General features: G+C 62.5%; 113 protein-coding genes and 1 tRNA gene (1 of these 114 cut by a window edge). 83 read left to right on the top strand and 31 right to left on the bottom strand.

The genetic code is table 11. The features are described 5' to 3' along the window. From M3P21_RS10705 to M3P21_RS10695, 3 genes are all read left to right on the top strand, one after another. Nucleotides 1–168, top strand: the end of a protein-coding gene (locus M3P21_RS10705) for a hypothetical protein (protein ID WP_249709952.1). The gene continues 312 nt to the left of window position 1, outside the view; only the last 168 of its 480 coding nucleotides appear in the window; the start codon falls outside the window, past its left edge; its stop codon occupies nt 166–168. A 91-nt stretch (nt 169–259) separates the two neighbouring features. Further along, nucleotides 260–1420 (top strand): acyl-CoA dehydrogenase family protein, encoded by a 1161-nt coding sequence (locus M3P21_RS10700; RefSeq protein WP_249709951.1) that lies wholly within the window; start codon nt 260–262, stop codon nt 1418–1420. Then, nucleotides 1420–1926, top strand: a complete 507-nt coding sequence (locus M3P21_RS10695) for a lysozyme inhibitor LprI family protein (RefSeq protein ID WP_249709950.1) — start codon at nt 1420–1422, stop codon at nt 1924–1926. The genes M3P21_RS10700 and M3P21_RS10695 overlap by 1 nt, the downstream gene beginning before the upstream one ends. A 30-nt stretch (nt 1927–1956) precedes the next feature. Here M3P21_RS10695 and M3P21_RS10690 read toward each other — a convergent pair whose 3' ends face one another. Then, nucleotides 1957–2562: an OmpW/AlkL family protein gene (locus tag M3P21_RS10690; RefSeq protein ID WP_249709949.1), complete on the bottom strand. Its 606-nt coding sequence runs from the start codon at nt 2560–2562 to the stop codon at nt 1957–1959. Between the two features lie 139 nt (nt 2563–2701). Here M3P21_RS10690 and M3P21_RS10685 point away from each other — a divergent pair, with 139 nt between their 5' ends. From M3P21_RS10685 to M3P21_RS10490, 40 genes are all read left to right on the top strand, one after another. Further along, nucleotides 2702–4225: an AMP-binding protein gene (locus M3P21_RS10685; RefSeq protein ID WP_249709948.1), complete on the top strand. Its 1524-nt coding sequence runs from the start codon at nt 2702–2704 to the stop codon at nt 4223–4225. A 337-nt stretch (nt 4226–4562) separates the two neighbouring features. Next, entirely contained in the window at nt 4563–4754 is a 192-nt protein-coding gene (locus tag M3P21_RS10680) for a hypothetical protein (RefSeq protein ID WP_249709947.1), read from the top strand. Then, the gene (locus M3P21_RS10675; RefSeq protein ID WP_249709946.1) at nt 4751–5257 is read left to right on the top strand and encodes a hypothetical protein; all 507 of its coding nucleotides are present in this window, start codon (nt 4751–4753) and stop codon (nt 5255–5257) included. The genes M3P21_RS10680 and M3P21_RS10675 overlap by 4 nt, the downstream gene beginning before the upstream one ends. A gap of 12 nt (nt 5258–5269) precedes the next feature. Then, entirely contained in the window at nt 5270–6874 is a 1605-nt protein-coding gene (locus M3P21_RS10670) for a carboxyl transferase domain-containing protein (protein ID WP_249709945.1), read from the top strand. 2 nt (nt 6875–6876) lie between these two features. Further along, the gene (locus tag M3P21_RS10665) at nt 6877–7158 is read left to right on the top strand and encodes a hypothetical protein (RefSeq protein WP_249709944.1); all 282 of its coding nucleotides are present in this window, start codon (nt 6877–6879) and stop codon (nt 7156–7158) included. Continuing rightward, nucleotides 7155–7586, top strand: a complete 432-nt coding sequence (locus M3P21_RS10660) for an ASCH domain-containing protein (RefSeq protein ID WP_249709943.1) — start codon at nt 7155–7157, stop codon at nt 7584–7586. The genes M3P21_RS10665 and M3P21_RS10660 overlap by 4 nt, the downstream gene beginning before the upstream one ends. Continuing rightward, complete coding sequence (locus M3P21_RS10655) at nt 7579–9510, top strand: acetyl/propionyl/methylcrotonyl-CoA carboxylase subunit alpha (protein ID WP_249709942.1); 1932 nt, start codon at nt 7579–7581, stop codon at nt 9508–9510. Before M3P21_RS10660 ends, M3P21_RS10655 begins: the two co-directional genes overlap by 8 nt. 85 nt (nt 9511–9595) lie before the next feature. Beyond that, complete coding sequence (locus M3P21_RS10650; protein ID WP_249709941.1) at nt 9596–10450, top strand: hydroxymethylglutaryl-CoA lyase; 855 nt, start codon at nt 9596–9598, stop codon at nt 10448–10450. 62 nt (nt 10451–10512) lie between these two features. After that, complete coding sequence (locus M3P21_RS10645; RefSeq protein WP_249709940.1) at nt 10513–11301, top strand: crotonase/enoyl-CoA hydratase family protein; 789 nt, start codon at nt 10513–10515, stop codon at nt 11299–11301. 264 nt (nt 11302–11565) lie between these two features. Next, complete coding sequence (locus M3P21_RS10640) at nt 11566–11856, top strand: VOC family protein (protein WP_249709938.1); 291 nt, start codon at nt 11566–11568, stop codon at nt 11854–11856. Nucleotides 11857–12017: 161 nt separating this feature from the next. Next, nucleotides 12018–12383, top strand: coding sequence for an NADH-quinone oxidoreductase subunit A (locus tag M3P21_RS10635; RefSeq protein WP_249709937.1), 366 nt, complete (start codon nt 12018–12020; stop codon nt 12381–12383). Next, nucleotides 12374–12907 carry a NuoB/complex I 20 kDa subunit family protein gene (locus M3P21_RS10630; protein WP_249709936.1) on the top strand — a complete coding sequence of 178 codons (534 nt, stop codon included), beginning with the start codon at nt 12374–12376 and terminating at the stop codon, nt 12905–12907. Before M3P21_RS10635 ends, M3P21_RS10630 begins: the two co-directional genes overlap by 10 nt. Before the next feature lie 54 nt (nt 12908–12961). After that, nucleotides 12962–13567 (top strand): NADH-quinone oxidoreductase subunit C, encoded by a 606-nt coding sequence (locus M3P21_RS10625; RefSeq protein ID WP_249709935.1) that lies wholly within the window; start codon nt 12962–12964, stop codon nt 13565–13567. Further along, on the top strand, nt 13567–13737 hold the full coding sequence (locus M3P21_RS10620; protein ID WP_249709934.1) for a hypothetical protein: 171 nt from the start codon (nt 13567–13569) through the stop codon (nt 13735–13737). The genes M3P21_RS10625 and M3P21_RS10620 overlap by 1 nt, the downstream gene beginning before the upstream one ends. Then, a complete protein-coding gene (locus M3P21_RS10615) occupies nt 13737–13874 on the top strand; it encodes a hypothetical protein (RefSeq protein ID WP_249709932.1) in 138 nt (45 codons plus the stop codon). Before M3P21_RS10620 ends, M3P21_RS10615 begins: the two co-directional genes overlap by 1 nt. Continuing rightward, a complete protein-coding gene (locus tag M3P21_RS10610; protein WP_249709931.1) occupies nt 13875–15089 on the top strand; it encodes an NADH-quinone oxidoreductase subunit D in 1215 nt (404 codons plus the stop codon). Next, entirely contained in the window at nt 15086–15445 is a 360-nt protein-coding gene (locus M3P21_RS10605) for a DUF4267 domain-containing protein (RefSeq protein ID WP_249709929.1), read from the top strand. Before M3P21_RS10610 ends, M3P21_RS10605 begins: the two co-directional genes overlap by 4 nt. Beyond that, complete coding sequence (locus M3P21_RS10600) at nt 15445–16581, top strand: NADH-quinone oxidoreductase subunit E (protein WP_249709928.1); 1137 nt, start codon at nt 15445–15447, stop codon at nt 16579–16581. Before M3P21_RS10605 ends, M3P21_RS10600 begins: the two co-directional genes overlap by 1 nt. 20 nt (nt 16582–16601) lie before the next feature. Continuing rightward, complete coding sequence (locus M3P21_RS10595) at nt 16602–17102, top strand: hypothetical protein (RefSeq protein WP_249709925.1); 501 nt, start codon at nt 16602–16604, stop codon at nt 17100–17102. 14 nt (nt 17103–17116) lie between these two features. Then, entirely contained in the window at nt 17117–17338 is a 222-nt protein-coding gene (locus M3P21_RS10590; protein ID WP_249709924.1) for a DUF5337 domain-containing protein, read from the top strand. A gap of 6 nt (nt 17339–17344) precedes the next feature. After that, nucleotides 17345–18643, top strand: coding sequence for an NADH-quinone oxidoreductase subunit NuoF (nuoF, locus tag M3P21_RS10585; RefSeq protein WP_249709922.1), 1299 nt, complete (start codon nt 17345–17347; stop codon nt 18641–18643). 13 nt (nt 18644–18656) lie between these two features. Beyond that, nucleotides 18657–19088: a hypothetical protein gene (locus M3P21_RS10580; RefSeq protein WP_249709921.1), complete on the top strand. Its 432-nt coding sequence runs from the start codon at nt 18657–18659 to the stop codon at nt 19086–19088. Nucleotides 19089–19220: 132 nt separating this feature from the next. After that, nucleotides 19221–19637, top strand: a complete 417-nt coding sequence (locus tag M3P21_RS10575) for an MAPEG family protein (protein ID WP_249709920.1) — start codon at nt 19221–19223, stop codon at nt 19635–19637. Next, nucleotides 19634–20137, top strand: a complete 504-nt coding sequence (locus M3P21_RS10570; protein WP_249709919.1) for a DUF3291 domain-containing protein — start codon at nt 19634–19636, stop codon at nt 20135–20137. The genes M3P21_RS10575 and M3P21_RS10570 overlap by 4 nt, the downstream gene beginning before the upstream one ends. Nucleotides 20138–20146: 9 nt before the next feature. Next, nucleotides 20147–20500, top strand: coding sequence for a hypothetical protein (locus M3P21_RS10565; protein WP_249709917.1), 354 nt, complete (start codon nt 20147–20149; stop codon nt 20498–20500). Between the two features lie 98 nt (nt 20501–20598). Next, complete coding sequence (locus M3P21_RS10560; RefSeq protein WP_249709916.1) at nt 20599–21003, top strand: DUF5333 domain-containing protein; 405 nt, start codon at nt 20599–20601, stop codon at nt 21001–21003. Between the two features lie 212 nt (nt 21004–21215). Beyond that, a complete protein-coding gene (nuoG, locus tag M3P21_RS10555) occupies nt 21216–23237 on the top strand; it encodes an NADH-quinone oxidoreductase subunit NuoG (RefSeq protein ID WP_249709915.1) in 2022 nt (673 codons plus the stop codon). Next, complete coding sequence (locus tag M3P21_RS10550; RefSeq protein ID WP_249709913.1) at nt 23234–23620, top strand: YNQ4 family lipoprotein; 387 nt, start codon at nt 23234–23236, stop codon at nt 23618–23620. The genes nuoG and M3P21_RS10550 overlap by 4 nt, the downstream gene beginning before the upstream one ends. A 6-nt stretch (nt 23621–23626) precedes the next feature. Continuing rightward, on the top strand, nt 23627–24664 hold the full coding sequence (nuoH, locus tag M3P21_RS10545; protein WP_249709912.1) for an NADH-quinone oxidoreductase subunit NuoH: 1038 nt from the start codon (nt 23627–23629) through the stop codon (nt 24662–24664). Nucleotide 24665: 1 nt separating this feature from the next. Next, nucleotides 24666–25160 carry an NADH-quinone oxidoreductase subunit NuoI gene (gene nuoI / locus M3P21_RS10540; RefSeq protein ID WP_249709910.1) on the top strand — a complete coding sequence of 165 codons (495 nt, stop codon included), beginning with the start codon at nt 24666–24668 and terminating at the stop codon, nt 25158–25160. After that, nucleotides 25157–25567: a carboxymuconolactone decarboxylase family protein gene (locus M3P21_RS10535; RefSeq protein WP_249709909.1), complete on the top strand. Its 411-nt coding sequence runs from the start codon at nt 25157–25159 to the stop codon at nt 25565–25567. The genes nuoI and M3P21_RS10535 overlap by 4 nt, the downstream gene beginning before the upstream one ends. Then, the gene (locus tag M3P21_RS10530) at nt 25564–26166 is read left to right on the top strand and encodes an NADH-quinone oxidoreductase subunit J (RefSeq protein WP_249709908.1); all 603 of its coding nucleotides are present in this window, start codon (nt 25564–25566) and stop codon (nt 26164–26166) included. Before M3P21_RS10535 ends, M3P21_RS10530 begins: the two co-directional genes overlap by 4 nt. Continuing rightward, a complete protein-coding gene (locus M3P21_RS10525; protein WP_249709906.1) occupies nt 26163–26552 on the top strand; it encodes a hypothetical protein in 390 nt (129 codons plus the stop codon). Before M3P21_RS10530 ends, M3P21_RS10525 begins: the two co-directional genes overlap by 4 nt. Before the next feature lie 4 nt (nt 26553–26556). Beyond that, nucleotides 26557–26862 (top strand): NADH-quinone oxidoreductase subunit NuoK, encoded by a 306-nt coding sequence (gene nuoK / locus M3P21_RS10520; protein WP_024090650.1) that lies wholly within the window; start codon nt 26557–26559, stop codon nt 26860–26862. A gap of 7 nt (nt 26863–26869) precedes the next feature. After that, nucleotides 26870–29056, top strand: a complete 2187-nt coding sequence (gene nuoL / locus M3P21_RS10515; protein WP_249709904.1) for an NADH-quinone oxidoreductase subunit L — start codon at nt 26870–26872, stop codon at nt 29054–29056. Continuing rightward, nucleotides 29056–30597, top strand: a complete 1542-nt coding sequence (locus M3P21_RS10510; RefSeq protein ID WP_249709902.1) for an NADH-quinone oxidoreductase subunit M — start codon at nt 29056–29058, stop codon at nt 30595–30597. Before nuoL ends, M3P21_RS10510 begins: the two co-directional genes overlap by 1 nt. Before the next feature lie 11 nt (nt 30598–30608). Beyond that, nucleotides 30609–32051 carry an NADH-quinone oxidoreductase subunit NuoN gene (nuoN, locus tag M3P21_RS10505; protein ID WP_249709900.1) on the top strand — a complete coding sequence of 481 codons (1443 nt, stop codon included), beginning with the start codon at nt 30609–30611 and terminating at the stop codon, nt 32049–32051. A gap of 54 nt (nt 32052–32105) precedes the next feature. After that, nucleotides 32106–32855 (top strand): biotin--[acetyl-CoA-carboxylase] ligase, encoded by a 750-nt coding sequence (locus M3P21_RS10500; protein WP_249709899.1) that lies wholly within the window; start codon nt 32106–32108, stop codon nt 32853–32855. A gap of 12 nt (nt 32856–32867) precedes the next feature. Then, nucleotides 32868–33647, top strand: coding sequence for a type III pantothenate kinase (locus M3P21_RS10495; protein WP_249709897.1), 780 nt, complete (start codon nt 32868–32870; stop codon nt 33645–33647). After that, nucleotides 33644–35311: a ribonuclease J gene (locus M3P21_RS10490; protein ID WP_249709895.1), complete on the top strand. Its 1668-nt coding sequence runs from the start codon at nt 33644–33646 to the stop codon at nt 35309–35311. The genes M3P21_RS10495 and M3P21_RS10490 overlap by 4 nt, the downstream gene beginning before the upstream one ends. A gap of 5 nt (nt 35312–35316) precedes the next feature. Here M3P21_RS10490 and M3P21_RS10485 read toward each other — a convergent pair whose 3' ends face one another. Then, nucleotides 35317–36015, bottom strand: a complete 699-nt coding sequence (locus M3P21_RS10485) for an NUDIX hydrolase (protein WP_249709894.1) — start codon at nt 36013–36015, stop codon at nt 35317–35319. Between the two features lie 21 nt (nt 36016–36036). Next, nucleotides 36037–36435: a DUF983 domain-containing protein gene (locus M3P21_RS10480; RefSeq protein WP_249709893.1), complete on the bottom strand. Its 399-nt coding sequence runs from the start codon at nt 36433–36435 to the stop codon at nt 36037–36039. Nucleotides 36436–36662: 227 nt separating this feature from the next. Between M3P21_RS10480 and M3P21_RS10475 the strand changes: the two genes are divergently transcribed. From M3P21_RS10475 to M3P21_RS10460, 4 genes are read left to right on the top strand one after another with little or no spacing between them, the layout of a single operon-like run. Continuing rightward, a complete protein-coding gene (locus M3P21_RS10475; RefSeq protein ID WP_249709891.1) occupies nt 36663–37124 on the top strand; it encodes an EF-hand domain-containing protein in 462 nt (153 codons plus the stop codon). A gap of 20 nt (nt 37125–37144) precedes the next feature. Beyond that, nucleotides 37145–37744 carry an RNA polymerase sigma factor gene (locus M3P21_RS10470; protein WP_308445945.1) on the top strand — a complete coding sequence of 200 codons (600 nt, stop codon included), beginning with the start codon at nt 37145–37147 and terminating at the stop codon, nt 37742–37744. Further along, nucleotides 37737–38096 (top strand): hypothetical protein, encoded by a 360-nt coding sequence (locus M3P21_RS10465; protein ID WP_249709889.1) that lies wholly within the window; start codon nt 37737–37739, stop codon nt 38094–38096. Before M3P21_RS10470 ends, M3P21_RS10465 begins: the two co-directional genes overlap by 8 nt. After that, nucleotides 38097–38570, top strand: a complete 474-nt coding sequence (locus M3P21_RS10460) for a periplasmic heavy metal sensor (protein ID WP_249709888.1) — start codon at nt 38097–38099, stop codon at nt 38568–38570. It begins immediately after the preceding gene. 2 nt (nt 38571–38572) lie between these two features. Here the strand turns inward: M3P21_RS10460 and M3P21_RS10455 are convergent, their stop codons facing one another. Beyond that, nucleotides 38573–39958 carry a diguanylate cyclase domain-containing protein gene (locus M3P21_RS10455; RefSeq protein ID WP_283780924.1) on the bottom strand — a complete coding sequence of 462 codons (1386 nt, stop codon included), beginning with the start codon at nt 39956–39958 and terminating at the stop codon, nt 38573–38575. Between the two features lie 96 nt (nt 39959–40054). Between M3P21_RS10455 and M3P21_RS10450 the strand changes: the two genes are divergently transcribed. The 16 genes from M3P21_RS10450 (at nt 40055) to M3P21_RS10375 (ending at nt 61459) form a co-directional block, all read left to right on the top strand. Continuing rightward, complete coding sequence (locus M3P21_RS10450; RefSeq protein ID WP_249709887.1) at nt 40055–40339, top strand: DUF3572 domain-containing protein; 285 nt, start codon at nt 40055–40057, stop codon at nt 40337–40339. 22 nt (nt 40340–40361) lie between these two features. Next, nucleotides 40362–41051, top strand: a complete 690-nt coding sequence (locus M3P21_RS10445; RefSeq protein ID WP_249709886.1) for an HAD family hydrolase — start codon at nt 40362–40364, stop codon at nt 41049–41051. A gap of 120 nt (nt 41052–41171) precedes the next feature. Next, nucleotides 41172–42731, top strand: a complete 1560-nt coding sequence (locus M3P21_RS10440) for a trimethylamine methyltransferase family protein (RefSeq protein ID WP_249709885.1) — start codon at nt 41172–41174, stop codon at nt 42729–42731. Between the two features lie 90 nt (nt 42732–42821). After that, a complete protein-coding gene (locus tag M3P21_RS10435) occupies nt 42822–43409 on the top strand; it encodes a heme NO-binding domain-containing protein (RefSeq protein WP_249709884.1) in 588 nt (195 codons plus the stop codon). Then, the gene (locus M3P21_RS10430) at nt 43406–44425 is read left to right on the top strand and encodes a GGDEF domain-containing protein (RefSeq protein ID WP_249709883.1); all 1020 of its coding nucleotides are present in this window, start codon (nt 43406–43408) and stop codon (nt 44423–44425) included. Before M3P21_RS10435 ends, M3P21_RS10430 begins: the two co-directional genes overlap by 4 nt. 156 nt (nt 44426–44581) lie before the next feature. Next, on the top strand, nt 44582–45289 hold the full coding sequence (locus tag M3P21_RS10425; protein ID WP_249709882.1) for a hypothetical protein: 708 nt from the start codon (nt 44582–44584) through the stop codon (nt 45287–45289). Nucleotides 45290–45293: 4 nt separating this feature from the next. Next, the gene (locus M3P21_RS10420) at nt 45294–46970 is read left to right on the top strand and encodes a S1C family serine protease (protein WP_249709881.1); all 1677 of its coding nucleotides are present in this window, start codon (nt 45294–45296) and stop codon (nt 46968–46970) included. A 6-nt stretch (nt 46971–46976) separates the two neighbouring features. Beyond that, nucleotides 46977–47894: a hypothetical protein gene (locus tag M3P21_RS10415; protein ID WP_249709879.1), complete on the top strand. Its 918-nt coding sequence runs from the start codon at nt 46977–46979 to the stop codon at nt 47892–47894. 21 nt (nt 47895–47915) lie between these two features. Next, on the top strand, nt 47916–50990 hold the full coding sequence (locus M3P21_RS10410) for a virulence factor SrfB (RefSeq protein ID WP_249709878.1): 3075 nt from the start codon (nt 47916–47918) through the stop codon (nt 50988–50990). Between the two features lie 21 nt (nt 50991–51011). Then, complete coding sequence (locus M3P21_RS10405; RefSeq protein ID WP_249709877.1) at nt 51012–53615, top strand: virulence factor SrfC family protein; 2604 nt, start codon at nt 51012–51014, stop codon at nt 53613–53615. Further along, entirely contained in the window at nt 53612–54598 is a 987-nt protein-coding gene (locus M3P21_RS10400; RefSeq protein ID WP_249709875.1) for an SEL1-like repeat protein, read from the top strand. Before M3P21_RS10405 ends, M3P21_RS10400 begins: the two co-directional genes overlap by 4 nt. Further along, nucleotides 54582–56495 carry a vWA domain-containing protein gene (locus M3P21_RS10395; RefSeq protein WP_249709873.1) on the top strand — a complete coding sequence of 638 codons (1914 nt, stop codon included), beginning with the start codon at nt 54582–54584 and terminating at the stop codon, nt 56493–56495. The genes M3P21_RS10400 and M3P21_RS10395 overlap by 17 nt, the downstream gene beginning before the upstream one ends. Next, nucleotides 56492–57211: an ABC transporter ATP-binding protein gene (locus M3P21_RS10390; protein ID WP_249709872.1), complete on the top strand. Its 720-nt coding sequence runs from the start codon at nt 56492–56494 to the stop codon at nt 57209–57211. Before M3P21_RS10395 ends, M3P21_RS10390 begins: the two co-directional genes overlap by 4 nt. Continuing rightward, nucleotides 57205–58401, top strand: a complete 1197-nt coding sequence (locus M3P21_RS10385; protein ID WP_249709871.1) for an FtsX-like permease family protein — start codon at nt 57205–57207, stop codon at nt 58399–58401. The genes M3P21_RS10390 and M3P21_RS10385 overlap by 7 nt, the downstream gene beginning before the upstream one ends. Further along, a complete protein-coding gene (locus M3P21_RS10380) occupies nt 58398–59966 on the top strand; it encodes a formylglycine-generating enzyme family protein (RefSeq protein ID WP_249709870.1) in 1569 nt (522 codons plus the stop codon). Before M3P21_RS10385 ends, M3P21_RS10380 begins: the two co-directional genes overlap by 4 nt. A 197-nt stretch (nt 59967–60163) precedes the next feature. Beyond that, nucleotides 60164–61459 (top strand): peptidoglycan-binding domain-containing protein, encoded by a 1296-nt coding sequence (locus tag M3P21_RS10375; protein WP_249709869.1) that lies wholly within the window; start codon nt 60164–60166, stop codon nt 61457–61459. Between the two features lie 198 nt (nt 61460–61657). Here M3P21_RS10375 and M3P21_RS10370 read toward each other — a convergent pair whose 3' ends face one another. From M3P21_RS10370 to M3P21_RS10335, 8 genes are all read right to left on the bottom strand, one after another. Then, complete coding sequence (locus M3P21_RS10370) at nt 61658–62359, bottom strand: CbiX/SirB N-terminal domain-containing protein (protein ID WP_249709867.1); 702 nt, start codon at nt 62357–62359, stop codon at nt 61658–61660. A 67-nt stretch (nt 62360–62426) separates the two neighbouring features. Beyond that, nucleotides 62427–63359, bottom strand: coding sequence for an AEC family transporter (locus tag M3P21_RS10365; protein WP_249709865.1), 933 nt, complete (start codon nt 63357–63359; stop codon nt 62427–62429). 27 nt (nt 63360–63386) lie between these two features. After that, on the bottom strand, nt 63387–64187 hold the full coding sequence (locus M3P21_RS10360; RefSeq protein WP_249709863.1) for an MBL fold metallo-hydrolase: 801 nt from the start codon (nt 64185–64187) through the stop codon (nt 63387–63389). Further along, the gene (locus tag M3P21_RS10355) at nt 64184–64996 is read right to left on the bottom strand and encodes a TatD family hydrolase (protein ID WP_249709861.1); all 813 of its coding nucleotides are present in this window, start codon (nt 64994–64996) and stop codon (nt 64184–64186) included. Before M3P21_RS10355 ends, M3P21_RS10360 begins: the two co-directional genes overlap by 4 nt. Beyond that, nucleotides 64993–66114, bottom strand: coding sequence for a DNA polymerase III subunit delta' (locus M3P21_RS10350; protein WP_249709860.1), 1122 nt, complete (start codon nt 66112–66114; stop codon nt 64993–64995). Before M3P21_RS10350 ends, M3P21_RS10355 begins: the two co-directional genes overlap by 4 nt. Nucleotides 66115–66124: 10 nt before the next feature. Then, nucleotides 66125–66748 carry a dTMP kinase gene (tmk, locus tag M3P21_RS10345; protein ID WP_249709859.1) on the bottom strand — a complete coding sequence of 208 codons (624 nt, stop codon included), beginning with the start codon at nt 66746–66748 and terminating at the stop codon, nt 66125–66127. Further along, on the bottom strand, nt 66745–67911 hold the full coding sequence (locus M3P21_RS10340) for a D-alanyl-D-alanine carboxypeptidase family protein (protein ID WP_249709858.1): 1167 nt from the start codon (nt 67909–67911) through the stop codon (nt 66745–66747). The genes tmk and M3P21_RS10340 overlap by 4 nt, the downstream gene beginning before the upstream one ends. Before the next feature lie 15 nt (nt 67912–67926). Then, entirely contained in the window at nt 67927–68778 is an 852-nt protein-coding gene (locus tag M3P21_RS10335; protein WP_249709857.1) for an SPOR domain-containing protein, read from the bottom strand. 201 nt (nt 68779–68979) lie between these two features. Here M3P21_RS10335 and M3P21_RS10330 point away from each other — a divergent pair. After that, nucleotides 68980–69069 (top strand) — tRNA-Ser (locus M3P21_RS10330). A 60-nt stretch (nt 69070–69129) separates the two neighbouring features. On the opposite strand, the gene M3P21_RS10325 is transcribed toward M3P21_RS10330, so the two are convergent. Continuing rightward, on the bottom strand, nt 69130–69972 hold the full coding sequence (locus M3P21_RS10325) for an amidohydrolase family protein (RefSeq protein ID WP_249709856.1): 843 nt from the start codon (nt 69970–69972) through the stop codon (nt 69130–69132). Further along, nucleotides 69969–70997 carry an aldo/keto reductase gene (locus tag M3P21_RS10320; RefSeq protein WP_249709855.1) on the bottom strand — a complete coding sequence of 343 codons (1029 nt, stop codon included), beginning with the start codon at nt 70995–70997 and terminating at the stop codon, nt 69969–69971. Before M3P21_RS10320 ends, M3P21_RS10325 begins: the two co-directional genes overlap by 4 nt. Nucleotides 70998–71087: 90 nt before the next feature. Between M3P21_RS10320 and M3P21_RS10315 the strand changes: the two genes are divergently transcribed. From M3P21_RS10315 to M3P21_RS10305, 3 genes are read left to right on the top strand one after another with little or no spacing between them, the layout of a single operon-like run. After that, entirely contained in the window at nt 71088–71888 is an 801-nt protein-coding gene (locus tag M3P21_RS10315) for a BtpA/SgcQ family protein (RefSeq protein ID WP_249709852.1), read from the top strand. After that, nucleotides 71885–72979 carry a M42 family metallopeptidase gene (locus M3P21_RS10310; RefSeq protein WP_249709849.1) on the top strand — a complete coding sequence of 365 codons (1095 nt, stop codon included), beginning with the start codon at nt 71885–71887 and terminating at the stop codon, nt 72977–72979. The genes M3P21_RS10315 and M3P21_RS10310 overlap by 4 nt, the downstream gene beginning before the upstream one ends. After that, entirely contained in the window at nt 72979–74472 is a 1494-nt protein-coding gene (locus tag M3P21_RS10305; RefSeq protein ID WP_249709847.1) for an FGGY-family carbohydrate kinase, read from the top strand. Before M3P21_RS10310 ends, M3P21_RS10305 begins: the two co-directional genes overlap by 1 nt. Before the next feature lie 16 nt (nt 74473–74488). Here the strand turns inward: M3P21_RS10305 and M3P21_RS10300 are convergent, their stop codons facing one another. From M3P21_RS10300 to M3P21_RS10290, 3 genes are all read right to left on the bottom strand, one after another. Continuing rightward, the gene (locus M3P21_RS10300) at nt 74489–75406 is read right to left on the bottom strand and encodes a carbohydrate ABC transporter permease (RefSeq protein WP_249709845.1); all 918 of its coding nucleotides are present in this window, start codon (nt 75404–75406) and stop codon (nt 74489–74491) included. Beyond that, the gene (locus M3P21_RS10295; protein WP_249709843.1) at nt 75403–76506 is read right to left on the bottom strand and encodes a carbohydrate ABC transporter permease; all 1104 of its coding nucleotides are present in this window, start codon (nt 76504–76506) and stop codon (nt 75403–75405) included. The genes M3P21_RS10300 and M3P21_RS10295 overlap by 4 nt, the downstream gene beginning before the upstream one ends. 125 nt (nt 76507–76631) lie before the next feature. Continuing rightward, nucleotides 76632–78257 (bottom strand): extracellular solute-binding protein, encoded by a 1626-nt coding sequence (locus tag M3P21_RS10290; RefSeq protein WP_249709842.1) that lies wholly within the window; start codon nt 78255–78257, stop codon nt 76632–76634. Between the two features lie 216 nt (nt 78258–78473). Between M3P21_RS10290 and M3P21_RS10285 the strand changes: the two genes are divergently transcribed. Genes M3P21_RS10285 through M3P21_RS10275 form a run of 3 tightly spaced genes read left to right on the top strand, consistent with a single transcriptional unit; the run spans nt 78474 to nt 80896 of the window. Then, nucleotides 78474–79508 (top strand): ABC transporter ATP-binding protein, encoded by a 1035-nt coding sequence (locus tag M3P21_RS10285; protein WP_249709841.1) that lies wholly within the window; start codon nt 78474–78476, stop codon nt 79506–79508. A gap of 23 nt (nt 79509–79531) precedes the next feature. Then, nucleotides 79532–79978: an RbsD/FucU family protein gene (locus M3P21_RS10280; RefSeq protein WP_249709840.1), complete on the top strand. Its 447-nt coding sequence runs from the start codon at nt 79532–79534 to the stop codon at nt 79976–79978. A 3-nt stretch (nt 79979–79981) separates the two neighbouring features. Continuing rightward, on the top strand, nt 79982–80896 hold the full coding sequence (locus tag M3P21_RS10275) for a ribokinase (protein ID WP_249709838.1): 915 nt from the start codon (nt 79982–79984) through the stop codon (nt 80894–80896). Nucleotides 80897–81017: 121 nt separating this feature from the next. On the opposite strand, the gene M3P21_RS10270 is transcribed toward M3P21_RS10275, so the two are convergent. Continuing rightward, complete coding sequence (locus tag M3P21_RS10270) at nt 81018–84170, bottom strand: efflux RND transporter permease subunit (protein ID WP_249709835.1); 3153 nt, start codon at nt 84168–84170, stop codon at nt 81018–81020. 3 nt (nt 84171–84173) lie between these two features. Then, nucleotides 84174–85352: an efflux RND transporter periplasmic adaptor subunit gene (locus M3P21_RS10265; RefSeq protein WP_249709834.1), complete on the bottom strand. Its 1179-nt coding sequence runs from the start codon at nt 85350–85352 to the stop codon at nt 84174–84176. A gap of 215 nt (nt 85353–85567) precedes the next feature. Between M3P21_RS10265 and M3P21_RS10260 the strand changes: the two genes are divergently transcribed. The 3 genes from M3P21_RS10260 (at nt 85568) to M3P21_RS10250 (ending at nt 88679) form a co-directional block, all read left to right on the top strand. Next, a complete protein-coding gene (locus M3P21_RS10260; RefSeq protein WP_249709833.1) occupies nt 85568–86524 on the top strand; it encodes a GlxA family transcriptional regulator in 957 nt (318 codons plus the stop codon). Between the two features lie 80 nt (nt 86525–86604). Further along, nucleotides 86605–87360: a beta-keto acid cleavage family enzyme gene (locus M3P21_RS10255; RefSeq protein WP_249709832.1), complete on the top strand. Its 756-nt coding sequence runs from the start codon at nt 86605–86607 to the stop codon at nt 87358–87360. Further along, nucleotides 87357–88679: an aspartate aminotransferase family protein gene (locus M3P21_RS10250; RefSeq protein WP_249709830.1), complete on the top strand. Its 1323-nt coding sequence runs from the start codon at nt 87357–87359 to the stop codon at nt 88677–88679. Before M3P21_RS10255 ends, M3P21_RS10250 begins: the two co-directional genes overlap by 4 nt. A 29-nt stretch (nt 88680–88708) precedes the next feature. Here the strand turns inward: M3P21_RS10250 and metG are convergent, their stop codons facing one another. Continuing rightward, nucleotides 88709–90427, bottom strand: a complete 1719-nt coding sequence (gene metG, locus M3P21_RS10245; protein ID WP_249709826.1) for a methionine--tRNA ligase — start codon at nt 90425–90427, stop codon at nt 88709–88711. A gap of 258 nt (nt 90428–90685) precedes the next feature. Here metG and M3P21_RS10240 point away from each other — a divergent pair, with 258 nt between their 5' ends. After that, nucleotides 90686–91420, top strand: coding sequence for an OB-fold-containig protein (locus tag M3P21_RS10240; RefSeq protein ID WP_249709824.1), 735 nt, complete (start codon nt 90686–90688; stop codon nt 91418–91420). Between the two features lie 31 nt (nt 91421–91451). Then, complete coding sequence (locus M3P21_RS10235) at nt 91452–93125, top strand: flotillin domain-containing protein (RefSeq protein ID WP_249709822.1); 1674 nt, start codon at nt 91452–91454, stop codon at nt 93123–93125. A gap of 45 nt (nt 93126–93170) precedes the next feature. Here M3P21_RS10235 and M3P21_RS10230 read toward each other — a convergent pair whose 3' ends face one another. The 7 genes from M3P21_RS10230 to M3P21_RS10200 form a co-directional block, all read right to left on the bottom strand. Beyond that, entirely contained in the window at nt 93171–93542 is a 372-nt protein-coding gene (locus tag M3P21_RS10230; protein WP_249709821.1) for a cupin domain-containing protein, read from the bottom strand. Nucleotides 93543–93574: 32 nt separating this feature from the next. Next, nucleotides 93575–94846 (bottom strand): MFS transporter, encoded by a 1272-nt coding sequence (locus tag M3P21_RS10225; protein WP_249709819.1) that lies wholly within the window; start codon nt 94844–94846, stop codon nt 93575–93577. A gap of 81 nt (nt 94847–94927) precedes the next feature. Further along, on the bottom strand, nt 94928–95524 hold the full coding sequence (locus M3P21_RS10220) for a YceI family protein (protein ID WP_249709817.1): 597 nt from the start codon (nt 95522–95524) through the stop codon (nt 94928–94930). Between the two features lie 100 nt (nt 95525–95624). Then, a complete protein-coding gene (locus tag M3P21_RS10215; protein ID WP_249709816.1) occupies nt 95625–96833 on the bottom strand; it encodes an MFS transporter in 1209 nt (402 codons plus the stop codon). Between the two features lie 41 nt (nt 96834–96874). Further along, nucleotides 96875–97837: a DUF3179 domain-containing protein gene (locus tag M3P21_RS10210; RefSeq protein ID WP_249709815.1), complete on the bottom strand. Its 963-nt coding sequence runs from the start codon at nt 97835–97837 to the stop codon at nt 96875–96877. A 166-nt stretch (nt 97838–98003) separates the two neighbouring features. Continuing rightward, nucleotides 98004–98552: a peptidylprolyl isomerase gene (locus M3P21_RS10205; protein ID WP_249709814.1), complete on the bottom strand. Its 549-nt coding sequence runs from the start codon at nt 98550–98552 to the stop codon at nt 98004–98006. Beyond that, on the bottom strand, nt 98545–99051 hold the full coding sequence (locus M3P21_RS10200; protein WP_249709812.1) for a peptidylprolyl isomerase: 507 nt from the start codon (nt 99049–99051) through the stop codon (nt 98545–98547). The genes M3P21_RS10205 and M3P21_RS10200 overlap by 8 nt, the downstream gene beginning before the upstream one ends. Before the next feature lie 134 nt (nt 99052–99185). Between M3P21_RS10200 and M3P21_RS10195 the strand changes: the two genes are divergently transcribed. Further along, on the top strand, nt 99186–100379 hold the full coding sequence (locus tag M3P21_RS10195) for a phosphoglycerate kinase (RefSeq protein WP_249709810.1): 1194 nt from the start codon (nt 99186–99188) through the stop codon (nt 100377–100379). A 179-nt stretch (nt 100380–100558) separates the two neighbouring features. Here M3P21_RS10195 and M3P21_RS10190 read toward each other — a convergent pair whose 3' ends face one another. Together M3P21_RS10190 and M3P21_RS10185 are read right to left on the bottom strand one after the other, a co-directional pair. After that, on the bottom strand, nt 100559–100747 hold the full coding sequence (locus tag M3P21_RS10190) for a hypothetical protein (protein ID WP_249709808.1): 189 nt from the start codon (nt 100745–100747) through the stop codon (nt 100559–100561). A 119-nt stretch (nt 100748–100866) separates the two neighbouring features. Then, a complete protein-coding gene (locus tag M3P21_RS10185; RefSeq protein ID WP_249709806.1) occupies nt 100867–101112 on the bottom strand; it encodes a DUF465 domain-containing protein in 246 nt (81 codons plus the stop codon). A 140-nt stretch (nt 101113–101252) separates the two neighbouring features. On the opposite strand from M3P21_RS10185, the gene M3P21_RS10180 reads away from it, so the two are divergent. From M3P21_RS10180 to M3P21_RS10170, 3 genes are all read left to right on the top strand, one after another. After that, nucleotides 101253–102185, top strand: a complete 933-nt coding sequence (locus M3P21_RS10180; protein ID WP_249709804.1) for a hydrogen peroxide-inducible genes activator — start codon at nt 101253–101255, stop codon at nt 102183–102185. Nucleotides 102186–102390: 205 nt separating this feature from the next. Then, entirely contained in the window at nt 102391–103245 is an 855-nt protein-coding gene (locus tag M3P21_RS10175) for an EamA family transporter (RefSeq protein ID WP_249709803.1), read from the top strand. 71 nt (nt 103246–103316) lie between these two features. Continuing rightward, on the top strand, nt 103317–104363 hold the full coding sequence (locus M3P21_RS10170) for an aldo/keto reductase (protein ID WP_249709801.1): 1047 nt from the start codon (nt 103317–103319) through the stop codon (nt 104361–104363). Between the two features lie 82 nt (nt 104364–104445). Here the strand turns inward: M3P21_RS10170 and M3P21_RS10165 are convergent, their stop codons facing one another. Beyond that, nucleotides 104446–105426, bottom strand: a complete 981-nt coding sequence (locus M3P21_RS10165; RefSeq protein ID WP_249709799.1) for a GlxA family transcriptional regulator — start codon at nt 105424–105426, stop codon at nt 104446–104448. A 134-nt stretch (nt 105427–105560) separates the two neighbouring features. Between M3P21_RS10165 and bcoG the strand changes: the two genes are divergently transcribed. From bcoG to M3P21_RS10150, 3 genes are all read left to right on the top strand, one after another. Further along, entirely contained in the window at nt 105561–106472 is a 912-nt protein-coding gene (gene bcoG, locus M3P21_RS10160; RefSeq protein ID WP_249709797.1) for a 3-dehydrocarnitine:acetyl-CoA trimethylamine transferase BcoG, read from the top strand. A gap of 83 nt (nt 106473–106555) precedes the next feature. After that, nucleotides 106556–108022, top strand: coding sequence for a carnitine 3-dehydrogenase (locus M3P21_RS10155; RefSeq protein ID WP_249709793.1), 1467 nt, complete (start codon nt 106556–106558; stop codon nt 108020–108022). Next, a complete protein-coding gene (locus M3P21_RS10150; RefSeq protein ID WP_249709792.1) occupies nt 108019–108780 on the top strand; it encodes an SDR family oxidoreductase in 762 nt (253 codons plus the stop codon). Before M3P21_RS10155 ends, M3P21_RS10150 begins: the two co-directional genes overlap by 4 nt. Nucleotides 108781–108909: 129 nt before the next feature. On the opposite strand, the gene M3P21_RS10145 is transcribed toward M3P21_RS10150, so the two are convergent. Then, entirely contained in the window at nt 108910–109782 is an 873-nt protein-coding gene (locus tag M3P21_RS10145; protein ID WP_249709790.1) for a DMT family transporter, read from the bottom strand. 91 nt (nt 109783–109873) lie between these two features. Here M3P21_RS10145 and M3P21_RS10140 point away from each other — a divergent pair, with 91 nt between their 5' ends. After that, nucleotides 109874–110749, top strand: coding sequence for a LysR family transcriptional regulator (locus tag M3P21_RS10140; RefSeq protein ID WP_283780922.1), 876 nt, complete (start codon nt 109874–109876; stop codon nt 110747–110749). The last annotated feature ends 21 nt before the right edge of the window (nt 110750–110770 follow it).

Below are 110770 nucleotides of genomic sequence, written 5' to 3'. Positions count from 1 at the left end.
GGCCGCGCCGCCGTGAAAGAGATGCAACAGCATTACGCGCAGGTGAAGGTCAACGTGCCGGGGCAATTGCCGCCACCACCACCGGTGAATGTCGGCACGGCTGGATTCGTTATGCTGCTCGCCGCCTGGCCGGTGCTTTGGAAGAAGATCAAATCGAAACTGTCATGAAGTCCTGAACGTCTGTTCAGTTCTTCTTTGACGGGCGCATTTTCGGGTGTTATATGAACACTTGTTCAATAATCGGGAAGGGAGGCCGGCGATGTTCAACGCGAACATGAAATTCGACCTGGGTGAGGATGTGAATGCCCTGCGCGAGATGGTCCATCGCTGGGCGCAGGAACGGGTTCGCCCGATGGCGACTGAAATCGACGCCTCCAACAAATTCCCCAACGAGCTTTGGCGCGAGATGGGCGAACTAGGCCTCTTGGGCATCACGGTTTCCGAAGAATACGGTGGGGCAGGGATGGGTTATCTCGCCCATGCGGTCGCGGTTGAGGAAATCGCGCGGGCCAGCGCCTCGGTCTCGCTGTCCTACGGCGCGCATTCGAACCTCTGCGTGAACCAGATCAATCTGAACGGCACCGAGGCGCAGAAGCGTAAATATCTGCCGGGCCTGCTCTCGGGCGAACATGTCGGCGCACTGGCCATGTCCGAGGCCGGGGCGGGGTCTGACGTGGTGTCGATGAAGCTGCGCGCCGAGAAACGCAACGATCATTATCGGCTGAACGGCAACAAATACTGGATCACCAACGGGCCGGATGCCGACACGCTGGTGGTCTATGCCAAGACCGACCCCGAGGCCGGACCAAAAGGCATCACCGCCTTTCTGATCGAGAAACAGATGACGGGCTTTTCGACCTCGCCGCATTTCGACAAGCTGGGGATGCGCGGCTCGAACACGGCTGAGCTGATCTTCGAGGATGTCGAAGTGCCGTTCGAGAATGTATTGGGCGAAGAAGGCAAGGGCGTTCAGGTGCTGATGTCGGGCCTCGATTATGAACGCGTTGTGCTGGCTGCCATCGGGCCGGGCCTCATCGCAAACTGCATGGATGAGGTCATGCCCTATATGGTCGAGCGCAAGCAGTTCGGCCAGCCGATCGGGAATTTCCAGCTGATGCAGGCCAAGATCGCCGACATGTACACCGCGATGAACTCTACCCGCGCTTATGTCTACGAGGTCGCCAAGGCCTGTGACCGGGGCACCGTGACCCGCCAGGACGCCGCCGCCTGCTGCCTTTATGCCAGCGAGCAGGGCATGGCCCAGGCGCATCAGGCGGTGCAGGCGCTGGGTGGGGCGGGCTTTCTGGCCGATGCGCCGGTCAGCCGTATCTTCCGGGATGCCAAACTGATGGAGATCGGGGCGGGCACCTCGGAAATCCGCCGGATGCTGGTCGGGCGCGAATTGATGGGGGCGATGTGATGCGCCCGGCTTTGGTTGTTGCGGCAGTCGCCCTGTTTGGGGCCGCACCGGCGCAGGCGCAGGATCTGAATTTCTCGATCGCGCCGACGCAAACCTGTCTGGCCGCAACCGCCGACCCGGCGGCGCGCCGGGCTTGTGCGGGCAAGGCAGCCGAGGCCTGCATGACCAACAATCCCGGGGGCGAGACCACGGTGGGCATGGGCTATTGCCTCGATCAGGAGGTCACGCAATGGGATGGCTGGCTGAACGCGGCCTATGGCTCCCTGTTGTCCAAGGCGCAGGCCTCGGATGCCGACTCGGCGCAATGGGGCACCAGCGCGCCGAAGATTACCCCGGCCCTGCGCGAGATGCAGCGCAAATGGATCGCCTATCGCGACACGACCTGTGATTTCGAGATGTCGCAATGGGGCGGCGGCAGCGGCACCGGACCTGCCGGGCTGAACTGTCTGCTGCGCCTGACCGCCGATCAGGCGATCTATCTTGAACGGGCGTGGCTGGGTGAATGACCCATGACCACGCCCGCAAGGATCAACGGCTCAGAACCGGTGCACGTAGGTCAGGCCGACCAGCCAGGGATCGATCTCGGCCTTGCCGATCTTGGTGCCGTCCAGCTTGACGTCCGAGTCGATGTCGAACCAGCGCACGTTCAGACGCATCGAGCCCGCATCGCTGATCTGGTAATCCACACCGGCCTGCAGCGCGAGACCCCAGGAGTTCTCGATCGACAGATCACCCAGCGCGGAATCTTCGTCAAAGAAGATGGTGTAGTTGATCCCGGCGCCCACGTAAGGCGTGAACTTGCTCTGGGTTGGGAAGTGGTAGTTCAGCGACAGGGTGGGCGGCAGATGCTTGGTGCTGCCGATCTTGCCGACGCCGCTCAGCGACAGATCATGCTCGAACGGGGTCGCAGCCAGCAGTTCGACGCCCAGATTGTCGCGGACGAAATATTCGGCGGTGAAGATCGGGCGGGTGTCATTGCCGACATTCAGCTCGGTTCCGGCAACGGTGCCATTGTCGGATTTGGGGTGGAGATAGCCGACACCAACACCAAGGGTCCAGTCGCCCTGCGATTGCGCAAGGGCGGGGCCGGTGATCGCGACCATGGCAAGGGCCGAGGTCAAAAGAGCGTTTCGGAGTTTCATTGTATGTCTCTTGTCTGTGAATTGGGTGATGCGGGGGTTTTCCCCGTTCCGCCGCAGCGCTGCCCTGATCTGGATCAAGAGACGCTGCCTTATGCGCTGCCTATTGCGGGCGAAACATCAACAAAAACAGGGCGATGCGATGGGTGCCACTAGGCGCATACCGGGGTTGCACCCGGATGGGGGCTGGGACCTGCCCGACCGTCTCAACATGGCCACGCAATGCCTGTCGCAGCCTGTCGATCAATTGGCGATCATCGATCTGACCGGACCGCAGCGGCGCGACATCTCATACGGCGAGTTGGACGCGATGGCGGATGGCATTACGCGCGCGTTGGCGGGTCGTGTCCAGCGCGGGGATCGCGTCGGCGTGTTGCTGGGCCAGTCGCCATGGGGCGCTGCAGCGCATCTGGCGATCTGGTCGCTGGGCGCGATCTCGGTGCCGCTGTTCAAGCTGTTCCAGCGCGACGCTTTGCGCAGCCGGATCGCGGATGCCGGGCTTGAGCTGGTGCTGACCGACCCCGAAGGGGCGGCGCTGCTGGGCGATCTCGCCACGCCGCTGATTGCATCGGAGATCGGGCGGGATGGCCCTGCCGTAACACGGTCTGCAACCGGTCCCGACGACCCGGCGGTGCTGATCTATACTTCGGGCACCACGGGCAAACCCAAAGGCGCGCTGCACGGGCACCGGGTGCTGACCGGCCACCTGCCGGGTGTGTCGATCAGCCATAACCATCTGCGCGCAAGCGATTGCCTCTGGACCCCGGCCGACTGGGCCTGGATCGGCGGGCTCTTTGATGTGCTGATGCCGGGCCTGGCGCTGGGCATCCCGGTGGTGGCCGCACGGCTGGACAAGTTCAGCCCGCAGGCAGCGGCAGATGTGATCGTGCGCGGCAGCGTGCGCAACGTGTTCTTCCCGCCCACTGCGCTCAGGATGCTGAAAGCGGCGGATCAGGCCATCCCCGGCCTGCGCTCGGTTGCCTCGGGCGGCGAGCCGCTGGGGGCAGAGATGCTGGCCTGGGGGCAAAAGGCGTTTGGGTTGACCATCAACGAGTTTTACGGCCAGACCGAATGCAACATGGTGGTGTCTTCCTGCGCCGAGGATTTCCCGGTGCAACCCGGCTGTATCGGCAAGCCGGTGCCGGGGCATGAGGTTGCGGTGCTCGACGAGAGTGGCGCGCCGACCGATGGAGAGGGCGATGTGGGGGTCCGGCGTGGCTCGGCCTCGATGCTGCTGGAATACTGGAACAATCCGCAAGCCACGGCTGAGAAATTTAGTGGCGAGTGGCTGATCTCCGGCGACCGAGGCATATGGGAGGGCGACTACCTGCGTTTCGTGGGCCGCGAGGATGACGTGATCACCTCGTCGGGCTACCGCATCGGCCCGTCCGAGATCGAGGATTGCCTGCTAACCCACCCGGCGGTGGCGACCGTGGGTGTGGTTGGCAAGCCCGACAAGCTGCGCACCGAGATCGTGAAGGCTTATGTCGTGCTGAAACCGGGAGCCGAGGCCTCGGGTGTTGAGTTGCAGGACTGGGTCAAGGCCCGGCTGGCGCAGTATTCCTATCCGCGCGAAGTGACGTTTCTGGAGGAACTGCCGATGACGGTCACCGGAAAGGTCATCCGCAAGGAATTGAAGCGGATGGAGGCGGAGGAAACGTCATGAACCCCTTGTCGAAATCAGATTTTTGCTGCCCTCGCTGCGGGAATGCACAGAATAATTTTGCGCTGAGAACGACATTCAAAGGTGGTGTCGCTTGGTGGCCTGTGCAGCATTTCGCTGGATGTTCCGGCTGCGGAGCTCGGCTCAGATTGCGATCCAAATTGCCGTTGAACCAACTGCTTATGTTTCAAGTGGGAGTACCACTACTCCTGGTGGCGATCTTCCTATCACTGGGAGCCAGCGGGTTTGTATTCCTTGTTTTTTTTGCGTCCGCGTCGGTATTGGCATGGATTTTTTGCTCGAAACCCATTCTGAATTTTTTCTTCGAGGTTGAAGCGTTATGAAACTCACATCCAAAGCCATGCCCGCCTCCGAGGGTTTCAAGGCAAACTGTGCCGCCCATCTCGACGCGCAGGCCCAGCATTCCTACCCGCGCGAGGTGGCGTTTCTGGAGGAATTGCCGATGACGGTGACGGGGAAGGTGATCCGCAAGGAATTGAAGCGAATTGCAAAAGAAGAGGCTGGTTTATGAAACTGGGTAAAAGAATAGCTTGTTGGCTTGTCGCGTTGCCCTCCGTCTTCAGCACTCCATCGTACGCTGAGACAACCGATAACCAAGTGTTTGAAACCAGAGTCTTTTTGACAACCTGCACCGAATTGGTTCCCAATGTGCCACTTGCAATTCCAATGGATGCGCAATGCATCTCGCAAGGACGAAAAATGTGCGATTTGGCCATTTTGAATCCAGAACCGGAAACTTGCATAGCAGAAGTAACGGCATGGATGCGGGATGAAGTGGCAACAAAGTGGCCTCAGATTCCGCAAGTCATTCGATTGGATCATGCAACGCCTCCCACTGCCGAAGAAATGAAAGACGATGCGATAATGGCTTCTCTCGTTGGCATGATGCCGAATTGCGAGACCGTGAAAGTCGACGGTGTGTCGAAGCAAACAGTTTGCGAGTATTCGGATGCTTTGGGAAGTTGGCATGCCCTGAGGATTCTTGAACGCTCGGCAAATGAACTTGATCAATAGCGAGGCAAGGCAATGAAACTCACATCCAAAGCCATGCCCGCCTCCGAGGGTTTCAAGGCAAACCGCGCAGCCCATCTTGACGCCTTGGCGCAGATCGCTGAGGCCGCTGAAGCGGCCCGTATGGGCGGTGGCGAGAAATCCCGGGCACGCCACGAATCTCGCGGCAAGATGCTGCCACGCCGTCGGGTGGCGAACCTGCTCGATCCGGGGTCTCCGTTCCTTGAGATCGGCGCGACAGCGGCGCATGGGATGTATGGCGATGCCGCGCCCTCTGCAGGGGTCATCGCGGGTATTGGCCGGGTGCAGGGCCACGAGGTCATGGTGGTCTGCAACGACGCCACCGTGAAGGGCGGCACCTACTACCCGATGTCGGTCAAGAAACACCTGCGCGCGCAGGAGATCGCCGAGGAGAACCATCTGCCCTGCATCTATCTTGTGGACTCAGGCGGCGCCAACCTGCCCAATCAGGATGAGGTCTTCCCGGATCGCGATCACTTTGGCCGCATCTTCTACAATCAGGCGCGGATGAGCGCCAAGGGCATCCCTCAGATCGCCGTTGTGATGGGGTCTTGCACGGCGGGTGGAGCCTATGTGCCCGCCATGTCCGATGTGACCATCATCGTGCGCGATCAGGGTACGATCTTTCTGGCCGGTCCGCCTCTGGTCAAGGCCGCGACGGGCGAGGTGGTCAGCGCCGAGGATTTGGGCGGCGGCGATGTCCATACCCGCCTGTCCGGTGTGGCCGATTATCTGGCCGAGGATGACGCCCATGCGCTGGCCCTGGCGCGCCGCGCGGTCCAAAGCCTCAACCGCCGCAAGCCGCAGACCGTGGATTGGGCCACACCCGAGGACCCGGCCTATGACCCTGAGGAAATCCTCGGCGTGGTGCCGGGCGACCTGCGCACACCTTATGACATTCGCGAGGTGATCGCACGGCTGGTCGATGGCTCGCGTTTCGATGAGTTCAAGCCGCGGTTCGGTGAGACACTGGTGACCGGCTTCGCCCATCTCAAGGGCTGCCCCATCGGCATCATCGCCAATAACGGCGTGCTGTTTTCCGAGGCCGCCCAGAAGGGCGCGCATTTCGTCGAGCTCTGCTCTCAACGCAATATCCCGCTGGTTTTTCTACAGAATATCACCGGCTTCATGGTTGGTCGCAAATACGAAAACGAGGGCATCGCCCGGCACGGCGCCAAGATGGTGACGGCGGTGGCGACCACAAATGTACCCAAGATCACCATGCTTGTCGGGGGCTCGTTCGGGGCCGGGAATTACGGCATGGCGGGCCGCGCCTATCAGCCGAGGTTCCTTTGGACCTGGCCAAATTCCCGTATCTCGGTGATGGGCGGCGAGCAGGCGGCGGGCGTTTTGGCCACCGTCAAACGCGACGGGATCGAGCGGCAGGGCGGCACCTGGACCCCCGAGGAGGAGGCCGACTTCAAACGCCCCACCATCGAGATGTTCGAGGAACAGTCCCACCCGCTCTACGCCTCGGCCCGGCTCTGGGATGACGGCATCATCGACCCGCGCAAAAGCCGCGACGTGCTCTCCCTGTCGCTGAGCGCCGCTTTGAATGCACCTATAGAGGAGACACGTTTCGGCGTGTTCCGGATGTGAGCATGGCGTTTTCGGCGAAGGTACAGGATGTGTTCTCCATCCCCGGTAAGGGGACCGCGCTTTGGCTCACGGAAGTTAGGGGAGAGCCTGTAGAAGGCGAAGGCTTGAAAACTGAAATTGGTGAGGCAGTGGTACTTGCGACCGGTGAACCGGGTATCCGGGATCGTTCCTGTCTTACAGGCTCAAAGATTCCCCCGTATGGCGCGATCCTGACCGATCTACCAATGCCGGACGCAGGCGATCTCTATGACACAACCGTTCAGAGCACGGAGCAATCGTCATGAGTCTCAAGCTTGCGCAGGCGCAAACACGCTATCCCAAGGCCGAGACCTTCACTTTCGGCGACAGCCGCACCCTGTGCGACCAGCTTCTGGCCCTCGTCCGGTCGGGCCGCAAGACGGCCACCTGCGGGGCGTTGCGCGACTATCATAGCGGTGGCGATGTGTATCCAGAGGTCGGGCGTCAGGACATCGCGCTGGATTGGGACGGCAACGCCGCACTTGTGATCGAAACCGTCGAGGTCACCCAGCGCCGGTATTGCGATGTGGATGCCGACTTCGCGCTGGCCGAGGGCGAGAACGATGATCTGGAAGGCTGGCGCGCCGATCACCGCGCATATTTCGAGCGCAATGGCGGCTGGTCCCCCGAGATGGAGCTGGTCTGCGAACGGTTCCGGCTGATCGAGGATTTTGGGAAGGGTGGCGATGTTTAGCAAGATACTGATTGCTAACCGGGGCGAGATTGCCTGCCGGGTCATGGAGACCGCGCAAACGATGGGTGTCTCTTGCGTGGCGGTTTATTCGGATGCCGATGCGGGTGCCAAACATGTGCAGATGGCGGATGAAGCCGTCCATATCGGCGGTGCGGCCCCGGCGGACAGCTACCTGCGCGGCGATGTGATCATTGAGGCGGCGCTGGATACCGGCGCGCAGGCGATCCATCCGGGATACGGGTTCCTCAGCGAGAACCCCGGTTTCGTTGACCTTGTCGATGCGGCGGGGCTGACCTTCATCGGGCCCTCTGCGGAGGCGATCCGCAAGATGGGTCTCAAGGACGCGGCCAAGGTGCTGATGGAACAGGCAGGCGTGCCGGTTGTGCCCGGCTATCACGGTGACAATCAGGACCCTGCGTATCTGGCCGCTCAGGCCGACATCATCGGCTATCCGGTTCTGATCAAGGCGGTCGCGGGTGGCGGCGGCAAGGGGATGCGGCTGGTTGAACAGCCACAGGACTTCCAAGCCGCGCTCGACAGCGCCCGGAGCGAGGCGCGCACCGCCTTCGGTAATGACGCCGTGCTGGTTGAGAAATTCGTCTCCAAACCCCGCCATATCGAGGTTCAGGTCTTTGGCGATGGGGCCCATGCGGTGCATCTCTTCGAGCGGGATTGTTCCCTGCAACGCCGCCATCAGAAGGTGATCGAAGAGGCCCCCGCGCCGGGTATGACGTCCGAGATGCGCGAAGTGATGGGGCAGGCGGGTGTGCGCGCCGCCGAGGCCATTGGCTACAAAGGCGCAGGCACGGTGGAGTTCATCGTTGATGCCTCGGACGGGCTGCACCCGGACCGGTTCTGGTTCATGGAGATGAACACCCGCCTGCAGGTCGAACACCCCGTCACAGAGGCGATCACCGGCATTGATCTGGTCGAATGGCAGTTGCGCGTCGCCTCGGGTGAGGCACTGCCCACGGCGCAGGAGGATCTGTCGATCACCGGTCACGCCTTTGAGGCACGGCTTTATGTCGAGGATGTGCCCAAGGGCTTCCTGCCTGCCACCGGAACGCTGACCCATCTGCGCTTCCCGCAGGGATGCCGGGCCGATAGCGGAGTGCGGGCGGGCGACACGATCAGCCCGTGGTATGACCCGATGATCGCCAAGGTTGTTGTGCATGGTCCCACCCGCGCCGTGGCGCTGGCACAGCTGGATCGCGCCCTGCGTGGCACGCAGGTCGGTGGCACGGTGACCAATCTGGGCTTTCTCGGAGCGCTCACCCGACACACGGGTTTTGCCGCAGGCGACGTGGATACCGGGCTGATCGGGCGCGATCTGGAAACACTGATCCACGACGATGGGCCCGAGCTCCGCCATGTGGTCGCCGCCGCGATGCGGGCGCTTGGTTTGGTGGAGACAGATGACGACACCGGCTTCACTCTGTGGGCGCCACTGCACAGGGCTGCGCATCTGGGCCGTCAGGGTGAGACCATTGCGGTGGATGTGCAGGTTATGAACCCTGATCTCCAACTCTGGCAGGTGGAATCCGATCATATCCGGGCCGAACGCCGCGACGGACGCTGGCGGATCGGCGGGCAGGCGATGCCGGATACCGCGTTGTCAGGGGCCACCGTGACCGTGTTCGACAGGTTCGGGTTGGCATTCGACATTCTCGACCCGCTGGATCGCGATGCCGCGGCAGGCGGTGACACCAATGTGATCGAGGCGCCGATGCCGGGACTGGTCAAGGCGGTGTTTGCAGAACCCGGGCAGCGGGTCCGCGAAGGCGACCGGCTTGCAGTTCTGGAAGCGATGAAGATGGAACATGCGCTGCTGGCAGCCCGCGACGGTGTGGTGGCCGAAGTGCTGTCTGCTGAGGGTGCGCAGGTTGAGGCGGGCGCAGCCTTGGTGCGCCTGCAGGAGGAATGAGGTTGCGTCCCAACCGGGCGCGGCGCAGGCTGCGACGACAGGTGCCGCGCATGTCGCGCGGAAAGAACCAAGGAAGGATGCCGGGATGAGCGAGCGGGTCGAGATTTTCGAGGTCGGACCTCGGGACGGGTTGCAGAACGAGGCGCGCGATATTCCGGTCGCCGATAAGATCGCGCTGGTCGACTGCCTGAGCCGGGCCGGGTTTTCTCGGATCGAGATGGCCAGTTTCGTCTCGCCTGAGCGAGTGCCGCAGATGGCGGGATCAGGCGAGGTGTTGGGTGGCATCACCCGTGCCGACGGCATCCGCTATGCGGCGCTTGTGCCCAACATGCGCGGCTACGAGGATGCACTGGCGGCCAAAGTCGATGAGATCGCGGTGTTTGCCTCGGCTTCCGAGGGGTTTTCCAAGGCCAATATCAACGCCTCCATAGATGAGTCGATTGCGCGGTTCGAACCCATTCTGGAAGCGGCCCGCCATATCGACCTGCCGGTGCGGGGCTATGTCTCCTGCGTGGCGGACTGCCCCTATGACGGGCCGACCCCGCCCGAAAAGGTGGCTGAGGTGGCCGATCGCCTGTTTGGTCTCGGCTGCTATGAGATTTCGCTCGGGGACACGCTGGGGCAGGGCAAGCCCGACAGTATCGCAAGGATGCTGCTGGCGGTGCGCGAGGTGGTGCCGGTGACCCGGCTGGCCGGGCATTACCACGACACGGGCGGTCATGCGCTGGACAATATCGATGCCTCCCTGTCGCTGGGGGTCCGGGTCTTTGACGCCGCTGCGGGAGGTCTGGGCGGTTGCCCCTTCGCGCCGGGTGCCGCGGGCAATGTTGCCACCGAAGCGGTTGCCGCGCATCTGGAACGGCTGGGTTACGAGACCGGGCTCGACGCGGATGTGCTGGCTGAAGCGGCAGATACGGCGCGCGCCATGCGGGCCGGGTGACACAAACGATTTGAAACCCCGTGCAAAACTCTTGCAGGAATTTTGGCACGAGAGGAGAGCGGATGTTCGAGACACTCAAGCTGGAGACAGACACGCGCGGCGTGACGACCCTGACGTTGAACCGGCCCGAAAAACACAATGCGATGTCGGGGCAGATGTTGGCGGATCTTTCAACAGCGGCGGCGCAGTTGGCGAGTGATGACGCGGTGCGGGTGGTCGTTTTGACCGCTGCGGGCACATCTTTTTGCGCGGGTGGCGATCTGGGCTGGATGCAGGCGCAGATGGGGGCCGACCGCAAAACGCGCTTCATCGAGGCGCGCAAGCTGGCTGAGATGTTGCAGGCGCTCAACACGCTCCCCAAACCGCTGATCGGCGCGTTGCAGGGCAATGCCTTTGGCGGCGGTGTCGGGCTGGCCTCGGTCTGTGACGCGGCGATCGGGGTCGAGGGCCTGAAGATGGGGCTGACCGAAACCCGGCTGGGCCTGATCCCGGCCACGATCGGGCCATATGTGATCGCACGCATGGGCGAGGCGCGGGCGCGGCGGGTCTTCATGTCGGCGCGCGTGTTCGGCGCCGCTGAAGCCGTCGAGCTTGGACTGCTGGCGCGCGCGGTACCAGCAGAGGCCCTGAGCGAGGCGGTCGAAGCCGAGGTCGTGCCTTACCTGACATGCGGGCCGGGTGCCGTGGCCTCGGCCAAGGCGCTGGCGCGCAGCCTTGGGCCGCGCATTGACGACGCGGTCATCGACGCCACGATAGAGGCGCTTGTCGCGCGTTGGGAAACCGAAGAAGCCAGAGAAGGGATCGCCGCTTTTTTCGACCGCAGACCGGCGTCTTTTGCCGCCAAGCCTTAACGCCTGTCAGAGAAATCCTGTACGCGCGCCCAAAAAGGCACCTGCGCAGGAGACCGACATGCTCTGGACCCCCAACCACATGCCCATCGTCGTGACCGAAGTCGAGCCGGCGATAGAGTTTCTGTCTCTGTTCGGGTTTGAGGAAACGCTCACAAAGGTCATCTGGGGCCGGTTATACAGCAGTATCTTGGCGTCCCGGGGATCGAAGCCGAGCATGTCACGATGGTACTCAACGGGGCGGTGCCCTAATTCGACATCCAATTGTTGAAATACCAGACACCCGCCGCGCCACAGAACGAGCATAACCGGGATCTGTCGGCCATCGGGTTCCCCCATTTCGCCGTTGCTGTTGACGATCTGGATGCGACGCTGGCGGAGCCGAAACGGGCAGGCGTGAAAATGCGCAACAAGGGCATGGATTATCGCGGATACATGATGGGCTTCGTCTGGGGGCCGGAGAGGCTGACATTCGAACTGGCCGAGCATGGCGGGCAAGGGTGGGATGCACCGGGTACTGCAACGGTCATTGCACCGCATCTTGGCAACGTCGCATAGTCACGAAAATATTTGAACAATCCCATGCTTATGCGACGATATTCCACGCCCCCCGGGCCGCCGCTTGGTTGACGCCCCAAGGGTGCGGCGGTACAGAATGACACGTCAACTCGCCAATTGACGGTGCGCCCGACGCGGGCCGCGCGGGAAAGGAGCCATTCGTGGAAGAGCTGTTGCGGGAATACCTCCCGATTCTGGTGTTTCTGGCCGTCGCGGTGGGTTTGGGCATTGTCCTGATTCTCGCCGCCGTCGTGCTGGCGGTCCGCAATCCCGACCCCGAAAAGGTCAGCGCCTATGAATGCGGCTTCAACGCCTTCGATGATGCGCGGATGAAATTCGATGTCCGGTTCTATCTGGTCTCGATCCTGTTCATCATTTTCGACCTTGAAATCGCCTTTCTGTTTCCCTGGGCCGTGGCCTTCAAGGACATCTCGGATGTAGGGTTCTGGTCGATGATGATTTTCCTGGGGGTTCTGACCATCGGCTTCGCCTATGAATGGAAGAAGGGGGCGCTGGAATGGGACTGATGACCGGAGCAAACACCGCTGGCGTCGACAAAGAGGTCGCCACCCAGGCCCTCAACGCCGAGTTGCAGGACAAGGGCTTTCTGCTGACCTCGACCGAAGACATCATCAACTGGGCCCGCACCGGCAGCTTGCATTGGATGACCTTTGGTCTGGCCTGTTGCGCGGTCGAGATGATGCATACCTCGATGCCGCGCTATGACGCCGAACGCTTCGGCATCGCGCCGCGCGCCAGCCCGCGCCAGTCGGACGTGATGATCGTGGCCGGGACGCTGACCAACAAGATGGCACCCGCCCTGCGCAAGGTCTACGACCAGATGCCAGAGCCGCGCTATGTGATCTCGATGGGGTCCTGCGCCAATGGCGGCGGCTATTATCATTACAGCTATTCCGTGGTGCGTGGATGTGACCGGATCGTGCCGGTCGATATCTACGTGCCCGGTTGCCCGCCCACCGCCGAGGCGCTGCTATACGGTCTGATGCAGCTGCAGCGCAAAATCCGCCGCACCGGGACAATCGTGCGATGACCCGCGCGTGGATGGAAATCGTGCGATGACCCGCGCGTGGATGGAGATGACAAGATGAGCGACGCACTTCAGGAACTCGGGACCCATATCGAGTTGAAACGTTCCGACTGCGTTTTGTCCTGGGAGATCAGCCATGGTGAGCTGAACATGGATGTGACAGCATCCAACATTCTGGGCTTTATCGAGTTCCTCAAATCCGACCCGACCTGCAAGTTCTCGACACTGGTGGATATCACTGCGGTCGACTACCCTGAGCGCCCGCAACGCTTCGACGTGGTCTATCACCTGCTCAGCATGTACCAGAACCAGCGCATCCGCCTGCGGGTGTCGATCCGCGAGCAGGATATGGTGGCCTCGATCATCGACGTACACCCCTCGGCCAACTGGTTCGAGCGCGAGGTGTTCGACATGTTCGGCATCCTGTTCTCGGGCCACCCGGACCTGCGCCGCATCCTGACCGATTACGGCTTTCGCGGCCATCCGCTGCGCAAGGATTTCCCGACCACCGGTTACACCGAAGTGCGCTATGACGAGGCGCAGAAACGCGTGGTCTATGAGCCGGTCTCGCTGGTGCAGGAATACCGCCAGTTCGATTTCATGAGCCCGTGGGAGGGTGCGGAATACATCCTGCCCGGCGATGAAAAGCAGGAGGCAGAATAATGGGCGGCTTGCTGTGGCTGATCTGTGCATTGACCGCGATCCCGATGCTGAAACTATTGCCGTTTTTTGGCATCAACAAATACTGGGCCGCAGCTTGTCTGGTCCCGATCGGGGTTCCGCTTCTGGCCTGGTATATGGCGATCAAGCTGCAAGAACTGGAGAAGCGCTGATGATCCCGTTCTGGACCGAGATTGTTGAGTTGATGACGGCGGCGGTGATGCTGCTGGCTGCGGCGGAGGTTTTGAAAAAAACCGCTGATGCACAATATAACGGGATTTGCGCGACATATCGTGCGGAGGATCGCTAAATGGACGGCTCCCGAGGATATGAAGACGCCCTGACCGGCGAGCAGAAGATTCGCAATTTCAACATCAATTTCGGCCCCCAGCACCCCGCCGCCCACGGCGTGTTGCGGATGGTGCTGGAACTGGACGGCGAGATTGTCGAACGCGCTGACCCGCATATCGGCCTGCTGCACCGTGGCACCGAAAAGCTGATGGAAAGCCGCACCTACCTGCAGAACCTGCCGTATTTCGACCGGCTCGACTATGTGGCCCCGATGAACCAGGAACATGCCTGGTGTCTGGCCATCGAAAAGCTGACCGGGGTGGAAGTGCCCCGTCGCGCCTCGCTGATCCGGGTGCTTTACAGCGAAATTGGCCGCATCCTGAACCACCTGCTGAACGTGACCACGCAGGCGATGGATGTGGGGGCGCTGACCCCGCCGCTCTGGGGCTTCGAGGAACGCGAAAAGTTGATGGTGTTCTACGAACGCGCCTGTGGCGCGCGTCTGCACGCGGCTTATTTCCGCCCTGGCGGGGTGCATCAGGACCTGCCCGATGCTCTGCTCGATGATATCGAGACATGGAGCCACGAGTTCCCCTCGGTGATGGACGATATCGACGGGCTGCTGACCGAGAACCGCATCTTCAAGCAGCGCAATTGCGATATCGGCGTGGTTACCGAGGAAGACATCCAGCTATACGGCTTCTCGGGCGTGATGGTGCGCGGGTCGGGCCTCGCCTGGGACCTGCGCCGCGCGCAGCCCTATGAATGCTACAACGAGTTCGAGTTTCAGGTACCGGTGGGCAAGAATGGCGATTGTTATGATCGCTACCTCGTCCGCATGGAAGAGATGCGCCAGTCGCTGCATATCATCCGGCAGGCCATCGCCAAAATCCGCGACTGCCCCGGTGACATACTGGCGCGCGGCAAGATCACGCCGCCCTCGCGCTCGGATATGAAAACCTCGATGGAAAGCCTGATCCATCACTTCAAGCTTTATACCGAAGGTTTCCACGTCCCGGCGGGCGAGGTCTATGCCGCCGTCGAGGCCCCCAAGGGCGAGTTCGGCGTCTATCTGGTCGCCGACGGCACCAACAAGCCTTACAGGGCCAAACTGCGCGCCCCCGGTTTCCTACACCTGCAGGCGATGGATCACGTGGCAGGCGGGCACCAGCTTGCCGATGTCGCGGCGATCATCGGAACCATGGATGTGGTATTCGGAGAAATTGACCGATGACGCTGTCTCGTCGTTTCTTCCTCACGGCCAGCTATCTGGCGGCCATCTTGCTGATGGCATTTGGCGTCTGGTTCTTTGTGTCACCTGACGAAGCATTGGTGGGCACCCATCATTTGCTCGACACATTGCCTCTGGTCATGGGGGGGCGGTACCTGTTCTTTGGCGCGTTGCTGCTGGCTGCGTTGAGGTACCAGGATGTCAAAGTGCTGGGCACGCTGCTTATCGGCTTCGCCGGGTTGGGCATACTGGACGGCCTGCTGTACTGGTCCGCAAATCCGTGGCCGCATTTCGGTGTTGGCTTCCTCGCCCTGTTTTCCGCTCTCTACTTTTTCAAGACTGGAAAGGTTGCCGCCTGATGCTGCGCCGTCTTCACCCCGATCAACCCGAAAACTTTGCCTTTACGCCCGCCAATCTGGCCTGGGCCGAGGGGCAGATCACCAAATATCCCGACGGGCGGCAGGCCAGCGCGATCATTCCGCTTCTGTGGCGCGCGCAGGAACAGGAGGGATGGCTGTCCCGCGCTGCGATCGAATCCGTCGCGGATATGCTGGGCATGGCCTATATCCGGGCGCTGGAAGTGGCCTCGTTCTATTTCATGTTTCAACTGCAACCGGTTGGATCCGTTGCGCATATCCAGATTTGCGGCACCACCTCCTGCATGATCTGCGGTGCCGAGGACCTCGTGGCGGTCTGCCGCGAGAAGATCGCTGAAAAGCCGCATGTGGTTTCCGATGATGGCAAGTTCAGTTGGGAAGAGGTGGAATGCCTCGGCTCTTGCACCAACGCGCCGATGGCACAGATCGGCAAAGATTATTATGAGGATCTGACCACCGAGAGCCTGGCCCGGGTCATCGATGAAATGGCGGCTGGCAAAGTGCCCACTCCGGGGCCGCAGAACGGGCGCTATGCCTGTGAGCCTTTGAGCGGGCTGACCAGCCTGACCGAATATGACAGCGGCAAACCGGCGCAAAATGCCTCGGTTGCGCTGGCTACGGATATCGGCGACACGATCAAGCGGATTGACGGCAGTGAAGTGCCGCTGCTGACCCCGTGGGTGGGCAAGGATGGCAAGGTTGTCAGCCGCGACGCCAAGGACATGCCACCACCCGCGCCCGAGACCCCGAAACCGGCGGTGAAACAGGCTGCGGAGGCAAAAGCGACCAAACCCGCGCCCGCCAAGCCCGCGCCCGAAGCGGCAGCGGAAGAGGCGCCTGACACGCTGGACGCCCCGCGCGACGGCAATGCGGATGACCTCAAACTGCTCAAGGGGGTCGGGCCGAAACTGGAACAGACCCTCAATGAGCTGGGCTTTTATCATTTTGACCAGATCGCCGCATGGTCGCCGGAACAGGTCGCCTGGGTCGACAGCCGGTTGAAGTTCAAGGGCCGGATCGAACGGGATGGCTGGATCGCGCAGGCTGCCGATCTGGCTGCAGGAAAAGAAACTGAATTCGCCAAACGCACCAGAAAAGACGGGGCAAACGAAGACTGAGCACGATTGGGAGACGACGGATGACCGGTAACAGCAATCAGAAAAGCTGCGCATCGCGCGGCTGGCGCGCGGCGGGGTTCGGCGGTGTCGGCTTTGCGGTGCTCTACATGGTCATCGGCGGCGCCGGTCTGATCGGCGCGGCGATTGCCGGACTGGTGGTGTTCTCCGTGATCGGTTTTGTGGTGTCGCGTTTCCTGTGCCCGGATGCAAACGACGAGGCCGCGTCAGTGCCCGCGCCGAAACCTGCGCCCCAACCGGCAGCGCCAGCGCCCGAGGCACCCGCTGCAGCGCCGCAACCGGCGGCTCCCGCGTCGGCGCCCGAGCCGGAGACGCCTGCTCCGGTGGTTGAGGCCCCGGCGCGCGCGGTCGCTGAGCCTGAACCGGTAGCTGCGGTGGCACCCGCCGCGGCGCCCGCGCCGGAAACCGGCCCGGGTGTGAAACCCTCGGCTGTGCTGGCCGGGGAACAGGAACTTGCCAGCCGCAAGGGCAGCTGGCGCTATGAAGGGAAAGCCGCTGACTAGGCGGCGAGACGTGAATGGACAAGGAACAGGCCATCGCCCGCAAGGGCCGCCATATCGGGATGGTGATCGCCATCACCATGGTGGCGTGGCTGGCGCTGACCCTGTTCATCGGTCCGGCGATCGGATTGCCGGGCCGCTATGCGCTGCTGTTTGACCTCGCCGCTCTGGCCGGGTTTGTTTATGCGGGCGTCAATATATTGCAACTCTGGCGCATGCGCCGGGACAGTCAGGGATAACCGGCGATGCTGAAAGATCAGGACCGCATCTTTACCAACCTCTACGGGATGCATGAGCGCACGCTGAAAGGCGCGCAGGCGCGCGGCCATTGGGACGGCACCTCCGGGATCCTCCAGAAGGGCCGCGACTGGATCATTCAGAACATGAAGGACAGCGGCTTGCGCGGGCGTGGCGGGGCGGGCTTTCCCACCGGTCTGAAATGGTCCTTCATGCCCAAGGAAAGCGACGGGCGGCCCGCCTATCTGGTGGTCAATGCCGACGAATCCGAACCCGGCACCTGCAAAGACCGCGAGATCATGCGCCATGATCCGCACACACTGATCGAGGGCAGCCTGATCGCGTCTTTCGCGATGAACGCGCATGCCTGCTATATCTACATCCGTGGCGAATACATCCGCGAGAAAGAAGCGCTGCAGGCCGCGATCGACGAGGCCTATGAGGCCGGGTTGGTCGGGCGCAACGCCGCCGGTTCAGGCTGGGATTTCGACATCTTTCTGCATCACGGCGCGGGCGCCTATATCTGCGGCGAGGAAACCGCGCTGCTGGAAAGCCTTGAGGGGCGCAAGGGCATGCCGCGCATGAAACCGCCCTTTCCGGCGGGGGCGGGGCTTTATGGTTGTCCGACCACGGTGAACAACGTGGAATCCATCGCCGTTGTGCCCACGATCCTGCGGCGCGGGCCGGACTGGTTCAGCGGGTTCGGGCGGCAGAACAATGCGGGCACCAAGCTGTTTGCGATCTCGGGGCATGTGAACAACCCCTGCGTGGTCGAAGAGGCGATGTCGATCCCCTTCGAGCAGTTGATCGAGACCCATTGCGGCGGCATTCGCGGCGGCTGGGACAATCTGCTGGCGGTGATCCCGGGCGGCTCGTCCGTTCCCTGTGTGCGCGGCGAGCATATGCGAGACGCGATCATGGATTTCGACCATCTGCGCAACGATCTGGGCTCGGGTCTGGGCACGGCGGCGGTGATCGTGATGGACAAATCCACCGACATCATCAAGGCGATCTGGCGGCTGTCGAAATTCTACAAGCATGAAAGCTGTGGCCAATGCACACCCTGCCGCGAGGGCACCGGCTGGATGATGCGGGTGATGGACCGTCTGGTGCGCGGCGAGGCCGAGTTGGAAGAGATCGACATGCTGTTCGACGTGACCAAACAGGTCGAGGGCCATACGATCTGCGCGCTTGGGGATGCGGCTGCCTGGCCGATCCAGGGCCTGATCCGCAACTTTCGCGAAGAGATCGAAGACCGTATCAAGGCACAGAAATCGGGGCGTATGGGCGCTATGGCGGCAGAGTAGGCAGGAAAAAGAGATGAAATTATCTAAGATTTGGGTGGTGCTGGCGGGCGCTTTGGCAATTTCTGCTTGTCAAACAACCACTGGTGCGGTGTCGAGAGCATCTGTCCCCTCTGATTTGAACGCTGCTCAGGTCAAGCTCTATGAGTTGCCGCTTGAATCTTATTACGGCTCTGTTCGCGTAGGGCGGTTGCTCGCAAACGGGTGTGACAGTTATGAATTCGATACGCGACTCGACTCTGAGATAAACGAGCGCCGGAACGAACAGGGGCGCGGCTCTTTTGCGGCTCTATCGCGTCGCAAAGCGGTGCAAACGGCGATGGCACAAGCCGAGGCTGATATTGGCAGTCAATATGGAGTTAATCCACGCACTGACAATCTTTGCGCAGCTGCAAGCGCCGAAGTTCAAAAGCAAAGCGTCAATTCGGCGCTTCTGATAGCAAAGTAACAGGCGCGCGCATATGAGGCCTCTAGCTCAAAAAGCGGAGTAGCTTGATCGGTACCGCGACGAAACAGAACGACATACGATCCTGAGACCTCAAGGAGGCTCCGCTGGATCGGGAACAGAGGAGTGGAACATATGGAAGTATTTGGTGCGTATTCCCACGCGATTGCCGCGCTGGTGATCTTCACCCTGATCATTCTGGTGATGTCGCCCTTCACCGCGCTGGCCAAGCAGGCCAAGGGGCTGGCCCCCGGCGCGACGCCCGAGCAGGATTATTCCGACCGTGCCTATCGCATGAACCGCGCCTATCTGAACTGCACCGAGACACTGCCCGCCTTTCTGACCGTGGTTGTTGCAGCGATCCTGGTGGGTGCAAGCCCGTTCTGGGTGAACCTGCTGGCCTCTCTGGCGCTGGTGGCGCGCATCCTGATGCTGGTGATCCATGTGCAGGGGCTGGGCGGCCCGAACATGAGCCTGCGCTCGTTTGCTTATGTGGGCGGATGGCTCTGCATGATCCTGATCGGTCTGCTGGCATTGGTGGGCCTGTTTTGACGCAACCTGACGGATATCATCTGGCCGAGCTTAATATCGGTCGCTTGCTGGCGCCCACCGATGATCCGCGCGTGGCCGAGTTCATGGCCAATCTCGACGGCATCAACGGGCTTGGCAAGCGGATGCCGGGCTTTGTCTGGATGATGGAAGGCTCAGGCGAGCCGGGCACGGGAAATACCGAAAACGCAATTGGTGGCGACCCGCAGCAGGTGTCCAACCTGACCGTCTGGAAGGATGTCGCGAGCCTGGAACGCTTTGTCTGGGGCACCATCCACAAGCAGTTCTATGAGCGCCGCGCTGAGTGGTTCGAATTGCTGGGCCAGATGCACTTCGTCATGTGGTGGGTGCCTGCCGGGCACGAGCCGACATTGGATGAGGCGCTTGCCCGACTGGATCACCTGCGCGCCCATGGGGCCAGCGAGCAGGCGTTCGATTGGGCCTATCTGAAAGAGGCCCGCATGTGGCGCAACCATGGCTGCGCACAGATTGCGGCGGAATAGGGAACGAGAATGTCTGCAAACACCCTCTATTTACGGCCTTTGGCGCTCTGCCTTGTTGGCGCACTGGCAGCCTGCGGTCAGAGCGAGAAGGATCAGGTCCTGTTTGATGGGCAGGCCTTCCGTACCAAGGCCTCTGCCGTGGACAAGCGCAAGACGCGCGCCGAGTTCACGGTGACCATTGATGACGTCGCCAGGTCGTTGGATGGCGCACGCGAAGCGGGCCGCTATCAGGGCACCCGCTATTGCATCGAGAATTACGGCAATTCCGACATCAAATGGGCGGTCGGTCCCGATACGGATCCGGCTCAGTTGCGGATCGTCGATGGGCGGCTGACCTTTCAGGGGGTCTGTCAGCGCCCATGAGCCCTGTTATCGCATATCCCTTCCGCAGGCGGCCGCTGTTATTGCATAGCGCGCGCGCCGATGGGCGTTCTGGACCTTCCAGAACGAAAGGATATCGCATGACCACTTGCAAAACCGCCCTGCTGGCCCTTGCCCTGACCCTGCCCACCATGGGCGAGGCCAAACCGCCCCTGCGCGATGTGGCCGAGATCGACAACGAGCTGTATTTCATCGCCATCGCCAATGAGATCGACAAGCAATGCGACAGCATCTCCGGTCGTCGGCTGAAGGCGATCGGGGTGATCTGGGATCTGAAGTCCAAAGCCAATGCGCTGGGCTACTCGGACCGCGAAATCCGCGCCTATGTGGATTCCGATGCCGAAAAGGTCCGCATGCGCCGCAAGGGCGAGGCCTATCTGGCGCAAAACGGCGTCAGCTATGGCAACCCTGAGAGCTTCTGCGTGCTGGGGCGCGCGGAAATCGAACGCAACAGCGCCGTTGGCGTTTATCTGAGGGCGCGGTGAGATGGGGCTGAGAGCCACGAATATTGGTGTGTTTGGGCTTATTCTGGCTCTTTCGGCCTGTCAGACCAGCACCAGTGGCTATGGCCGGGTGGGGGTCAAGACCGGATCCGTCGCCCCCGCGCAATCAAATGTTACGCAGCCCCGTCTATTAGCGGTGCTGCAAGATGCGGGCGTCGTGCAGACGCTTGCTCTGCCGAAAGGACGAAACCTCTATGTCTGACCTTCGCAAAGTCAATATTGATGGCACCGAGATCGAGGTGGATGGGGCGATGACCCTGATCCAGGCCTGTGAACAGGCCGGGGTGGAAATCCCGCGCTTCTGTTATCACGAGCGGCTGTCCATCGCGGGCAATTGCCGGATGTGTCTGGTCGAGGTCGTAGGCGGCCCGCCCAAGCCCGCCGCCTCTTGCGCGATGCAGGTGCGCGATCTGCGTCCCGGCCCCGAAGGACAGGCGCCGCAGGTCAGGACCAACTCGCCCATGGTCAAGAAGGCCCGCGAAGGCGTGATGGAGTTCCTGCTCATCAACCACCCGCTGGACTGCCCGATCTGCGATCAGGGCGGCGAATGTGATTTGCAAGACCAGGCAATGGCTTACGGTGTGGACTTCAGCCGATTCCGCGAGGCGAAACGCGCCTCGGACGACCTCGATCTGGGGCCGCTGGTTGAAACCCATATGACGCGCTGCATCTCCTGTACCCGCTGCGTGCGCTTCACCTCCGAGGTGGCGGGGATCACCCAGATGGGTCAGACCGGACGTGGCGAAGATGCCGAGATCACCTCATACTTGGGCGAGACGCTGAACAGCAACCTGCAGGGCAACATCATTGATCTGTGTCCGGTGGGGGCGCTGACCTCCAAACCCTACGCCTTCACTGCGCGGCCCTGGGAACTGAGCAAGACCGAGAGCATTGATGTGATGGATGCGCTGGGCTCGAACATTCGGGTCGATACAAAGGGGCGCGAAGTGATGCGGATGCTGCCGCGCAACCATGATGGCGTGAACGAGGAATGGATTTCCGACAAGACCCGTTTTGTCTGGGACGGTCTGCGCCGCCAGCGGCTGGACCAGCCTTACATCCGGGTCGACGGCAAACTGAAACCGGCCACATGGCCCGAGGCGCTGTCAGCAGCGGCAAGCGCGATCACCGGTGCGGAGAAACTGGCCGGGATCGTCGGTGACCTGACCCCGGTCGAGGCTGCTTTTGCGCTGAAGCAACTGGTCGAGGGCAAGGGCGGCGTCGTGGAATGCCGCACGGACGGGGCAAAGTTGCCTGCTGGCAATCGCGCGGCTTATGTCGGCACTGCTGCCATCGAGGATATCGACAGCGCCGAGCGTATCCTGCTAATCGGGACCAACCCGCGCGATGAGGCACCGGTGCTGAACGCGCGCATCCGCAAGGCCTGGACCCATGGCGCACAGGTGGCGCTGGTTGGGCCTGCGGTGGACCTGACCTATGAATATTATCATGCGGGCGATGACCGTGCGGCGCTGCAACAGGTCGTCGATATGGGCGGCGATGACGAGATCCGTGGCAAGCGCTCGCTGGTGATTGTCGGGCAGGGTGCTTTGCAGGAAGCTGATGGCGCCGCTGTTCTGGCCGCTGCACAAACCGTTGCCGCCAATACCGAAAGCGGACTGCTGGTGCTGCACACGGCGGCAGGCCGTGTGGGCGCGCTGGATGTGGATGCCACCAATGAACGCGGCATGGACGCGGTCGGCGAGGCGGATGTGATCTACAACCTCGGCGCGGATGAAGTCGAGATCGGAGAGGGCTCTTTCGTGATCTATCAGGGCAGCCATGGCGATCGTGGTGCCCATCGCGCCGACGTGATCCTGCCGGGTGCCGCCTATACCGAAGAGGCGGGTCTGTTCGTGAACACCGAAGGCCGCCCGCAGCTTGCGATGCGCGCCGGGTTTGCGCCGGGGCAGGCGAAAGAGAACTGGGCGATCCTGCGGGCGCTCTCGGGTGAGCTGGGCGAGGTGTTGCCCTATGACTCTCTGGCACAGTTGCGTCAGGCTCTGATTGCGGCGGTTCCGCATCTCAAACTGGTCGATCAGGTGGTCGAAAACACCGGCGACACGCTTGCTGCCGGTTCTCTGGGACAGGCCAGCTTCCGCTATGCGCTGCGCGATTTCTACCTGAGCAACCCGATTGCGCGGGCCAGCCAGTTGATGGCCGAACTGTCGGCCCAGGCCAAGGCACGCGGCGCCGGGAAGATCGCCGCCGAATGACCCGAGCCGCGCTTATATCCCTGGCCCTTCTGGCCGCTTGTGCGCCCAACCCGCAGGAGGAGGTGTCGCAATTCGCCCCCGACTATCTGGGGATCGAGACAGCGGCGCTCGACAGCGATCTGGTGCAGGTCGATCTGAGAATGCGCGGCGCGCGCGATGCGACGGATGTGGACCGCTATGGCGAATGCGCGGTGGCGCAATATACGCTCAGTCGGGGATATGGCTTTGCGCGGCATTTGCGCACGAATATGGATGAAAAGGGTGGCGTGTGGACGGCGGATGCTGTTTACACCATCTCGCCAACCCTGCCACGCGGTCTCAAGACCATTGACGCAGAGGTCATGGTCGCGGATTGCGCGGAAAACGGAATACCCACGGTGTGAGGACGCATGGCAGATTTCTTTAACACCCCAGGCGGAATAGCCCTGATCATCCTGGCGCAAGTGCTTGCGGTCGTGGCCTTCGTGATGATCTCGCTTCTGTTTCTGGTCTATGGCGACCGCAAGATCTGGGCCGCAGTCCAGATGCGCCGGGGGCCGAACGTGGTCGGCGTCTATGGCCTGCTGCAATCGGTGGCTGACGCGCTGAAATACGTGGTGAAAGAGGTGGTCATCCCCGCCGGGGCCGACCGCACCGTGTTCATCCTCGCGCCGTTGACGTCCTTTGTGCTGGCCCTGATCGCCTGGGCGGTGATCCCGTTCAACGATGGCTGGGTGCTGAGCGACATCAACGTCGCCATCCTCTATGTCTTCGCCGTCTCCTCGCTTGAGGTATATGGCGTGATCATGGGCGGCTGGGCGTCGAACTCGAAATACCCGTTCCTTGGCTCGCTGCGCTCTGCGGCGCAGATGATTTCCTACGAGGTCTCTATCGGGCTGATCATCATCGGTGTGATCCTGTCGACAGGGTCGATGAATTTCGGCGCCATCGTGCAGGCGCAGGACGGCAATCTGGGCCTGTTCAACTGGTACTGGCTGCCGCATTTCCCGATGGTGTTTTTGTTCTTCATCTCGGCGCTGGCCGAGACCAACCGGCCGCCTTTTGATCTGCCCGAGGCGGAATCGGAACTGGTCGCGGGGTATCAGGTCGAATATTCAGCGACCATGTTCCTGCTGTTCATGGCAGGCGAATATATCGCCATCTTCCTGATGTGCGCGCTGATCTCGCTCTTGTTCTTCGGCGGCTGGCTGTCGCCCATTCCGGGCCTGCCCGACGGGGTGCTGTGGATGGTCGCCAAGATGGCGTTCTTCTTCTTCCTCTTTGCGATGGTCAAGGCGATCACACCCCGCTACCGCTATGACCAACTCATGCGGCTGGGCTGGAAAGTCTTCCTGCCCTTCTCGCTGGGCTGGGTGGTTTTTGTGGCTTTCGCCGCCAAGTTTGACTGGTTCTGGGGCGCCTTTGCCCGCTGGAGCACCGGAGGCTGACATGACCCAGATCGACTATACCCGCGCCGCCAAATACTTCCTGCTGCAGGATTTCTGGAAGGGCTTCAAGCTGGGCATGAAGTACTTCTTCGCCCCCAAGGCCACCATCAACTACCCGCATGAAAAAGGCCCACTGTCCCCGCGCTTCCGGGGCGAGCATGCGCTCAGGCGCTATCCCAATGGCGAGGAACGCTGCATTGCCTGCAAGCTCTGCGAGGCGATCTGCCCGGCGCAGGCCATCACCATCGACGCCGAGCCGCGCGAGGATGGCTCGCGCCGCACCACCCGCTATGACATCGACATGACCAAATGCATCTATTGCGGCTTCTGCCAGGAAGCCTGCCCGGTGGATGCCATCGTCGAAGGTCCGAATTTCGAATTCGCCACGGAAACCCGCGAAGAGCTGTTTTATGACAAGGAAAAGCTCCTTGATAACGGCGAACGCTGGGAGGCCGAGATCGCCCGCAATCTGGAACTGGATGCACCCTACCGATGAGTGACACACCCACGAACCCGTTTGAGGCAATGATGGCGCAGGCTCAGGACATGGCCAAGGCGCTCAATCCGGCATTGGAAAGCTTCAATCCCAAAGGCTTTGAAGCGCTGTGGCCGACCATGCCCAAGGAAGCCATGGAGATGATGTTCGGCAACGCGGTCAACAAGGACGGGCTCGACGCCAAGACCCGTCTGCTGCTGACCCTGGCCGGGCTGACCATGCAGGGCGCGCAGGCTGACACAGCGGTGCGCCAGACCGTGCGTCACGCGCTTGAAGCGGGCGCGCGCAAACAAGAGATCGTCGAGACAATCGGCCAGATGTCGGTCTTTGCCGGCATTCCGGCCATGACCCGCGCACTGGACCTCGCCAAAGAGGTGATGGGCGACACCGGGGAGGAAGAAACATGACTGTCTTTGCCTTCTACCTCTTCGCCATCAGCGCCATCGCGGGCGGGCTGTTCACGGTGATCAGCCGCCAGCCGGTGCATTCGGTGCTGTGGCTGATCCTGTCCTTTCTGTCCTCGGCGGGGCTGTTCGTGCTGCTGGGGGCCGAATTTGTCGCCATGTTGCTGATCATCGTCTATGTCGGTGCTGTCGCGGTGCTGTTCCTGTTTGTCGTCATGATGCTGGACGTGGATTTCGCCGAGTTGAAGGCGGAAATGGCGCGGTACATGCCGCTGGCGCTGCTGATCGGTCTGGTGATCCTGATGCAATTCGTGATGGCCTTCGGGGCATGGCAGAGCGCGGAAGGCGCGGCGGCCAATCTGGCGCAGCCGGTCCCGGTGGACCGTCACAACACCGAGGCGCTGGGCGTGATCCTCTATGACCAGTATTTTCTGCTGTTCCAGCTTGCGGGCCTGATCCTGCTGGTCGCCATGATCGGCGCCATCGTGCTGACCCTGCGCCACCGCAAGGACATCAAGCGTCAGGACATCATCGCCCAGATGATGCGCGACCCGGCGCAGGCGATGGAATTGAAAAACGTGAAACCGGGGCAGGGGTTGTGACCATGCAGAGCAGCATCAAACTCGGGATTGCCGCTGTGTTTTGCCATCTCATGATTGCCTCCGGCGCGAGCGCGTCCGAGAATGAGATCGAAAACCCGCTCGATACCGTCAACAAGCATTTCGAAGTGGCCAGCAAGGATTTTGGCGGCGGCGTCACGCAATTGCACGCCCGCAAGGACGGAGCGGATGGAAGTGAACATTCGATTTACCACTTCGATTGCCCGAACCTGAAATATGCCCTGATCTCGAGCAGCGCGGGGAGACCCGACAACCTGCCCGATGTGGCGGACGAGCCTTTTGTAGAACCCCTCGAACCGGATGACATAGTTGCGCCTTTGGCCCAACACACCTGTGCGAAATACGGCTACCCCTTGCTGGAATGGTGAACACATGATCGGACTTGAACATTACCTGACGGTTGCGGCGACGCTCTTCGTCATCGGCATCTTCGGTCTCTTCCTGAACCGCAAGAACGTGATCATCCTGCTGATGAGCATCGAACTGATGCTCTTGGCGGTGAATATCAACCTTGTGGCGTTTTCCAGCTTTCTGGGCGATCTGGTGGGGCAGGTGTTCACGCTATTTGTGCTGACCGTGGCCGCTGCCGAGGCGGCCATTGGCCTCGCCATTCTGGTCTGTTTCTTCCGCAACCGCGGCAGTATTGCCGTTGAAGACGTCAATGTAATGAAGGGCTGAGGAACTCATGGAAACCACAATCCTCTTTGCCCCGCTGGTGGGGGCCATCCTGTGCGGGTTTGGCTGGAAGTTCATCGGCGAAAAGGCGGCGATGTGGACGGCGACGGGGCTGTTGTTCCTGGCGTGCATCCTCAGCTGGATCATCTTCTTCACATTTGACGGGGTGACGCAGCAGATTCCGGTTATGCGGTTTATCGAAAGCGGGTCGCTTTCCACCGAATGGGCGATAAGGCTAGATCGGCTGACGGCGATCATGCTGATCGTGGTCACCACCGTCTCGGCGCTCGTGCATCTCTATTCCTTTGGCTACATGGATCACGATCCGGCCTTCCGCGAGGGCGAAAGCTATAAGCCGCGCTTCTTTGCCTACCTCAGCTTCTTCACCTTCTCGATGCTGGCGCTGGTGACCTCGGACAATCTGGTGCAGATGTTCTTTGGCTGGGAGGGCGTGGGCGTCGCCTCCTACCTTCTGATCGGCTTCTATTACCGCAAGCCTTCCGCCAATGCCGCTGCGATCAAGGCGTTTGTGGTCAACCGGGTGGGCGATTTCGGCTTTGCGCTGGGCATCTTCGCGCTGTTCTTTCTGGTCGACAGCATCAATTTCTCGGATGTCTTCGTTTCCGGGCCCAAACTGGCCGAGACTCAGCTGAGTTTCCTCTGGGGTGAATGGTCGGCGATCGAGGTGATCTGCGTGCTGCTCTTCATCGGAGCCATGGGCAAGTCGGCGCAGTTGATCCTGCACACCTGGCTGCCGGACGCGATGGAAGGCCCGACGCCCGTGTCGGCGCTGATCCACGCGGCGACGATGGTGACGGCGGGCGTGTTCCTTGTCTGTCGCATGTCGCCGCTGATGGAATTTGCGCCCAATGCCACCGCCTTCATCACCTTCCTTGGCGCGGCCACGGCGTTTTTTGCCGCCACGATCGGTCTGGTGCAGACCGACATCAAGCGCGTCATCGCCTATTCCACCTGCTCGCAACTGGGCTACATGTTCGTGGCCGCAGGCGTGGGCATGTATTCAGCGGCGATGTTCCACCTGCTGACCCATGCGTTCTTCAAGGCGCTGCTGTTTCTTGGCGCGGGCTCGGTCATCCATGCCATGCATCATGAGCAGGACATGATGAACTATGGCGGGCTGCGCAAGAAGATCCCCTATACCTATTGGGGCATGATGTTTGGCACGCTGGCGATCACCGGGGTCGGCATTCCGCTGACCGGTATCGGCTTTGCCGGGTTCCTGTCGAAAGACGCGATCATCGAGAGCGCCTGGGCCGGTGGCACTGGCTTTGCCTTCTGGTCGCTGGTCATCGCGGCGGCCTTTACGGCCTTCTATAGCTGGCGGCTGATTTTCCTGACCTTCTTTGGCGAGGCGCGGGGCAACAAGCACACCCATGACCACGCCCATGAAAGCCCGATGACCATGCTGGTGCCGCTGGGTGTGCTGAGCCTCGGCGCGATCTTTGCCGGGATGCTCTGGTATGGCGCGTTCTTCGGGCATGCCGACAAGGTGGGCAAGTTTTATGGTATCCCGGTGGCCGAGGCCTCGGAACATGGCGAGGGGCATGACGCGGATACCCATGCCGCGCATGTTGCCGATGGCACCGCCGAAGAGCATCACGACACCGCAGAGGGCGATGCGCACGCCGAGGACGCGACCCATGCCGACGACGCTCATGGCGATAGCAAAACCGGCGACGCTGCCCATGGCGGTGACCATCACTATGTCTTCGCCGGTGAACCCGGTCAGGGCGCGATCTATATCGCACCGGACAATCACGTGCTCGATGATGCCCATGCTTCACCGAAATGGGTCAAGGTCTCACCCTTTGTGGCGATGGCGTTGGGTTTCCTGCTGGCCTATCTCTTCTACATCGTGAACCCGTCGCTGCCCGGACGGCTGGCCGAAAACCAGCGCCCGCTCTACCTGTTCCTGCTGAACAAGTGGTATTTCGACGAGATCTATGACGCGATTTTCGTGCGTCCCACGCTGGCGCTGGGTCGCTTCCTGTGGAGGCGCGGTGACGGCAACACAATCGACGGCTTCCTGAACGGGGTCGCGATGGGCGTGGTGCCGTTCTTTACCCGGCTCGCGGGCAAGGCGCAGTCCGGGTACATCTTCACCTATGCGTTCTACATGGTGCTGGGCATTGCCGCCCTTGTCACCTGGATGTCGATCGGCGGAGGGGCGCACTGATGGACAATATTCTTTCCATTGTTCTCGTCATCCCGGCGATCGCCGCGCTTATCCTGGCTGTTTTCCTGCGCGGAGAAGACGCCGCTGCGCAGCGCAATGCCAAGATGGTGGCGCTGTTCGCAACGACCATCACCTTTCTGGTGTCCATCGGCGTTTATACCGGCTTTGATCCCGAAAACACCGGCTTTCAGATGGTGGAAGAACGCGCATGGCTGATGGGGCTGAAATACAAGGTGGGTGTGGACGGGATCAGCGTGCTGTTCGTGCTGCTGACCACCTTCATCATGCCGCTGACCATTCTGGCAAGCTGGAATGTGACCGACCGCGTCAAGGACTATATGATCGCCTTCCTGATGCTGGAAACGCTGATGCTGGGCGTGTTCATGGCGCTGGATCTGGTGCTGTTCTATCTGTTCTTCGAGGCGGGCCTGATCCCGATGTTCCTGATCATCGGCATCTGGGGCGGCAAGGAACGGATCTATGCCAGCTTCAAGTTCTTCCTCTACACGTTCCTCGGCTCGGTGCTGATGCTGGTGGCGATGGTGGCAATGTATGCCGAGGCGCAGACCACGGACATCGCCGCGCTGATGGGGCATCAGTTCTCGTCTGAAAGCTTCAGTGTGCTGGGGGTTTATATCGTTGGCGGCATGCAGACGCTGATGTTCCTGGCGTTCTTTGCCAGCTTTGCGGTCAAGATGCCCATGTGGCCGGTCCATACCTGGCTGCCCGATGCTCACGTGCAGGCGCCTACCGCAGGCTCGGTTGTGCTGGCCGCGATCCTGCTGAAAATGGGCGGTTACGGCTTCCTGCGGTTCAGCCTGCCGATGTTCCCGGTCGGGTCCGAAGTGATGACTCCGCTGGTTCTGTGGATGTCGGCCATCGCGGTGGTCTACACGTCGCTGGTGGCGCTGGTGCAGGAAGACATGAAAAAGCTGATCGCCTATTCCTCGGTCGCGCATATGGGCTTTGTGACCATGGGCATCTTTGCGGCGAACCAGCAGGGCGTCGATGGCGCGATCTTCCAGATGCTCAGCCACGGTTTTATCTCGGCTGCGCTCTTCCTTTGCGTGGGTGTGATCTATGACCGGATGCACACCCGCGATATCGAGGCTTATGGCGGGCTGGTGAACCGGATGCCGGCTTATGCGCTGGTCTTCATGCTGTTCACCATGGCCAATGTGGGTCTGCCGGGCACCAGCGGGTTCATCGGGGAATTCCTGACCCTGATGGGGGCCTTCCAGGTCAACACCTGGGTGACGGCTGTGGCTGCCTCCGGCGTGATCTTTTCGGCGGCTTATGCGCTCTGGCTCTATCGCCGGGTGGTCTTTGGCGACCTGATCAAGGAAAGCCTGAAATCGATCCGCGACATGAATTCGCGCGAGCGGCTGATCTTTGCACCGCTGATCGTGATGACCTTGCTGCTGGGGGTCTACCCGTCGCTGGTGACCGACATCATCGGCCCGTCGACGACGGCGCTGATCTCGAATTATGACACGGCGCTGGCCGCGGCCGAGGCCGCCACCCAGCACGCATCGAACTGAGGGAGCCGGAGATGATCCAGGCTGATCTGACCGTAATCCTGCCCGAGATTGTGCTGTCCATCTACGCGATGGCGGCGCTGATCGGGGCTGTCTATACGCGCAAGGACGGGCTGGGGCCGCTGCTGGTCTGGTCCACCGCCGGGCTGATGGCCGTGCTGGCGATCTGGATCGCTTCGCAGCCCAATGTCACGCAGGTGGCCTTCAACGGCATGTTCATCAATGACGGCTTTGCCCGCTTTGCCAAGGTTGCTGTGCTGCTGTCGGCGGCGGTGATCCTGGTGATGAGCCAGGACTACATGTCGCGCCGGGGATTGTTGCGGTTCGAATACCCGCTGCTGATCGCGCTCGCCGCCGTGGGCATGATGATGATGGTCAGTGCCGGCGATCTGATGTCACTTTATATGGGGCTCGAGCTGCAATCGCTCGCGCTCTATGTGGTGGCCGCCCTGCGCAGGGACAGTGCGAAATCGACCGAGGCCGGTCTGAAATACTTTGTGCTGGGGGCGCTCAGCTCGGGTCTGCTACTCTATGGCGCGTCGCTGGTCTATGGTTTCTCGGGGACCACGCTCTTCACCGGCATCATCCAGACCGCTACCCATGGCGAGATGTCGCTGGGCATGCTCTTTGGCCTGATCTTCCTGATCTCGGGTCTGGCCTTCAAGGTCTCGGCGGTGCCGTTCCACATGTGGACGCCGGATGTCTACGAAGGCTCGCCCACGCCGATCACCGCCTTTTTCGCCACCGCGCCCAAGGTTGCGGCAATGGCGTTGTTTGCCCGCGTGATGCATGATGCCTTCGGGGCGGCGGTCAGCGACTGGCAGCAGGTGATCGTGCTGCTTTCGGTGCTGTCGATGTTCCTCGGCGGCATTGCCGCGATCGGGCAGCGCAATATCAAGCGGCTGATGGCGTTTTCCTCGATCGCCCATATGGGATATGGTCTGATCGGTCTCGCCGCCGGGACCGAGATGGGCATCAAGGCGATGCTGATGTATCTGGCGATCTATGTGACGATGAATGTCGGCACCTTTGCTTTCATTCTGATGATGGAGCGTGACGGTCAGCCGGTCACCGATATCGACGCGCTGCGCCAGTATTCGCGCCGCGAACCGGCCAAGGCGCTGGCGGTCATGATCCTGATGTTCAGCCTTGCGGGCGTGCCGCCGATGCTGGGTTTCTTTGCCAAGTTCGGGGTCTGGCAGGCCGGTATCTCGGCTGATCTGTTCGGCCTTGTCGTGGCCTCGGCCATCGCCTCGGTGATTGGCGCGTTCTATTACCTGCGCATCGTGTTCTACATGTATTTCGGGGCCGAGAACGAGGACCAGCTCGACACCAATTCCTCGCCCGTTCTGTGGGGCGCGTTAATGGCCTCGGCAGCGCTGATGATCGTCGGCGTGTTCTACCAGTTCGGCGTCGAAGGTGCTGCGGCAGCGGCGGCGGCGACCCTTGTCAACTGATCGCGGATCACAACAATCGAAAGGGGCCCGGTTGCTGAACCGGGCCTTTTTGCCATGAGCATCTGGCCCGAAACCTATGGCAAGCGGGTGCTGAACGAAGTCGACAGCACCCTGAACGAGGCCGCAAGGATTGCACCATCGCTGACCGGGCCGGAATGGATTCTGGCCCACCGCCAGACCGCCGCGCGCGGGCGTCGCGGGCGGGCCTGGGCGAACCCATCCGGCAACCTGGCCGCCACCCTGGTGATGCGTCCCTTCGGCACCACCGAGAACGCGGCGCTGCGCAGCTTTATCGCCGCGCTTGCGCTGTTTGATGCCTGTGTTGCGGTGACCGGGCGGGCGGATGGGCTGGCGCTGAAATGGCCCAATGACGTGCTGCTCAACGGCGGCAAGCTGGCGGGCATCCTGTTGGAAAGCGCCGGACAGGGCCAGGGCGTCAGCTATCTGGCCATCGGCATCGGTGTGAACCTGGCCGAAGCCCCCAGCGCCGCGCAGGTCGAGGCCGGTGCGGTGCGCCCGGTCTCGCTGCTTTCGGAGACCGGAGCGCTGGTCGCGCCCGAGGATTTCCTGACCGAACTGGCCGCGGCTTATGCCCGCTATGAAACGCAGTTCCAGAGTTACGGGTTCGAGCCGATCCGGCAGGCCTGGCTGGCCCGTGCGGCGCGGTTGGGCGAAGTGATCACTGCGCGGACCTCCACCAGTGAGACGGTCGGCACCTTCGAGACGGTGGACGGGCAGGGCAATCTTGTCTTATTGACCGCCAAAGGCCGCGTCAGCATTCCGGCGGCGGATATCTATTTCTGAGGACCAAGGCGCATGCTACTGGCGATTGATTGCGGCAATACCAATACCGTGTTCTCGATCTGGGACGGGCGGGAATTCCTCTGCACTCTGCGGACCTCGACCCACCATTCCCGCACGGCGGATGCCTATTTCACCTGGTATGCCACGCTGGTGAAACATTACGGGATCGAAGCGGAAATCACCGATGTGGTGATATCTTCGACCGTTCCGCGCGTGGTGTTCAACCTGCGCGTCTTCGCGGATCGGTTTTTTGGGTGCCGCCCACTGGTGGTGGGTAAGCCCGATTGTCTGCTGCCCTTTCCTCCTCGCGTGGATGAAGGGACACAGGTCGGGCCTGACCGGCTGGTCAACACCGCCGGGGCTTTTGACCGCCATGGCGGAGATCTGATCGTGGTGGATTTCGGCACCGCGACCACGTTCGACGTGGTGGCGCATGACGGCGCTTATGTGGGCGGTGTGATTTCCCCTGGCGTCAACCTGAGCCTTGAGGCGCTGCATCTGGCGGCGGCAGCCCTGCCGCATGTGGATATCTCGAAACCGCAGAAGGTGATCGGCACCAACACTGTGGAGTGCATTCAGTCCGGCGTGTTCTGGGGCTATGTCGGTCTGGTGCGTGAGGTCTGCGAACGAATCCGGGGCGAATACGGCGCCCCAATGAAAATTGTCGGAACCGGGGGGCTGGCACCGTTGTTCCAGCAATCCGCCCAGTTGTTCGACATATTCGAAGATGATCTGACGATGCACGGATTGACCGTGATCCATCGCTATAACAAGGAAAATGGCTCTCAATGAGCAATGAACGTTTGATTTACCTGCCCCTTGGTGGGGCGGGCGAGATAGGCATGAACGCCTATGTGTATGGTTACGGCGCGCCGGGCAAGGAACGGCTGATCCTTGTTGATCTGGGCGTGGCGTTTCCCGATATGGACACGACGCCGGGCGTCGACCTGATCTTTGCCGATCTCACCTGGCTGAAGGAACGCGCCGACCGGCTTGAGGCGATTTTTGTCACCCATGCCCATGAGGATCATGTGGGTGCGGTCTCGCTGAACTATGCGTCGCTGAACGTGCCGGTCTATGCCCGCGCCTTCACCGCCAATATCGCACGCCGCAAGATGGAGGAACGCGGCCACCCGCCAGAGGCCGTGCGCACCGTCTCTGCCTGGCCCGAACAGATCGAGGCCGGGCCGTTCACGGTGGGTTTCCTGCCGGTGTCGCATTCGGTTCCCGAAAGCGCGGGGCTGGTGATCGACACGCCTGCCGGGCGGATCGTGCATTCGGGCGATTTCAAGCTTGATGCAGAGCCGGTGGTGGGTGAGGCGTTTGACCCCGATCTGTGGGCTGAGGTGGCGAAGTCAGGCGTCAAGGCGCTGGTCTGCGACAGCACCAATGTCTTCTCGTCCCATCCAGGCCGCTCCGAATCCGAAGTGGGGCCGGAGATCACCAAACTGGTCGCCGGGGCCTCGGGCATGGTGGTTGCGACCACCTTTGCCTCGAACGTGGCGCGGGTGAAAACACTGGCCGAGGCAGGCGCGCGGGCAGGGCGATCTGTCGTGCTGCTGGGCCGGGCCATGCGGCGGATGATCGAGGCGGCGATCGAGACCGGCGTGCTCAGCGATTTTCCCAAGGTGATCAGCCCGGAAGAGGCGCAGGATGTGCCGCGCGGCAACCTGATGCTGATCGTGACCGGCAGCCAGGGCGAACGCCGAGCCGCCAGTGCCCAACTGGCGCGCGGCAAGTATCGCGGGTTGTCTCTGGCCGAGGGCGATCTGTTCCTGTTCTCGTCCAAGACCATCCCGGGCAATGAAAAGGGCGTGATCCGCATCATGAACCAGCTCAGCGAGATGGGGGTGGATGTGGTCGATGACAGCTCTGGGCTTTATCACGTTTCGGGTCATGCCAACCGGCCCGATCTGGAACGGGTGCATCAGATCGTCGATCCGCAGATGGTGATCCCGATGCATGGCGAGCATCGCCACCTGCGCGAGCATGCGAAACTGGCCGAGGCCGCAGGCCGCCCCGGGATCGTTGCGGTCAACGGCATGATGCTGGACCTCAGCGGCAATGCGCCCAAGGTTGCCGACTATATCGAAACGGGGCGCACTTATCTCGATGGCAGCGTCCAGATCGGAGCGCTCGACGGGGTGGTGCGTGACCGTATTCGCATGGCGCTGAACGGCCATGTGACGGTCACCGCCATTCTCGATGAGCAGGACGAGCCGCTGGGCGAGCCCTGGTGCGACACCAAGGGTCTGCCCGAGACCGGCAATTCGCGCGCGGCACTGATCGAGGTGCTGGAAGAAGACCTGAACCAGTTCCTGATGCGCGCCGACAAGAAGACCCTGCGCGACGATGACAAGCTGGAAGAGGCGCTGCGACGCATCACCCGGCAGAGTGCCCTCAATGAGATCGGTCGCAAACCCGAGGTCACGGTGGTGGTCAGCCGGATGCGCTGACCGGTTCAGTCACCGGTCATCTGGTGGCCGCGCAGACGCAGGAACAGGCTCTGCTCGTCATCATTGCGAAAGAACGGAACCGAGGCGGGCGGGGTCATGTCCCGCGCCCGCTCGGTGATCTCGGCCAGCACCACTTCGGTGATGAAGGGCAGATCGAAGGTGCGCACCTCGCTCAGCGGGATCCATTGCAGATGCGACAGCTCGTCCGAGGCGCGCGAGAAATCGTCGGGATCACCCATGATATGGGCGGCATCGATCAGAAAGAACCGCGCATCAAAGCGGCGCGGGCGGCCCGGCGGCGTGATGGCGCGAAAGACGAATTGCAGGCCGCGCGCCGAGGGCAGATACCCGGTTTCCGCATAGCCCTGCCAATCGTCGGGTACGGGTCCGTCCCACGCGCCGGGCTCTCCCAGAACCAGTCCGGTTTCCTCCCACAATTCACGGATCGCGGCGACTGCAAGCGCGTTGCCGATATCTTCGGCGACATCTTCCGTCAGACGGTCCCGGCACAGCGCGGGCAGGGGCGAAGCCAGTGCGATCTCGCGGTCCGCCGCATCCACCGCACCGCCGGGAAAGACGAACTTGTTGGGCATGAAAGCCGCCTTGGCCCCGCGCTGCCCCATCAGCACCGATGGATGCGTCTCACGATCCCGCAAGACGATGACGGTCGCGGCGTTCCGGATTGCTGACTTGTCTTCGCTCATGCCCCAGCCTGTATCGGAGGCTCAGTCCGCCTGCCCGAAACCGTGCATGCGCCGCGCCCATTGATAGGCGACAACCGCGCCCTTCAGTCTGGGCAGAAGATAGAGCGAGAGCGCCAGGCAACCAACCGCAAAAATCAGAAACAGCGTCAGAGGTTCCGGCCGCCATTGCACGAAGGTCACGTGCAGCGCCGGCGCCATCAGGTGACCGACCAGCAGAATGGTCAGATAGGCGGGCCCGTCATCGGCGCGGTGGTGAAAGAATTCCTGACCGCAGTCGCCGCAGGTATCATGCACCTTGAGATAGTTGAACAGCAACGGCCCCTTGCCACAGCGCGGGCATTTGCGCCGGAACCCCTTGGCCAGCGCGGGCCAGGTGGGACGATCTGAGATGTGTTGTGTTTCGACGGCCTGATCGGTCATGGCACCCTCATGCAAGTCACGCGCCCTTTTGCACGGAAATAGCCCGGCGGAAAAGGGGGGAAAGGGCGTTTGCGGCCCCTTGTCGCAAAAGGTGATCACCGCCCGCATCTTTCGCGCCTGAAAGGCCAGGAAAAGATTTTGCTTGCCGCGACGGATTCCGAAGAGCGCGCCGTTTGATCTACATGATCGGCGGCAGCGGGCCGCCGCGCAAGAAAAGGAAGATCAGGATGAAACATGCAGGCTTTATCGGTGGGGTTGTTGTTCTGGCGACCGCAATTGCCGCGAGCAGTGCAATGGCAAAGGGGCCGGGCAAGGGCGTCGACTTCGAAACGCTGGACGCCGATGGCAACGGTCAGGTCACCATCGAAGAGGTACAGGCCTGGCAGGAGCAGCGCTTTACCTCGGTCGACACCGATGGCAGCGGCACGCTGAGCCTCGAAGAGTTGCAGGCCGCAGGGCAGGCGAAAGCCAATGAGAAGGCGGCGAAGATGCTTGAACGTCGCGACGCCAACGGCGATGGTCAACTCAGCCAGGACGAACTGCCGAAACGGCGCGATCCGGCCAAGATGTTCGACCGGATGGACGCCAATGACGATGGCACCATCTCGCAGCAGGAATTCGCGGATGCGCGCCAGAAGATGGGCAGGAAACACGGCAAGCACAAGCACGGCGACGCGCAACAGAACTGATCCGTGTGGAAGACCTGCCGGTGATATCATCGGTTGTGCCCGGTGACGTTTCGACCGTGACCGGGCTCAGCGACGATACCCTGCTTGTGATGTTCGCCAAAGGCGACAGGCAGGCGGCGGCCGAGCTGACCGATCGGCTCGGCCCCCGGACCTATGCGGTCGCGCTGCGGGTGCTGGGCAACCGGGCCGAGGCCGAGGATGTGGCACAAGAGGCGATGATCCGGCTCTGGCGCATGGCCCCGGACTGGCAACAGGGGCAGGCCAAGGTGTCGACCTGGCTTTATCGGGTGACGCTGAACCTCTGTCTCGACATCAAGCGCCGCAAGACCCCGCTGGATATTGACGCGGTGCCCGAACCCGAAGACAGCGCACCGGGCCCGGCGGACCGGTTGCAGGACGCGGCCCGGCATGACGCGTTGCAGGCCGCGCTGATGCAGCTGCCCGACCGGCAGCGCGAGGCGGTGGTGCTGCGCCACATCGAAGAGCTGTCGAACCCCGAGATTGCGGGGATCATGGACATCAGCGTCGAGGCGGTCGAAAGTCTGACCGCCCGGGGCAAAAGAGCACTTGCCAGGGCCTTGGCCGACCGGCGTGCGGAATTGGGATATGGCGATGACTGAGACTGACAAGGATCTGGAGGCACTCTTTGCCGCAGCACGCGAGACGCGGGATGACATGCCCGCCGGTCTGGCCGCGCGGATGACGGCGGATGCCGACCGCATTCAGCAGGACCATCTGGCCCCTGCCGAACCGGTCCGGTCGCGCCCGGGCCTGTGGCATCAGGTGCAGTCCTTGCTGGGTGGCTGGGCCGGGATGGGTGGCCTTGTTGCGGCAAGTGCGGCGGGGGTCTGGATCGGTCTGGCCCCGCCGGAGTTCCTGCCGGACCCCGCCGGGCTGGTGTTCCAGCAGGAAGAGGATCTGGAGCTGTTCCAGAGCTTTGCCTTCAATGATGTCACGCTGGAGGAGGGATAAATGGCCGAAACTGTCTACAGAACACGGACCTGGGTCAAACTGCTTCTGGGGGTCTCGCTGGCGTTGAACCTGGCGGTTGCGGGGCTGGCCGTGGGCGCGATGCTGCGCTTTGGCGGCCATGATCACAAGCGCCCGATGCCCAAAACGGTGGGGTCGATGTTGTATCGGGCCTTGCCTGATGACGACCGCAAGGCGCTGCGCACGCAGACGCGCGCTGTTCACAAGGCCCGGCGCGGTGCCAAGGAGGTTGACCTGAAGGCAGTGATCACCGTACTGAATGCCGAGCCGTTCGACCCGCAGGCGCTGCGCGAGGTGATCGGCCAACAGGCCAAAGCCCGCAGCGCGATGTTCATGGCGATGCAGACCGCCTGGATCGCGCAGGTCCTGACCATGGATGATGCCGAGCGGCAGGTCTATGCGGACCGTCTGGAAGAGCTGGCACAGCGCAAGCGCCACAAGGGTGGCAAGAAATAGGTTCAGGCGGCCCGTTGCAGCATGTAGCAGTTTCGGCCCGCATGTTTGGCGTCATACAGCGCCTTGTCGGCCTGCGCGATCAGGCGGTCGATGTCACTTTGTCCCGATGCCGTGTTCTCGGGCTCGCCCACGACGACACCGATGCTGGCCGTGACCTGGATGGGGGCGGTGCCCGCACCCAGCTTGAAAGGCTGCCCGTTGATTTCCCGGCACAAGCGCGCCGCGACCCGGTCCGCATCCTCACGGGGCGTGTTGGGCAGGGCGACCATGAATTCCTCGCCCCCGATCCGGGCAATCAGGTCCTGCGTACGCAGGTTGCCGCGCAGGCGGCGGGCGGTCTCGATCAGCACCGCGTCGCCTGCCGCATGTCCATAAGTGTCGTTGATCGTCTTGAAGTGATCGAGATCGACCATCATCACCGCAAATCCCGCATCCGGTGTCCCGGGTGTGCGCAGCAAACGGCCCAGGGCGGGCAGGGCATAGCGCCGATTATACAGCCCGGTCATCGAATCGCGCGTCGCCGCCCGCAGCCCGGCTTGCACACTGTCGCGATACCGGTCTGCGCGGGCCTTGCGGTGCAGCAGAGTCTCGAGCCGCAGCGCAACCTCGCGGGCGCAGAACCCGCCCATCACCACGTCATCGGCCCCCAGATCCAGCGCGGTTGCCGCGCGCTGGGTGCTGGGCTGCTTGGGCACCGCGATAACGGCGGCGTTGCGGGTCAGGCCCCGCGCGCGCAGATCGGCCAGCAGGCGCAGGCCCGCCGCGCCCTCGGACAATTCCACGATCAGTGCATCCGGCACACCCTGGTCGGGCAGGCCATGCAGCCCGTTGCAGGTAACCAGATCAAGCCGGTGACCCACCTGATCGCGCAGTTGCGTGCGCCAGACCGCACCGGTGCCGCAGCTTTGCGCGATCACCGCGACCGAGGCGGAACGCTCTGCCGGAGCGAAGAGGCTGGGCGCCTCGTCAAATCCCACCGCCTGCGAGGCGGACTGGCGCTGCAACTCGCCCAGATTGCCATGGATACGGATCAGGCTTCGGATACGGGCCAGCAAAATCACGTCATTGCAGGGCTGGCACAGCACGTCGTGGATGCCCGCCGCCAGCGCCCGCAGTTTTGCGCCGCGATCATTCTGGCGCGCGATTGCGATCATCGGGATATTGGCGGTGCCGCATTCGGCCTGCAGCATCCGGTGCAACCCCAGCGCATCACCATCCGGCAGATCCATCGCCGAGATGATCAGGTCGGGATGCGTGCGGCGGATCAGCGGCATCACCCCCTCAAGCGTTGCGGCCTGGACCACGTGATACCATGCGGCCGACAGCTGGACCTTCAGCATGATCCGGTTGGTGGACACGCCGTCCAGTATCAAAATCGTTCCCTGCATAGACGCATCCCATCGACAAGTGCTTTTCATTCCTTCCGATTTGTTTAAGAAACTGGTTAAGAATCTCTTTCCGCAGTCGAAATGACCGGAGGCTCGATGACCTTTGCCGCCCCTGCAGCCGAGACGCTGGCGCTGCGCGCGCTGACCTGGCTGGTCGGAAATGACGAATTGCTGCCGATCTTTCTGGGATCAACCGGCGCCGATGAGGCGCAACTGCGCGCAAGCGCCGGTGACGCAGAATTTCTACTCTCGGTGCTGGATTTTCTGATGATGGACGATGCCTGGATCGTTGCCTTTTGTGATGCCAGCGCTGTCCCCTATGACCAACCGATGCAAGCCCGGGCCGCCCTGGCGGGCGAGTCTGGGATGCACTGGACCTGAGCCACCAAAACCGGAGCACTACATGCAGATCGACGCCATTCTGTTTGACAAGGACGGAACCCTGTTCGACTTCGCCGCCACCTGGGAGGCTTTTGCTCGATCCCTCCTGACGAAACTGGCTGAGGGTGACCCCAACCGCGCCGCGCAACTGGGCGAGGTGATCGGCTTTGACCTGCACGCCGGTCGCTACCATCCCGACAGCATCGTGATTGCGGGCACGACGTCGGAGGTGGTCGAGATGCTCGCGCCCTCGCTCCCCGGTATGACCAAACCCGGGCTAACCGACATGCTGAATCGCGAAGCCGCCCTGGCGCCGCAGACCGAAGCGGTGCCGCTGGTCCCGTTTCTCGACAATTTGCGCAACCATGGCCTCAGGCTGGGCATAGCCACCAACGATTCCGAGGCCCCCGCACGCGTGCATCTGGGCGCGGCGGGGGTGCTGGACCGGTTCGATTTCATCGCCGGGTACGACAGCGGCCATGGGGCCAAGCCCGAGCCCGGTCAGTTGCTGGCGTTTGCCGCCCATATAGATGTCGCGCCCGAACATATCGCCATGGTGGGCGATAGCACGCATGACTTGAAAGCAGGCCGCGCTGCGGGGATGCGGACTGTCGGCGTGCTCACCGGTGTGGCCCCTGCGGATGAGCTCGCGCCCTATGCGGATGTGGTGCTGGCGAACGTCGGCGAAATCCCCGCCTGGCTGGGGCTCTGATCCATTGGGGCCCACGAATACGGTCGAAGAGGATTGAAAAGCGACGTTTCGCGTCGTCAATAGAGCGGCAGTCCGCAGCACATCTGAGGCTTCCTTTGAGGGAGCCAAGGGAGATGTGCCATGACGCGAGGCGCCACACGCAGAAAAAGAGGCGGAGGCCGTGCCGGTGCCGCCGCGCGGCGGGGATCGGCGGTCATCGAGCAGATGCCCTGGCGTATTCCGGTCAATATCGACCGCCCGGTCGAGCCGCTGGACGGTGAAGGCGTACAGGCGATCCACGAGGGCGCAATGCGAATCCTTGAAGAGATCGGAGTGGTCTTTCTGAACGCAGAAGCGCTCGGCATCCTGCGCGAGGCGGGTTGCTCGGTTCAGGGCGACGTGGTGCGGATGGGCCGCGATTTCGTCATGGAGATGGTCGGCAAGGCCCCCAGCCAGTTCACCCTCACACCGCGCAATCCCGACCGCCAGTTGCCCGTCGGGGGCAACAATATGCTGTTCGGCAATGTGTCATCGCCGCCGAATTACTGGGATATGGAGATTGGTAAAAAGGTCTCGGGCACGCGCGAGCAATGCCGGAACCTGTTGAAGCTGACGCAGTATTTCAACTGCATCCACTTCGCGGGCGGCTATCCGGTGGAACCGGTCGATATTCACGCCTCGGTCCGGCATCTGGATGTGCTCTATGACAAGCTGACGCTCAGCGACAAGGTGATGCACGCTTATTCGCTGGGCAAGGAACGCGTCGAGGACGTGATGGAGATGGTGCGCATTGCCGGGGGCTTGAGCGATGAGGAGTTCGAAGCCACACCGCGTATGTATACCAACATCAACTCCACCTCACCGCTGAAACACGACCACCCGATGATCGATGGCTGCCTGCGGCTGGCGCGGCGCGGGCAGGCGATTGTGGTGACACCGTTTACACTGGCCGGTGCGATGGCGCCGGTGACCATGGCGGGCGCGGTGGCGCAATCCCTGGCCGAGGCGCTGTGCGCGATTGCACTGTTTCAATATGTCAGGCCGGGAATTCCCTGTGTTATCGGGACCTTCACGTCCAATGTTGACATGAAATCGGGAGCGCCTGCTTTTGGCACGCCGGAATATATGCGCTCGACCCAGATGACCGGGCAGATGGCGCGGTTCTATGGCTTGCCGATGCGCTCCTCGGGCGTTTGTGCTGCGAATGTGCCCGACGGGCAGGCGATGTGGGAAACCTCGAACTCGCTCTGGGCGGCGGTGCAGTCGGGGACCAACATGGTCTATCACGCGGCCGGATGGCTGGAGGGCGGCCTGATCGCCAGCCCCGAGAAATTCATCATGGATTGCGAGATATTGCAGCATATTCAGCGGTATATGGAACCTTCTGTAACCGCAACGACACCTGAGGACATCGCGTTGGAGGCGATCAGCGAGGTCGGCAATGACGGCCATTTCTTTGGTATCCAGCACACGCAGGACCGCTATAGCACCGCCTTCTATCAGCCTTATCTGAGCGACTGGCGCAATTTCGAGGCCTGGGAAGAGGCGGGTGCGGTCTGGACTGCTGAACGCGCGCACCACATGTTCAAAGAGATCATCGGCGCGTTCGAGGCCCCGCCGATGGATGCCGGCATCCGCGAGGAATTGTCGGATTTCGTTGCACGCAGAAAGACCGAAGGTGGTGCCCCCACCGATTTCTGACCCGAATATTTTTTTCATTCACCCTGTCGCGTTGGGACTTTTTTAATCCTTTTGGCGCGACACTGTGTCGACGCAGATTAGGGTGAGGTCATGCATGGGCTGATAAACAGGGCGATCCAATCCTTCATATGCCACAATTATGGCCGTGAGTGCTGGCTCCGGGTGACCGAAGCCGCAGAGCTTGGGTTCGTCGAATTCGAACCGATGCTGGTCTATGAAAACGAAACGACCGACAAGGTGCTGGTCGAAATTGTGCGCGATCTTGGCCGCAACCGGCGCGACCTGCTGGAGGATCTGGGGACCTATCTGGTCTCGAACCCCAACACCGAATCCCTGCGGCGGCTGTTGCGCTTTGGTGGCGTGACCTATGTCGAATTCCTGCATTCGCTGGATGACTTGCCAGACCGGGCCCGCATGGCCGTGTCCGATCTGACCTTACCTGCCCTGGAATTGCGGGAATATGCGCTTGGCCATTACACGCTGACCTGCCAGCCGGGATTGCCGGGCTATGCCGATGTCATGACCGGCATGTTGCGGACCATGGCAGATGATTACGGCGCGCTGGCGATTCTCGATCACAAGGGGGCCACCGGTGGTGCCGAGATTATCGAGATAACCCTGATCGAAAGCTCATTCGCCGAAGGGCGCAGTTTCGAATTGGGGGCGCGTGCCGGATGACCGAGGAAGAGCTTGCAGAATTGCTAGATCAGTTATGTCCCATGCATCTGATGCTGAATGCCACGGGGCATGTGATCGAGGCGGGCGGCACCATCCGCAAGCTGCGCCCGGATTGCAGCGTGGTGGGTGCGCGGTTTCTGGACCTGTTCGAGGTCTTGCGCCCGCGCCGCGTCATGTCGATGGAGGAGTTGCTGGACGCGCCCGACGGGCGGCTGCATCTGCGCTTTCGCGACGATCCGCAAACGTCGTTCAAGGCCAGCCTGGCGCCGTTGGCTGAGGGCGCGGTGGTGAACATGTCTTTCGGTATTTCGCTGTTGGATGCCGTGGGCGCGTATGGGCTCAGCGCCGCCGATTTCGCGCATACCGATCTGGCGATCGAGTTGCTGTATCTGATCGAGGCCAAATCCGCCGCGATGGAGGCATCGCGCAATCTCAATGTCAGGCTGCAAGGGGCCAAGATCGCAGCCGAGGAACAGGCTTTCACCGATACACTGACCGGGTTGAAGAATCGCCGCGCACTGGACCTGATCCTGCAGCGCTATCTGGCCGCGTCGGTGCCTTTTGCGCTGATGCATGTGGATCTGGATTACTTCAAGACCGTGAATGACACGCTGGGCCATGCGGCGGGCGACCATGTGCTGCAGGAAGTGGCCCGCATCATGGTGGATGTGACCCGTAGCGATGATACCGTGGCGCGGGTCGGCGGCGATGAATTCGTGATCGTCTTTCCCAAGCTGCGCGACCGCAAACAATTGGACGCGATCGCCAAACGGCTGATCGAACGTCTGGAAACCCCGATCGGCTATAACGGAGAGGAATGTCGCATCTCTGGCAGCATGGGCACGGTGCTGTCCGATCAGCAGGCCGGGGGTGAGGCGGGCGAGCTGCTGCATGCGGCCGACCTTGCCCTTTATGCCGCCAAACATGGTGGCCGCGCCGGGCATCGTTTCTTTGACCCGTCCATGACCGCGCCGCCAGCCATCAGCAGCGCGGTCCCGAGGGACCGGATGAACTGAGCCTGCGCGATGTCGCCGCCCAACCGGCGGAAACCCACGACCCCACGGATACGTGCAAAGACGGGGGCTTGCAGCCCGCGAAGCCTGCGTCATAAACTCGCCCAAAGTGGTTAGGAGGCGCATCGGACCCCAACAGGGAAGAGCGCCTGGGTGATTATGCGGTTTCTCGTTGCGGCTTTCGCCTTTGTGCTTGTCGCCCTGATTGGTGCCTCTGCCACGTTGCATCTGCAATCGTGCGGTGTTCGGCTGCCGTTTACGGATCGCGTGGTCTCGTTCTGCGAGGATCCCGAGGTCGCGCGCATCCGCGCCGATCAGGCGCAGAGTGATGTCACCAATGCCGATCTTGTCGCGCGTGTGAACCAGCTGGAACACGCGCTGGCGCTGTATCACTGCAAGGCTGATCCGCCACCGCCGCCCCCTCCGCCGCCACCCCCTCCGCCACCGCCGCCGCCGAAACCCAAGACGCCCAGCGGGCTGGACCCGGACGCGTTCGACAACAAGGATATCTCGGTGATGGAGGGGTGCTGGGAACTGTCCTCGGATTACGCCGTGCGCGAAATCAACACCGGCAAGATCGAACGGTTTCGCTATTGGCGCATCTGTTTCGACCGCAATGGCAATGGCACGCAGGTGATGCGCTCGACCGGCGGGATTCGCTGCGAGGGGCGTCTGTCCGGGCGGTTGCCCGGCAATGGCCGCCTGACGATGCGCGAGCCGGGCAATCTGCAATGCGACAATGGCTCGTCCATTTTCCGTCGCGACATAAATTGCAGCATCGACAATCGCGGCAACGCGAATTGCGATACCTATCAACCGGAAACCAACGGCCGCAGCTCTGCTACGCTGCGGCGGGCGCGGAGGTAACCTCATGGCCAATCAATTCCTGTCCAAGATTCGCGTGGCCCCGGATGACTTCGTGCGCGCCGCAGATGCGCCGGTGCTGGAGCGTCATGCCGAGTTGCAGGCGCTGCTGTCGGAACGGGCCGGGCCCGAGGTCGCCGGGCTGTTTGCTGAACCGCTGATCAGCCGCGGGAATGACGAGGCGGCACCAACTGTCGCCTGGTATGCCGATGCCACTGGCGAGGCGCAGCCGCTGAGCCGGTTGAGTCCCGCTGAGCAGGACCGGATCTCCGCCTATCTGTCGGATCATCTGCGCCCCTTGCGGACGCTGGCGGAAGACCCGGGCCAGAGCGATCTGGCCTGGGGGGCGCTGACCACTTACGGGGCGGAGGATGTGATGGTGGCCGATGGCCGCCCCTTCATCGTGAACTGGGGCCTGATGCCCGACGGGCGTGGGGCCAGCGCGGCGGCGCGGCCTGCACATTTTGAGGCCACGCTGGGCCGTTTCATGCGCCAGCCCACGGCTGCCCCGAAACCCACGGTCGCGCCCGCGGTTGCGGCAGCGCCGCTGGCGGCAGCCCCGGCGTCTGTTGAAGACCCCGCGCCCCGCGCACGGCTGTCGCCGCTGGCCTGGGTGCCGTTGCTCGTGCTGCTGCTGATCGCTGCGGCGGTGCTGTTCTGGCTGTTGCAACCGGGCACAAGACTGCTGCCGAAAGAGCCGCCGCGCATCACCGAAGCCGGGACGCTTGATGCGCAAAACGCGCTCAACGCCAGCTTGCGCGAGCGCATCGCCTCGCTGGAAACCGCGCTGGACGGTGCCGTCTGCCGGGCTGATGGCGTGCTGATCCTGCCCGGCGGTCTGACGCCCGAAGGCTTGCTGCCGCCCGCCGAGGGCACCGCATTCCCCGAACAGGCCGAAGCCGCGCCCGACGCGCTGCTGCCCAACAAGGCGGATCGGGTTCTGGTGCCCAACCCCGACGCGCCGGACCAGCCCGATGATCTGGTCACCCATCTCGACAACCGCACGGTTCTGGTTCTGGCCGAGGGCCCGTCCGGCGTTGCGGCGGGGTCGGGGTTTTCCATCGGCAATGGCCATATCCTGACCAACCAGCATGTCATCGACCTTGGCGCTGAGACGCGTGTCGTGGTGATCGGCAAGGCCTTGCCTGAACCATTGGCGGCCACGGTGGTCAAGGTCTCCGGGCCGCTGGCTGAGACGGGTGACGATTTCGCTCTGTTGCAGGTCGAAGCGAGCGATCTGCCCGGCTTCACCCTGTTTCAGCCGCCCTCATCGCTGCGCCTGAGCAACGTGATTGCGGCGGGCTTTCCCGGAGATGTTCTTGAACTGGACCTCGATTTCGCCGGGCTGATGCGCGGCGACGCCAGTGCGGTGCCCGCGCTGACCGTCACCGATGGGATCGTGAACACCGAACAGCAACTGGCGCCGGACACCAATGTCCTGATGCATTCCGCGCCGCTCAGCACCGGCAATTCCGGCGGGCCGCTGGTGGATATGTGCGGGCGGGTCGTGGGGATCAACAGCTTCGTGCGCAAGGGGCCGCTGCAGAACCGCAGCTATGCGCTGGCGATGCCGGATGTGCTGGAGTTTTTGCAGGGCACACCCGCACAGCCGGTCCTGACCGAGGAGGCCTGCGCGCCACAGGTCCGCCCGCAACTCGCCCAATCGGCCCCGGCTGAGGAGTGATGTCGGGTGTTTGAGGCGCTGCTCACAACCACCACCTCGGAAGGGCTGCAACCGCTGGGCACGGCGGCGCAGCGTTCTTATGAGCTGGTGACCGGCGCGCTACGGCAACGGCTCGGACCGGAGTATGCCGATCTGTTGGCCGAACCGGTCAGCACGCCCCATGGCGACCGCATCGACTGGCACGCGCCGATGGCGGGGCGGCCCATGCGCCTGTCTGACCTTGCGCCAGAGGAACAAGCTGCGCTCAAGGCCCGGCTGGGTGAGCGGATCGCCGCGATTCTGGCCGAGGCGGAGACACTGGATGCCGGGCCGGGTTCGGACGATCACCGCCTGGGCGAGGCGTTGCGCAACGCGGTTGAGATCCCGTCAGAGGATATGATCCACGTGATCCGCACCGCTGATGGCACCCATCCGGTACTGGTGCACTGGGCCTGGGTCAGCGGCGAGCGGATGGCGGTGCGTGGCGTGCTGACCAAGATGGTGCCGCGCGCGCAACCGCTCGGCACGGTGCATTCCGGCCCGGTGGCCAGCGTTTGGACAAGTCCGGTCTGGTGGTGGCTGATCCTGCTGGGCTGGCTGCTGCTGGCGGCGTTGCTGGGGCTGATCCTCTACCTGATGATCCGCCCCTGCGGCTTGAGCCCCTTTGGCCCCGACCATTGCCATGAGGATACGGCCGAACTGTCGGCGGCCTATTCCGAATATCAGGTGCTGAACGACCGGGTCGCACGCCTGCAGCACGAGATCGCGCTGACCGACCGTGCCTGCAAACCGGTGGTGCCCATTGCGCCCGCCGAGGCCCCTGCAGAACCCACCGCACCGCAGCCTGAGAAAGAAGGCGGGCTGTTGCCAAATCTCATCCAGAAAATCAAGCGCTTGGCAGGGCTGGAGGATGCGTCCTACACTGTGCCCAAAGCGCCGAACTGAGGCCCGAATTGAGAGACGCGAATGCAAAGCAGTGAACATCTGGCCCGGTTGGTCGATTGGCGCGACGAGGTGACGCTTGTGCCCTATTCGGGCGTGCAGATCCTCGATTTCGGGTTCCGTCTGGATCAGGTCGAGGTCAAGAACGCGCGGTTCATCGAACGTCGGGTCGGTGGCGATGACGCCAACGAGGAATGGGCGTTGATGCCGCTCACCGGCGACGCTGACACCGATGAGGCGATCGAGGATGCCGCGCGCGACGATGATGACCCTTATTCGGTGCGCCCGGTGGCGGCGTTGGAACCGTTCCTATCGAAATGGGTGCCGGTACCGGTGCTGCGCATCAAGACCGATCGCGGCCCCGGTGGCGAGGAACGTTTCGATCCCGGCCCCTCGACCTGGGCGCGGATGCGGGTGGTGGAACTGGACAACCCCGAGGGTGAGGATGGCAATACTCATCGCGTGCAACTGGCCATCGACACCGCCTTGATCGAGGCCGCGCAGGCGGATCGCTATCTGGCACCGGAGCGCGCGGATGCCGAGAAATCCCGCGAGTTCCGCTTTGTGTCCGACCCCGCGCATATGGACTGGTTCCTGCGGCGGCTGGACAGCGATGGCGACGGGCAGGCGCTTGATCTGCAGAAATGGGTGTCCGACTGGCTGGAAGAGGCCTTCATCGCCTTCAAACGCGCCGAACGTCCCGGCAGGCGGATCACCTCTGACACATTGCCGCACAAGTTCGAACACTGGGCCCGCTATCTGGCGTTCCTGCGGCTGGTCAATCACGCGGTAACGGTGCCGCGTCTGCGGCTGGCCAACACCGTTTCGCAGCGCGAGGGGATGACCCCGGTGGATGTGGAACTGGTGCTGGATGTGGGCAATTCGCGCACCTGCGGCATCCTGATCGAACGGTTTCCCGGCGAGACGCGGCTGGATCTGGCGCGGTCCTACCCGCTGGAGATCCGTGATCTGTCGCAGCCCGAGCGGACCTATTCCGGCCTGTTCGAAAGCCGGGTCGAATTTTCCGAGTTCCGCATGGGCGACGAACGTTTCGCCAGCCGCTCAGGCCGGCGCAACGCCTTCATCTGGCCCAGCTTCGTGCGCACCGGACCCGAGGCGCTGCGGCTGGTGGCGGGCGAAGAGGGGACCGAGACCGCCTCGGGGCTCTCCAGCCCCAAACGGTATCTCTGGGATGATACGCCGCTGCAGCAGGATTGGCGGTTTCATCACCACTCCGATCCCAACAACCTGCCCAAATCGCTGCGGGCGGGGATGCGGTTTCTGAACGAAAACGGCGATGTGCTGGACCAGATCGCTGCCGATGAAAAGGCCCGCCTGCGCCCGCGTGGCAAATCGCAGACCAACCCGGCGATCCGGCCCCGCTTCGCGCGCGCCTCGCTGTTTGGCTTCATGCTGGCCGAGATCATCGCCCATGCTCTGATCCAGGTGAACGCGCCTGCCAGCCGGGCGCGACGGGCGCAATCGGAACTGCCGCGCCGTCTTGACCGGATCATCCTCACCTTGCCCACCGCAACCACTGCGCAGGAACAGGCGATCATCCGGTCCAAGGCCAAAGGCGCGCTGGCGCTGGTCTGGTCGCTGATGGGGCTGAGCTCGGGTGAAAGCGCGATTTCGCAACCGCCCGAGTTGATCGTGGAATGGGACGAGGCCAGTTGCACCCAGCTTGTCTATCTCTACTCCGAGCTGACCCAGAAATTCGACGGCCGTATCGACCGGTTTCTTGAGCTCAAGGGCCGCAAGCGCGCGCAGACCGACGGGGCCGAGCCGACCCCGTCGCTGCGGCTGGCCTCCATCGACATTGGCGGCGGCACCACCGACCTTATGGTCACCACCTATTGGGGCGAGGCGGGGCGCGTTCTGCATCCGCGCCAGACCTTCCGCGAAGGGTTCCGCGTGGCCGGTGACGAACTGCTGCAACGGGTCATCGCCTCGATCATCCTGCCGGGTCTGCAATCAGCGATCGAGGCCGGGGGCGGGCGCTATGCCGCCGAGAAAATCCGCGAATTGTTCGCGGGTGATACCGGTGGCCTTGATCAGCAGAGCATCCAGAAACGGCGGCAATTTGCGCTGCGGGTGCTGATGCCGCTGGCGGTGGCCATTCTGGAGTCGTGTGAAACCGCAGATGAGTTTGCCCCGCTCGATCTGACGATTGCCGATATCCTGCGGCTGTCTGACAACGGCGATGCCAGCCTGCCGGACGTGTTGACCGACTATATCGAACAACCCGCCCGCACGCTTGGGGCCGAGGGTTTCCATCTGCGTGATGTGGTTCTGTCCTTCAGCCGCGACGAGGTCGATGCCATCGCCCGCGAAGTGCTGCAAAAGGCGCTGGGCAATATGGGCGAGGTGATCGCCCATCTGGGCGTTGATGTGGTGCTGATCACCGGGCGCCCCTCGCGTCTGCCTGCGGTGCGGGCCATCCTGCAGGAAATGATGGTGGTACCGCCGCACCGGCTGATCCCGATGCACAGCTACAAGACCGGGCGCTGGTACCCGTTCCGCGACCCGGTGACCCAGCGCATAGGCGATCCGAAATCCACCGTGGCGGTGGGCGGCATGCTGATCGCGCTCAGCGAGGCGCGCATCCCCAACTTCAAAGTGATGACCGGAGCCTTCCGCATGCGCTCCACCGCCCGCTATATCGGCGAGATGGATACATCGGGGCAGATTCTGGCGGACCGGGTGTTGTTCTCCGAGATCGATCTGGACGCGGGCAAATCGGCGCAAGATCTAGAAGCCAGCGTGAAGATGTATACGCCGATCCATCTGGGCGCGCGGCAATTGCCGCTGGAACGCTGGACGACGACCCCGCTCTATCGGCTGGATTTCGCGACCCAATCGGCGCAGGGGCGCGCGCCCTTGAATGTCACCTTCGAGCGGACCGAATTTGACGGTGACCCCGACGTGGAAACCTCTGACACCGTGCTGCGCCGCGAAGCGATGCGCGAGGCGTTTTCTGTCACCGAGGTCGAGGATGCCGAAGGCGACAGCATGAAACCCGGCGAGGTACAGTTGCGCCTGCACACGTTGGGGTTCGAGGATGAATATTGGATCGATACCGGACTTTTCCGGCTGTAGGTTGAGAAGATGAGTACAGAAATGAGCGCGGCCGCACAGGAACAGCTTGCACAGGAATGCGCCCGCATCGCCTCGGTCTGCGGCGAGGCGCTGACCTGGGTGCAGGACCCCGGCAACGGTGATCTGCTGGGGGCCGAGGCACGGTCGCTGATCCGCTTGATGCGGCAATCGGCGCGGCGTTCGGGGCGGTTGAGCCGGTCGGCGCGGACCCGCATGTCGGTCAGCGTGTTCGGTCCCAGCCAGGCGGGCAAATCCTTTCTGGTCTCGGTGTTGGCACGACCCGAAAACGGACGTCTGGTGGCGGATTTCGAGGGGCCGGACGGGCAGTTGGATTACATTCGCCAGATCAACCCAGAGGGCGAGGGTGAAAGCACCGGTCTGGTGACCCGGTTTACCATGGACCGCGCGCCAACGCCCGCAGGCTTTCCGATCCGGCTGAACCTGCTCAGCGAGGCCGACATCGCCCGCACGCTGATCAATTCCTTCTTCATGGATGGCGACCGGTCCGAGCCGGTCCCCGAGCCGGGTGACATCGCCGCGCATCTCGATCAGTTCAAGGCGCGTGCAGGCGCCGTGCAGCCGGGGCTGGACGAGGATGATGTGCATGAGATTGCCGAATATATCGACAGCCATTTCGGGCGCGAGGCCTATGCCGCCGCGCTGCGCCCGCTTTGGGAGGACGCCGCGCAAATCCTGCCGGGCCTGTCGCGCGCGGATCGCGCCGCGTTCCTGTCGCTGCTTTGGGGCGGACACGCGCCGTTCTGCGAGTTGTACCTGACGCTTGCCGATGCGCTGGCGCAACTGGATCATGCAAGCCAAGCTTTTGCCGGGCTGGATGCGCTGGTGCCGCGCGAGGCGTCGATCATCGACGTCAAGACGTTGGGCGGGGCTGCGGATGGCACGCCGCTCACTGTGACCACCGAGCAGGGGCGGCAGGCGACGCTGCCGCGCTCGGTCATCTGCGGGCTGGCGGCTGAACTGGTGCTGCCGATGCGCGATCTGCCCTCGCAGATCTTTGCCGATACCGACCTGCTGGATTTCCCCGGCGCGCGAAACCGGTTCGAACAGGACCTGTCGAAAGCCTTTGAAAGCCCCGACAAGCTGCTGCCCGAACTGCTGTTGCGCGGCAAGGTGGCCTATCTGTTTGATCGCTATGTCGAGGATCAGGAAATCACCTCGATGCTGCTGTGTATTCCCGACAGCAACATGGAAACGGTGGATTTGCCCGGTCTGGTGCAGAACTGGATCGCCAAGACCCATGGCCCCAACGCCGAAGCGCGCCGTGCGGCGGATTGCGTGCTGTTCATGGTGCTGACCAAGTTCGACAAGCACCTGTCGGACAGCGCCGCCGAGGGCGGGGATGAGACCCGGTTCGACCGGCGCATGCAGGCGTCCCTGTTGGAGAAATTCGGCAAGGGCAGTGACAACTGGGTCACCGAATGGCAGCCGGGTCAGAGTTTCGACAACTGCTTCTGGCTGCGCAATCCGAACTATTATGTCGACGGTTTGATCGACTATGACGAGGACCGCCGCGAACTGCGCCTGCGCCCCGAAAAAGAGACGCGGCTGGGTGAACTACGCGCGGGCTGCGTGCAGGCCCCGGCGGTGCAGCGGCACTTCGCGTCGCCCGAAGCGGCCTGGGACGCGGCGCTGTCGCTCAATGATGGCGGGGTGAGCTACCTCGCGCAACATATTGAGAAAGTGTGCAAACCCGACAGCAAGCTGGTGCAGATCAGGGCGCAGTTGCAGCAGGTGGTGGGGGAGCTAGCGCGCGCCATGGCGCCGTTCCATGTCTCGGATGATGTGGAAAAACGCATTGCCGAGAAACAGGATGCCGCCGCGCGCGTTATCGACGATCTGGAACAGGTTCTGGCCCGGCATCGCTTTGGCGCGCTGGTTTCGGCCCTGATGGTCGATCAGGAAGAGATTGAGGGCCGGATCAGCCGGGTTCCCAACTCGATTCGCATCACCAACGCGGTGAACGCGGCCGAAGGCGGCAGCGCGGGTCTGCAGCGTCCCGGTCGCCCGGCGCAGCGGGCCGAGAGCGCGGGTGACGGTATCCGCACGATGACGCTGGAACAGTTTCAGGCCGAAACCGCGATGGAGGCCTGGATCGAAGGCATGAAAGCCTTGCGCAGCGATGCAATGAGACTCAGCGCCTATGGCATCGGTGAGGGTACATCGGGCGATCTGGTGGCTGAACTGATACAGGCCGCGCGGCGCACTGATCTGAGCGATCGCACGGCGGATATGCTGCGCGAGGTGAATTTCGGCCTGACGGTCGAAAAACAGGCGCAACCGGCCTCGATTCTGGGGGCCGAGGCGATCAATGGCTTTGTGTCGACCCTGGGCATGCAGGATGTGACCGAGGCTGACCGGCCCAAGGTTCAGGAAAGCGACGGCGGCGAGCGCGCAATCTTCGTGACGCCTGCACCGTCCGACAGTGCCGATGATCTGCCGCAGCAGCCGCGCCCGACGGCGCAGAGCTTCTGGACCGATTGGGTCTTCGGGCTGGATGCAATGTTTGTCGCCAATGCCAAGGACGGTCTGGGTGGGCAGGTCGATGTGGATCAGAACCTGGCGCTGGGCCGCATTCTTGGCGCGTTGAACGGGCAGGGCGGATGAGGATCAAAGTCCACCCGGACCCCCAGAACCCCTCGGGCGGGTTTGCCTTTCTGGAACTGCCTGGCGCGTCGATGCCGGATCGCGTGACCATGGGGGTGCAGGATGCCTATTCGGGGCGCTGGCTGCACCCGGATGCGGGCGCCGGAGAGGAGCCGAACTGGCAACCCCAGATGCAGGAGCTGGGCCCGTTCGACATCTTCCGCCATGACGGGGCCGACTGGCTGCGGCTGGGACCCGACGTGGTGAACCACCTGGAGGAATACACCGCACTGCAGTTCCGGATCGACGGCAAGCAGTATGAAACGATCTGGCCTGACAATATCGCGCCGCGCACAGAAAAAGCCGTGCCAGGTGCCCTGCGGGTCACCACCCGTGCGCAACCAATTGTGGAACCGGTTGAGGTGAAGCTGCCGCCGGAACCTGTTGAGACAAAAGTGGAAACTGTCGACTCTGAGCCAGAGGAAGCGCCGCCGAAACGACGTGGCTATGCGCTTTGGCTGGCCGCGTTGTTGCTGCTTTGTGCGGCAGGCGCGGCGGCGTGGTACATGCTGTCTGACGAGACTGCCTCGGTCACCCCGGAAAGCCTGACGCCGGTCGCCGAGACCAGCGGTTCGGCTTGTGCCTTGCCAGCCCTGCAGGCGCTGGGCGGGTTCGATGCGCAGATCACGGCGGTGCGAGATTGCGGATCGGATGTGTCCCCGGACGCGGCTCTGACCCTGATCGAGGCCGCCGCCAAACAGGGCAATGCGCAGGCGCTGACTCTGTTTGGCACGCTTTATGATGGCGACGAACTGGCCCCGCGGATCGAAAACCTGACCGGGCTCACCTTTGCTGACGATCCGGCGCAGGCGGCAGAATATTACGCCGGGGCCGTTGCGGCAGGCTCAGCGGAGGCGCAGGCGCGGCTTACCGCGACCTGCGCGCGGCTTGATGGGTCCTCTCTGACGCTGGAAAAGGGGGCATTTGATGATTTCTGCCGTTAAGTCCGCCGCTATAGCCATTGGCCTCGCGATGATGCTGACGACCCCGTCCGGTGCCGCTGCGACGGATCGGCCCTTGCTGGCTGAGGGGCGAAAGACCGTCTATCAACGGGTTCTGACCCGCCCGGGTGCGCTGCAATATTCGGAACCCGATGGTGGTGTCATTCGCCAATACCCCGCATTTCAGCCGCTTTATGTCTATGCCACCCAACCCGGTTGGTATCAGGTCGGGTCGTCGATCTCCAAAGGGCCCGAGGGCTGGTTGCGCGCCGATCAGGCGGTGGAATGGAAGCAGAATATCGTTGCTGCCTTCACCAATGCCGCCGGTCGGCAACGGCAGGTGATGTTTGACAGCGAAGAGGGCTTGCGCGAGCTGATGGAAAGCGAGGCGCTGCAAGCCGAACAGGCCGAGATTCTGGATGAGGTGACCAAGGACACGCTGGCGCCCGAACGGGGTGTGGTGGCGGCGGAGCCCGAGGAATATATCAACATCGTCGAACGGCTCTACCTGATGCCGATCCTCGATTTCACGCAGGATCTGCACCCGCTGAATTACGAGGACAATCTGCTGATGCAGGTGGCCTCGGTGCCGCTGCGCGAAGATGGCGCACAGGCGGGCATGATCGCCGACAATTTCGATGCGGGGATCGTGTTTGTCCTCGATACCACCAGTTCGATGGACCCCTATATTCAGCGCACGCAGGCGGCGGTGGAAAAGATCATCGGTGACATTCAGGGCACCGAGGTCGGTTCGCGCGTGCATTTCGGTGTGGTGGCCTTTCGCGACAATGACGCGGCAGCCCCCGGTCTTGAATACCGCACCCGGACGCTCCTGCCGCTGGAACGGCGTGATGATCAGGCGCAGGTTGTCTCGACCATCCGCGCGGCGGCCAATGTGGCCCGCGCCAACTCGCCCGGTTTCAACGAGGACAGCCTGGCCGGGGTCGAGGATGCGCTGGAAGGCACCGACTGGTCGGGTGGCGATGGCGATCCCTTCGATGCGCGGATCGTGGTGCTGATCACCGATGCCGGACCCAAGGATGCCCGCGACCCTGATGCCCGCTCCGAGATCGGGCCAGCCGAGTTGCAGCGCGTGGCGCAGGACAAGGGCGTCGCGGTGATGACCCTGCATCTGCAGACCCCCGCCGGGGGTGCCGCACAGCACGCCTATGCCGAAAACCAGTACCGCCAGCTTTCGCGCTTCAACGACGAGACCTTCTATTACGGCATCGCCGACGGGTCCGAGGCGGCGTTCGAGCAGGAGGTGACACAGCTTGTCACCGCGCTGACCGATGTGATCCGGGTGGCGCGCGATGAAAAACCGCTGCTCAGCCCCGATGAGGCGGGCAAGGTGGCCAATCTGGGGCTGGCGATGCAACTGGCCTATCTGGGGCGTCTGACAGACCGGCAGGCCCCGGATGTGATCGAGGGCTGGGTGTCGGAAAAGGCGGTCGAAGACCCGACCCGTCTGGCCATCGAACCACGGCTGCTGGTCACCAAGAACGAGATGGCGACCATGGCCGATCTGCTGGAGCAATTGCTGGAACTGGGCGAGCAAAGCCGCAATGCCGAGGATGCCGACACCTTCTTTGCGCAGGTCCGCGATGTGGTGGCGCGGATGGCGCGGAACCCGGATCGTTTGGTGAACACCGACGCGGAAACTCTTGGCGGGGCTTTGGAATTCCTCGAAGATCTGCCTTATGAAAGCCAGTTGATGCTGACCACACCCGCCCGCTGGCAGCAAAGCGCGATGATCCGGCGCCAGATTCTGGATGGGATGCGGCAGAAGCTCACGCAATACCGCAAATGGCTGCTGGACCCGAGTGTGTGGACCGCGCTTTCCGATGATGCCCCGGATGGCGAGCATGTCTTTGCCATGCCGTTTGATGTCCTGCCATGACCGCGCAGGGCGGGCTGACGGTTCGCAATGGTGCCATCGAGGTTGCGGATGTCGACCGGGTGTTCCGGGTCGAGATCGATGCGCTTGATCTGCCGCCCGGCGGGGTGATTGCCCTTTCCGGGGCCAGCGGATCGGGCAAGACACTGGTTCTTGAGGTTTTGGGTCTGCTGCGCCCACCTGCACGCGGCACGCTTTATGCGGCGGCGGGCAATGATCTGGCCGCGCTCTGGTCGCGCGGGGTGGCTGGGGATGATCTGGCCCACATGCGGGCGACACTGTTTGGATTTGTGCCACAGACCGGGGGATTGCTGCCGTTTCTTGATGTGGCCGATAACATCTCCCTGCCGCAACGCATCTGTGACCGGCCCGATGCTGCATGGTGTAGCGAATTGATGGAGCGGTTGGGTCTCACCGATCTGCGCAAGCTTTGGCCCGACGCGCTGTCTATCGGTCAGCGCCAGCGGGTGGCCATCGCCCGCGCCCTGGCGCATCGACCGGCCTTCGTGATCGCGGATGAGCCCACCGCCGCGCTGGATGCCCAGAGCGCCGATCAGGTGATGGCGCTGTTGCTGGAGGTTGCCCGTGATACCGGTGCGGGCCTCTTGTTATCGTCGCATGATACCGACCGGGTCACGCGGTTCGGGATCGAGATGCGGCGGCTTGCCCCGTTCGGGGACAAGCCCTTCACCACAAGGTTGGAGGCCGCGCCATGCTGATCACCTGGCTGGCGCTCAAGGATCTCTGGCGCGAGCGGTTCTACCTGTTCTGCAATTGCGCGCTGCTGGTGGGTATCTTGGTGCCGCTCCTGGTGCTGTTCGGGGTCAAGAACGGCGTCTATTCCGCGCTGATCGGCGAGATGATGGAAAACCCCGCCTATCTGCAGATCGACACGGCGGGCAATGTGACGCTGAGCGAGGACGATCTTGCCCCGCTGCGCGGCTGGACCGAGATCGCCTTCATGACCCCCAAGGTGCGCACCCAGTTCGACTATATGAATGTCCGCCAGAACAGCGGTCGGCGTATCCGGCAGGCAGTGATCGTGCCCTCGGGCACAGGCGATCCAACCCTGCCGCCCGGCGCACGGCTCGACAACAGCAACGTCGCGGTCAGCGCGCTGCTGGCGCGGCAGCTGGAACTAACGCCCGGAGCCTCGGTGCAACTGATCAGCCAGGCCGAGGGGCGGCCAAGGCAGCTGGTGCTGGATATGCGGGTGGGGCTGGTGCTGGAGGACCGCGCGCTGGGCGGTCGTGCGGTTCTGGTCCCGTTCGAGACGCTGGACCTGATCGAGGCCTTCTATGATGCCTACGCCTTGCCCGATTACGGGATCGAATCGGGCAAGGATATTGCCGGGCGGGTTCCGGCCTATTCCGGCGCGCGAATCTATGCCCGCGACCTAGAAGCGCTGCCGGGGTTGCAGACCCGGATCGAGGTTCAGCTTGGCGTGACCACCCATGCCCGCACCGCCGATGTCACCTCGTTGCTGCGGCTGGGGCGCAACCTGACGCTGGCGTTGAGCCTGACGGCGGCGATTGCGACGCTGGGTCTGGCTGCCGCACTGACGCTCAGCTTCTGGTCCGAGGTGGCGCGCAAGCGGCGGGTGCTGGCCAGCCTTGCGATGCTGGGGCTGACCCGCCGCCAACTGGCGCTGTTCCCGGTGGTACAGGCACTGGTCGCGGCGGCGCTTGGCCTGGTGCTGTCCTTCCTGCTATATGGGATCGCTGGCCGCATGGCGCAGCATTGGTTTGGGCAGGGGCTGCCGGGCGGGCGGAACCTGTCGGTGATCTCGATGGGGCAGGCCGTGATGATCTCACTTGCGGTATTATGCATCGTGGCGCTTGCCGCTGCTGTCGCTGCCTGGCGCGCGCAGCGCTCGGACCCGGCGCTGGTCCTGCGGGAGGTCTCATGATCGGGCGCATCCTGGCTTTGACCTGGCTCGCGGCAGCACCGGCGATGGCGCAGACCACGCCGCAGGCCGCGCCTGAATCAGACGGGTGGGAGGTCGAGTTCTATGACCCCGGCGCGGGTCAGGCGCCTGCCGATCTGCTCTTGCCGATGCCCTGCGGCGGGTTGATGGCGTTTCAGAAAGTGGTGGTGCCGCTGGATGCCGCTGATCCGCTGGCCGACCGGCGGGTGCGGCTGGGGCAATCCTCAGAGAGGGCGGGGTATTCCGACTATCTGCGCACGGCGTTTCTGCGTGGCCCGTTCAGCGACGATCCTTCCAGCACGCATTACTACATCTCGCGTTATGAACTGACGCAGGGCCAGTTTCGCGCGCTGCAAGGCGATTGCGGCGACGGCGGGCGTGCCGACCGGATCGCGCGTGGCGGGTTCAGCTGGTTCGACGCGGTGACGCTGGCGCAGAACTATACCGCATGGCTCTATCGCAACGCGCCCGACAGTCTGCCGCGCAGCGGCGATGCGCCCGGCTTCCTGCGCCTGCCGACCGAAGCCGAATGGGAATACGCCACGCGCGGCGGTGCCAAGGCGGACCCGAGCGCGTTTTCCGATCCGCGCTATTTCACCGATAGCGACCCGCGTGAGCATGCCTTCTATCAGGGTGGCGGTGCGCGCGGGCGGCTTGGGCCGGTCGGGTTGCGAAAGCCCAACCCGCTGGGGCTCTATGACGTCTACGGCAATGCCGAAGAGCTGATGCTGGAGCCTTACCGGATGAATGCCGCCGGTCGCGCCCATGGTCAGGTGGGCGGTGTGGTCACGCGCGGCGGTTCGGTCCTGTCCAGCGCGAGCGATCTCTATTCGGCGCAAAGGACTGAGTATCCGCCGCATGACGCGCGCACCGGGCGACCCCTGCGGGGCGAGACCTTTGGTCTGCGGCTGGTGATCGGTGCGCATGTCTCGACATCTCAGGCGCGGTTGGGCGAGATCGAGGACAGTTGGCGGGCGCTGGCCGCAGAGGGCGGCGATGCGCAGGGTGATCCGGACCGCACCCTGTCGGACCTGATCCGGGCGGAACCGGACACCAGGCGACAACAGGAACTGGACGCATTGCAGCTTGAGCTGCGCCAGAACCGCGACCGGATCCGGACCGCGCTGGACCAGTCGGCGCGCGCGGCGCTGCTTTCGGGCGCGGTGTTTGTCGAGGCCTTGCGCGACAGCGCCGCCCAGATCGACGCCAAGGCGGCCAGCATTCGGATGCTGGTCGAACTGCAGCGCACCGGCGGTGGCAGCGGGCTGATGGAGCGGCAATTGCGGGGCCATGTGGACGAAATCAAGCAGATGCGGCGGCAGAACAAGTTCTATCTGCTGTCCTACCAGACGGCTCTGGACACCCTGGCGACGGACTATAACCCGGATGATACAGAACGGCTGCGCATGGTTCTGGCGCAGGACCTGACACAGGCCGGGCAGACCCGACTTGCCGGGGCGCTGGGCAGATTCTCGGACGATCTGGGTGTTTATGCGCAAACACCCGACATGAGCCAGCAGGCCCTGATGAACCTCGCGTTGCAGTGAAACAGTCCGTCGTTTCTGTCATGATCCGTAACCCAAGTTCACTTTTGTGGGCATAAGAGCAGCGAAAAGGCGCTGAAACTTGACAAGTAGCGGCTGGTTTGGTGGGCTGTCAGGGTCTGTTCATTTAGTCTCGACAGGAAATCTGTCGACCCGGGTTCTGATTGTTATGGGCCCGCGACTTCAACGAGGTTGTTGAAATGTATACCAAACATATCTGTATGGCAGTGCTGGCCTCCAGCGTCGCACTGATTCCCGCAAAACAGGCCCCCGCGGATGAGGCGGCGGCCCTGATCGGTGGCGCGCTGCTTGGGGGCATCATCGTGAACGAGGTTCACAAGAACAAGCAGCGCCAAAGGGCATCCACCCAGCGCCAGCGCAGCAGCGCACCGCGATATTCGGGCATCTCTTCCGCGCAACGGCAGCAGAACCGCGACGTGCAGGCGGCGCTGAATTATTTCGGCTATAATGTCGGGGTGGTTGACGGGTCTCTGGGCCGCAACAGCCGCGCCGGTATTTCGCGCTTTCAGGCCGATATGGGATATCCGATCGACGGCTATCTCAATGATTACGAGCGCAGCTTCCTGCTGAATTCGCAGCAACGCGCGCTCGCCAGCGCCCATGTGGCCCCGTACAATCAGATCGTTGCCACGCAGGGGCAGGGTGGCTTGTTGCGCACCTATCGCAACGAACAACTGGGCATCCAGACGCCACAGGTGCAACCCGCCACGGTTCCGGCCCCGGCGGCACCCGCCCCGACGCCGGCACCCGCGCCTGCGCCTGCTCCGGCGGCCACACCGGTCAAGACCGACGATGCCGAACTGCCGGACTTCACCTTTGGTCAGACCGCACGCTCGCCCAATGAGCATTGCAACGAGGTCAATGTGCTGACCGCAGCCAATGGCGGTCTGACGCAATCGGGTCAGGTGAGTGACCCGGAATTTGCGCTGAACGAACAGTTCTGCGTGGCCCGGACCCAGGCGATGGCGCAAAGCTCGCGTCTTGAGGCGACCATTCCCAACATGACCAGCGCCCAGATTCAGGCGCAGTGTGATGGCCTGGCGCAGGCGATTGCGCCGCAATTGAAAGGGATCGACAGCCAACCGCCCGCGCGGGTGATCGCAAAGACCAAGACCTTTCTGGAAGGGTCGGGCCGGTCGATGGAGCAGCTGCAATCGGCGGGTGAGGTCTGTCTTGGCATCGGATACCGCACCGATGCGCCGAAACTGGCGCTGGCCTCTGCCGTTCTGCTGACCGCCACGGGCGAGCTTGGCTATGGCGAGATGGTCAGCCACCAGCTGCGCGAAGGGTTCGGCGTGGCCAAGCCTACCGGACAACAGGCGGCCGAATGGATGAAGCTGGCGGTGAGCGCAGCGCAAAACGGCGGCGCGGTTCTGGGTCAGAACCCGGACCGGCTGGCGACCCTGAGTGCCGCAACCAATGGCGCCGGTACCGGAACAGCGGCCCTGCCGATCTTCCCGACCACCGGAAACTGACCGCCGTAAGGCACATGTAGAAAAAAGAAAACGCCCGTCCGTTCTACGCGGATGGGCGTTCCTTTTGTCCCTCGGTCAGACCTTGCGATCCGGATGTACACACCCGGCCTGTCCTGTTTATGGGTTTCTAATTCGGCTATTCGGCGTATCCGGTCAATCCGCTGCATCTGCCCGACCCCGGTGTGTGGCGCGAAAGCCTCAACTTGTGGGGATCGTTGGCGCGCTCAATTGTTCGGCGATGCGCTGTTTGACGGGCGGCAGTTCCCCCAGCACCGGCAACAGGCGACCCTGAAACCCGGCCGCCTTCAGCGCCTGCGGCACGTCTTCGGTGGCATGGCCGCCCTGACAGGCGAAGAAGGGCAGGCAGATGGCGCGTGCACCGGCCCCGCGCGCGGCGTCTTCAATCGACGGGGGTTCCTCGACAAAGCCAACCCGGATATCGCCCCCGTCAAGCATGGGCTTCAACGCCTCGGCAAACGCATTGGCCACCGCCGACGGATTGCGGCTGCGGCCCGAGCCATGCGCAGCCAGCACAAGCGTGGTCTCCTGAGGCGCCCAGCCCTGCTGCGCGATGGTTTCGGACAGCACCTGCGCGGCCAGACCGGGCAGGGTGGGGTCCACGCCCAGAGGGTCCAGAATGGTCAGGTCCTGCGCTCCCAGCCTGCGCGGCAACACCTCGGTCACGAACCAGCCGCGCGCCATGAAGAGCGGGTAGACCGGCGCGTGTGAGGGCAGCGTCTGCACCGCCGCATCCAGCTCTCCGGGCGCGGCCAGCGTGGCGCTGGCCAGCGACAGGCCCGGCGCGTGGGCCTCGACCCCGCGCGCAAACGCGGCCAGCGCGGCGGAGGCGGGTTCAGGATCGGAAGGTTGTCCGTGGGCGACGATCAGGGCATCGGGCATGGGGCTTCCTATGTGGGCTTGGGACATAAATGTCGCGGCATCTGTCAATGTCAATCTGGCGCGGCGATCATCCCAGCAGGGTCAGCCACATCCAGACGCTCAGCACCGAGGCACCGGTGGCCAGCAGCACCGACGAGGCCGCCACCCGTTTGGCGCGCCCATAGAGGCTGGCGAAGATATAGGCGTTGATGCCCGGGGCCATCGCCGCAGTCAGAACGCCCGAGCGGAACAGGTCCTGCGGCAGCGACAGAGCGGTGCCGAAGCTCCAGACCAGCGCCGGATGCAGCAGCAGCGAGATGGCGCAGACAAAGGCGATGGTGCGCATGTCGCCTTCGGGCCGGTATTGCACCAGCACGCCGCCCATCGCAAACAGCGCCACCGGAAGCGCGGCGCGGATGATAAGCTGCAGCGCGTCGTCGATCACGCCGGGCATGCTGAGCCCGGAGAAGTTGAAGGCAAAGCCCAGCCCGATCGCAATGATCAGCGCGTTGCGGAACATGGCGCGCAGCACCGCCGTCACGGTCTTTCGCCCGCCATTGCCACGATTGCGGATGATCTCCATCACGGTGATGCCGAGGCAGTAGCAGAACGGCGCATGGATCGACACGATGGCATAGTTGCCCGCCAACCCCTCGGGGCCATAGGCGCGCTCGGTGATCGGGATGCCCAGCATCAGCGAATTCGAGAACAGGCAGCAGAACCCGATGGCGACGCAATCCTCCCATGGCCTGCGAAACAGAACCCGGGCGCCCAGAAATCCGGCGGTAAAGCATAGCGCGGCGGCCAGATAGAAGCTGATCAGCAGGTCGGGGTTGAAGCTGCTCTGCAGGTCCAGTTTGGCGATGGCGTGAAACAGCAGGCAGGGGATCGCAAAGCCGGTCGCAAAGCGCATCAGCGCGTCGTTATGGGTTTGCTTGATATAACCGACCCCGGTTGCGACATATCCCGCACCGATCACCAGGAAAACCGGCAGAATAACGGTGGCCAGGGTGTTCAGCATGACGGGTCTGCCGGCATGCGGGTCATGTCAGACCTCCAGCTCGATCACCATCCCGTCAAAGGCGGGGGTGATGTGATCGGGTGTTTCGGCCTCGACGGTGGCGTAGTCGAGATCGAAATGCATGTTGGTCAGGATGCCGCGTTTAGGCTGCGCCCGCGCAATCCACTCCAACGAGCGTTCCAGATGGGCGTGGGTCGGGTGCGGGTTGCGGCGCAACGCGTCCAGCACCCAGATATCCAGATCGCGCACCGCGTCCCAGGCCTCGTCCGTCATTTCCGAGACATCGGGCAGGTAGGCAAGGCCGTGAATGCGGAATCCCAGCGCGTCGATGCTGCCATGACCGACCTTGAAGGGCTGGAACGGGATCGGGCCGCCGGGCCCGTCGATCTCGAATGCGCCATCAATGGTCTTGAGGTCCAGAATCGGCGGATAGGGCGAGCCTTCGGGCTGCACGAAGGCATACCCAAAGCGGCCGAGCAGCGCGTTCTGCGTGTCGCCATCAGCCCAGACCGGCACCCGCGCGCGCATGTTGAACACGATCATGCGCAGATCGTCGATCCCGTGTACGTGATCGGCGTGGGAATGGGTATAGACCACCGCATCCAGCCGCCCGGTGCCGCTGGCCAGCAACTGGTTGCGCATGTCGGGGGCGGTGTCGATCAGGACCGTTGTGGTGCCTTCGGCCCCGACCCGCTCGACCAGCATCGAGCAGCGCTGCCGCCGGTTGCGTGGGTTGTCAGGGTCGCAGTCGCCCCAGAGACCACCCAGCCGTGGCACCCCGCCCGAGGACCCGCAACCGAGGATCGTGAAGCGCAGTGTGTCCCTCATGCAGCGGCCTTGTACTGCGCGGCCTTGGCAAACAGGCGGTCGAAATTCTGCTGCGTCTGAGCGGCGAAATCAACGTAGTCCAGCCCGAAGAGGTCTGCCCCGACGCGGGCGGTATGCGCGGTAAAGGCGGGCTCATTGCGCTTGCCGCGATGGGGCGGCGGGGCGAGATAGGGCGCGTCGGTTTCGACAAGAATTCGCTCGACCGGGGCGGCGGCGAAAATGTCGCGCAACTCCTGGCTTTTGGGAAAGGCGGCGATGCCGGACATCGACAGGTAGAAGTCCAGATCCAGCGCCGCGCGCGCCAGATCGGCGCTGGAGGAAAAGCAATGCATGACGCAGGCATAGGGCACGTTGCGATGCTCCTCGGCCAGAATGCGGGCCATGTCGTCATCGGCGGCGCGGGCGTGGATGATCAGCGGCAGACCGGTGCGCTGGGCGGCCTCGATATGGCGGCGCAGCGACTGTTTCTGAACCTGCGCTGAATCGGATGTGTAGTGGTAATCCAGCCCGGTCTCGCCAATGCCGACGAATTTCGGATGCGCCGACAGGGCGACCAGCTGATCCACCGTGACCATGGGTTCCTCGGCGACGCTCATCGGGTGAGTGCCTGCGGCGTAGAAGATCGGCGCATGGGCCTCGGCGATGGCGCGCACATTGGGTTCGTTGCGCAGCTTGGTGCAGATGGTGACCATACGGGTCACGCCTGCCTCGGCGGCGCGGGCGACGAAGTCTGGCAGCTTGCCCTCGAAATCGGGAAAATCGAGGTGGCAATGGCTGTCGGTAATCTGAGGGATCGTTTCGTCGTTCATCCGGTCTGGCCAACGGTTTCCTGCATTTTGAAAACCGTATCTAGGACAAGTGCTGCGGGGTCAAGGTTGACCGCCTGACCATGGCGCGCGCGGGCAGAAACCGTTGCCGCCGTTTGGGCCCAGACCCGCCCGGCATGAGGAGAGGCGGCAAGCCGTGCCAGCACCTGTGCCTCGCCGCTGGCAGCCTCTGGTGACGGTGGTTGGCCGCTGGCCCCGGTGCGGGCCAGCCGGTTGAGTGCGATGTCGATCAGGGTCAGCAGCAGTTCGAACCGCTCCGCCGCGCCACGCTGCGCGCTGGCCTCGGCCAGCTTGAGCGCGCGCTGGCGGTCGAGGCGGGGCAGGGTGCCAAGAATGGCGATCAGTTCCTCGTAGATGCGCAGCCCGTCCAGATTGATCAGTCGCAGCGCCGCGCCGACCGAGCCTGCCGCCAGCGCCGCAAGATGAGCGGCGTCAGACGGCGCATCGGCCCCGGCCTGCGCCAGCGCGGCCTGCATATCCTCGGGCGAAAGCGGGTGCAGCCGCAGCGTTCGGCAGCGCGAGCGGATCGTTGGCAGCAGCCGCGAAGGCTGGTGCGAGATCAGCAGCAGCGTGGTGCGCGCCGGGGGCTCTTCGAGCATTTTCAGCAGGGCGTTGGCAGCACTTGTGTTCATCTCGTCGGCGCTGTCGACCAGCACCACCCGATGCCCGCCATCAGCTGAGGAGAGGCCAAAGAACTTGCCCAGTCTGCGGATGTCATCGACCACGATCTCGTTGCGCAGGCGTTTGTTGTCATTGACCGATCGGGTCACCGGGGCCAGACCGGGTTCAGCCCCGGCCAGAATGCGCCGCGCCACCGGGTGCTCGGGATCTACGGCCAGCGAGCTGGGCGGCGGCGGTGCGCCGAACAACCCGTCCTTGGCAGCGGGCGGGGTGGCCAGCAGGAACCGCGCGATCTGCCAGGCGAGCGTGGCCTTGCCAACGCCGTTGGGGCCGGTGATCAGCCAGGCGTGGTGCAGGCGTTCTGAATTGAACGCCTCCAGAAACGCCTGTTCGGCCTTGGCATGGCCAAACAGCTTTTGCGTCTCGCGCGGATGTGGCGCGCCGGGGGCCTGGTCAGGCGAGGGGAGATCGTCGCTCATGGGATGATCTTTACAGCGCTTTCAGCACAATGTCCGCCACATCCTGCGCGACCTCGCCCATATCCCGGTTGCCGTCGATCACGCGGAAGCGACCGGCATATTCCTGCGACAGATCGAGAAATCCCTGCCGCATGCGTTTTTGCAGGTCCGGTCCGAAATCCTCGAACCGTTCCTCGCTGCCCTGTCGGCCCTTGGCGCGCGCCAGACCGGTTTCGGGGTCCATGTCGATCAGCAGGGTCAGATCGGGTTCGCGCCCGATCATCAACTCATGCAACTGATCCACCAGCGCCCGCAGGTCGCCGCGCGACAGGCCCTGATACATGCGGGTGCTGTCGGCAAAGCGGTCGCAGATCACGATCTGGCCTGCGGCAAGCGCGGGCAGGATCGTCCGTTCCATATGGTCGCGGCGGGCGGCAGTAAACAGCAGAATTTCGGTTTCCGCCGACCAGCGGTCCGGGTCGCCTTCCAGCACCAGACGCCGGATTTCCTCGGCCCCGGCTGATCCGCCCGGTTCACGGGTCAGGAGCACCTCACAGCCCTGCGCCCGCAGCACATCCGCCAACAGCCGCGCCTGGGTCGATTTTCCGGAACCGTCGATGCCTTCGAAGGTCAGGAACAGGCCCCGCGCCGTCACGAAGACCCCGCGGGCGCGTTGATAAACTGGTCAAACAGCATCATGCCTGCCGTTTTCAGCCGGACCACGAAGCCGCCCAGCGGCACGTCCTGCGCCGCCACCAGCGGGCGGCGAATCTCGGGCAGTTCCTCGGGCTTGATGATCAGTTCCGCCAATTTCTGGCCTTTCTCGATCGGGGCGTTGATCGGCCCGTCATAGACCACTTCGGCGGTCATTTTCTTGTCACCCAGCACCGGGACCAGCAAGCTCAGATCGTCACCGGGCACCAGCCCTACCGATCGTTTAGCGCCCATCCAGACTTGTGCTTGGGCAATGGCTTCGTCGCCTTCGGCGAGAGTTTTTTCGACAAAGTGGCGAAACGACCAGTTAACGATGGCCTCGGCCTCCTCTGCGCGCTTGGCGTTTGAGTCGACCCCGGTGATCACAAAGATCACCCGGCGATCGCCCTGTTTGGCAGAGCCGACCAGTCCATATCCGGCCTCGGCGGTGTGCCCCGTCTTCAGGCCGTCCGCGCCGATCCCCAGCTTGAGCAGCGGGTTGCGGTTGTTCTTGTTCGAGGGCGCGCGACCGTCAAACTCGAACACCTCTTCGGAAAAGAGCGGGTAATATTCCGGGAAATCCGTGATCAGCCGATTGGCCAGCACCGCCAGATCATGCACCGACATCCGGTGCCCGGCGGCGGGCCAGCCGTTGGAGTTGGCGAAATTGGAATTGTCCATGCCGATCTGCTCGGCGCGCTTGTTCATGTAGCGGGCAAACCCGGCTTCGGTCCCGTCTGGGCTGAGCGCCTCGGCGACCACCACGCAGGCGTCATTGCCCGACAGCACGATGATCCCGCGCAGAAGGTCCTCGACCCGGACCCGGTCCTGGGTGTTGAGAAACATGGTCGAGCCGCCATAGCTCATTGCGTGTTCGGACACCGGCAGTTTTTCGTCCAGTGTCAGCCGCCCGTCGCGCAGCGCCTCAAAGGCCACGTATAGCGTCATCAGCTTGGACATCGAGGCGGGTGGCAGCGGCTCGTCGGCATTCTTGGACAGCAGCACCGTGCCGGTGCCCTGATCCAGGACATAGGCGGCTTTGGCCGAGGTGTCGAACGCGCTTGCGGGAAGACCGGCAAGCGCAAGGGTCAGGGCGAGGGCGGTTGATCGAAGATGGGCCAGCACTGGTCTGATCTCCTTTTATCTCTTCACGATATAGGCGTCTGAAAACCCGGTCTTCTTGACCTTGTTCAGCAATGCCGTGCGTTCCGATTTGGTGTTTGCGGGGCCGACGACGACCCGCCAGAATGTCTTGTCGCTGGCGGTTTCCTCAAGAACCGAGGGAGCCATTCCGGCGCTGCGCATCTGATTGGCCGCACGATTTGCGTTGGCCTCGACGCTGAAGATGCCGATCTGCACATATGACGACCCCGGATTTGCCGCCGGAGCCTGCGCTGCGGATGTTTCGGGGGCTGCCTCGATCGCGGCGGCAGCACCGGCGATCGGGTCCAGCTCGGTTGCGGTGATCTCGTCGGTGATTTCGACGGTGTCGACCTCGGTGATCTCTTCTTCTTCGATCACCGGCTCGGGCTCGATCACTTCCTTGCGCAGTGCGATCACGTTCAATTCGACCGGTGCGCCGGCCAGCATACCCAGCGCTTCGGCAGTGTCGGACGAGACCTGCAGGCGCGGGCCGGGAATATCGCGTTCCCGCCTAAATAGCGCGCCGACAACAGACCTGTCATTTGCGGTGTTGGTGATGATCACCCGTTCCGGGTCGGTCGCATCCGGATGGGCAACCCAGACCCCGCCCAGCGAGGGTCGCCCGTCCCAGAGTCCGGCCTCGGTGGCCTGAAACACCTCGGGCGCTTCGACGTCGCGCTCGATGACCTCGGAGTTGTCCGCAGTGCCCGACGTGCCTGTTTCGGTCTTGTCCTTGGGCTGCAGGAAGGCGGGGCCTTTGCCCTCTTCGCACCCGGCCAGAGCGGCCAGCGACAGCACCAGCAGAGCCGGACCAATAAGGGGTCTGTGTTTCACGATTGCTCGAACCATGGTCATATTCCTTGCCTGAGTCCGGCCGCCTGGGCGGCCCGGTGCCGGTTGTCCGGTCTCTTATGTTCAGGGCAAAATCCCCGTTGCGGCGGATCATAGCCTGCGGGTTAGCCCAATGAAAGACCGCAGGACCGGCCTCGGCAAGTTTTCCCGCTTTTTGCTTGCGCGATCTTTCGCGACGAACTAGATCACCAGCCCAGCGGGGAGGTGGCAGAGTGGTCGAATGCGGCGGTCTTGAAAACCGTTGAACGTGAGAGCGTTCCCAGGGTTCGAATCCCTGTCTCCCCGCCACACGCTTTTCGTCAGACGAAGCGCCATCAATCCTTGGGCTGTCGCAGCCATCCTGGCGTATCAGGTCAGGCGATAAAACCGCGCCGCTGTCCCGCCAAAGATATCTGCCCGCTCCGCGTCGTTAAGATGACTGGTCAATGCCTGCGCCGTTTCATACCAGGTGTCATAATCTGATGTCAGTCTGCACACCGGCCAATCGCTGCCGAACATGACGCGATCAGCGCCAAAGGCATCAAGCACGTGCATCGCAAAGGGATGCAGGTCCTCGATCGTCCAATCCGCTCCCGCCTCGGTCACCAGACCTGAGAGTTTGCAGCACCCGGTTGTTTGATCGGCAAGGCGCGACATCCCATCGGCCCAGTCCGCAAAAGCGTCTTGTCCTGCGCGCTGATCGCGAATTTGCGGTTTCATGCAATGATCATAGACAACGCGCAATCCGGGATACCGGGTCATGAGCGTCAGGAAATTGGGTATATGTCTGGGAAAGCCCAAGGCATCAAATGTCAGATCCAGATCCATCACGGCCCGAAACGCCCACTGAATGTCATCGCGCAACATCCAGTTCACATCACCAATGTCCTGGATCATCGGCCGCACGCCCGCAAACTTCGGATGGTTGGCCAACCGAACCAGATGCGCGTGGTGATCAGGATTCTCGAAATCCACCCACCCGACAACGCCCTTTATGAACGGAGTCGCATCAGCCAGGCCGAGCATGTATTCCGTCTCTTCCAGCGTGGCGGCTGCTTGTACCAGCACCGAAGCTTGGATAGCATGCGCCCTGAGATGCGGTTCCAGATCAGCAGGGGCGTAGGGACGATTCAGTATCGGTTCGTCCTTTGGCATCCAGTGATAATCCCCGCGCAGGGGCTGCCAGAAATGCTGATGGGCATCGATCTTCACGTCGGGGCATCCTCGCGCATCAGGCCCCTGGCCTTCAGATCGACCCAAAGAGAGGCCGGTATCTCGGCCTGAGCGGCTTGCAGATTGTCTGCCGTTTCGCGGGCATGCTGTCCGCCGGGGATGACGGCCACATGGGCCGGGTGAAGCAGCGGGAACTGAAAGGCCGCGTCAACCAGTCGAACGCCATGATCCCGGCACACGTCTTCGATCGCGCAAACGCGGTCCAGTACCTCTTTTGGGGCCACCTCGTAATTATAATAGGCGCCCGGCTTGGCGCCGGTTGCCAATATGCCAGAGTTATATGGCCCGCCCGTCACGATCCCGATGCCACGCGCCTCGCAAAGCGGCAGGAAACTGTCCAGCGCGGCCTGTTCCAGCAGGGTATAACGGCCAGCCAGCAGGAACAGGTCGAAATCGCCACGCTCTGCCAGCGTCTGGCAAACCTCCCATTCATTGACGCCGCCACCGATTGCCCTGATCAGCCCCTGATCCCTGAGCGAGATCATGGCGTCATACCCCCGCGCGCCAAAGAACTCCTCGATGCGGGTATCGGACGCCTCCTTGGAGCCATGTGAAAAGATACACAGATCATGCACATAAAGGATGTCGATCTGATCGACTCCAAGCCGCGAGAACGAATGTTCGAACGAGCGCATGACACCGTCATAGCTATAGTCGAATTGCTCGCGTCGCAGTGGGACATCGAACCATTTGCCCACGCCCGCGCGATGTTCGGGCGTGCAATGCTGGACCAGCCGACCCACCTTGGACGAGAGTACATAGTCAGACCGTGGCTTGCCCCGCAGAAACGGGTTCAGCCGGGTTTCCGCAAGTCCCAGACCATAAAGCGGAGCGGTATCATAGTAGCGCACGCCGCCGTCCCAGGCGGCATCCAGGGTGGCGCGCGCCTCCTCCTCCGAGATCGCCTTGTAGAGATTTCCCAGTGGCGCGGTGCCAAAGCCCAGTTCCGTGAACGTCAGACCGCCATTGCCCAGCCGATCCCAGTGCCGTGTCTTCAAAGCCATCGAGCTCTCCCTCTCCATTGTCGCAAACCTAACCCAATTTCTCTTTACGTAAACAGACCCATGGTCCTAGTCTTGCGGGGGGAGAGTGGCATGACACAGAATTTTGATCGCGTATTTGGCAACACCAAACCGGTGATTGGCATGGTTCACATCGGTGCCTTGCCCGGAACGCCGCTGTTTGATCCATCCCTTGATCTGCTTGCGGCGGCCCGCGCCGATCTCGTCGCGCTGCAGGATGCGGGGTTCGACGCGGTGATGTTCGGCAATGAAAATGACCGGCCCTACGAGTTCCAGGTGGACATGGCCTCGACCGCGACGATGGCTGCGATCATCGGTCAGCTCAAGCCCGAGATCAAAGTCCCGTTCGGCGTGAATGTTCTGTGGGACCCGATGTCGAGCGTGGCGCTGGGCGCGGCTACCGGGGCTGCGTTCGTGCGCGAGATTTTCACCGGAACCTATGCCTCGGATATGGGGCCATGGACGCCGGATGCCGGTAAGGCGATGCGCTATCGTGACAGGCTGAACCGATCCGACATGGCGATGCTGTATAATGTCTCGGCTGAATTCGCTCATTCCCTTGATCAGCGGCCCTTGCCGGACCGGGCGCGCAGCGCTGTGTTCTCGTCGATCCCGGACGCCGTTCTGGTGTCCGGCCAGATCACTGGTGAGGCCGCGTCCATGTCTGATCTTGAGGCGGTCAAGGCGGTGTTGCCGGATATCGCCGTGATGGCCAATACCGGGGTCAAACACGAGACGGTCGCAAATGTGCTTGCCATTGCGGATGGCTGTATTGTGGGGTCGTCCCTGAAAGTGGATGGCGATACCTGGAATCCGATCGACCCCGATCGCGCACGTGATTTCATGGCCCGTGTGCGCAAGGCCCGCGCATGAAAGACCGGATCAAACGCGATCTTCTGGATCTGATGATGATACCGGGCCTGTCGGGACACGAAGACCGCGTGCGCCGCGCGATACGCCAGCGATTGGATGAGATCGGGATTGAAAGCAGGTCGGATCGGCTTGGGAATCTGGTTGCGGAATTTCCGGGTAAGGGGCCCGGCGTGATGCTGTTTACACATATGGATCAATTGGGCTTTGTCGTGCGCCGGATCGAGGCGGACGGGATGATCCGGCTTGAGCGGTTGGGCGGTGTTCCGGAACGCGCGCTGGCGGCGCAAGAGGTCTTGCTGTGTGTCGCAGAAGGCCGCGATATTGTCGGCGTCATCGCCAACAAAAGCCATCACGCGACAACACAGGACGAGAAATACAAGGTTCTGCCTTACGCCGAGCTTTATGTTGATGCGGGGTTCAATTCGGCCACCGAAGTGGTCGCCGCAGGCATCAATATCGGAACCCCTGTGGTCTACGCGCCGCACGCAATGGCGCTGGGCAATGACCGGATCGCGGGGACAAGTGTCGACGACCGTGCGGGCTGCGTCGTTCTGCTTGAAGTCGCCCGGCGTTTGGCGGCGCGGAAAGGCGGGCCGCCCGTGCATCTGGCCTTCACGGTACAGGAGGAATTCAATCTGCGCGGCGCGCAGCCGCTGGCGCAGCAGGTGCAACCCGACATTGCCATCCAGATTGATCTGATGCTTGCATCCGACACGCCCGACATGGGCGCACGGGGGGAGATGGCGCTTGGTCAGGGTCCGGGGATGAGCCTCTATTCCTTTCATGGACGGGGCACGTTGAACGGTGTCATCCCGCATCCCGCGCTGACCGATCTGTTCGAACGGGTGGCTCGCGCCAATGACATCCCACTGCAACGCAGCGCCCAGACCGGCATCTTGACCGACCTGTCCTATGTGCAACTGGTGGGCGCTGGCGTTGCCGCGATCGATATGGGCTTTCCCATGCGCTATTCGCATTCCGCCAGAGAGGTTTGTGATCTGGGTGATCTGGTGGCCCTGACCGATCTGCTGGAGGCTGGTCTGGCCAGCATCGGGCCTGATTTCTCGCTGGATCGGGACGAGTATACCTGATGGCCTATACGCTTGGCATCGACATAGGAACCTATGAAACCAAGGGCGTTCTTGTCGATACCGACGGCGTCATCCACGCCCATGCCACCCGCGCGCACAAGATGCTGGTGCCTGAGCCGGGCTGGGCGGAACACCGGCCCGAGGAAGACTGGTGGGGTGATTTTACCCATGTCAGCCAGACGCTCCTGCGCGAAAGCGGTATCGATGCGCGCGAGATCAAGGCGGTGGCCTGCAGCGCAATCGGTCCCTGCATGTTGCCGGTCGACGGTGCCGGAGCGCCCCTGATGAACGGTGTGCTCTACGGCGTAGACACCCGTGCCGAAGCCGAAGTGCGCGAGCTGACCGAACGGATCGGAGAAGGCACGATCATTGCCCGCTGCGGCAATGCGCTGACCTCGCAATCGGTCGGCCCCAAGATCCTCTGGCTCAGACGGCAGCGCCCCGAGATTTTCGCCAGGACCGCCCATATTCTGACCTCGACCAGCTTTCTGGTGCAGCGCCTGACCGGCGAGGTGGTGATCGATCACTATACAGCCGCGAACTTTTCGCCGCTTTATGATGTGGTGAAACAGGACTGGGTCGACGATCTTGCCGATGATATTATTGCGCTGGAGAAATTGCCGCGTCTGACCTGGTCGAACGAGATTGCGGGCCACATCACCAAATCCGCAGCCGAACAGACGGGGCTGGCAGAAGGCACACCTGTGACGACGGGCACGATCGACGCCGCCGCAGAAGCCTTTTCTGTCGGCGTCGATCAACCGGGTGACATGATGATGATGTATGGCTCCACCATCTTCATCATTCTGCGCGCCGCCGCGCAGGTCTCGGACCCGCGTATCTGGTATGCGCCCTGGCTCTTTGAGGGTGAACATGCCTCGATGGCGGGGCTGGCCACATCGGGCACGCTGACGCATTGGTTCCGGGACCAGATTGCCCGCGACCTTCCAGCAGACGAGGCGTTTTTGGTTCTGGCGCAGGAAGCTGCAAGCTCACCCCCCGGAGCGAAAGGATTGCTGGTCTTGCCCTATTTCTCGGGCGAGCGGACTCCGATCCATGACGTGCACGCCAAGGGCGCGGTGTTCGGGCTGAACCTGACCCACAGCCGTGGCGATATCTACCGTGCGCTGATCGAGGGCATCGCCCATGGCACACGGCATGTCACCGATACGTTTGCCGAACTTGGCCAATCGCCCAAACGTCTGTTGGCCGTGGGCGGGGGGACAAAAAACGCGCTCTGGCTGCAGGCGACCTCGGACATTACCGGCATCGACCAGGTGGTCTGTAAAAAATCCACCGGCGCGAGCTATGGCGACGCCTTTCTGGCCGCACTTGCGGTGGGGTTGGTCAAGCGCCGCGACATTACTGTCTGGAATCCCCCGGTGAAAGTGATCAAGGCACGGTCCATTGCCACCTATGAGAAGGCATATGGTTTATTTCGCAGACTGTATGAACAGACCAAGGATATTGCGGCAGAACTCGGCGAACGCTGAAGGCTAAACAAGGGATCTACTTTACGGCACCTGCGGCCATGCCCTTGACGATGTATTTCTCAAGGAAGATCGCCACGATGATCAGCGGCAGGATCGCCGCCGATGACAGGGCGGCCATCGACCACCAGTTGATCCCTTGCGACCCGGTTTGCGAGGCAACCATGACCGGCAGGGTCGTTGCATTTGTTGCGGTCAGAAGTGCGGCAAAGAAGTACTCGTTCCAGCACAGGACCAGCGACAGGATAAAGGCCGCGACCATGCCGGGCAGCGCGATGGGCAGGACGATCTGCAGGAACGCGCCCCAGATCCCCAGCCCGTCGACCAGCGCGGCCTCTTCCAGTTCCACCGGAATTCCTTGGAATTGGTCCCGCATGATCCAGATGACGATCGGTAGAACCATCAGCGTGTAGAGCAGGATAAGCCCGATCCTGCTGTCGAGCAGGGCAAGTGATTTGTAAAGCACCAGAAAGGGCAGGGCGAGGACAACCGGTGGCAGGATCATCTGGCTGAGAAAGAAGAACGAGATGTCCGAGTTTCTCATGAAGCCGAACCGATAGGTGAACCGGGACAGCCCGTACGCTGCGAGCGAACCCAGCACCACGGCCAGTGTCGAGGCCGAGATCGCGACGATCGCACTGTTCCAGAAGCGTTTCAGGAACTCTTCGCGCACAGTGGACACCTCGCCGATCAACCGCGGTGAGATGCCGATGGATTCCCAGCCCTTCCATCTTGGTGTGAAATCCCACCAGGGGACGATATTGCCTTTCATCACGTCGGGGGCCAGCTTGAATGACGTCGTGATCGTCCAGTAAATCGGAAACAGGCAGATTACGGTCCACACCAGCAAGGCGCCATAGATCGCGACACGGCTGGCCCACCATTTGGCATTCGCGCGCCGGTCTGCATCGTGATCCTTGAATATCGCGTTGCTCATGCGGGCCGCTCCATCCATCTGCTGACCAGCTTCAGCAGCAAGGTGACGAAAATCACGATCAGCACCAGATAGATCATCGCCAGCAGAGTGCCGTAACCGACGTTAGACCGGTCGCGATACTCACGGAAGATGAAGCTTGTCACGCTGTCCGTGGCGCCGCCCGGCCCGCCAGAGGTCACATTGATGATGATGTCCGCCAGCTTCAGCTTGAAGATGATGCGTATCACAATTGCGGTCACCGAGACCGGCAGCATCAGGGGAAAGATGACCTCTTTGAAACTCTGCCACCCGGTTGCGCCGTCAACTTTTGAGGCTTCGATGACCTCTCTGGGCAGGGCCTGAAGACCGGCGAGCAGCATGATCATCATGAAGGGGATGAAGGTCCAGGCATCCATCGCCATGATCATGAAACGGGCAATCTCGGGGTTGCTGAAAAAGCTGGGCTCGCCACCCAGCTCGCGGATGACCCGCGAGATCGGGCCGAACCGCACCTCAAGCATGGACTTGCCGATCATCCAGGACACCGCCACCGGGCTGAGCATCAAAGGAAGCAGGAAGACGACGCGAAAGAATTTCCGCGCCCTGATCTGGGCGTTCAGCAGCAGCGCGAGGCCAAAGGCGATGACATATTCCACGCTGACCGCGAGCACGTAATAGACCATGTTCTTCAGCGCGTTCCAGTAGAACCCATCGTTCCACATCTGCACCATGTTGTCCCAGCCGTTCGGCTGCGGACCGGCGGGTGAGGCCAGGTTCCAGTCCGTGAAGGAGATATAAAGCGCAAACAACAGCGGGAAGACCACAAGGCTGATCACGAACAGCGCCGCGGGCAGGACAAACAACGTGCGCTTGCCCTTCTCGCCGTTGACGATCACTTGCGCGACACACAGCGACGTGGCCCAGAGCATGTAGGCATAAAGAACCGGACGCCAGGTCTCAAACCCGGCGGCCACACGCCCTGCTTCATGCATCGCTTGCCAGATCGCCAGCCCCAGAAACAGCGCAGCAGTCCCCCAAACCAGCAACTTGCCCAGACGCCTTCGGCTGTCCGAGATGTTTTCAGCCGTAACGGTATGAAGAAGGTCGCCCTCTGACGTCATGAGAAAACTCTAGCGACGTGGTCTTGATACGCAAAGTGGGATGACAAATCTGGCCTCGGACCGGTGTGTTGATGAAAGAGCGGGCGGCAATCTGTGCAGCCCGCTCCGAGGTTTTTCGCCCCGGCCTACAGACCCAGCGAGGCCTTGTAGACGGCGATCTGGTTGTCGCGACCGATCTGATCGGTGATCTTCTCCCAGGCAGCGGCAATCGCATCCGCCGTCTCCTGGGCCGAGCCATACTGCCCGGCATAGCCCTTGGCCAACTCGTCTTCGGCCACTGAATAATATTGGAAAATACCGGGGATGCGCGGTTCGATTGCAGCGTTCTTGTGATTGTAGCTGTCGGCGTTCGATCCCAGATAATCCTCTACATAGTCGCGGTCATAGCCCGCCTCTTCCCATTCCTCGAAGCGGAAATGCGAGTTGCGGTAAGGCTGGAAGCCCGACGGATAGGCCGAGGCCCAGAGCGACAGGTCCTTGCCGCCCAGATGCGCCGCGGCGGACCACGCCGCTTTCTTCTTCTTCTCGTCACCGTCAACGGTGGCCATGACATAGACGCCCCAGCCGATATAGGCCATGTTCGGCGCCTCGTTATAGGTCTCTTCCCATTCGCTGGTCTTGGCGTTGTAGACCTTGTCGGCACCCGGGTTGATACCAAAGCCGACCACATCGCCCACCACGGATGTGTCCGATGTCCGCGCGCTGGAGCCCACATCGCCCCACCACATTAGCATCGAGCCCGTTCCGGCCAGAAACTGCTGGAACGCGGTGGTGCCGGGATCGGCGTTGATCTGGTCGGTCGGATAGGCCCCTGCCTCGATCAGGTCCATCACGTCCTGAATGGCCTGCACCCAGGCCGGGTTGTTGACCATCGGCGTCATTGTCTCGGGCTCGAACAACCATGCAGGGCTGTCGGGATGCTTGGCATAGGCGGCAGCCCGGTTTTCGAGGAAATAGAAGCCGAAACCGCCCCAGCCCTTGAGCGGGTCAAGATAGCCGTGCGCCGGAAGGCCGGTCAGCGGATCGGTTTTGCCGATCAGTTCCTTGGTGATGTCATTCACATCTTTCCAGGTTTTTGGCGCCTCGCGTCCCGTGATTGAATCGGGGCCGAAATAATCCTTGCGATACGCGAAGGTGTGGCAGTCGCCGTCAATAGACACACGATAGGTCTTGCCGTCCCACGTCCCGACCGGGGCCTTGAGGTAGTCGACATAGTCGTCCATGTCGATCTGCTCTTTCACCCAATCGGGCATCTCGGAGGCAAGGCCCTTGCCCAGAACATCACCCTCGAAGGGGGCGCCCATCTCGATGATGTCGAAATCCACGGTTCCGGTTGCGATGGATTGCTGCAGCCGGGCATTGTAATCCGCCTGCGCCAGGTCGATCCAGTTGATCTTGGCACCGGTATAGGCCTCCCATGGTTTCAGAAAGCCACGGAACAGGAAGTTGTGCAGGTTCTGGTTGTTGAGACCCATGAAGGTCAGTTCGACGCCGTCAAACTCGCCCTCGGCGACATTGGATTTCGTCGCGCCAAGGCACAGCTCGCCGACTTTTTGCCAATCGCTATCGGTTGGCGAGCCTGCCCCAACGCCGGGTATTTTCAGGATCTCGGCACGGACATTGCCGCTGTCATCCGCTATCGCCGGTTTGGGCATCATTGCAACTGCGCCAAGCGCGGCGGAGCCTTTGAGCATCTGGCGCCGGTTCATTTTTTGCGCGGCCCTGATGTAATTGTACAGTTCAACTTTCACGACAATCCTCCCAGAAAAACGTCTGAATGTTTTTATCCGCAGGGATGCAGTCGCAGAAAAATATACCGATAAAAGAACAAGCTGCGCTGACAGTAGCCCCCCACATCGCGCCAGTATGATCCAGAATGACGTTGAGTCAACAAAACCCGCCACCTGGCGTGGACAGCTCAATTTCCTTTGTCTAACCTCCGGGTCCTGAAGGGGATGCAGGCAGGTATGGCAGACGTCAAGATTCTGGAAGTGCGCAAATCCTACGGCGCGGTCGAAGTCATTCACGGGCTGAATGTCGATATCGCGGACGGAGAGTTCGTGGCGCTGGTCGGCCCGTCGGGTTGCGGCAAGTCCACGCTGTTGCGCATGATCGCCGGGCTGGAACCGATCGATAGCGGAACGATTGCCATCGGCGACCGGGTCGTGAACAACCTGCCCCCGTCCGAGCGCGACATCGCGATGGTGTTTCAAACCTATGCGCTTTATCCGCACAAATCCGTAGCCGAGAACATGGGCTTTGCTTTGAAAGTGGCGAGGGCGGACCGGGCGGAAATCGACCGTCGCGTCAAGGAAGCGGCAGAGATTTTGAGCCTGACGGAATATCTCGACCGCAAGCCGCGCCACCTGTCCGGCGGTCAGCGGCAGCGGGTTGCGATGGGGCGTGCCATCGTGCGCGACCCGCAGGTGTTCCTGTTTGACGAGCCATTGTCAAATCTGGACGCCAAGCTGCGCATTCAGATGCGGACCGAAATCAAGGAACTGCACCAGCGCCTGAAAACGACAACGGTGTTTGTGACCCATGATCAGATCGAGGCGATGACACTGGCAGATCGGATCGTTGTCATGCAAAGCGGCGTCATCGAGCAGATCGGTACGCCGCTGGAACTCTATGACAATCCCAACAACGAATTTGTGGCGACCTTTATCGGAGCGCCGTCGATGAACCTGCTGTCCGGTGAATTGTCGAATGGTAAGGTGACAGTCGGCGGGTTTCAGTTCGATGGGCCAACCGGGGCAGGGCGCGTCAAACTTGGCGTGAGGCCTGAACACCTGATCCTGGCGGATGATGGCTTGCCCATGCAGGTCAAGGTCGTTGAGCCGACCGGCGCGGAAACGATGGTTTTCGCCCGCTTCCAGGATCAGGACGTCACCGCCATTTTCCGGGAACGTCACGCGTTCGAACCGGGCCAGACCATCCACCTGAAACCCGATCCGGATCATCTGCATGTGTTTGATGCAGAAACCGGCGCCCGCCTGTGAAACCCAATTGTTGAGAGGACAAAATGCTCAAAGGGATTGACCCGATTCTGAATGCCGATGTGCTCTATGCGCTGCGCGCCATGGGGCATGGTGATGACCTGATCATCGCGGATACCAATTTCCCCTCTGACAGCGTTGCGCGCGAAACCGTGCTGGGTGAGGTGTTGCGCATTGATCGCCCCGCCGCTGAGGTCGCAAAAGCGGTCCTGTCCGTCTATCCGCTCGACACCTTCGTCGACGATGCGGCTGCACGGATGGAGGTGGTGGATGAACCCGACACGATCTTGCCCGTGATGGAAGAGATGCAGGCGCAGGTCAGCGCCGTTGGTGGCCCAACGATGATCGGCATCGAACGCTACGCGTTTTATGAGCGGGCCAAGCAGGCCTATGCGGTCATCCAGACCGGCGAACGCAGGTTCTATGGCTGCTTTGCATTCCGCAAAGGCGTCGTTCCGCCGGACGCGGAGTGAGGCATGGGCAAGGTTGTCATTCTGGGCGTCTTCGTCGCCGACACCGCCTATCGGGCCGACCGTATGCCGAAGATGGGCGAGACCATCATGGGCAACTCCTTTGCTCTGGGGCCCGGTGGCAAGGGCTCGAATCAGGCGGTCGCCTGCGCGCGCATGGGGGCTGCCACGCATTTCATCACCAAGCTTGGGCAGGATGATTTCGCGAAGCTTGCGCTTGAGACATGGGCCGGGGCCGGGGTAACGCCCCATGTGGACCAGATTGCTGACAGCTACACCGGGGCCGCGCATATCTTCATCGAGGAAAAGACCGGCGACAATGCCATTATCATTGCACCGGGCGCTGCGGCTTTGATTGATGTGGAGATGGTCAACGCGCATGCGGACCTGATTGCCAGCGCAGACGTGTTCGTGACCCAGCTGGAACAACCGATGGACGCCGCCGTCCGCGCGTTGGAGATCGCCCGCACTGCCGGTGTCACAACAATTCTGAACCCGGCACCCGCCGCTGCGTTACCGGAGGGGATGCTTGGCCTGTGTGATTACGTCACCCCGAACGAAACGGAATGTGAGGCTTTGACGGGCCTGGCGGTCGAAACCGAAGCGGATGCCGCCAAAGCATGTGATGCGTTGCGTTCACTTGGTGTCAAAACACCGATCATCACGCTCGGAGAACAGGGGGCGTATCTGGATGGTCACGGGCTCATCCCCTCGGTGAACGCGGGGCCGGTTGTTGAAACGACCGGCGCGGGGGATGCCTTCAACGGCGGTTTTGCCGCGGCACTGTCGGACGGGAACACGCCAGAAGAGGCCGCGAGATACGGGTGTGCGACCGCTGGCTTGTCAGTCACCAAGGCCGGAACGGCCCCGTCCATGCCTTCGCGAGATACCGTCGAAAATATGCTCCGGTCCCTTGGCTGAAACGACTCTGATGCTTTGAACCACCTGCGCGCGAAGGCAGCGGTAGGCACAGCCAGAATTGCTGTCGATGTTGAGGACCAGCCCCGAAACGAAAACGCCCCGCCGATGGCGGGGCGCTGTTTTATCCGGCGGTCGCTTCGGCGTCCTCGGGCGGATCGGGGTCCTTGCCCTTGGTCCCCTTGATCCATTCGCGCAAGCCCTGCATCACGGCATAAAGCACCGGCACCAGGATCACGCCCAGCACCGTTGCCGCCAGCATGCCGCCAAAGACCGCGATGCCGATGGCTTTCTGGCTCGCTGCTCCGGCGCCGTTTGCGGCCAGCAGCGGCACCACGCCCAGCAGGAAGGACAGCGCCGTCATCATTACGGCACGGAAGCGTTGCCGCGCGGCTTCGGCGGCGGCCTCACGAATGCTGAGCCCGGCGGCGCGCTGCTCCATCGCGAACTCGACGATCAGAATGCCGTTTTTAGAGGCGAGCCCCACCAGCATGATGATCCCGATCTGGGTATAGAGGTTGATGTCGCTGCCCACGATCGCAACCGCGGCAACCGCACCAAACAGCGCCACGATCACCGATAGCAGGATCGAGACCGGCATCGACCAGCTTTCATACTGACCGACAAGGAACAGATAGGCGAACATGACCGCCAGGATCATGATCACCTGCACCAGCCCGCCGCTGGCCAGCTGTTGCTGCGCGGTGCCGGTCCATTCGAACGCATAGCCGGGGGGCAGGGCGGTGGCCGAGGTTTCGGTCATCACGTTGATCGCGTCACCACTGGACAGGCCCGGCGCAGCAACCGCCGTCACCGTGGCCGAACGGAACAGATTGTGCCGTTTCAGCAGGACCGGGCCCAGCACGTTCTCGATATCGATCAGCGTGCCTAGCGGCACCATCTCGCCCGCGTTCGAGCGGACATAGAGATTGCCGATATCCTCGACCTTGTCGCGATACTCGCCCTCGGCCTGGATCATCACGCGATAGACGCGCCCGAACAGGTTGAAGTCGTTCACGTAATAGGACCCCAGATAAGCCTGCATGGTCTGGAAGACCTCGGAAATCGGGACTTCAAGCGTCTTGGCCTTTTCGCGGTCCAGATCGACAAAAAGCTGCGGCACGTTGGCGCGGAAGGTGGTGTAGGCTTGCGCGATCTCCGGGCTCTGGTTGGCGGCATAGACGAACGAGCCGACCGCCGAGGCCAGATCCTGCGGCGAGCCGCCACCGGTCTGCTGCACCTCCATCTCGACACCTGCGGACATGCCGAGACCCTGAATCGGCGGCGGGTTGAACGCCACGATCGAGGCGGCCGATTCCTGATAGGCCAGCCCCAGCACCTGGTTCAGGATACCATCGGCGCTGAGCTCCTCGGTTTGCCGTTCGTCCCAGCCGGTCAGGTTCACGACGATCATCGCGCCATTGGGCGACAGCCCGTTCAGCAACGAGTAGCCGTTGACCAGAACCGTGCTGGCGACGCCGGGGATGGCTTGCACCTTGTCGTTGAACCGCGCGGTCACATCTTCGGTCCGGTAAAGCGTCGCGGCATCCGGCAGTTGCACGTCGACAAACAGATAGCCGTTATCCTCAAGCGGGATGAACCCTTTCGAGGTTTTGGAGAATATCGTGCCTGCCCCCGCACCGATGACGACAATGATGACCAGCGATATCAGCGGGATGCGCAGCAGCCGGGTGACGATGCCGACATAGCCGGTCCGCACACTGCCGATAACGTTCTCGAACATTCCCAGCAGGCCCTTGGGCGGGCCCGACCGGGGCCGCAGAACCAGCCCGCACAGCGCCGGCGACAGGGTCAGCGCGTTGATCGACGAAATCACAACGGCGGTCGAGATCGTGACCGCAAACTGCGAATAGAGCCGCCCGGTGATGCCCGGCATGAAGGTGACCGGCACAAAGACCGCCAGCAGCACCAGCGTGGTCGCGATCACCGGGCCGGTGATCTGCCCCATCGCCTTGCGGGTGGCCTCGGGCGGGCTGAGGCCTTCGTCGGCGATGATGCGTTCGACGTTTTCCACCACCACGATGGCGTCATCCACCACGATGCCGATGGCCAGCACCAGCGCAAACAGCGAGATCGTGTTGAGCGACATGCCGAAGGCCAGCAGGAAGGCGAATGTGCCGATCAGTGAGACCGGGATGGCCACCGCCGGGATGATCGTCGCGCGCCAGCTGCCCAGAAAGACAAACACGACCGAGATCACCAGTATGAAGGTCAGCATCAGCGTCGTGACCACGTCATTGAGCGATTGTTCAACGAATTTGGTCGAATCGAAGGGCACGAGATATTTGACATCGTCGGGGAAGGCGCGCGACAGGCGGTCCATTTCCGCCTCGACTCGTTCGGCCACGCTCAATGCGTTGGCGCCGGGGGCCTGATAGATGGCCAGAACCGTGGCGGGGGTGTCGTCGTAAAAGCCCGACGCGGTGTAGAACTGCGCGCCCAACTCGACGCGGGCGATGTCGCGGACCCGCACGATGGCCCCGGCGTCGCCGGTGCGCACGACGATATTGCCGAACTCTTCGGCCGAGGTCAGACGGCCCTTGGTCTTGATCGTGTATTGAAAAGTCTGCCCCTCGGGCGCGGGCGGTGCCCCGATCGCGCCAGCTGAGACCTCGATATTCTGTTCCTGGATGGCGTTGATCAGATCGCCGGGCGTAATCGACAGGCCCGCCATCTTGTCCGGGTCCATCCACATCCGCATGGCATATTCGAAATCGGTCAGAACATCGGCCTTGCCGACGCCCTGAATACGGGCCAGCGCGTCCTTGATGTTGATCGAGGCATAGTTCGACAGGAACACGCTGTCATAGGTGCCTTTCGGCGATGTCAGCGTGATCATCAGCAACATGTTGGTCGAGGCTTTTTGCGTCACCACGCCCGAGGACGTCACCTCAGCCGGCAATGAGGCCATGGCCTGCGCCACCCGGTTCTGCACGTTGACCGAGGCGATGTCGGGGTCGGTGCCGACCTCGAAGGTGACGTTCAGCGTATAGGACCCGTTATCGGCGGATGTGGAGGTCATGTAGATCATGTCATCCACACCGTTGACCTGCGCCTCGATCGGGGCGGCAACGGTGTTTTCGACGGTCTCTGCATTTGCACCGGTATAGGTGGCGGTGACGCTGACCACAGGGGGTGTGATATCGGGGAACTGGGCGACCGGCAGCACCATATAGCCGATGCCCCCCAGGATGGTCAGCACCAGCGAAATGACAAGTGCCAGCTTGGGCCGGCTGATGAACAGGGCTGAGAACATGCGTTATTCCCCCGGCGAGTCTGAGGCGACGACGGCGTCGACCGCCACGCCGGGCCGGACCCGTTGCAGCCCTTCGACGATCACGCTTTCGCCTTCGACAAGGCCTTCGGTCACGATGATGGCCGTGCCCTCGGGGTCGCCGGTCTGAATATAGCGCTGCTCGACCATCTGCTTGTTATTGACCACCAGCACGAACTCGCCACGTTGGTCGCGTTGCAGTGCGGCTTGTGGGATCAGCACCTGCAATGTCGGCTCAAGCGCCTGGATACTGACATGCACAAAGGCTCCGTCCACCAGCAGACGCGAGGTGTTCTCGAACTCGGCCCGGATGGTGATGGCCCCGGTCAGCGGGTCGATCTGATTGTCGACAAAGACGATATGTCCGGTCTCGTCCAGCTTGGTTCCGTTGGGCAGTTCCACGAAGACATCCGGTTTCTGATCCGAACTGGCCAATGTCGCCGTGGTCTCGCCGGAATTCTGCAGCACGTTGAGCAGCAGTTTCTCGTTGATGGCGAAGCTGACATAGATCGGCGCTTCGCGCACCAGCGACACCAGAGGCGGCTTTGAGGGACCGACAATATCGCCGACACTTGTGGCCACGCGGCCCAGACGCCCGTCAAAAGGCGCGCTGATCTTGGTGTAGCTCAGGTCAAGTTCGGCCTGCTGAATGGCGGCCTTGGCGGATTTGATCTGCGCTTCGGCCTCAAGTTCGTTGGCGCGCGCCACGTCGCGCTCCGAGACCGGCACCGCGTCGCGCCGCAGCAGTTCCTCTTTCCGCGCAAGCTCCAGCTTGGCCAGTTCCAGATTGGCTTCGGCCTTGTCCAGATCGGCCTTGCGGGCCTCGAGCGTGGCCTCGTAGAGATCCGGCTCGATTTCGAAGAGCAGCTCTCCCTTTTTGACATTTGCGCCATCCGCGACCTGCTGCGCCTCGAGAAATCCGCTGACGCGGGCGATGATATCGACCTCATCGATCGCCTCGCCCCGGCCGATGAACACGGCCTCATCGGTGATTTCCTGCGTATAGGCCGCAGCGATCGACACTTTCGGCGGGGCCGATTCCCCCTCCTGCGCGAGGGCAGGCGCGGTCCAAAGGGCGCCCGCTAGGGCGATCCCGGTCACGAAGGGCCGCAGTGCAAGCGGCGAGCGGGCAGGAGCGGACAGGCAGGAGGAAAGCGGCGGCATGCGAAAAGCCTCGTTCAATGTATACAATCTGGGTCAGCGGCGCGATGTCGGATGCGGCATCCCGAGTCACTGGCATTCCACGCAGGATGGCCGCATTCCGGGAATATCTCAAGCGTCAGATTCTCGGGCTAAATATTGGCGTCATTGCGTTTTTTGACTTCCTTGCCTTATCGCCGCGCGGTTACCCTGAGCAGGTGATGGTTGGGAAGGCAGAGATGGGCGCGTCCTCAGACCGGCTTTTTGTATTTGTTCTGGATGCGGGCTTCACCATGCAGGCGTTTTCGTCAGCGGTCGAAGTTCTGCGCCTGCTGCATCGGGTCCACCCCAAGGCAAGGTTGCGATACAAGGCGCTTGGCCTGAGCGGCGCACCGGTCAGGGCGTCGAACGGTTTTGCGCTGATCCCCGATCTCTACCCGTCCGAGGTGCCATCCCGCGCGACCCTGATCGTTGTCGCCGGAGCCGAGGCCAGCAAGGTGCCTGCCCCTGCTCTGGTGGCGCGGTTGCGCGACTGGGCCCGGCGCGGGCACCCGGTCTGGGGCGTCTCCTCGGGGGTGGTGCGCCTGGCGCAGGCGGGGTTGCTGAATGGCCGTTCCGTCAGTGCCCATTGGGAGGATTTTGCCTATCTGCGGCAGGACTTCCCCAAGGTCAAGGTGACCACTGCGCTGTTCACCCATGACGCGCAGATCGCGACCTGCGCGGGGGGTGGTGCGGCAAGCGATCTGATGCTGCATCTGGTGCGTGCGGAATTTGGCCCCGAGACCGCCGACGAGATTGCCGCGCGGCTGGTCATCGACGCGGTGCGGGACGGGCGGGCACCGCAGCGGCGCGGTTCAGAGATGCGGTTCGAGACCGCAAATCATCTGGTCTTTGCCGCGCTGCGCCGGATGCGGGCCAACCTGTTTGCGCCGCTCTCCATTGCCCGGATCGCGGCTGATCTGGGCATCTCCCAGCGCCAGTTGGAGAGGCTGTTTATGCAGGAATTCGACCAGCCGCCGGGCCGTGTCTACGCGCAGTTGCGGCTAGAAGATGCGCGGCTCGATGTGCTGTCGGGCCGTCGCGACCTGACCGAGATCGCGCTGGATTACGGGTATAAACCTGTGACATTTTCGCGTGTATACAAGAGGTTGTTCGGCGTTCTTCCATCGGATGACCGAAAGCGGGCCATGTCGTAGTGCCGGGTCTTTGATGTCGGATTCGCGAAGGTGTGACGCCGCGTCATGGCATATGCTCCGGGAAACAGAGAGTGCTGAACATGACCCGACCTCGCATCATGGTCGCCCCCAACGGGGCGCGACGCGGACAATCCGATCACGCCGCCCTGCCGGTCACGCCGGAGGAGATCGTGCAAACCGCCCGATCCTGCCACGCCGCCGGGGCGGATGCCGTGCACCTGCATGTGCGCGACGCGGCGGGCCGGCATTCACTGGATGCCGGGCTGTATCGCGAGGTTCTGGCCGCGCTGCACGAGGTCGACGGGCTGGAGCTGCAGGTCACCACCGAAGCCGCGGGGCGCTACGACCCATTGGCGCAATTCGCGTGTCTCAGGGATCTTGCGCCAAGTTGGGCAAGTGTTTCGGTGCGCGAAATCAACCGCAGCCCCGAGATTGCGGAAACGCTCTACGGGCTTTGTGCCGAACAGGGCACACGGGTGCAGCATATCGTCTATGATGCGCAGGATCTGGCCTTGCTGCGCAGCTGGCGCGCCGCAGGCATTGTCCGGCCCCAACAGGATGAGGTGATCTGCGTGCTGGGCGCCTACACCCCGGCGCGTCCCGGCCATCCCGATGAGCTTGCCACGCTCTTGCCGGAAATGAGGGGGCTGCGTTTCAGCCTCTGCGCCTTTGGACCGCAGGAGCAGGCCTGTCTGATTACTGCTGCACGGGCAGGGGCCGCGTATCTGCGGGTCGGGTTCGAAAACAACCTGCACGCCCCGGATGGACGTGAATGGCCCGACAATGCAGCGGCAGTGGCCGTGCTGCGGGCCGAATTGGAAAGGGACTTCCCATGAGCCATGTCTTCCCACGCCATTGCCGCGCTGAGCTGCCCAGTGCGGTTGCCGGTGACGGTTGTTATCTGATCGACGCGCAGGGCAAGCGGTATTTCGATGCCTCGGGCGGCGCGGCGGTGTCCTGTCTGGGTCACTCCAACGCACGGGTCCGTCAGGCGGTAAAGGATCAGGTGGATCAACTGGCCTTTGCCCATACCGGGTTCTTCACCTCCGAGCCTGCCGAACAATTGGCCGATCTGCTGATCGCGCAAGCCCCCGAGGGCATCGACCGGGTCTATTTCGTCTCGGGCGGTTCCGAGGCGGTGGAATCCGCGATCAAGCTGGCGCGGCAGTATTACCTCGAAATTGGCCAGCCCGAGCGGCGCAACTTGATCGCGCGGCGACAGAGCTATCATGGCAACACGCTGGGTGCGTTGGCGGCGGGGGGCAATGCGTGGCGGCGCAAGCAGTTCGATCCGTTGCTGATCGGGGTCAGCCATATCGCGCCCTGTTTTGAATATGCCGAGCGCCAAGAGACCGAGACGCCAGCCGAATACGGCCGCCGGGTTGCCGATGAACTGGAGGCGGAAATCCTGCGCCTCGGTCCCGAAACCGTCATGGCGTTCATCGCCGAACCGGTGGTGGGCGCAACCCTGGGCGCGGTGCCTGCGGTTGAGGGGTATTTTGCGCGTATCCGAGAGATATGTGATACTTACGGGGTTTTATTGATCCTCGATGAGGTCATGTGCGGCATGGGTCGGACCGGACATCTCTTTGCCTGCAATGGCGAAGGCGTGCGGCCCGATATCGTGACCATCGCCAAGGGGCTGGGCGCGGGATATCAGCCCATCGGCGCGATGCTGTGCTCGGCGCAGATCTATCAGGCGATCGCGGAGGGCACCGGGTTCTTCCAGCACGGCCACACCTATATCGGCCATCCGGTCGCCACCGCTGCGGGCCATGCTGTGCTGTCCGAGATGCTGGAGCGGGACCTGATGCCGCAGGTGCAGGAACGCGGAACGCAGTTGGACGCCGCCCTGCGCGACCGGTTGAGCCAGCACGCCCATGTGGGTGACATCCGGGGCCGCGGTCTGTTTCGCGGCGTCGAACTGGTGCAGGACCGGGACAGCAAAATGCCCTTTGATCCGGCGTTGGGTCTCGCGGGCAAGCTGAAAGCGGCGGCGATGGCGCAGGGGTTGATCTGCTACCCGATGCCCGGAACCCGTGACGGACGCCACGGCGATCACGTGCTGCTGGCCCCGCCTTTTGTGATGGAAGAGAGCGATGCCGACCTGATCGCCGACCGGCTATCGGCAGCGATTGAGAGCGTCATCACCTGAGGGGTTGGCGTTGAGCCAACCCTGTAACGTCAGTCGCGGGTGCCGGAGAACCGGGTTTCCCAATCCTCGCGCTGATCGTCGGTGATCTTGGCAAAGAGCACCTCGGGCACCGTAAAGCCATGCCCCGGTTCCAGCGCGGACAGGCTGGCGGCCACATCCTCGGGCCATGCGGTGTCGCTGACCCCCATCGCGTCCAGCATCCGGGCCGAGGTAAAAGGGATGAAGGGCGCGCTGAGCACCGCATAAAGCCGGATCAGGTTCAGGCCCAGACGCACCTGCGCGGCGGCCTTTTCAGGGTCGGTTTTGAACGTGGCCCATGGCGCGGCGCTTTGCAGGTATTCGTTGCCTGCCACCCAGATCGCCCGCAGCTCCTGCGCCGATTTGCGAACCTCCATGGCCTCCATATGCCCCTCATAGGCACGGACCTTAGCGGTCAGATCGGCGATCAGCGCCGCTTCCTGTTCGCCATAGGCACCACCCTCGGGCACCGCCTCGCCGAATTTCGAGCGGCAGAACTTGGTGATCCGGCTGACGAAATTGCCCAGCACATCGGCCAGGTCCTTGTTCACCGATTGCTGGAAGTTTTCCCAGGTGAACTCGCTGTCGCTGCTTTCGGGCGCATGGCTGAGCAGCCACCAGCGCCAGTAATCCGCCGGAAGGATTTCCAGCGCCTGATCCATGAAGACACCTCGGCCTTGCGAGGTCGAGAACTGGCCGCCATCATAGTTCAGATAGTTGAACGATTTCAGGTGATCGACCATCTTCCACGGCTCGCCCGAGCCCAGAATGGTCGCCGGGAAGCTGAGCGTGTGGAAGGGGACGTTGTCCTTGCCCATGAACTGGACATAACGCACGTCATCGGCACCCTTGTCGGTGCGCCACCAGCGCTGCCAGTCGGCATCCGTCTTGCCATTGGCCTCGGCCCATTCGGCGGCGCAGGCGATATATTCAATCGGCGCGTCGAACCAGACGTAGAAGACCTTGCCTTCCATCCCCGGCCAGTCCTCATCGCCTTTCTTGACCGGAATGCCCCAGTCCAGATCGCGGGTGATGCCCCGGTCCTGCAGGCCGTCGCCATCATGCAGCCATTTCTTGGCAATCGAGGTGGTCAGCACCGGCCAGTCGGCCTTGCTGTCGATCCACCTGTCCAGTTGGTCGCTCAATGCTGATTGACGCAGATAGAGGTGCTTGGTTTCGCGCACCTCCAGATCGGTCGAGCCGCTGATGGCTGAACGCGGCTCGATCAGATCGGTCGGGTCCAGCTGCTTGGTGCAGTTCTCGCATTGATCGCCGCGCGCACGCTCATAGCCGCAATTGGGGCAGGTGCCCTCGATATAACGATCCGGCAGGAAGCGGCCATCGGCGTTGGAATAGACCTGTTTCTCGACCACTTCGCGGATCAGCCCGGCCTCGGCCAGACGGCCTGCGAAATGCTGCGTCAGGCGGTGGTTCTGCTGGCTGGAGGAGCGACCGAAGTGATCGAAGCTCAGGCCAAAGTTCTGCGCGATCTCAGCCTGCACGCCGTACATCTGGGCGCAATAATCAGCGACCGGTTGACCGGCCTTGGCGGCGGCCAGTTCGGCGGGGGTGCCGTGTTCATCGGTGGCGCAGAGGAACATCACCTCATTGCCCCGGCCACGCAGGTAGCGCGCATAGAGATCGGCAGGCAGTTGCGAGCCGATCAGATTGCCGAGGTGCTTGATCCCGTTGATATAGGGGATCGCCGAGGTGATGAGAATTCTTGCCATATGCCCAGTCCGCGTATCTGTCTGCGCGCCCGTCTACCCCATGTGGCGCTGCAGCAAAAGGGTAGCTTTGGTAGCCGGGCGAAATAGCCGTGACGTGGCGCAATCGGTGGCGCTTTTGAAGCGTTATGGCATTGCGCAGGGCTTTGTCCTTTGCATACCCTCCGGTTGACTAATGACCTCACGGGTTCTTGAAAATCGGGAATTACCTCCCATATTGACTGTATACTACTGCATACAAAAAACGAGGGACATCCATTGATGTTTGACTTCCTGCTCGAGGGTGCGTTTGCGGCCTTTACCATGGCGCTTGCCTTGCTGTTGGGTCTGCTGGTTCTGGAACTGGTGGCGCTGATGGTGGGTGGCAGCCTGATGGCGGGCGAAGGGGAGGTCGATCTGGATGTCGCAGATGCGCCGGATCTCGATGGGTTTGACCTGGATATCGACGCCGATCTGGATGTTGACGTTGATCTGGAGGTCGATCTGGACCCCGGTGAGTTGGGTGAGGCCGCGCTGGACGCCCCGGCAGGCGACACCATAGGGTCGGCAAGCTGGCTGGGACTGGGCAAGATGCCCACGATGATCTGGCTGGCCACCCTGCTGATGGGCTTCGGCCTGAGTGGGTTGGGCCTGCAGATGGCTCTGCGTGATCTCATCGGTCTCAACCTGCCCGGATGGCTCGCCGCGATCCCGGCTGCTGCCTTTGGTATCTGGTTCGCGCGCGGTTTTGGCGCGGTCTTTGCCCGGCTGCTGCCGCACACCGAGACCGAGTCCACCTCGGTGCGTCGCCTGTCCCGTCATCGTGGGGTGATCACGCAGGGCACCGCCTCAAAGGGGCGTCCTGCCGAGGTTCGTGTGATCGACCGGTTCGGCAATGCCCATTACCTGCGCGCCGAACCCATGCGCGAAGGGGAAACCCTGTCGCAAGGCACCGAGGTTCTGGTGCTGCGCGACCGGCGCAGCGGTAGTTTCGTCCTGATCGGCATGTCCGAATAACCAAATTAAAAACTTTGAAGGAGACGTATAGATGGAATTTCAATTCCTGTTGATTTCTGCGCTCACCGTGGTGGTGTTCCTGCTGATTATCGGCCTGGTCCTGGGCCGATTGTATCGGCGCGCGACCCGCGAGGTGAGCCTTGTAAAAACCGGGGCTGGCGGCAAGAAGGTCATCATGGATGGCGGTACGATCGTTGTGCCCCTGCTGCACGAGGTGAGCCCGGTCAACATGAAGACCCTGCGCCTTGAGGTGCAGCGCAGCGGAGAGGCGGCTCTGATCACCCAGGACCGGATGCGGGTGGATGTGGGCGTGGAATTCTACGTCTCGGTCATGGCCACTGATGAGGGGATCGCACGCGCCGCGCAAACGCTGGGCAGCCGGACTTTCGATGTGGAACTGCTGCGCGAGATGATCGAAGGCAAGCTGATCGACGGCCTGCGTGCGGTTGCCGCGCAGATGACCATGGACGGGCTGCACGAAAACCGCGCCGACTTTGTGCAAGAGGTGCAGAATGCGGTGTCCGAGGATCTGCTGAAAAACGGCCTTTCGCTGGAATCGGTCTCGCTGACCGCACTCGACCAGACGCCGTTTGAGGCGCTGGATGAAAATAACGCCTTCAACGCCGTTGGTATGCGTAAACTGGCCGAGGTGATTGCCACCTCGAAGAAAGAGCGCGCGCAGATTGATGCCGATGCAGATGTCGAAGTGCGCCGTGCGGCGATGGAGGCGCAACGTCAGAAGCTGCTGATCGAGCAGGATGAAGAACAGGCGCGCATCGCTCAGGTGGAAAAGGTCGAAACACTGCGCGTGGCGCAGGAGGCAGAGATCGCGGCCCGGACCGAGGATTCGGTGCGTGAAACCGAACGCGCCCGGATCGCCCGTGAGGAAGCCATCCGGTCGGCAGAGATCGAGCGCGAGCGCAAGATCCGCGATGCCGAGATCTCGAAAGAGCGCGAGCTGGAAGTGGCCGAACAGGAACGTCAGATCATCATCGCGCAGAAATCCGAAGAGGAAAGCCGCGCCCGTGCCTCGGCTGATCTGGCCCGTGCCGAAGCGACCAAGGCGACCGAAGCGGTGGTAACCGCCCGTCAGGTGGCCGAGGCCGAGCGTGAAAAGCAGATCGTGCTGATCGAAGCCACCCGCGAGGCCGAGCGTCAGGCCACGGCCATCCGACTGGCCGCGCAGGCGGAAAAGGACGCCGCCGTCGACCGGGCCGAAGCGCGCCGCGAAGAGGCGCAGGCCGAGGCCGATGCTCTCAATATTCGCGCCGAGGCCAAGAAGAACGACATGCTTGCCGAAGCTGAAGGTAAGCGCGCCATTGTCGAGGCCGAGAATGTGCTGTCGCCGGAACTGATCCGCATGAAGGTCGATATGGCCCGGATCGACGCCATGCCCGAGATCATCACCCAGATGGTCAAACCGGCCGAAAAGATCGACTCGATCAAGATCCACCAGGTCAGCGGCATTGGTGGGGCCGGGACGCCGGGCACAGCGGCCAGCGGCGACAAGCCGGTGGTCAACCAAGCGCTCGATTCCATCATGGGCATGGCAGTGCAGATGCCCGCGCTCAAGAAACTGGGCGAAGAGCTTGGCCTGTCGATGGAAAACGGAGTCGGCGGCCTGGCCAACGGGGCGCTGGCCGCACCGGAAGAGGTGCAGTCGGCAGAGTCCGAGGCGGAGACCGACGACCGCGTCGAACATTAAGCCGAAGCGCAAAACAGGGAAGGGGCCGGGTGACTGGCCCCTTTTTCAATACCCGTCAGATTTCTGGCCGAAGAACACCTTTGTCACATCCTCGATCACATCCCATGTCACCCGGGCACCATCACGGATGAACAGGCTGTCGCCCGCGACAAGCTCCACCGTGTCGCCGGTTCCCTGATCGGTGATCCGGCAGCGCCCGGCGAGAACCGTCATCAACTCATCGCCCTGTTCGGTGCACTCGAACGCACCTTCGGTACAGCGCCAGATGCCAAAACGAGATGTATGGCCCGGCCCACCAGCCTCGATCCGGCCAGAGGTCTCGGGCGCGCCCTGCCGGATCACGTAATCGCTCGCCGGATTGTTGAGCGGCCAGGGCTCCAACATACCCACGTCATCACCCGGTTTGTATGTGCGCATGGCGCTGTCCTCCTGCCGCATCTGGGTTGAACTTAACTGCTCTTTTCCGGGCCGGTCTGTTTTTCATCTGACTCAGAGCGCAGCGCTTGGTCGCGCTGCCTGCGGGTCAGCCGCCCGATGGTGAACGACGTGCGTGGTGCGTAGACATAGCGGGTGCGATCCTCGGGTACTGGGCGGCTGCGCATCCGCAACAGGCCGAATACGATCAGGAACAGATGCCCGACCGCCACAAAGGCAAACAGCGCGCCGGGGCCGTAGGCACCGATCAGGTTTGATGACACATAGGGGCTGGCAATTGCCCCCAGCGCATAGAAGAACATCAGCGCCGCCGCCAGTTCAACCCGTTGTTCTGACGTGGCGAAGTCATTGGCATGGGCCGCCGAGATCGAGAAGATCGGGAAGGTGGTGAAGCCGAAGAAACCCGCGCTCACCATGATTCCGATGGTGCCCAACCCGCTGGCGATCATGGTGATGCCGCAACTCAGGATCGCCACGCCGGACAGCCAGATCAGCACCCAGCGGCGGTCGTATTTATCGGCCAACCAGCCTATGGGGTATTGCGCCAGCGCGCCGCCCAGAACAAAAGCGGCCAGGAAAAAGGCGATCTGACTGATGTCCAGCCCGACCTCCTGCCCGTAGATCGGCCCGACCATGCGGAAAGAGGCGGAACTGAGCGCGGCCACGATCACGCCCGCCACCGCCAGCGGCGAACATTTCCAGGCCAGCTTGGGACGCAGGCGCGGCGCGTCAGGTGTTTGGGGCTGGCTCGCCCGCGTCAGCATCAGCGGCAAGATCGAGGCGCAGCATAAGATCGCCAGCAGGTTATAGGAGATATAGGAGGCAGGCGGCAGTACGGCGATGATCAACTGCGCGCCCAGCGAGGCGCTCAGATCGGCGATCCGGTAGGTTCCCGTCGCGCGGCCCCGGTTCTCGTTGGTGACCTTGGCGTTCAGCCAGGCCTCGATCACCGTGTAGCAGCCCGCCACACAGGTGCCCGAGGCGATCCGCAGCAGCGCCCAGATACGCGGGTCGTCGGTCAGCGTATGCCCGATCAGCCCCATCGCCCCCAAGGCGGTGCAGACGGCGAATGCGCGGGAATGGCCGACGCTGCCCATCAGACGTGGCGCCCACCAGCAGCCGATGAAGAACCCGAAGAAATGCGCCGAGCCCAGCAGGCCGATCTGAGCGGTGGTGAACCCCAGCGTCAGCCCCGAGATCGCATCCAGCGGCCCGACCCCTCCGGTTGAAAGCTGCAATAGAACGACGGAAAGAAACAGAGACGTGAACGAAATGATCAGGCGCATAATCCGCCACCATGCCGGATCATCATGGCGATGCGCGCGGATTCTCGACGTTGTGAAGTCGGTTTTGGCATTTTCGCGGAATTAGCGGCTGCGCCGGATCACCGCTCGAATGTCCAGAATGATCGGGTCGGGCACCAGATCGGGATATCCCGCGGCACCAAAGGCCGAACGGCTGATCTGACCCCGCAACTGGATGCTGAGCTCGGCCAGATCGGATGCCGCGCTGCCGGGCTTGCGATAAAGGAACGCTGCAAAGGAAACGGGCCGTGTAACGCCGCGCAGGGTGAGGTCACCGTGCAGTTGCGCGCCATCCGACAGCCGCCCCCCGTCGCCCAGCACCACCTGTTTCGAGACGAAGCGGATGGTCGGGTAGGTGCCGGTATCCAGCACTTCGGGGCTTTTCATGGCCTGAGTGGCAAAGAACAGACCCGTGCGCGCGCGAGCGGCATCGACGCTCACATCGACAGTGCTGGCCGTCAAATTGGCGGCATCGATCTGAATGTCGGCTGCGGCAACCGGCATGGTGCCGCGCTGGGCGTTTCCGGCAAGTGTAAAGATGAACCCCACCTTCGAGGCCGATCTGTCGAGCAGATAGGGCTGTGGCGCTGCCCCCAGCGCAGGGGCGGCCAGCGATGCGGCGCTGGCGATCACGAAGGTGCGGCGCGATAGCGGTGTCATGTCAGCTCCTCAGACGCCGGAATGACCCAAGCCTAGCACCGTTTCATGAAATTTCGGGTCCCGGTCACCCGAATGTCAGCGCATGTGTGACGTCAAAGACTCAGGCGGCAAGCGGGCGCGGGCGGCTGCGGTGCAGCAGCGCCAGAAGGATCGCCAGGTTCAGCCCGTTCCAGCCGATGCCGTTGATGAAGGCTGCCGTGTAGCTGCCGGTGACATCATAGATCCAGCCCGACATCCAGCCGCCAAGCGCCATGCCGAGCACGGTCATCATCATCACGAAGCCAACCCGCGCGCCTGCTTCGCGCGGGGGCAGGTATTCGCGCACCACCAGCGCATAGCTGGGCACGATCCCCCCCTGCGACAGCCCGAACAGCGCGCTGACCACATAAAGCGGGACCATCCCGTCATAGGGCAGAAACAAAAACAGAGCAGTACCCTGCAGGGCCGACCCGATCAGCAAGGTTCGCAATCCGCCCAGCCTGTCCGCCACCAGCCCCGAGATCACCCGGCTCACCACGCCGCCCAGCAGCATCAGCGACAGCATCTCGGCGCCCACGGCGGGCCCGTATCCCAGCCCGACGCAATAGGCGACGATATGGACCTGCGGCATCGACATCGCCACGCAACACCCGATGCCCGCCAGCCCCAGCACCACCTGCAACATGCGCGGCGAAAGTCCCGCGCTTCGGGCGTTGATCTGGGCGGCGGCCGCGGCAGAGCGATGGGCCTCGGCCGGGACCTGCCGCCGCAAAAGCAGCGACAACGGAATGACGGTGATCAGCGTGATCAGCGCAAGCGTCAGATAGACCTGCTGCCAGCCACTGTCGCGCAGCATGTCCGACAGCAATGTCGGCCAGATCGCGCCGGACAGGTAATTGCCGCTTGCCACCAGCGCCACCGCGATGCCGCGTCGCTTCACAAACCAGTGCGAGATATCGGCGATCAGCGGGCCAAATCCGATCGCCGTGCCCAGACCCAGACCCAGATGGATCAGCGACAGGATGGTCATGGACGGGGCGAGGCTGGCGAGCGCGAAGCAGGCCGCACTCAACCCGGCGGCGCCGATCAGGGCAAGGGTGACGCCCACCCGGTCCACCATCCGCCCAAGCAGCAGATTGCCGAGGGCGAACCCGATCATCGTCAGCGTATAAGGCAGCGAGGCGTCGGCGCGACTGGCGCCGAACTCGGCTTCGACCGCAGGCATGATGACGATTACCGCCCACATGCCGACATTGGCCACCGTTGCGATCAGCAGGGTGACCAGCAGGCGGAACCAGGAATAGCGGCTGTCATGCACGGGCTGTGTCATGCCCGCACGCTAGTGCGCGGCGCGGTGCTTGACCAGAGGTCTCATTCTGCGAGCATCCAGCGGCCCTCGGGCCAGAAGGCGTGAAAGGCAAAGGCGAACATCACGTCATGGGGCAGGTCTTGGCCCGCGCCATCACGCACCCGCACCGAGCCCACGTCGCGCCCCCGCGCGATGCGGGCCTTGTCCAATGCCGAGGCCTGTCCGCCGTGCCAGATCAGCGTTACGCCGGTCTCGGTGATCGCGCCCTCGCGCCGCAGCCGTTCCAGCGTCCAGGCGCTGTCGCCCACCCGCACAACGCGGGCCAGAGGATTGATGCCATGGGGCGGGTTCTCGCCGGAATAGAGGAAAGGCCGCGCCGAGCTGTCATAGTTGCGATAGGGGTTGCGGCCATAGTCCCTGGTGAACGCAGGCTCCGCCATCACCAGCCCGTCGGGGTGGCGGGTGCGGAAATCGTCCCAGCTTTCCATCCAACTGGGCAGGGAGGGCAACTCGGTTCCGGTCAATTGCCCGACGATGGCGGTGCCGATGGCCTGCTGCCACCAGCTTTCGGTCTCGCGATCATACATGATCATGTCGGAATGGCGCAGCTTGCCCGAGACCCCAAAGCTGAGCGTCCCCGCAGCGGTGCGCCGGTCGAAGGTCAGGCCGGAATTGCACAAGGGACAATAGGTCACCGCAACCGGAATGCCGCCGATGCTGTCATTCACGATCTCATGCCAGATCAGGTAACGGATCGGATAGGCGCGCGGTTCAGCCCCGTCGATCTCGACCGTGATGACCGGCTCGCGCCCTCCCAGCCGGGTCTCGTCCGAGGCGCGCAGGAAGGTGGGATCGCTGATCGCCGGGATACCGTCCCTGGGTGGTCCGCCCGATTGAATCTCATCCCAGTCGGAAATGGCGGTGTGGCTGAAATCGGTCCCGGGCCATTCCGCGCGCCAGCGGTCGGGATTGGCCAGCGCCGGTCCGGCAGCAAGGAGCGCAAGGATCAGGACAAGACGGTACATCAGCAGGTCCTTTCGGATACCGCATGATGGCCCGGGCCGTCACCACCGCAAAGCACCGCCACGGGGTTGTGAACAGAGTTCAGCAACGTGAGGACCCGCCTTGTTTTCAAAAAAATCCGCGCCGGATGGGCCCCGGCGCGGATTATGTCTGTCCCGAACGACGGGATCACTCGGTCACGGTGACCTTTTTCATCACGTCGGGCTGGCCGGTGACAGCACCGTTGGGGCCATCGCCGCGCTTGATCGCGTCGACCACATCCATGCCGTCCGTCACCTTGCCGACGACCGTGTATTGCCCGTTCAGGAACGGGCCCGGATCGAACATGATGAAGAATTGCGAGTTGGCGCTGTTGGGATCCTGCGCGCGCGCCATGCCGATCACGCCGCGCTCAAAGGGCAGGTCCGAGAACTCTGCCGGCAGATCGTCGCGGGTTGATCCTCCGGTGCCGGCACGGCGCATGTCGCCGCCCAGCTTGCCGAACTGCACATCGCCGGTCTGGGCCATGAAACCATCGATCACCCGGTGAAACACCACGCCATCATACTGGCCTTCGCTGGCCAGGGCGGCGATCTGTTCCACATGTTTGGGTGCCACATCGTCAAGCAGATCGACGGTGATGGTGCCATTGGCGCCTTCGCCCTCGACCTCGATCTGAAGGCCGGTCGCCAAAGCCGGACTGGCCATCAGGGCAAATACGGCGGCCAGCTTACGCATCTGCGGCCACCTTGACGCTGATCATCCGGTCGGGGCTTGCGGGCGGCTCGCCGCGCACGATGGCATCCACATGCTCCATCCCGTCGATCACCCGGCCATAGACCGTGTACTGACCGTTGAGAAAATGGTTGTCCTTGAAGTTGATGAAGAACTGCGAGTTCGCACTGTCGGGATTGGCCGAACGGGCCGCACCCAGTGTGCCGCGGTCATGGGGCAGCTTCGAGAACTCGGCCGGAACGTCGGGCTTCGACGAGCCACCGGTTCCTGCCCGGTTCAGGTTGAACCCGTCTTCCATGTCGCCATGTTCCACATCACCGGTCTGCGCCATGAAACCGTCGATCACCCGGTGAAAGGCGACATTGTCATATTCGCCGCCACGGGCCAGTTCCTTCATCCGCGCGCTGTGCTGGGGCGCCACGTCGGGCAGCAGTTCGATAACCACTTTGCCGCCTGCCAGCTCGATGATGATGGTGTTTTCCGGGTCCTTGATCTCGGCCATCTGGCCCTCCTGTTTCTGGATATGGACGCATACCTAAGCGTGCGATGCAGGAAAGCCAAGTCGTGCATTGACGTGGCGGCGGTTTCCGGGAAAACAAGCGCTCAAGCATTGGCCATTTATCGCGGAGACCGGGAATGACTTGGAAAACACTGGACGACATGGACCTGTCGGGCAAACGGGTTCTTGTCCGGGTCGATATCAACGTACCGGTCGAAGACGGCCGCGTCACCGATGATACCCGTATCCGCCGGATCGCGCCCACGGTGGGGGACATCCTGCAGGCCGGGGGCACGCCGATTCTGCTGGCCCATTTCGGACGGCCCAAAGGCAAGGTCGTGCCCGAGATGTCGCTGCGCCCGCTGGTGCCCGCGCTGGAGGCCGCCATTGGCGCGCCTGTCACCTTTTGTGCCGATTGCCGGGGTCCGGCGGCGCAGGCCGCGGTGGACAGCCTTGCCCAAGGCACTGTGTTGCTGCTGGAAAACACTCGTTTCCATTCAGGTGAAGAAAAGAACGACCCCGAGCTTGCCGCCGGGATGGCGGCGCTGGGCGATATCTATTGCAACGATGCGTTTTCGGCGGCCCATCGCGCCCATGCCTCGACCGAGGCGCTGGCACGGCTACTGCCCGCCTGTGCGGGCCGTCTGATGCAGGCCGAACTGGAGGCGCTGGAACGCGCGCTGGGCAAGCCGCAGCGCCCGGTGGTGGCGGTTGTGGGCGGGGCCAAGGTGTCGACCAAGCTGGAACTGCTGGGCAATCTGGTGGCCAAGGTCGATCATCTGGTTATCGGCGGCGGCATGGCCAACACATTCCTCGCGGCACAAGGGATTTCGGTGGGCAAGTCGCTGTGCGAGCATGACATGACCGGCACGGCGTCCGAGATACTGACCAAGGCTTCCGAGGCCGGTTGCGCGATCCTGTTGCCTGTCGATGTGGTCGTGGCCCGCGAATTCAAAGCAGGTGCAGCGAATGAAACCGTGCCCGCCGATGCCTGCCCCGAGGATGCGATGATCCTCGATGCCGGACCTCAGACCGTTGCGCAGGTCTCAGAGGTGCTGGAGGGCGCGAAGACGCTGATCTGGAACGGCCCGATGGGCGCCTTCGAGATCGAGCCGTTTGACGCGGCCACCAATGCCGCGGCCCGCAAGGCGGCGGACCTGACCCGTGCCGGATCGCTGATTTCGGTTGCCGGGGGTGGGGATACGGTCGCCGCCCTGAACAAGGCCGGAGCTGCACAGGATTTCACCTATATCTCGACCGCGGGCGGTGCGTTTCTGGAATGGATGGAAGGCAAGGCACTGCCCGGCGTTGCCGTCCTGTCTGGGGGGTAACGCCGGGCTGCACGCTCAGAGGCTCTCGGGACCGGGAATCCGGGAAGTGATACCCGAGGCCGTCCGGCGGCGAATGGGCGAAGGCTGGGTGGTCCGTGAGTGTACCTCCGCCCGGAGTTCTAAAAGTAGTCCTTGGAGTTGGTCGTCCTTTTGGACAGATAGCTCTTCGGACCTTGTACTCATGCATATAGCGGTATCGCAACATGCCGGTCGTGATTTGCGTCGTTTTCCACCTTTTCTTCACGGGCGCAGGGGCTGCCGCCATCCGGCCCGTCTTCGTCATCGCTCAGGATCGCATCGCGCATGTCGACGAGATCGGTGCTGTGTAACATATTAACGACTTGTTTCATATCCAGAAATCCGAACATGTCCTCTCCTTTTGAGCACGCACCGCGATTTTCTGTGTCGCGAGCCATGCTCCAGGTTGTTGTTTTGATGTGCAGTTTGGTCCAAATGCCGGGTCACCGGCTTTGGGGCGCGCTCTTGTTCAGGCCGGGTTGCCAAGCTTGCCGGGGCGCGGCATGGCGTCGAGCAAGCGCAGCAGCCCCTCGTGGCGGGCCAGTTCGTCCTTGATCAACAGGCGGCGGCGCTTGAGCTTGCGAAGCTGAAGGCTGCAGGGCAGGGGGCGTTTGAGTTCCTTGGCGATACGCGCCTTCAACTCGTGATGCCGGTTCTTCAGCTCAGCCATGCGGATTCTGAGCGAAAGGGCTTTGACACGCGGGCTTTTGTTCATGTGATACCTCCTGTTTGCGAAGGGGCCGGTGATCTTTCCCCGGCCCTCGCATTCGATATGGGGACATGCGACCTCGAAAGAAGGCAATGGTATGATTAAGTAAGATAGGAAAAACCAATCCTGAAAAGGCAGATCGAGCCATGGCCAACGACATTACATTGCGCCAGATCCGCTATTTTGCGGCGCTTGCCACTGCCGGGCAGTACCGGCGTGCGGCGCGACAACTGGGTATCAGCCAGCCATCGCTGAGCCTGCAGATCAGCGCTCTGGAAGAAACGCTTGGCGTGCGTCTGCTGGAGCGTCGGCGCAGCGGGCTGATCCTGACACCCGAAGGCCGCGACATAGCCGGCCTGGCGGCGCGGGTGCTGCACGAGGTGGCGCAGATCGAAGACTATGCCAGCCCGTTGCAGGCCAGCCTCAGCGGCACGTTGCGCCTTGGTTCGACCCCGACCATCGGCCCCTATCTGCTGCCCCGCGTGCTGCGGCGGCTGCATGCGGCCTATCCCGAACTGAAGCTGGTCATTCGCGACGGTGCCCTGCGCGACCTGACAGAGGATCTGGTCGCGGGGCGGCACGATATCATCCTGACGCAGCTGCCGGTGCACAGCGACGAGGTGCAGATGCAGCCGCTGTTTCGCGAACCACTTTTGCTGGGCGTGGCGCATTCCCATCCGCTGGCGGGCGGTGACACGGCAAAGCGCGCCGATCTGGGTGGACAGAAGGTGCTCAGCCTCAGCCCGGCCTATGCGCTGCACCGGCAGATCGCGGATCTGTGCGAGGCGACCGGCGCCACCTTGCTGGAAGAGTTCGAGGGCACCAGCCTGGATGCGCTGCGCCAGATGGTCTCGCTGGATATGGGCGTTACCCTGTTGCCGTCGCTCTACGTGGACTCCGAGGTACGACAGCGCGACGGCGACGTCTCGGTCCTGCATCTGCAGCCGGGCCTGCACCGCACGGTCGGGTTGGCGTGGCGCAGGAACAGTGGCAATCCGCGCGCCTTTCACCTGTTCCGCGACGTGATCCGGCAGGTCGTGGCCGAAGACTATCCGCATGCCGTCACGCCGGTCAGTTGACAGAATCCGTCTTTGATTTTCCGCTCGCTCCTGCGTAACCTGATGCCGCCCATCCATGTGCGGCTAGGGTTCCGCTGCATCGCAGGTCCGGACCGAGCGCCGTTACGAGCCCGTGTACGGGCGGACACCCAAAAGACGAAAAAGCCAGGGGGGATGGACGGGCGTGCTTTGGCACGTCTTGTCGAAACCGTCTTTGAGGTGATCCATGTCCGTCCTTGGTCTTGCGCTGGTCCTGACCGCCGCTGTCTGCCACGCCACCTGGAATTTCTTTGTCAAACGCCTGAATGCGGGGGCGGAACTGGTCTGGCTGTTCTCGGTCGTCTCTGCGGTGATCTACCTGCCTCTGGCGCTTTATGCCGCGTCCGGCATCAACGGGTTCAGTGGCGGCCAGATCCTGTTCGTGCTGGGCAGCGTGGCGATCCATCTGGGCTATTTCCTGCTGTTGCAGACCGGCTACCGCCACGGCGCGCTGTCGCTGGTCTATCCCACGGCGCGCTCTACCGGGCCGCTGCTGGCGACCTGTTTTGCCGTGCTGTTCCTGGGCGAGGCGGTGACCGCGCAGACCGTGATGGGCGGGGTCACGATTGTCTTTGGCGTGCTGATGCTGACCGGCGGGTTCGGGCGGGGCGGCAACAGGGCGCTGGTTTCGGCGGCGTTTGGTGTGGGGGCGGGGCTGCTGATCGGCAGCTATACCGCCTGGGACGCCTATGCCGTCTCGGTCCTGCTGGTGCCGCCTTTGCTGCTGGATTATGCCTCGAGCATTGGCAGGATCGTTCTGCTGGCGCCGGTGGCCTTGCGGCGCAGGCAGGCGGTGGCACGGCTCTGGGCGCAACACCGGCCCGAGGTTCTGGCAATCGCGGTGTTCTGTCCGCTGGCCTATATTCTGGTGCTGGTTGCGATGACCTTCACACCAGTGATCTATGTTGCCCCGATCCGCGAGGTCAGCGTGTTGCTGACGGTTCTGATGGGCAGCCTGCTGCTGGGCGAGGGGCATCTGAAAACCCGCCTGTTCTGGTCCAGCATCATCCTCTGCGGTGTCGTGGCGCTGGCGCTGGGCTGACGCAAAGGGGCTTGCCGCGCCGGTCTGGGCGGTTAGGTTCTGCGGGAACGCGTTGGAATTGGGGACAGGTCATGAAACGAAACCCGCTGGGCCGGACGGGCATCGAAGTGTCGGAACTTTGCCTGGGGACGATGACATTCGGCACCCAGACTTCGGAATCGGAGGCGCACGCGCAGATGGATGTCGCGCTGGGCGCGGGCATCAACTTTGTCGACACCGCCGAGATGTATCCGGTGAACCCGGTCTCGAAGGAGACCATCGGGCGCACCGAGGACATTCTGGGCACCTGGAACGCGGCCAACCCGGCTCGGCGGGCGGATTATGTTCTTGCGACCAAACATTCCGGCGAAGGGTTGGGCTATGTACGCGATGGCGCGCCGATCTCGTCCGCGACCATCGCCGGGGCCATCGAAGGTTCTCTGCGGCGGTTGCAGACCGACTATATCGACCTCTACCAGTTCCACTGGCCCAATCGCGGCAGCTACATGTTCCGGCAGAACTGGCATTATGATCCGTCAGGCAACGCGCATTCCGAGGTGATTGCCGATATGGAGGATTGCCTTGGCGCGCTCCGGCGCGAGGTGGACAGGGGCACCATCCGCGCCTTTGGCCTGAGCAACGAAAGCGCCTGGGGCACCGCGCAATGGCTGCGCCTGTCCGAGAAGGGGCTGGGACCAAGGGTGGCGTCAATCCAGAACGAGTATTCGCTGCTCTGCCGGTTGTATGACACCGATCTGGCCGAGTTGAGTGTGCTGGAGGATGTCGGGCTGATGGCCTTCTCGCCGCTGGGCACCGGATTGCTGACCGGAAAATATCAGAACGGGGCGGTCCCCGAAGGCTCGCGCCGGTCGATCACGCCGGGGCTGGGCGGTCGGCATTCCGAACGGGTCTATGGCGCGGTGGCCGCCTATCTGGAGATCGCCGCCCGACACGGGCTGGACCCGGTGCATATGGCGCTGGCCTGGTGCAAGACGCGGCCTTTCATCATGTCGGCGATCTTTGGTGCGACCACCATGGCGCAGCTTGAGCATGTGCTGGCCGGGGCCGATCTGCAGCTGTCCGAGGAGGTTGTGAGTGAGATCAATGCCACCCATCGGGCGCAACCGATGCCGTATTGAGGAGAAAGCGGGAGGGGGCGCTGCCCCCGTCGCCCAAGGGCGACTCCCCCGAGGTATTTTCAACAGAAGAAGATCGCAGGCCTCATTCCGCCGCGGTGGCGCGGCTTTGACGCAGGTCGCGGGCCGACAGGTCGTGGGCGGTGCGGAAAGCGCGGGCAAAGCTGGATTGCGAGGTGAAACCGGTGGCCAGCGCCACCTCGAGCAGCGGCAGATCGGTATCGGTGACCAGTCGGCGGGCCTCGGACAGGCGCAGGTGCAGATAGTGATCCTGCGGCGTGGTGTTCAGGCGCAGGCGGAACTGCTGTTGCAGGCTGCGCGGCGAGGTGCCGAGTTCTTTGGCGATGTCGACCAGCGGCAGCGGGTCATCAAGCGCGGCCTCCATCAGCGCATGGGCGCGTGCCGTCAGCGTATTGTGCCTGTCGCTGCCCAGTCGGGTCTGCGGGCGGCTGTGCGGTTGCGGACCGTCATGCAGGAAGAGGCCTGCAACACGCGAGGCAAAGCCTGCGCCATGGCGGGCGGCGATGATGTGCAGCATCATCTCGATCGCGGGCACCGCGCCGCCGCTTGTCAGGCGTTGACCCGAGACCACAAACCGGTCGGGGCGCATGTCGACCTCGGGGAAGCGGCTGGCGAAATTGTCCAGATCCTCCCAATGGGTGGTGGCGGCATACCCGTCCAGCAGCCCGGCCTCGGCCAGCAGCCAGGGTCCGCCATCGATCCCGGCCAGGGCTGCACCACCATTTGCGATGCGGCGCAGACCGGCCAGCAGGCTGGGTGTGGCATGCCGGGCCAGGTGAAACCCGGCCACCACGATCAGCAACTCGCAGCCGGCAAAGCGTGCCAGTGGAATACCCGGCACCTGCAGCGCGCTGGTGAGTTCCGCAGGCGCTGGCGTGGCGGTGACATAATCCCAGTCAAAAGCCGGGCGGTCGGCCAGCCGATTGGCTGCGCGCATCGGGTCGACAGCAGCGGCGAAGCTGAGCGTGTTGCACTCGTCCAGCACCAGCACACCGGTTTTCAGGGCGCGATGTTCGGGCTGGAGGATGTTTTTTGCGGGTTTCATCAAGTTCGATTCGCATTCTGACAAGTGGTTCGGCTCAGGCTGCGCCAGAGTTGTGGGTGAATCAAATCGGAATCGGGGGAGAAACCTGGGGATAGGACCCGGCCAAACCCGGTAAAAGCTGTGGAAAACCCAAAATGCCTCTGCAAATGAACCGAGACGTCTTTATCACCTGCGCCGTGACCGGCTCGGGCGGCACCCAGGATCGCAGCCCGCATGTGCCGCGCTCGCCCGCGCAGATCGCCGAAAGCGCGATTGCAGCGGCCAAGGCAGGCGCAGCGGTGGTGCATTGCCATGTGCGCGATCCCGAGAGCGGCGCGCCCTCGCGCGATCTGGAGCTTTATCGCGAGGTGACCGACCGCATCCGCGAGGCCGAGGTGGATATGGTGCTGAACCTGACCGCCGGAATGGGGGGGGACATGGTCTTTGGTGGGGTGGAAAGCCCGCTGCCCACCATCGGGGGTACCGACATGGTGGGGGCCAGCGAGCGCGTTGCGCATGTGGCTGAATGCCTGCCCGAGATCTGCACCCTGGATTGCGGCACGATGAACTTTGCCGAGGCTGATTACGTGATGACCAACACGCCCGGCATGCTGACCGCGATGGGCAGGATGATGACCGATCTGGGGGTGAAGCCCGAGATCGAGGCGTTTGATACGGGCCATCTGTGGTATGCCAAACAACTGGTCAAGGATGGTGTACTGGAGCCCAACGCGCTGGTGCAGCTTTGCATGGGGGTGCCCTGGGGCGCGCCAGATGATCTGAACACCTTCATGGCGATGGTGAACAACGTGCCTGATGAGTGGACGTTCAGCGCCTTTGGGCTGGGTCGCAATCAGATGGCTTATGTGGCGGCTTCGGTATTGGCGGGCGGCAATGTGCGGGTCGGGCTGGAGGACAACCTGTGGCTCGGCAAGGGTGAGCTGGCGCAGAACTGGCAGTTGGTCGAGCGCGCGGGCACCATCATTGAAAACATGGGCGCGCGGGTGATCACCCCGGCGGAGGTGCGTGGGAAGCTGGGTCTGGTGAAACAGGCGCCGCAGTCCTGATTTGATGGGTTTGTTTTGAGGGGCGGGCCCCGCCCGCCCACCCCTTTTTTCGCCACTGCGCGGCGTGTGTCGGAGAGATGAGAATGGCAGTAGCGACCATCATCGGCGGTGGTGTGATCGGCGGCGGCTGGGCCGCGCGGTTCCTGCTCAATGGCTGGGATGTGCGGGTGTTCGACCCGGACCCCGAGGCGGAACGCAAGATAGGTGAGGTGCTGGACAATGCGCGCCGCTCGCTGCCCGGGCTGAGTGATGTGCCCTTGCCGCCGGAGGGGCGGCTGAGTTTCCATGAGGATCTGGGGGAAGCCGTGCAAGGCGCCGTCTGGATACAGGAAAGCGTGCCCGAGCGTCTGGATCTGAAACGGCGCGTTTACAGACAGCTGCAAGAGGTCTGTGATCCTTCTGCCATCATCGGCTCTTCAACCAGCGGGTTCAAACCGTCGGAACTGCAAGAGGGCGCGCTGCGCCCCGAGCAGATCGTGGTGACCCATCCGTTCAACCCGGTTTATCTGCTGCCGCTGATCGAATTGGTGAGTTCTCCGGCCAATGATCCCGCCCATATCGAGCGGGCCAAGGATATCCTGACCGGGCTGGGTCTGTTCCCGCTGCATGTGAAGAAAGAAATCGACGCCCACATCGCTGATCGTTTCCTCGAGGCGGTCTGGCGCGAGGCGCTCTGGCTGGTCAAGGATGGCGTTGCCACCACTCATGAGATCGACGAGGCGATCCGCATGGGCTTTGGCATCCGCTGGGCGCAGATGGGCCTGTTCGAGACCTACCGCGTGGCGGGCGGCGAGGCGGGGATGCGGCATTTCATGGCGCAGTTCGGGCCGGCGCTGGAATGGCCCTGGACCAAGCTGATGGATGTGCCCGAGTTCACCGATGAGCTGGTCGACCTGATCGCCACGCAATCCGACGCGCAGTCGGGCCATCACGAAATCCGGGATCTGGAACGCATCCGCGACAACAATCTGGTGGGCATGATGCGCGCGCTCAAACATCAGAACTGGGGCGCGGGTGAGGTGCTGAACCGGCACGACCAGCGGATCAAATCCGCGATGCCCGGCCATGTCGACCAGATCGACGACCTGTCGCAGCCGATCCTGACACTCGCGCGCGCGGTGCCGCTGGACTGGACCGATTACAATGGCCACATGACGGAATCGAAATATCTCGACGCCTTTGCCAGTTCCACCGACCGGTTCATGGAACTGATCGGCTGTGACGCCGACTATATCGCCTCGGGCGGCAGCTATTTCACCGCCGAAACCCATATTCGCCATCTCGATGAGACCCATGCCGGGGCGCGGATCGAGGTGCGCACGCAGATGCTGCTGGGGCAGGGCAAGAAGCTGCACCTGTTCCATCGGATGTATGAGGGAGAGACCTTGCTGGCCACTGGCGAAAGCTTTCTGCTGCATGTTGACCTGGAGACAAGGCGGCCCTGCGCGCCCTCTGCCGGGATCGAGGCGGCGATGGCCAGAATTGGCGAGGCGCAAGCCGCCTTGCCCTATCCCGAGGGCGCGGGCAGCGCGATCCGGAAGCCGACATGAGTCAACGCGTTCTGATCACAGCCGGGGCCTCGGGCGTTGGTCGCGCGGTCGCCGAGGCGTTTTCGGAGGCAGGCGCACAGATCTGGGTGGCGGATGTCGACACACAGGCGCTCTCGATATGCCCGGAAGGCTGGCGGCGCACGCGTGTGGATGTCTCCGACGCGGCAGGGATTTCAGCGTTGTTTGCCGAGATCGCGCGGGACTGGGGCGGGTTGGATGTGCTCTGCGCAAATGCGGGCATTGCCGGACCGACCGCTCTGGTCGAGGATATCGAGCTGGACGACTGGCGCAACTGTCTGGCGGTCAATCTGGATGGCGCGTTTTTGTGCGCCAAACATGCCGCACCCATGATGAAGGCGCAGGGATCGGGCGTCATGCTGCTGACTTCTTCGACGGCGGGGCAATACGGCTATCCAAGACGGGCGCCTTATGCGGCGGCGAAATGGGCGGTTGTGGGTCTGGGCAAAACGCTGGCGATGGAACTTGGCCCCCATGGCATCCGCGCCAATGTCATCTGTCCCGGCGCGGTGGAGGGGCCGCGCATGGAGCAAGTCCTTGCGCGCGAAGCGCAGGCCAAGGACATGACCCGCGATCAGGTTTATCGGGGATACGCGTCGGGCACGTCGATGGGTCGGTTCATCGAGGGGCGCGATATCGCCGGGATGGCGGTATTTCTGGCCTCGGACGCGGCGCGGCTGGTCTCGGGTCAGGTGATCGCGGTTGATGGGCATACGGTGAATCCGGATCCGAAGATCTAATCGGTCCTCGTGGAGAGTGGCAATTGGCGCAATGGCTGGTTTGCGCCCAAACTACGCGATTCTGCGAGTTGCTCGAATGTCTGCTTTTTGCACGGCTCTCATAGGAGAAAAGGCTCTGCGCCTTGAATTTCATTGCTGTGCGCGAGTATTGGACAGTAATATGCCGCCTGAGACAATCAGGATGCCGCCTGCGATAGCCCCGATACTGGGATGCTCGCCAAAAACCACGAAACCCAAGATCATAGCAAAAATCAGCCATGAATAATCAACCGGTCCCACGACCGATAGCGGTGCGATCCGGTATCCCCTGATTGTACAATACTGTGCAGCGACTGACAGTGGCCCGAGCGCAACGCAACCGACGACGAGCGTTGCACTGATATTGCGCCACTCCAGCATAGTTGGGACAGATAGGAGAAGGATGCCAAAGCCGGAGACGTAGAGCATCATAGACAGTGCGCTTTCAGTCTGGCTCAGGGTTCGGATCAACAACCCTTCAGAGGCCATCAAAAAAGCACTGAGAAGAGCAACAAAGGCTGGGAGACCAGCGATATGGCTTTGGAATGCGCCTTGTACGGCCATGATTAGCCCTGCTCCGGCAAGTGAAATCGCTATGGCCAGCCAATGGCGTATTCCAACATGTCCTTTAAGGAACAGGACGCCAAGCAACACGGTTATGACTCCGTAGAGGATACCGATGGCCGATGCGTCTGCCACGGGCATATGAGCGGTCGCCCAAGTGATGGCTGCCGCAGCCGAACATCCAAAAACCGCGCGCAAGAAATGCTGGAACGGCACATTGCTTTTGTACTGATTGAATGAACCTGAGCGCACCACGAGCCAGGACACGGTCACAAAGCTGCCAATGTATCTCAATAACAGGATCTGAAAGGTTCCAATTGCCCCGTCGGCAAACTTAGCTGCCGCGAAAACCACTGTGAACAAAGCGGTGCTGAGAAGAACCCAGAGGATCGCTTCGACATACTTATTGGACGACGGCATGTAGAACCTGCTTGGAAGAGAATGGTTGCTTCTAAATTCAGTTTCACATTGTAATCAAACGAGTTATTCTATATCAGAGTGAGAGATTTTGATGCAGCTTCCGAGTTCAATATCTTTGAACGCTCTGCGCGTTTTCCTGATCACATCCCGGCATATGAGTATCAAGCTGGCCGCAGATGAGCTCTTGGTGACACCGGGGGCTGTCAGTCATCAGATAAAGTCGCTTGAACGGTCTTTGGGAACTCAGCTTTTTGTTCGAAGCAATAATGCTATCGAATTGACGGATGCTGGTGTGCGCTTGGCGCAGAAAGCACTGCCCGGCTTGCAATTGCTCCATGCTTCTCTTGGAGATGTCATCCGCAACACAAACGTTCTCCGTGTCCGGGCATCCATGTCATTCGCGGTTAGATGGCTGATACCGAAACTCTATCTTTTCAAAGCGAAGAACCCCGACGCAAATATAGAAGTCGAGACCTTTTTTGATGATGCTCGCCAACTGTCTGGCAGCGCAGATGTCACAATTGGATACTATAGGGAGGGCGAACGCCCGACCGGTGTACGTGACCTATTTGATGATGTGTGCCGTCCGTATCTTTCACCGGTTTTGCTATCAATACTCGCAGACCCATGCGATTTGGTTACCATTCCGGCAATTCAATGCGCAAAAGGGAACTGGGATTGGCATCTCTGGATGGAAAAATCGGGCATGCACGATGTAGATCTCCAGTTCGCGGATCGCTTTGACTCGGACGATGCAGCGTTGCGTGCGGCTTGCGTTGGACTGGGAATGATACTCTCTTCCAGTTTCATGGTTGAGACCGAGCTGTCCGATGGGCGTCTTGTTCCGTTACCTGAATGCGCCGAGTTCAATGCTGGATGCTACACCTTACAAGTCGGAGAGCATGAAACAAACCTAACCCGCAGATTTGTTCGCTGGTTGCAAGAAATTGCCAAAAGCCGCCATTAGTTTAGCGCGGCGAAAGTGCGC

The sequence above is a fragment of the Ruegeria spongiae genome, assembly GCF_023502395.1.
In the GTDB taxonomy this organism is placed as follows: domain Bacteria; phylum Pseudomonadota; class Alphaproteobacteria; order Rhodobacterales; family Rhodobacteraceae; genus Ruegeria_C; species Ruegeria_C spongiae.
Note: the sequence above shows the minus strand (reverse complement) of the source record. Positions and strands in the feature narration are given on the sequence as shown.

What these genes read in the sequence shown, in the direction of transcription:
- M3P21_RS10550 (WP_249709913.1), top strand. Translation starts at nt 23,234, where the DNA reads ATGACCCGAGCCGCGCTTATATCCCTGGCCCTTCTGGCCGCTTGTGCG.
- M3P21_RS10645 (WP_249709940.1), top strand. Translation starts at nt 10,513, where the DNA reads ATGTTCGAGACACTCAAGCTGGAGACAGACACGCGCGGCGTGACGACC.
- M3P21_RS10535 (WP_249709909.1), top strand. Translation starts at nt 25,157, where the DNA reads ATGAGTGACACACCCACGAACCCGTTTGAGGCAATGATGGCGCAGGCT.
- M3P21_RS10235 (WP_249709822.1), top strand. Translation starts at nt 91,452, where the DNA reads ATGGAATTTCAATTCCTGTTGATTTCTGCGCTCACCGTGGTGGTGTTC.
- M3P21_RS10575 (WP_249709920.1), top strand. Translation starts at nt 19,221, where the DNA reads ATGGAAGTATTTGGTGCGTATTCCCACGCGATTGCCGCGCTGGTGATC.
- M3P21_RS10170 (WP_249709801.1), top strand. Translation starts at nt 103,317, where the DNA reads ATGAAACGAAACCCGCTGGGCCGGACGGGCATCGAAGTGTCGGAACTT.
- M3P21_RS10185 (WP_249709806.1), bottom strand. Translation starts at nt 101,112, where the DNA reads ATGAACAAAAGCCCGCGTGTCAAAGCCCTTTCGCTCAGAATCCGCATG.
- M3P21_RS10370 (WP_249709867.1), bottom strand. Translation starts at nt 62,359, where the DNA reads ATGCCCGATGCCCTGATCGTCGCCCACGGACAACCTTCCGATCCTGAA.
- M3P21_RS10400 (WP_249709875.1), top strand. Translation starts at nt 53,612, where the DNA reads ATGAGGATCAAAGTCCACCCGGACCCCCAGAACCCCTCGGGCGGGTTT.
- M3P21_RS10630 (WP_249709936.1), top strand. Translation starts at nt 12,374, where the DNA reads ATGGGACTGATGACCGGAGCAAACACCGCTGGCGTCGACAAAGAGGTC.
- M3P21_RS10610 (WP_249709931.1), top strand. Translation starts at nt 13,875, where the DNA reads ATGGACGGCTCCCGAGGATATGAAGACGCCCTGACCGGCGAGCAGAAG.
- M3P21_RS10675 (WP_249709946.1), top strand. Translation starts at nt 4,751, where the DNA reads ATGAAACTGGGTAAAAGAATAGCTTGTTGGCTTGTCGCGTTGCCCTCC.
- metG (WP_249709826.1), bottom strand. Translation starts at nt 90,427, where the DNA reads ATGGCAAGAATTCTCATCACCTCGGCGATCCCCTATATCAACGGGATC.
- M3P21_RS10615 (WP_249709932.1), top strand. Translation starts at nt 13,737, where the DNA reads ATGATCCCGTTCTGGACCGAGATTGTTGAGTTGATGACGGCGGCGGTG.
- M3P21_RS10475 (WP_249709891.1), top strand. Translation starts at nt 36,663, where the DNA reads ATGAAACATGCAGGCTTTATCGGTGGGGTTGTTGTTCTGGCGACCGCA.
- M3P21_RS10355 (WP_249709861.1), bottom strand. Translation starts at nt 64,996, where the DNA reads ATGAACGACGAAACGATCCCTCAGATTACCGACAGCCATTGCCACCTC.
- M3P21_RS10270 (WP_249709835.1), bottom strand. Translation starts at nt 84,170, where the DNA reads ATGTTCTCAGCCCTGTTCATCAGCCGGCCCAAGCTGGCACTTGTCATT.
- M3P21_RS10510 (WP_249709902.1), top strand. Translation starts at nt 29,056, where the DNA reads ATGGACAATATTCTTTCCATTGTTCTCGTCATCCCGGCGATCGCCGCG.
- M3P21_RS10665 (WP_249709944.1), top strand. Translation starts at nt 6,877, where the DNA reads ATGGCGTTTTCGGCGAAGGTACAGGATGTGTTCTCCATCCCCGGTAAG.
- M3P21_RS10435 (WP_249709884.1), top strand. Translation starts at nt 42,822, where the DNA reads ATGCATGGGCTGATAAACAGGGCGATCCAATCCTTCATATGCCACAAT.
- M3P21_RS10260 (WP_249709833.1), top strand. Translation starts at nt 85,568, where the DNA reads ATGGGCGCGTCCTCAGACCGGCTTTTTGTATTTGTTCTGGATGCGGGC.
- M3P21_RS10375 (WP_249709869.1), top strand. Translation starts at nt 60,164, where the DNA reads ATGTATACCAAACATATCTGTATGGCAGTGCTGGCCTCCAGCGTCGCA.
- M3P21_RS10215 (WP_249709816.1), bottom strand. Translation starts at nt 96,833, where the DNA reads ATGACACAGCCCGTGCATGACAGCCGCTATTCCTGGTTCCGCCTGCTG.
- M3P21_RS10175 (WP_249709803.1), top strand. Translation starts at nt 102,391, where the DNA reads ATGTCCGTCCTTGGTCTTGCGCTGGTCCTGACCGCCGCTGTCTGCCAC.
- nuoI (WP_249709910.1), top strand. Translation starts at nt 24,666, where the DNA reads ATGACCCAGATCGACTATACCCGCGCCGCCAAATACTTCCTGCTGCAG.
- M3P21_RS10225 (WP_249709819.1), bottom strand. Translation starts at nt 94,846, where the DNA reads ATGCGCCTGATCATTTCGTTCACGTCTCTGTTTCTTTCCGTCGTTCTA.
- M3P21_RS10440 (WP_249709885.1), top strand. Translation starts at nt 41,172, where the DNA reads ATGACGCGAGGCGCCACACGCAGAAAAAGAGGCGGAGGCCGTGCCGGT.
- M3P21_RS10210 (WP_249709815.1), bottom strand. Translation starts at nt 97,837, where the DNA reads ATGTACCGTCTTGTCCTGATCCTTGCGCTCCTTGCTGCCGGACCGGCG.
- M3P21_RS10450 (WP_249709887.1), top strand. Translation starts at nt 40,055, where the DNA reads ATGACCTTTGCCGCCCCTGCAGCCGAGACGCTGGCGCTGCGCGCGCTG.
- M3P21_RS10430 (WP_249709883.1), top strand. Translation starts at nt 43,406, where the DNA reads ATGACCGAGGAAGAGCTTGCAGAATTGCTAGATCAGTTATGTCCCATG.
- M3P21_RS10460 (WP_249709888.1), top strand. Translation starts at nt 38,097, where the DNA reads ATGGCCGAAACTGTCTACAGAACACGGACCTGGGTCAAACTGCTTCTG.
- M3P21_RS10380 (WP_249709870.1), top strand. Translation starts at nt 58,398, where the DNA reads ATGATCGGGCGCATCCTGGCTTTGACCTGGCTCGCGGCAGCACCGGCG.
- nuoL (WP_249709904.1), top strand. Translation starts at nt 26,870, where the DNA reads ATGGAAACCACAATCCTCTTTGCCCCGCTGGTGGGGGCCATCCTGTGC.
- M3P21_RS10445 (WP_249709886.1), top strand. Translation starts at nt 40,362, where the DNA reads ATGCAGATCGACGCCATTCTGTTTGACAAGGACGGAACCCTGTTCGAC.
- M3P21_RS10145 (WP_249709790.1), bottom strand. Translation starts at nt 109,782, where the DNA reads ATGCCGTCGTCCAATAAGTATGTCGAAGCGATCCTCTGGGTTCTTCTC.
- M3P21_RS10695 (WP_249709950.1), top strand. Translation starts at nt 1,420, where the DNA reads ATGCGCCCGGCTTTGGTTGTTGCGGCAGTCGCCCTGTTTGGGGCCGCA.
- M3P21_RS10595 (WP_249709925.1), top strand. Translation starts at nt 16,602, where the DNA reads ATGACCGGTAACAGCAATCAGAAAAGCTGCGCATCGCGCGGCTGGCGC.
- M3P21_RS10395 (WP_249709873.1), top strand. Translation starts at nt 54,582, where the DNA reads ATGATTTCTGCCGTTAAGTCCGCCGCTATAGCCATTGGCCTCGCGATG.
- M3P21_RS10140 (WP_283780922.1), top strand. Translation starts at nt 109,874, where the DNA reads ATGCAGCTTCCGAGTTCAATATCTTTGAACGCTCTGCGCGTTTTCCTG.
- M3P21_RS10305 (WP_249709847.1), top strand. Translation starts at nt 72,979, where the DNA reads ATGGCCTATACGCTTGGCATCGACATAGGAACCTATGAAACCAAGGGC.
- M3P21_RS10670 (WP_249709945.1), top strand. Translation starts at nt 5,270, where the DNA reads ATGAAACTCACATCCAAAGCCATGCCCGCCTCCGAGGGTTTCAAGGCA.
- M3P21_RS10275 (WP_249709838.1), top strand. Translation starts at nt 79,982, where the DNA reads ATGGGCAAGGTTGTCATTCTGGGCGTCTTCGTCGCCGACACCGCCTAT.
- M3P21_RS10300 (WP_249709845.1), bottom strand. Translation starts at nt 75,406, where the DNA reads ATGAGCAACGCGATATTCAAGGATCACGATGCAGACCGGCGCGCGAAT.
- M3P21_RS10590 (WP_249709924.1), top strand. Translation starts at nt 17,117, where the DNA reads ATGGACAAGGAACAGGCCATCGCCCGCAAGGGCCGCCATATCGGGATG.
- M3P21_RS10660 (WP_249709943.1), top strand. Translation starts at nt 7,155, where the DNA reads ATGAGTCTCAAGCTTGCGCAGGCGCAAACACGCTATCCCAAGGCCGAG.
- M3P21_RS10240 (WP_249709824.1), top strand. Translation starts at nt 90,686, where the DNA reads ATGTTTGACTTCCTGCTCGAGGGTGCGTTTGCGGCCTTTACCATGGCG.
- M3P21_RS10655 (WP_249709942.1), top strand. Translation starts at nt 7,579, where the DNA reads ATGTTTAGCAAGATACTGATTGCTAACCGGGGCGAGATTGCCTGCCGG.
- M3P21_RS10150 (WP_249709792.1), top strand. Translation starts at nt 108,019, where the DNA reads ATGAGTCAACGCGTTCTGATCACAGCCGGGGCCTCGGGCGTTGGTCGC.
- M3P21_RS10360 (WP_249709863.1), bottom strand. Translation starts at nt 64,187, where the DNA reads ATGAGGGACACACTGCGCTTCACGATCCTCGGTTGCGGGTCCTCGGGC.
- M3P21_RS10500 (WP_249709899.1), top strand. Translation starts at nt 32,106, where the DNA reads ATGAGCATCTGGCCCGAAACCTATGGCAAGCGGGTGCTGAACGAAGTC.
- M3P21_RS10280 (WP_249709840.1), top strand. Translation starts at nt 79,532, where the DNA reads ATGCTCAAAGGGATTGACCCGATTCTGAATGCCGATGTGCTCTATGCG.
- nuoG (WP_249709915.1), top strand. Translation starts at nt 21,216, where the DNA reads ATGTCTGACCTTCGCAAAGTCAATATTGATGGCACCGAGATCGAGGTG.
- M3P21_RS10455 (WP_283780924.1), bottom strand. Translation starts at nt 39,958, where the DNA reads ATGCAGGGAACGATTTTGATACTGGACGGCGTGTCCACCAACCGGATC.
- M3P21_RS10680 (WP_249709947.1), top strand. Translation starts at nt 4,563, where the DNA reads ATGAAACTCACATCCAAAGCCATGCCCGCCTCCGAGGGTTTCAAGGCA.
- M3P21_RS10620 (WP_249709934.1), top strand. Translation starts at nt 13,567, where the DNA reads ATGGGCGGCTTGCTGTGGCTGATCTGTGCATTGACCGCGATCCCGATG.
- bcoG (WP_249709797.1), top strand. Translation starts at nt 105,561, where the DNA reads ATGCCTCTGCAAATGAACCGAGACGTCTTTATCACCTGCGCCGTGACC.
- M3P21_RS10190 (WP_249709808.1), bottom strand. Translation starts at nt 100,747, where the DNA reads ATGTTCGGATTTCTGGATATGAAACAAGTCGTTAATATGTTACACAGC.
- M3P21_RS10335 (WP_249709857.1), bottom strand. Translation starts at nt 68,778, where the DNA reads ATGGTTCGAGCAATCGTGAAACACAGACCCCTTATTGGTCCGGCTCTG.
- M3P21_RS10560 (WP_249709916.1), top strand. Translation starts at nt 20,599, where the DNA reads ATGACCACTTGCAAAACCGCCCTGCTGGCCCTTGCCCTGACCCTGCCC.
- M3P21_RS10700 (WP_249709951.1), top strand. Translation starts at nt 260, where the DNA reads ATGTTCAACGCGAACATGAAATTCGACCTGGGTGAGGATGTGAATGCC.
- M3P21_RS10605 (WP_249709929.1), top strand. Translation starts at nt 15,086, where the DNA reads ATGACGCTGTCTCGTCGTTTCTTCCTCACGGCCAGCTATCTGGCGGCC.
- M3P21_RS10625 (WP_249709935.1), top strand. Translation starts at nt 12,962, where the DNA reads ATGAGCGACGCACTTCAGGAACTCGGGACCCATATCGAGTTGAAACGT.
- M3P21_RS10685 (WP_249709948.1), top strand. Translation starts at nt 2,702, where the DNA reads ATGGGTGCCACTAGGCGCATACCGGGGTTGCACCCGGATGGGGGCTGG.
- M3P21_RS10165 (WP_249709799.1), bottom strand. Translation starts at nt 105,426, where the DNA reads ATGAAACCCGCAAAAAACATCCTCCAGCCCGAACATCGCGCCCTGAAA.
- M3P21_RS10285 (WP_249709841.1), top strand. Translation starts at nt 78,474, where the DNA reads ATGGCAGACGTCAAGATTCTGGAAGTGCGCAAATCCTACGGCGCGGTC.
- M3P21_RS10420 (WP_249709881.1), top strand. Translation starts at nt 45,294, where the DNA reads ATGGCCAATCAATTCCTGTCCAAGATTCGCGTGGCCCCGGATGACTTC.
- M3P21_RS10195 (WP_249709810.1), top strand. Translation starts at nt 99,186, where the DNA reads ATGACTTGGAAAACACTGGACGACATGGACCTGTCGGGCAAACGGGTT.
- M3P21_RS10295 (WP_249709843.1), bottom strand. Translation starts at nt 76,506, where the DNA reads ATGACGTCAGAGGGCGACCTTCTTCATACCGTTACGGCTGAAAACATC.
- M3P21_RS10530 (WP_249709908.1), top strand. Translation starts at nt 25,564, where the DNA reads ATGACTGTCTTTGCCTTCTACCTCTTCGCCATCAGCGCCATCGCGGGC.
- M3P21_RS10310 (WP_249709849.1), top strand. Translation starts at nt 71,885, where the DNA reads ATGAAAGACCGGATCAAACGCGATCTTCTGGATCTGATGATGATACCG.
- M3P21_RS10565 (WP_249709917.1), top strand. Translation starts at nt 20,147, where the DNA reads ATGTCTGCAAACACCCTCTATTTACGGCCTTTGGCGCTCTGCCTTGTT.
- M3P21_RS10495 (WP_249709897.1), top strand. Translation starts at nt 32,868, where the DNA reads ATGCTACTGGCGATTGATTGCGGCAATACCAATACCGTGTTCTCGATC.
- M3P21_RS10425 (WP_249709882.1), top strand. Translation starts at nt 44,582, where the DNA reads ATGCGGTTTCTCGTTGCGGCTTTCGCCTTTGTGCTTGTCGCCCTGATT.
- M3P21_RS10650 (WP_249709941.1), top strand. Translation starts at nt 9,596, where the DNA reads ATGAGCGAGCGGGTCGAGATTTTCGAGGTCGGACCTCGGGACGGGTTG.
- M3P21_RS10315 (WP_249709852.1), top strand. Translation starts at nt 71,088, where the DNA reads ATGACACAGAATTTTGATCGCGTATTTGGCAACACCAAACCGGTGATT.
- M3P21_RS10220 (WP_249709817.1), bottom strand. Translation starts at nt 95,524, where the DNA reads ATGACACCGCTATCGCGCCGCACCTTCGTGATCGCCAGCGCCGCATCG.
- M3P21_RS10250 (WP_249709830.1), top strand. Translation starts at nt 87,357, where the DNA reads ATGAGCCATGTCTTCCCACGCCATTGCCGCGCTGAGCTGCCCAGTGCG.
- M3P21_RS10365 (WP_249709865.1), bottom strand. Translation starts at nt 63,359, where the DNA reads ATGCTGAACACCCTGGCCACCGTTATTCTGCCGGTTTTCCTGGTGATC.
- M3P21_RS10485 (WP_249709894.1), bottom strand. Translation starts at nt 36,015, where the DNA reads ATGAGCGAAGACAAGTCAGCAATCCGGAACGCCGCGACCGTCATCGTC.
- M3P21_RS10490 (WP_249709895.1), top strand. Translation starts at nt 33,644, where the DNA reads ATGAGCAATGAACGTTTGATTTACCTGCCCCTTGGTGGGGCGGGCGAG.
- M3P21_RS10205 (WP_249709814.1), bottom strand. Translation starts at nt 98,552, where the DNA reads ATGCGTAAGCTGGCCGCCGTATTTGCCCTGATGGCCAGTCCGGCTTTG.
- M3P21_RS10350 (WP_249709860.1), bottom strand. Translation starts at nt 66,114, where the DNA reads ATGAGCGACGATCTCCCCTCGCCTGACCAGGCCCCCGGCGCGCCACAT.
- M3P21_RS10410 (WP_249709878.1), top strand. Translation starts at nt 47,916, where the DNA reads ATGCAAAGCAGTGAACATCTGGCCCGGTTGGTCGATTGGCGCGACGAG.
- M3P21_RS10690 (WP_249709949.1), bottom strand. Translation starts at nt 2,562, where the DNA reads ATGAAACTCCGAAACGCTCTTTTGACCTCGGCCCTTGCCATGGTCGCG.
- nuoN (WP_249709900.1), top strand. Translation starts at nt 30,609, where the DNA reads ATGATCCAGGCTGATCTGACCGTAATCCTGCCCGAGATTGTGCTGTCC.
- M3P21_RS10320 (WP_249709855.1), bottom strand. Translation starts at nt 70,997, where the DNA reads ATGGCTTTGAAGACACGGCACTGGGATCGGCTGGGCAATGGCGGTCTG.
- M3P21_RS10155 (WP_249709793.1), top strand. Translation starts at nt 106,556, where the DNA reads ATGGCAGTAGCGACCATCATCGGCGGTGGTGTGATCGGCGGCGGCTGG.
- M3P21_RS10230 (WP_249709821.1), bottom strand. Translation starts at nt 93,542, where the DNA reads ATGCGCACATACAAACCGGGTGATGACGTGGGTATGTTGGAGCCCTGG.
- nuoK (WP_024090650.1), top strand. Translation starts at nt 26,557, where the DNA reads ATGATCGGACTTGAACATTACCTGACGGTTGCGGCGACGCTCTTCGTC.
- M3P21_RS10480 (WP_249709893.1), bottom strand. Translation starts at nt 36,435, where the DNA reads ATGACCGATCAGGCCGTCGAAACACAACACATCTCAGATCGTCCCACC.
- M3P21_RS10580 (WP_249709921.1), top strand. Translation starts at nt 18,657, where the DNA reads ATGAAATTATCTAAGATTTGGGTGGTGCTGGCGGGCGCTTTGGCAATT.
- M3P21_RS10385 (WP_249709871.1), top strand. Translation starts at nt 57,205, where the DNA reads ATGCTGATCACCTGGCTGGCGCTCAAGGATCTCTGGCGCGAGCGGTTC.
- M3P21_RS10180 (WP_249709804.1), top strand. Translation starts at nt 101,253, where the DNA reads ATGGCCAACGACATTACATTGCGCCAGATCCGCTATTTTGCGGCGCTT.
- M3P21_RS10600 (WP_249709928.1), top strand. Translation starts at nt 15,445, where the DNA reads ATGCTGCGCCGTCTTCACCCCGATCAACCCGAAAACTTTGCCTTTACG.
- M3P21_RS10390 (WP_249709872.1), top strand. Translation starts at nt 56,492, where the DNA reads ATGACCGCGCAGGGCGGGCTGACGGTTCGCAATGGTGCCATCGAGGTT.
- M3P21_RS10465 (WP_249709889.1), top strand. Translation starts at nt 37,737, where the DNA reads ATGACTGAGACTGACAAGGATCTGGAGGCACTCTTTGCCGCAGCACGC.
- M3P21_RS10405 (WP_249709877.1), top strand. Translation starts at nt 51,012, where the DNA reads ATGAGCGCGGCCGCACAGGAACAGCTTGCACAGGAATGCGCCCGCATC.
- M3P21_RS10265 (WP_249709834.1), bottom strand. Translation starts at nt 85,352, where the DNA reads ATGCCGCCGCTTTCCTCCTGCCTGTCCGCTCCTGCCCGCTCGCCGCTT.
- M3P21_RS10255 (WP_249709832.1), top strand. Translation starts at nt 86,605, where the DNA reads ATGACCCGACCTCGCATCATGGTCGCCCCCAACGGGGCGCGACGCGGA.
- M3P21_RS10200 (WP_249709812.1), bottom strand. Translation starts at nt 99,051, where the DNA reads ATGGCCGAGATCAAGGACCCGGAAAACACCATCATCATCGAGCTGGCA.
- nuoH (WP_249709912.1), top strand. Translation starts at nt 23,627, where the DNA reads ATGGCAGATTTCTTTAACACCCCAGGCGGAATAGCCCTGATCATCCTG.
- nuoF (WP_249709922.1), top strand. Translation starts at nt 17,345, where the DNA reads ATGCTGAAAGATCAGGACCGCATCTTTACCAACCTCTACGGGATGCAT.